This window comes from Flavobacterium foetidum (genome assembly GCF_004634245.1).
Classification (GTDB): Bacteria; Bacteroidota; Bacteroidia; order Flavobacteriales; family Flavobacteriaceae; genus Flavobacterium; species Flavobacterium foetidum.
On sequence record NZ_SJTF01000013.1, the window covers coordinates 1 to 115,343 of the forward strand.

The window sequence follows — 115,343 nt, forward strand, 5'->3', positions numbered from 1 at the left end:
GAGCGAAAGACGAGGCTCGAACTCGCGACAACCAGCTTGGAAGGCTGGAGCTCTACCAACTGAGCTACTTTCGCATTGCTGGTGCAAATATAAAAAGAAAGTTAAGTTCAAAACAAGCTTTTTCGCAAAAAAAATCAATAAAAAACAACAATTATTTATAACCTATTTAAAATTAAAAAGTTATAATTTTACAATTTTATTTAATTTTATGAATACCATTAAAGAAATCACTTCTAAAGAAACTTATATTGTCCGCCAACCCGTGCTTAGAAAAGGAAAACCCATCGAAAGCTGTATTTTTGAGGGAGACGATTTACCTACCACGCATCATTTCGGATTGTTTGAAGATAAAAATTTAACAGGAATTATTTCGTTATTCACACAAATCAATTCTATATTTGCCGACGAAAATCAGGCACAGATTCGCGGCATGGCTGTACTCGAAAACCATCAGAAAAAAGGATACGGAGAAGCTTTGGTAACACACTGCGAAAAATTCTGCCAGAGCCAAAACATTGATTTAATTTGGTTTAATGCTAGAACTGCTGCTGTTGGATTTTATAAAAAAATGAATTATCAAATTATTGGCGAGGCTTTTGATATTAAAGATGTCGGAGAACATTATTTGATGTTTAAAAAATTATAATATGAAGAAACTTTACTTTTTGTTAGTATTATCTATTGTTATCAGCTGTAAAAAAGAAGAAAAGAAAAAGCCTTCTTTGTCTAAAAAACCAATACCCGCCATTATACTTACTGACGAAAGAAAAGTCACGATTGACACTGCCGTAATTAACAAATTTAAAAGCGAAACGCTGCAGCAGTTTTATACCGCTTCTGAAAACACCACTGTGTGGGGCAACCTTAAAAAAAGAACTTTTGTTTTGACACAGTTACAAAATTCTGATGCATTAGGCCTAAATCCAGACGATTACAAGATAACGCAGCTAAAAAATTTTGAATCAAGAATAAGCTCACTAAGCGATGCTGACTTGGCCGCATATGACGTACTGCTTACCTACAATTTTGAAAAATATCTAAACCACATTTATAAAGGAAAACTAGACCCAAAAAAGATCTACGGAAACTGGGATTTAGAAGAAAAAACCTTTGACATCAACAATGTACTCATTAAGGCTTTCAACAACAACAAGCTTGACAGTATTGTAGAGAACATTCAGCCAAAAACACTTATTTACAAACAACTTTTAAAAGCGCTGGAAATCATTAATAAATTTCCAGAAGACGACATAAAACTGATTGAAGGCGTTACTAAACTGACCTTAAACGACACCAATCCTGCCTTAGTAACCATCAAAAAAAGATTGATGTATTGGAACGATATGCCTAAAAGGGACAGCTTGAACAAAATTTACGACCAAAAGACCTTTGAGGCCGTAAAAAAATTCCAAGAACGTCATGGCTTAGCCGCTGATGGCGTAATTGGTGTGGGTACAATCAGCGCATTAAACTATTCGAAAGAAAAAAGAAGAGAACAAATTATCGCCAACTTAGAACGCTGGCGCTGGTATCCTTCAGAATTGGTTGAGAACTATTTTATCATCAACATTCCCGATTACAGTCTTAATGTTGTTGAGAACCAAGATACTACTTTAGTTAGAAATATAGCCGTTGGAACTAACAAAAGAAGAACTCCCGTAATTACTTCAAAATTAAGAACGGTTGTCTTTAACCCGACTTGGACCGTTCCGCCGACAATCTTAAAAGAAGATGTTGTTCCGGCAATGAAACGCAACCGTAATTATTTGGCTAAAAAGAACATAACCATTTATGATTCTGCAGGCAATGTAGTAGAACCGCACGCCTGGAACGAAAACAAGCCTAACCGATACCGCTACGTACAAAGTCCCGGATATAATAATTCCTTGGGAGTAATGAAAATCATGTTTCCAAATCATTATAGCGTATACCTGCACGATACAAATCATCGCAACATATTTGGAAGAAGCAACCGATCTTTGAGTTCTGGTTGTGTGCGTGTTGAAAATCCTTTAGAATTGGCGCAACATATTTTAGACGAGGAAGGAACGTGGCCAAAAGACAGAATTGACACCATTATTGCTTCAAAAAAAACCACAAGTGTAAAAATCACAAAAAAATATGCTTTGTACCAGTGGTACTGGACAGCTTGGAGCAAAAAAAATCAGCTCCTGTTCAGAGCTGATATTTATGATTTAGATTCGGGTTTGTACGCTTTATTAAGAAATTAATCTTTCTTCCATTGCAAAACTTCTTGACGGATGATAAATGTACAAACAAGACTTATCTTTAATTAACTGAATTATTTCGTTTGTCAATTCAACAGGAACTGCTGGACAACCTTGGCTTCTGCCTAATCTTTTATGATTTCTGATGAAAGATTCAGACACATAATCTGCTCCGTGCATTACTACGCCTCTTTCGCGTGCATTATCGTTTACACCGTTTTCTAAGCCGTCAAGACGCAAAGAAGCTCCGTGTTTTCCTTGATAAATTTCGCCAGTTGCATAAAAACCTAAACTGCTTTTAAAAGAAGAATTCAAGTTTGAAAATGCTGTTGCAAACTCTTCGCCTGTATTACGTCCGTGAGCCACTAACGAATTAAACAAAACGGTATTCGTACTTAGATCGATAACCCACAAACGTTTTGTGTTTGAAGACATGCTGAAATCAATAAGAGTTAAAATGTTCTTTTTGATCACACCTTTTTCTTTCAGGAGGTAAAATCCCTTTAATGCTTCTGTAAAAGTTCTAAGCTCGGGAAGTTTAAAATTGTTCGGATTTAAAGCATTGTAAACGCCTTCGATTTTTGCATCTACAGTTGTTTTCTCAACTTTTGCAATTGTTCTTACTACAGCTGCTTTTTTTAGATCGGGAGTGCTTTTTGAATCTTTTCCAAAAGATAATAACAAAAACACCAATAATGGATAAATTTTGTAAATCATTGAATTTCTTTAGGTTAAACAAAAAATTTGGGTAGAGCAAAAGTATAAAAAAAATATCGGCGACCAAATAAATCTCTGTAAATGAGGGTGTTTTTGTTTAAACTTTAACAATTTTTAAATAAAAAATTAGGACAATGACAAAAATCGATTACTTTTGTTGCGTAATTACCTACAAAAAATATTGATTTTGTGGAAATTATATAAAACCTTAAAATAGAGCTGTAACAAATTTGAAAATCTGTTGTCTATTTTATGTAATACCATTTCCAATTCAACAAATGAAAAAGTTAGTTTTCCTGTGCCTCATCTTTTCAATACATATTTTTGCTCAGAAGAAAACTGTGCGAGCGCAGATCACTTCTCAAAATATTATTGTAGACGGAAAATTAAACGAACCTGTCTGGGAAACTGCCGCAACGGCTTCTAATTTTGTCAACTACGAACCTGATAACGGAAAACCTGAACCAGATAATCAAAAAACCTCTATCAAAATTGTATACGATAATGATGCCATTTATATTGGCGCAATAATGTATGACGACGAACCTGACAAAATTCTCAAAGAAATCTCGCAACGCGACAATTTTGGAACGGCTGACTTATTCGGTGTATTTATTAATGGTTTTAATGACGGGCAACAGGACTTTATGTTTTACGTTTCTGCAGCAGATGTACAAGGTGATTGTATTATGACAGATGCCAACGGAGAGGACTATTCCTGGGATGCGGTTTGGATAAGCAAGGCAACCATTACCGATAAAGGATGGATTGCTGAAATCAAAATTCCTTACTCTGCATTGCGTTTTTCTGCAGAAAATAAACAGACTTGGGGTATTAACTTTTTTAGGGAAGTGAAAAGAACCCGCTATAAATACACGTGGAATTTCGTTGACAATAAACTCGGAACTTTTACGCAGCAGACTGGCGCATTAGAAGGAATCGAAAATATAAAACCTCCTACCCGACTATTTTTTATGCCGTATGCCTCTTATTATCTAAATGCTGGTGCCGGCCAAAAAACTTACGGAACGATGAAAGGCGGCATGGATATTAAATACGGAATCAACGATGCTTTTACAGTTGATGCAATTTTGATTCCGGACTTTGGGCAAACTAAATACGACGACCAGATTTTAAACTTAGGTCCGTTTGAGCAACAATTCAATGAAAACCGGGCTTTCTTTACAGAAGGAACCGATTTGTTCAATAAAGGTAAAATGTTTTACTCTAGAAGAATTGGCGGTCCTCCTTCAGTTGAACCTGATTTGAATGATAATGAAGAAATTATTGAAACTGTTCAAAATGTCAATCTTATCAATGCATTAAAACTTTCAGGAAGAACCAAAGGCGGATTAGGAATCGGAATTCTGAATGCCGTAACAGAAAAAACTTTTGCTACTATAAAAGATACTCTTTCCGGAGAAACAAGACGCGCTGTGGTAGAACCTTTGACCAACTATAATGTTTTGGTTTTGGATCAGCGTTTTCGGAAAAACTCGTCTGTAACATTCATAAATACCAATGTAACCAGAAATGCTCACTACAAGGATGCGAATGTCACAGGACTGGCTTGGGATCTGAATACAAAAGCGAACACATACAGCATATTTGGAAATGCGAAGTACAGCATTATCAATGACATTGAAGATAAAAAAGGATTTTATTCTACTGTAACCTTTGCCGAAACTAGCGGAAAATACCGTTACAGTATTGGAACCGATTTTGTAACCAAAGATTTTGATCCGAATGATTTAGGTATTAATTTTTACACCAACTATTACAACTTTTACGGAAGTGCCAATTACAGAATCCTAAATCCGACAAAACTTTTTAATGCTTTCAGGATCAATTATAATATGTATTCTGAATTTAATAAGGAATCAGGAAAATTGCAGGACAATAATATCAATGCAGACATAAATTTAACTACGGTAAAAAATAACTATTACGGCGGAGGCATAACATTTTATCCTCTTGTAACTTATGATTATTATGAACCGCGAGCAGAAAATAGATATGTTGCCATACCGCGAAGAATCGAAAGCTGGGCAAGTATTTCTACCAATTACAATCATCCGTTTGCGATTGACCTCAACGGAACTTTTAATGTCTTTGATGAAAGCGAACGAATCTCGTACGGTTTTGATATAGGTCCGAGATATCGTTTTAGCGACAAACTGTTGCTTACCTATTTTTTCAGTTATTTCAGAAGAAACAACAACAAAGGATACATCGATAATCTTGATGACGATGAAAACGAAAATACTCCCAATACAATAGTTTTCGCCAATCGAAACGTAATTACATACTCCAACACATTGAGCGGAAAATATGCCGTAAACAGTGCCATGACAATCAATCTGGCTGTGCGCCAATATTGGTCGTATGCAGATAATAAAGATATCTTGCAGTTGCAACAAGACGGAAATCTTACGCCTTACAACCAATACACCGACAATAAAAACTCCAGCTTTTATTCTTGGAACGCCGATTTATCGTACTCCTGGTGGTTTGCACCCGGCAGTCAGCTTTCGGTATTGTACAGAAATAATGCCTCCAATTATGAACGTATTATTGACAAGGATTTTAAAGACAATGTTTCAAGGCTTTTAACAAACGATGCTTTAAAACATATATTCTCAATCAGCGTAAAATACTTTATAGACTATAATGCGGTCAAAAATAAGATTCAAAAAAGAGCTTAGTGTGAATTAATTTTAAAAAATAAAGATTTCTGTAATTAAATTATTATTTTTTGTTACACTTCATTTTATTAAACATAAATGTAACACTGGTTTCTAGTCAAATTTTAGAAATGGCTTATCTTTGTAGAAAACAAAAAAGTAATGAACAAAAAAGTTATCCTTATGATTTTAGACGGTTGGGGAAAATCTCCCGACCCTAAAGTATCCGCAATAGACAATGCAAATGTTCCTTTTATAAACAGTCTTTACAAAAACTACCCGAATGCACAGCTTCGTACCGATGGTCTAAACGTAGGTCTGCCTGAAGGCCAGATGGGAAACAGCGAGGTTGGCCACATGAATCTTGGTGCCGGAAGAATTGTATATCAGGATTTAGCCAAAATTAACTTAGCCGTAGAGCATAAAACATTAGCAAAAGAACAAGTTCTCATAGATGCTTTTACTTATGCCAAAAACAACAATAAAAAAGTACATTTTTTAGGATTGGTTTCAGATGGTGGTGTTCATTCACATACTTCACACCTTCGCGGACTGATTGACGCTTCTCAAGAATATGGTTTAGAAAATGTTTTCGTTCACGCTTTTACAGACGGACGTGATGTTGACCCTAAATCGGGTGCAAAATACATTCACGATTTAGAAGATTACATTAAAGACACTCCCGTAAAAATTGCTTCTATTATTGGTCGTTATTATGCAATGGATCGTGATAAAAGATGGGAACGTGTAAAACTTGCTTATGATTTGGTTGTAAACGGAGTTGGAACTCATTCTACAAACCCTGTTAAGAGTGTTCTTGAAAGCTACGAACATGATGTAACAGATGAGTTTATAGAACCTGTTGTAATGGTTGATGAAAATGCAAAACCGCTTGCTACAATTGTTGAAGGCGATGTTGTTATCTTCTTCAATTTTAGAACAGACAGAGGTCGTGAACTTACAGAAGCGCTTTCGCAGCAGGATTTTCATGAGCAGAATATGCACAAATTGAACTTGTATTATGTTACGCTTACAAATTACGACGAAACATACCAAAACGTAAAAGTGGTTTATAACAAAGACAATATCACAGAAACTCTTGGTGAAGTTTTAGAAAAAGCGGGCAAAAAACAAATCAGAATAGCCGAGACAGAGAAATATCCTCACGTGACATTCTTCTTCTCAGGCGGAAGAGAAGTTCCTTTTGAAGGTGAAGAAAGAATCTTAAGAAACTCTCCTAAAGTAGCAACATACGATTTAAAACCTGAAATGAGCGCTTATGAACTAAAAGATGCTCTCGTTCCTGAATTGAACAAAGGTGAAGTTGATTTTGTGTGCCTAAACTTTGCAAATGGCGATATGGTTGGCCATACCGGAATTATGGAAGCTGCCATAAAAGCTTGCGAAGCCGTTGATGCCTGCGCTAAAGAAGTAATTGAAGCTGCTCTTGCAAATAATTACACCACAATTGTAATTGCCGACCACGGTAACTGCGAAACAATGATTAATCCTGACGGAAGTCCAAATACAGCGCACACTACAAATCCGGTGCCGATTATTTTGGTTGATAAAGATCTGAAAAACATAAACGATGGTGTTCTAGGTGATATCGCTCCTACTATTTTAGAATTAATGGGAGTACAGCAACCAAATGCAATGACCTGTCATTCACTTTTATAAGTTTATTTAAAACAACTCAAAAAAGAGGCAAATTCAAAAATTTGCCTCTTTTTTTTCGCCTTTTTTCATTTCGCCGTAAGAAGATAATCACTCCGAAATCGAAAAAGATTGCCCATTTTCTTTGCGACAATTATTTGAATTCAAAAGGTTATAAGAATAATAAAATAAAAAGGTTCGCAAAATTTAAAAAATCTTTGCGAACCTTTTTTTATGCTTTGCTTTCTTGCGTTAGAAAAACTTTGCGGTAAAAATTAATGAAAATGATCTTCTTCAATCTCAAATTCAGCATCTTTTTCCCAGATTTCCATTTCGCAGGGTTTGCAGTTAAATTTTAGTTTGTATTCCAATTCTCCCTGTTTCAATACTAAAGGCTCTTTTAGTTTGCCTTCCATAGTGTTTCTATGATATTTCGGGCATTTAGCCAATTCGTATTTAATGCAGTATTTGGTCGTCATTACACGAGATTTTCCTGGATCCCACTGCAATTCGAATGCTTTTTCTATTTCGGTAACACCATGGCGCTCGTAGAATTTACGAGCGGTTTTGTTTGATACATTGTACATAAAATCCAATTTGGTTTCTGGATAAGGATGTGACGTTTTTACCAACTGATGCTCTTCACGAACGTAATTTGCCAAACGAATTTCTGACAACTGATCGAAAACATTTCTTCTCATTTCGTTGATTTTTGAAATAGGAAGGAACCAGTTTTCAGAGAACATTACGTTGATTTCGTCGGCACTGTACGGTGTGAAGCCTGTTTTTGCCAATTGCGTTTTAATGTTTTCTTCTATAGATTCGCCTGTTTTCGTTTTTTCTTTTGGATGTTCTAATTTTACGGTGCTTACGTTTCCGTCTTCGTCTGTTGCGATTAATTCAAAACCGTTTTCATTTTCGGTAAGCAATAAAGTAGTTCCTATTTTGCGGATTGCGCTGTCTTCTCTCTCCACAATTTTGATGAAAGCAGCATCATTATTTCGATATATGAAGGTTCCGTCTTTAATTTCTTTTAAAACGTTTGGATATACTTTTCCGTTTTCGGCTTTGTTTACATAGATTCCGTCAGCTTCGTTATTTTCGTTGATAAAACAAAGTCCGTCACCATTGTTCAACAATTCGCCATTTTCGATTTCATAAGCATTTCCAACAGTTCTGACCAATTTGCCAATATATTGTCCTTTTGATTTCGGACTTTCCCAAGAACCGATGGTGTTGTGTCTTTCGTTTACGAAATAATCGGTATAACCACGGTTGAAAGTTCTGTTTAATGCAGAATCAAAAGTATAAGTGCATTTTCCTGAAGAAGCTTTAGTGTATTTATCGCTTCCTTCTAAAAAGCTGTCTAATTTCTGACGTAAATAAGAAACGTTGTTTTTAACGTAAGCCACATCTTTTAATCGTCCTTCGATTTTGAAGGAAACGATTCCAGCTTCAATCAAATTCGGAATCTGATCAGAAACGTCTAAATCTTTAATCGAAAGCAAATGACTGTTTTTGATTAAAGTCTCTCCGTTTCCGTCGATTAAGTTATACGGTAAACGGCAGTTTTGTGCACAAGACCCACGGTTTGCGCTTCGTTCTCCGTTTGCCACACTCATATAACAGTTTCCACTAAAAGATACACATAAAGCTCCTGTTACAAAAAACTCTAACTCGACATCAGCATGGTCGTAGATTTCTTTAATTTGATGAAGGTTTAATTCACGCGCTAAAACCACACGTTTGATTCCAGCATCTTTAAGAAATTTAATTTTATCCGCATCACGATTATTAGCTTGTGTACTGGCGTGAAGGACAATAGGAGGCAAATCCATTTCCATTATCGCCATATCCTGAATGATTAGAGCGTCTACACCAATTTCGTATAAGTCCCATATCATTAAACGACATGTTTCTAATTCGTTATCATACAAAATGGTATTGATAACTACAAAAACCTGAGCATTAAACAAATGTGCATATTTTACTAAGGCAGCAACATCTTCGAGAGAATTGTGCGCATTAGAACGTGCACCAAATTGAGGTGCACCAATATATACAGCATCGGCACCGCTGTTAATAGCTGCCATTCCGCCGATCAAATCTTTTGCTGGAGCTAATATTTCTATTTTCTTCTTCATTTCTAAAACTTTAGCCTTGTGGTATTCACGGAAAAAAGTTTGCAAAGGTCTTATAAATTATTTGAGATTGCTAGAAATGAGACGATTTTTTTTAAAATTGTTAACTCAATATCTTATGATGCTAAATTGATTGGTATGAGATATTGCTTTTTGCAACTAAAAATGGTGCATTATACATAATCTGTATCATTATTCCAATTATTGTAATTTCTCGCAAAATTCAATTGAGCTTCTAAATAGCTTTCTTCTTTTAAATTTTGATATTGATTCAATAAGGGTAGAATTGTTTTATGAAACTGTTCCTTTAGTGATTTGAATTGATTGACATTTTCAATGTAGAATCGATACTTAAATTTTTGTCCATTTTCAATAAATTGAATTGAATTTTCAAATCCGTAATATGATTTTTGGCGTCCGTACATTCTTCCGTCGTATGCGTAGATGCTTATCTTGATTTTTTCTAGATTGCTCCATTGGTGTATTGTGGTCCTTTGATTTTCATTGATTTCAAGACCATTTTCAGAAAAACTGATTAAGATGTCTTTATTTATAATTCCTGAAGGAAGAAATTTGTTTTTTGTAACTGTGTTAAAAATTTTAAAGCAAATTAAGCCAACCAGGGAAAGTAGAAAAAAGATGGCCTGCTTGGTGTTGACAGCATAAATAAAAGGAACAAAAATCAATGAAGTCAAAATGACAACCATAATAACTTCAATTATTGTTGGCTTTTGGTAAATGGCAAGCGGAAATTTTTGCTGGTTCATTTTTTAAGTCTAACTAGAATTATCGATGAAGCGGAAAAGAATATCCAGCTGAAATTGCTCCAAAAGATTGTTTTACAGCTAGACTTGAGTAGAAAGAATATGCAATGTCAAATTTGTTTTTTCGTCCGAGTGCAAGTCCAAAACTGATGGGTATATGTGGTGTAATTCCGTTTTTTTTCTCGTTTATATGATAGGTATAGGTTTTAAACGAGCCTATTGAAGCTCCAATACCAGTTTCTAGATAGGCAGCAAACCACGGAATTGGAGCACAAACACGCACTTTACCTCCAAGAAAAAAGGCATTAGTTTCCGCTTTATATTGTTCAGGATTTTTAATTACATCGTCATGAGTAGAAGTAAAGACTGCCCCTGCATAAGGTCTTATGCTAAACCATTTGGTTAAACCCATTACATATTCTGCATTTGCATAAAAGCCAAAACCAGAAATGTTTTCTAAATTCTCTTCATTATGATGCGGTGTGGTTAATCCGAATCCTATTGAGCCTTTAATAAAATTTCCTGTCGCTTGAGCAGTTATTTGGTGTGAAAAAAATGTTGCGAAAAGAAGGGCAAAACTGCGTAAAATTTGAGTCATAAATGATTTTTTGGTTAAAATTGGTTGTTTGCGAATGTAGGTTTTATTTTTCAATTTAATAGAAACAAAAAAATCATATGACACTCTGAATTCAAGTAAATAAAATTCGGCAAAAAAAAACCACCCAATCCGAAGACTGGGCAGTTTCAAAAAAAAAAGCATGAATCGATCGATCGATTAATTTGCTCTCATTTTAATTTGCGATAAGGTATTCTGAATACTGTTTAATTGCTTTGAAACAACAGAAATTTGACTGTATTCTAAGTGGTTTTCTTCTAATGCCGCTTTGTATTTTTCTATTGCAGCTTCTTCTCCGGTAATGCAGGCATTAATAATGGCTTCGGTATCTCCTCCAGTAAAGGCAGATTTGATATCAATCCAAGTGCGGTGTAAAGCTCCCAATGGTCCTCCTCCAGAAGTATCTGTTGATTTTCCTAACTTGTTAATTTCGTCTTGTAATTCTACAATAAATAAAGCTCTTTCGCGTGCATACTCTAGAAAATCAGTTTTCATTGCTGGGTTTTCTACATGTTCTGCTGCATTTGTATATCCTAGTTTTCCATCTTCAAGAATTGAAATCAATCCTTCTAAAGTTTTAACTGCTTCTTTTGTGGTTTCATCTGTATGTATCATGACTGATAGTTTTTAAAATTAATACATTACAAAGTTGAAGATTTATAAACTGTTATTTCTTACAGGATTACGAGCGAGGTTTTACAATATTGTAGAATGGGAATTTTGAAACTGTTTTTTTCCGCCAACTATTTCTCGAACTTTGCCGCTTGAGTTGTGGATAGCTTATTTTGAAAATGATTCTTCTGGTTTACCGTTTCGCGTGAGGGATAGAAGCGACATCCTTTTGTGGTGGGGTTCACCACAAAAGATATAGCGGATAGCCCGGCCGTAGGACACGCCCAAAGTAAACGCATAAAAAAAGCTTAAGTTTAAAGGTAATGAAACCTTTAAGCCTTAAGCTATTTTAATAAATCTTGAATATGTTACGCAGTCAAAGCTTCTTTGATTCTGCGTAATGCTTCTTTTAAGATATCGTTGCTTGTTGCGTAAGAGAAACGAATACAGTTTGGATTTCCGAAAGCATCTCCTGTTACTGTTGCTACGTTTGCTTCAGCTAAAAGATACATCGAAACATCGTTTGCATCTTTAATTTCGTGTCCTTTTAATGTTTTTCCGAAGAAAGAAGAAACATCTGGGAATACGTAGAATGCTCCTTCTGGAACGTTGATTTTTACGCCTGGGATTTCTTTTAGTAACTCAACTACTAAATCTCTACGGCCGTGGAAAGCCTGAACCATTTCGTTTAATACGCTTGGGTCGGCATCTACTGCAGTGATTGTAGCTCTTTGTGCCACAGAATTTGCACCAGACGTTACTTGTCCTTGAATTTTTGTACACGCTTTTGCGATAAATTCAGGAGCTCCAATATAACCTATTCTGTATCCTGTCATGGCAAATGCTTTTGCAACTCCGTTTACAGTGATTGTTTTTTCTAACATTCCTGGAATAGAACCAATACTGCAGAAAGTTCCTGAGAAATTGATGTGCTCATAAATCTCATCGGCAACTACGTAAATATTTGGGTGTTTTTCTAACACTTTTGCAAGAGCTGTTAATTCTTCTCTGCTGTAAACAGATCCAGATGGATTACATGGAGAAGAAAACCACATCATTTTTGTTTTTGGTGTGATGGCAGCTTCTAATTGTTCTGGAGTGATTTTGAAATCACTTTCAACAGAAGTTGGAACCTCAACTGGAACTCCTCCAGAAAGTTTTACGATTTCGAAATAAGAAACCCAATAAGGTGCTGGTAAAATAACCTCGTCACCATCGTTTAACATTACTTGTGCAATGTTGTATAAAGATTGTTTTGCTCCTGTAGAAACTACGATTTGAGATGGTTTGTAATCTAAATCATTGTCTCTTTTGAATTTTCTGCAAATAGCTTCTTTTAATTCTAAGTAACCATCTACTGGAGAATATGTACTGTAATTTTCGTCGATTGCCTTTTTAGCAGCTTCTTTGATAAAGTCTGGAGTATTGAAATCAGGCTCTCCCAAACTTAAACTGATAATGTCTTTTCCTTGTGCTTTTAATTCTCTTGCCAAAGCGGCCATTGCTAATGTCTGCGAAGTAGCAAGATTGTTGATTCTGTCCGAAAGAATATGGTTCATTATAAAAATTTTGAATGTCCTTAATTTGCTGTGCTGTTTTAAGGAAGGTTAATTATTAATAGATTTTTTTTAGTTTTTATACGGCTAATTCCGGTTTCATTCCCAAATCACGCAAGTGCTTAAAGTGAGCAATTACTGCACTTCGCATAGTTTTATATTCATAGTAAGGCAAATTGCACTCTCTTGCGGTTTCTTTTACGATTTTTGCAATTTTACCGTAATGAATATGACTGATATTTGGAAAAATATGATGTTCGATCTGATGGTTCAACCCACCTGTGTACCAATTTACAATCGCATTTTTTGGCGCAAAGTTGGTTGTTGTGTACAATTGATGAATTGCCCAAGTGTTATCCATTTCTCCTAAATCGTTTGGTGTTGGATTTGTAGTATGGTCTACAACGTGAGCCAATTGAAACACAATACTCAAGATTAGTCCTGCAGTGTAGTGCATAACGAAAAATCCTAGAAGTACTTTCCACCATGTAATTCCGATAAGAATCGGAAGAATAATCCAGATTGAAAGGTAAATTACTTTAGTAATGATTAAAGTTGTCCAAAGAATCTTAGGGCTTTTAGGTTCTCCGTAAGATAATTTTCTTTTAAGGTAATTGCGCATCTGCTTAAAATCTGTTGTAAGCGCCCAGTTGAAAGTCAATAGGCCATACAGGAAAACAGAATAGTAATGCTGAAAACGGTGAAAACGATGCCATTCTGCATGTTTTGTAAAACGAATGATTCTACCAGCATCTAAATCTTCATCATGCCCAGGAATATTGGTATAAGTATGGTGTAATACATTGTGCTGTACTTGCCAGTTGTAAACATTTCCTGCCAGAACGTAGATGGTGCCGCCCATAAATTTATTAATCCAGTTTTTAGTAGAATACGAGCCGTGGTTACCATCGTGCATCACATTCATTCCAACCCCTGCCATTCCAATTCCGATTACGACTGAAAGCAACAGCATAACCCAAAATGGCATTTCAAGCGTTAAGATTAAAAAGTATGGTGTTAAAAAAACAGCAAAAAGTATAACAGCCTTAAGGTGTAGTTTCCAGTTTCCTGTTTTTTTGATATTGTTTTCTTTGAAATAATTGTTTACCCGAGAGTTAAGTGTCCTGAAGAACTTCAGATTATCTTGCCTTGCAAATGTAGGTGCGTTGTTATTCATAATTATTTTAAATAGATTTCAAAGGTAATTATTATAAATTTTCAATTTGCAAAATTGAGTTAAATATTTCAATCGTAAAGTAGTACTTTTGTTAAAAATTTACTGCAATGGATGAGATATTGAAATATTTTCCCAATTTGACCGATATTCAGATTGAGCAATTTCAAAAATTAGACTTTTTATACCACGATTGGAACGAAAAAATCAATGTTATTTCTCGTAAGGATATTGATTCACTATATACCAAACACATTTTGCATTCTTTAGGAATTGCCAAGGTGATGAAATTCGAACCAGGAACAACGGTTTTAGATGTTGGAACCGGCGGAGGCTTTCCTGGAATTCCGTTAGCGATTCTTTTTCCCGAAACTCGTTTTTATCTTATTGATGTTATTGCAAAAAAAATAAAAGTTGTTCAGGGTGTTGTAGATGCATTGGAATTGAAAAATGTAAAAGCAGAGCAAAAACGTGCCGAATTGGTAAAAGGCGACTTCGATTTTATCGTGAGCCGTGCCGTAACCAATATGCCCGATTTTGTTTCTTGGATTAAGGATAAAATCAAAAAACAGCACAAGCATACTTTAAAAAACGGAATTCTGTACCTAAAAGGAGGTGATTTGACCGAAGAATTGAAAGACTTTCCGAATGCAACCTTATATGATCTAGCAGATTATTTTGAAGATGAATTCTTTGAAACGAAAAAAGTGGTGCATCTCCCTTTAAAGTTTAAACCCTAAAAACAGATAACCCGGATAGAACAACAATCTTCCGGGTTATTTTTTGAATGAATAAAAACTACTAAAAATTAAGAATGAATTCTGGAAAGGTTTAAAAACTGATTGGCCTGGTAATTTAAGTTATCAATAAAACCATGAATCGCATCTTCTGAGGCTTGATTCGTAAGTTTGAATTCAGAATCAAAGAAGAAATCGCGGCATATTACAGGTTCATTTGAAGAATCATAAACACTTTCATCCATATCGTCTAATTCTAAATTTTGATACTCGCACGGATAAAAACAAATTAATTCTACCATTACACGATTAAACCAGCGGTCAAAAACTTTCTTTTTAGGGGTAATGTGGCGCGCTAGCAATACTAATCCGACAAGTTCATTCTGCAGATAATAAGAACCTTTTCGGTACAAGGTGTCTATCATTCTCACATTCATATGAGCAATCCATAAAGGACCATTAACACTTCCCGAAGCTGGAATCTCAAAATCGGTGTCAAACAACAGCGGATTTGTTTTTTCAGGATTATCTATAGAACACCAAAGTGCTTCAATACGTTTTTGAGTATCATGTGTTTCTGTTACGCATCCGGTAAAACGCCAATAAATCCATTCTAATAAGGCCGCAGCTAGTCCAACAGAAGCTTTGTGGTTAATTTGCATTAATAGGTTTTCTAAGTCTTCATTTTCATCAAGAGGATCGAGTAATTCGTTTATTTTCTTTTTATTCCACTTAAAATCAATTGCATGGCCAATACTTTTTGATTCTAAAATGACTTTAGGAACATTGTTTAAATTTCTCATAGGCTTTAATTGTTCAGATTTTATTAATTGATTTTCGTGAGACAAATGTATCGTGATGTTTTTTTCTGAAATGGAACAAGAAGTTTTTAAAATATCAAAATAAGCTTTTTTGAACAGCTATCTCATTGGAAATCAATAAAATAAGAAAATTACTACAAATCATTTACACGTTGCTTTAAGAAGGATAATTTTGTTTGTGAAGTGATGTTTTAAATGCTAAAAACAAGAAAACTGTAAAACAGAAAGCCGAACCTTTTTAGAAAGATTCGGCTTTTTATAGGAAAGGTTTTAAATTGTGAACCCTAAAACTTGGGCACAAAAAATTAACCTAAGAAAGGATATCTGTAATCTTCTGGAGTTACAAAAGTTTCTTTGATAGTTCTTGGAGATGCCCAACGCAATAAGTTCAATGCAGAACCTGCTTTGTCATTAGTTCCAGAAGCTCTAGCTCCACCAAATGGTTGCATACCTACCACTGCCCCAGTTGGTTTATCGTTGATATAGAAGTTTCCAGCAGCGTTTTGCAATTTAGTTGTAGCAACTTCAATAGCGTAACGGTCTTGGCTGAAAACAGCTCCAGTTAAAGCATACTCAGATGTGGTGTCAACTAATTCTAAAGTTTCTTCCCACTTAGCATCTTCGTAAACATAAATAGTGATAACTGGTCCGAACAACTCAGTTTCCATTGTGGTATATTTTGGATTTGTAGTTACAATAACCGTTGGCTCAATAAAATATCCAACAGATTTATCATAGTTACCTCCAATAATGATCTCGGCGTCAGCATCTTTTTTAGCTTGGTCGATATAACTCGCTAATTTATCAAAAGAACCTTCGTGAATAACGGCAGTAATAAAGTTTCCAAAATCTTCTGGAGAACCCATTTTCATAGTTTTTACATCAGCAGTTAGTTGCTCTTTTACTGCAGGCCATAAACTTTGAGGAATGTAAGCTCTAGAAGCCGCTGAACATTTTTGGCCTTGGAATTCAAAAGCCCCACGAGTAATTCCGGTAACCACTTGTTTTACGTTTGCGCTTGGGTGAGCAATGATAAAATCTTTCCCTCCGGTTTCACCAACGATTCTTGGATATGTTTTGTAGTTGTGGATGTTTGCTCCAATTTTTGCCCAAATATCTTTAAAGACATGTGTTGATCCTGTAAAGTGAACACCAGCAAAATCACGGCTTGCTAAAACTGTATCGGTAATCATTAAAGCATCGCCGAAAACTACGTTGATAACACCGTCTGGAACTCCCGCTTCTTTGAAAACATCAATAATGATTTTTGCAGAAAACACCTGACTATCACTTGGTTTCCAAACCACCACGTTACCCATCATGGCAGCACTTGCAGGAAGGTTTGCAGCGATAGCCGTAAAGTTAAACGGAGTAATAGCGTAAACAAAGCCTTCTAACGGTCTGTATTCTACACGGTTCCAAACAGAAGAATCTGATTTTGGCTGATCGCTGTAGATCTGAGTCATAAATTCAACGTTGTATCGTAAGAAGTCGATCAATTCACAAGAAGAATCGATTTCTGCCTGATGGATATTTTTTGATTGACCAATCATTGTAGCAGCATTGATACGAGCTCTGTATGGTCCAGCGATAAGTTCGGCAGCTTTTAAGAAAATAGCGGCACGCTGTTCCCACGCCATATTGGCCCATTTTTTTCGTGCTTCAAGAGCATTGGCAATTGCTTTTTCGATATGTTGTTTTTCTGCCAAATGATATTTCCCAACTACGTGCTGGTGATCATGAGGAGTTGTGATGTTTTTTGTATTTCCAGTTCTGATTTCTTCGCTTCCGATATATAAAGGAACGTCAATTTGAGAATTCCACATGGTGGTATAAGCAGCCAGAACAGCAGCTTTTTCTGGGGAGTTTGGTGCATAGCCTTTTACGGGCTCATTTACCGCTTTAGGTACATTAAAGAATCCTTTTAACATGGGATAAATTATTTTATAATTACGAATTGTTTAATTTTTCACAAAAGTACAAATGATAATCCGATTTTATCACAACACAATATTAAAAAGTTGTAATTTAATAAACTAATTGCATGAAGTTGTAAAACTGCTCACTGTTTAAAAGTTTAAATTTGAGTAACTTCTGAAAGAATGTTTTAACACTACTACTATGAAAATCCCTCTTCTGGCTTTTAATGATAAAGGCATTTACTGCCAGCAAGCCGACGTTTATCTTGATCCCTGGAAACCTGTAAAAAATGCCATCATTACACACGGACATTCAGATCATGCGCGTTGGGGACATCAAAATTATATCACGCATCATTTCAACGTGCCTATCATCCGTCAACGGTTGGGAGATATAAATGTCTGTGGAAAAGATTGGGGAGAGACATTCGTTATCAATAACGTAAAATTTTCAATGCATCCTGCCGGGCATATTATTGGGAGTTCGCAAATCAGAGTAGAACACAAAGGAGAAGTCTGGGTTTTTACGGGAGATTATAAAACGGAAGACGACGGAATTTCAACTCCATATGAAACTGTCAAATGCCACACTTTTATAACCGAATGCACTTTTGGGCTACCGGCTTTTAACTGGACCCCACAGGCTGAGGTAATTTCAGAAATAAATAATTGGTGGGCAGAAAACAAGGCAGAAGGCAGAACATCAATTTTGTTTGGTTATTCGTTAGGAAAAGCACAACGACTTTTAAAATACTTGGATACCGATATTGGTAAAATTTACACACATGGCGCAATCGAAAACATGACCAACGTTTTACGCCCGATGGTTTATTTTCCGCCGACTGAATTGATTACAAGAGAAACCAAAAGAGAAGCTCTTTTAGGAAATATAGTTTTAGCTCCTCCAAGCGCGCACGGAAGCATTTGGATTAGAAAAATGACCCCTTTTGTAACCGGGGCGGCAAGCGGCTGGATGGCTTTTCGAGGCGCACGCCGAAGACGAGCAATAGACAAAGGATTTGTGTTGAGCGACCATTGCGACTGGCACGCTTTACTCGAAAGCATCAAGGCTACTGGAGCAGAACGTGTAATTTGTACACACGGCTATACTGATATTTTTGCCAAATATCTGAGAGAATTAGGATATGATGCAAGAACAGAAAAAACACAATATGAAGGCGAAGCTACCGAAATGGAAAAAACCGAACTTGATCAAGAAACTCCAATCGCTTCTGAATAATAATTGTAGATGAAAAATTTCGCCCAACTCATAAAAACATTGGACAGTTCCAATAAAACAAACGTAAAGGTTGATGCGCTGACGACTTATTTTAAGAATGCATCGCCAGAGGATAAAGTCTGGACAATTGCGATTCTTTCTCATCGTCGTCCGCCAAGGCCTGTCAATACTACTCTGTTGCGTCTTTGGGCTAATGAATTGGCAAATATTCCGTTGTGGCTTTTTGAAGAAAGTTATCATATTGTGGGCGATTTAGCCGAAACCATTGCTTTGATCATACCAACTACAAACGAACATTCAGATAAAAGCTTAACGGAGTTTCTTCAGGAAATAATTGCTTTAAAACGGAAAACAGATTCCGAGAAAAAAGAATACCTGCACGAGAACTGGAAAGCGCTGAATTATTATGAACGTTTTGTTTTTACGAAACTCATTACAGGCAGTTTCAGAATCGGCGTTAGCCAAAAACTAATGACGAGAGCCTTGTCAAAAGCAGAAGACGTAGACGAAGATGCTTTGGCTTATAAACTTATGGGAAATTGGAATCCGAATACGATCACGTTTCAAGAATTGATTCTAGACGAAAAAAGCAGTGATTATCTATCAAAACCTTATCCTTTCTATCTTGCTTATCCTATTGAAGGTGAAATCGAAGATTTAGGAAATCCTGAAGATTGGTCTATAGAGCACAAATGGGACGGTATTCGTTCGCAAACCATTATTCGCGACAATGAAATTTATGTCTGGTCAAGAGGCGAAGAGCTGGTAACAGACAAGTATCCTGAGTTTCAGGCTTTGGTGGGTTTGATTCCGAACGGAACTGTAATCGATGCCGAAATTTTGGCTTTTCCAGAAAATCAAATCGGGACTTTTAATGATTTACAAGCCAGAATTGGACGAAAAACCATTTCTGCAAATTTGCTCGAAAAAGTTCCGGTTATTTTAAAAGCGTACGACATCTTAGAATGGGAAGGCCAAGATGTTCGAAGTTTTGCCTATAGCGAAAGAAGATCTTTACTCGAAAGTCTGTATGACGATATCAAAGATTTGAGCACACCTTTTCGACTTTCAGAAAGAGTTTCGCTGAAAACATGGGAGGACGTTGCCAATGAGCGAATGCGCGCCCGTGAAGTGCGAAGCGAAGGTCTAATGTTAAAACGAAACACATCGCCTTATCAGGTTGGAAGAAAAAAGGGCGATTGGTGGAAATGGAAAATCGAACCTTTGACTATCGATGCCGTTCTGACTTATGCCATGCGCGGCCACGGACGAAGATCGAATTTGTTTACTGATTATACTTTTGCGCTTTGGCAAACTAATGCAAATGGAGAAAAGGAACTCGTAACATTCGCTAAAGCATATTCAGGTTTAACCGATGCCGAATTTAGACGTGTAGACGATTTTATAAAAAAGAATACTTTAGAACGTTTTGGCCCTGTTCGAAGCGTAACGCCGCAATTGGTGTTTGAAATTGGTTTTGAAGGGATTTCTCTTTCAAAAAGACATAAAAGTGGCGTAGCAACGCGTTTTCCTAGAATTTTGAGATGGAGACACGACAAGAAAATAGAAGATGCGAATTCTATTGAAGATTTAAAAAATATGATTTCGTAAAAGACTCAAAGGACAAAGCAACAGCTAAACTTTGTTCCTCTGAGCCTTTGCAACTTTGCAACTAAAAAAAATGAATAGGGAACAGCTATATACAATTGCCGAAAATTGGTTCAAGACTCAGGGATGGAAATCTTTTCCGTTTCAAAATCAAACTTGGACAGCCTTTCTGCAGGGCAAAAATGGTTTATTGAACGCACCAACAGGAAGCGGTAAAACCTATGCCTTATGGTTTCCGGTAGTTCTCGATTACATCAAAAAAAATCCCGATTATAAGACCAAGCATAAACCAGGATTAAAAGCAATCTGGATAACGCCTCTCCGAGCGCTTTCTGTAGAAATTAAACAGGCAGCCGAACGAATTATAGAAGATTTAGACTTGCAGCTAACTGTCGGAATTAGATCTGGAGATACTTCGCAAAGCGAAAGGGCAAAACAGAAAACCAAAATGCCGGATCTCTTAATTACAACCCCCGAAAGCTTACAGTTACTTCTTGCAGCCAAAGGATATCCTAGAACTTTTGCTAATTGTGGTTCAATTGTCGTTGATGAATGGCACGAATTGCTCGGAACAAAACGTGGCGTGCAAATGGAATTAGCTCTTTCGCGCCTAAAAATCATTGCGCCTGAAATGCGTATTTGGGGAATATCGGCAACAATCGGTAATCTTGAATTAGCACGGCAGGTTTTATTGGGTCCCGATTCTGAAGCTTATCAAAATTCGGTTTTGATCAAGGCGTATATCAATAAAAAAATAAAAATCGAATCGATTCTTCCTGAAAAAATGGAAACGTATCCTTGGCGCGGACATATGGGTTTACATCTAATTGATGAGGTGGCCAAAATCATACGAAAAAGCAAGACTACTTTAATTTTTACCAATGTTCGTTCTGCCTGCGAAATATGGTATCAGGCTATTTTAGAAAAATATCCTGAATTTGCTGGCGAAATGGCCATGCACCACGGAAGCATCAGCCGCGAAATTCGGTTATGGGTCGAAAGCGCTATTCGTAACGAAGAATTAAAAGTGGTAGTCTGCACTTCGAGCCTCGATTTAGGTGTAGATTTTGCTCCTGTTGAAACCATTATTCAGATTGGCGGACCAAAAGGAGTTGCGCGTTTTCTCCAAAGAGCAGGACGAAGCGGACACCAACCGGGAAAAGAAAGCGTGATTTATTTTCTGGCCACGCACGCAATGGAACTGATTGAAGCTTCGGCACTAAAAAAAGCTGTTGCCAAAACCGTTGTCGAGGATAGAATGCCTTATTTAAACAGTTGGGACGTTTTGGTACAGTATTTAAATACGTTGGCGGTTTCTGACGGATTTTTTCCAAACGAAATTTTTGAAGAAGTCAGAGCCACTTTCTGTTATCAAAACATCACTAAGGAAAACTGGAACTGGATTCTCAATTTTATTACAAACGGAAGCCAAAGCTTACAAGCTTACGATGAATTTAAGAAAGTAGAAATAGAAGAAGACGGTCGTTTTAAGATCAACAGCCGTTTTGTTGCCATGCACCATAGAATGCAGATGGGAACTATTGTTGGTGATGCCGTTCTGAATGTCAAGTTTTTAGGCGGCGGATTTATCGGGACTATCGAAGAATGGTTTGCTTCAAAATTACAGCGGGGCGATGTTTTTACTTTCGCCGGAAGGCAACTTGAATTGTTTCAGATCAAAAACATGCAGGTTTTGGTACGAAAAGCCGATCCAAAAAAAACGGCTAAAGTGGTAAGCTGGATGGGCGGACGCATGACGTTGTCTGCACAGATGAGTAAACTGCTTAGAGAGGAACTTTATGCTGCCAACACCGAGAATTTATCTCCAGAATTAAGGGCATTAAAACCTATTTTTGATAGACAGCGAAAGGAAAGCATTGTGCCGAATAATGATGAATTTCTGATTGAGACTTTTAAGACTCGAGAAGGTTTTCATGCTATTTTTTATCCTTTCGAAGGACGTTATGTACATGAAGCTTTAGCGAGTTTGATTTCGTACAGAATCAGTTTGCTTTCGCCGATTACTTTTTCGCTGGCCTATAATGATTATGGTTTTGAATTGCTTTCTGATCAAGAAATAGATATGGAATCCGTTTTTGATAATGATTTATTTACCACCTCTTATGTGCATTATGATTTGCAGAAAAGCTTAAATTCGACCGAAATGGCTCGAAGAAAGTTTCGCGATATTGCCGTAATTGCGGGTCTGGTCTTTACAGGAATGCCAGGAAAACCGGTTAAGACAAAACATCTGCAAAGCGGTTCTCAATTGATTTTTGAAGTTTTTAGAGATTATGAACCTGATAATTTATTATTGCAGCAGGCTTTTACCGAAACATTTGAACATCAGTTGGAAGAAGGACGTTTGATTCAGGCATTAGAAAGAATCAACAGCCAGAAAATAGTCTGGAAACAATGCAAGAAACCAACACCTTTTAGTTTCCCCATAATTACCGATCGTCTCCGCGAAAAATTATCTAGCGAAACCTTGCAGGAGAGAATCAAAAAAATGACGGCTAGTTACATGAAATAATACAAACATGACTATTACAATAAACAATCAAAATTTTATTTTACATCCTTGCGGCGCGGCTTTTTGGGAAGAAAAGAAAATGCTCTTGATTTCGGACCTGCATCTGGGGAAAATTGCACACTTTAGAAAACACGGAATGGCAATTCCCGAAAAAGCTGTTCAACAAAATTTTAACCGACTAAAGAATGTTCTAGAATTATTCGATTCAGAAGCCATAATTTTCCTCGGAGATTTGTTTCACAGCACCATCAATACCGAATGGGATTTTTTTGCTGAATGGACTAAGAGCGTTACACAGCAACTTATTCTGGTAGAAGGAAATCATGATATTATTTCAAGAAAGTATTATGCCGATTTGAATATCGAAATTTATTCGGAACTAATAATAGAAGGCTTTCTCCTCACCCATCATCCTTCTAAAAGAGAAAATTTCTTTAATCTCTGCGGACACATTCATCCCGGAATAAAACTGAAAGGTTTAGGAAGGCAATTTTTAAGTCTGTCCTGTTTTTTCAGAAAGCCGTATCAAATGATTTTTCCAGCATTCGGAGAATTTACAGGCAATTTTAATTTGATTCCCGAAGAAAACGACAAAGTTTACGCTATTGCGAAAGATGAAATAATCGAAATAAATCTTGGATTAGTTTAACGCAAAAGGAGCGCACATTCTAAAAGTAGGAACAATCACTTTGAATGTTTTGGTTGTAGTGAAATTGATCATGTTAAAATGACCTTTCATAGCTCCGTACGGAGAAGAAAGCAGGCATCCCGAGCTGTAAGTGTGGTTTTCGCCTGGTTTTAAAACCGGTTTTTTTCCAATTACGCCTTCGCCGTCAACCACTTCTAAATCGTTTAAAGAATCAAAAATTTCCCAGTGGCGAGAAGTCAGCTGGACAGAATCTTTACTATGATTTTCGATTGTAACTACGTAACTAAAAGCAAAGTGAATCTTGTAGTTCTTGAAGTAAGTACCTTCAAAACTAGTTAAAACTGATATTTTTATGCCTCTTGTAATTTGAGAAACCATACTAACGTAGTAAATATGTGTGCGTTATAGTTGCAAATCTACAAAAAAAAACCTTTCGACCTAAAACCTTAACAATGTTTTAATTGACGATGTTTATCGAGTTTGCATTTCCTTTTCCGATTACTCTTTGATATCGATCTGTATTTTCCTTGTAATAAACCAGAATAGTGTACTCATTTTCTGTCTGATAAAAGTTGCCGTCAATGGCATTTTCATAGTCAATTACACCTTTTTTATCTGCCACGGTATATTGAAAATTAGTGAATCCCTGCTTGATCATTATCGCTTTCTCGAAAACGGCTTTATCGGTATTATAGTCCATTTTGTATTCTGGCGAAAGGCTGTAATTGTTGAACATTCCAGTGATATAAATGTCTTTGTTCATTCTAAAAGCCGGTGCCGAAAGCGTAAAATAAACCCAAGCATAATCGGCTTCTATTTCATTGTTAGATCCGTTTATGTTTTTTACCACAAAATTTCCGTTCACGTCCAGATACAAAGTATAAATCTGATTGCCTCTAGCCTGATTCGTATACAGATAAGCGTTGTAAATATCGTTATTCGATCCTATACGCCCCACATTATTATTGGCCGCGCGAATATCTTTATTTTCAAAATATAAAAATTCATTGCCGCCCCAAAATTGTGTTTCGGCGTCGTATTTGTAAACCAGCTGATTTCCTATGGTATATTGTGGCGCTATATTTTTAATTGCAGTATTAAAATTTCCGTTTTGCAGCAAAAGCACTTTTACATTTTGTGTCGGAACCTGAAAGGTGATGCTGTTTGAAACAATCGAAAAATCCAGATTTTGTTTGTAGTCGATATTACTCAGGTTTCGACTTCTTTTGACTTGAGCCGCAACAGTGCATTGGTCTTCGTACAAAATGAATTTCCTAGAAAAAACAACTTCTTTGTCTTCATTCAAAATCTTCAGCATATAATTTCCCGACAATCGCAACTGCGTTGTAAACTGATTCGGAAAAGAAAGCTTGTAATGCGAATAAACCTGAAGCGTGTTAAAAGAGTTGATATATTCGGTGATGCGCTGGCCATCAAAACCTCGTAGATAGTCTGTTTTCGGAATATCGCTTGGTTTCCAGTTGTAATCGCAATGGGTAACTTCAAAATAATAATTAGCCTCGTTTCCAAAAAGATCATCAAACTGAAATTCAAAAGAAGCGCCCAATTCAAATATCGGAACAACATTATTGCCATTCTGAACAAATGAAACAGTTTTGATGTTGTAAGGAGGATCGATTTCTTTTTCCTGAGCTTTCGCTAATGTGAAAATAAATAAGAAAACAAAGCTTGTATATAATAATTTCGGCATCGCAATAGATTGTAAAATTGTAAATATAAGAATTTTATTAAACGTATTGCGATGCCATATTATTTGGTTTTTGAAAACAATGATATTAAGAATTCAGAATGTATTCTAAATTTGCCTCGATTTCATCGTTTATATAACTTTCTTCAAGCAGTGAATCTGATAACAGTTTTTTGTTTTCCTGGAGTTTGATAATTTTTTCTTCGACCGTGTTTTTCGAAATAAAACGAATGACATTCACCTTATTCAACTGGCCGATTCGGTGTGCTCTTGCTACCCCCTGCTTTTCTGCAAAAGGATTCCACCATGGATCCAAGAACAATACATAAGAAGCTTTTGTAATGTTCAGACCTACTCCACCTGCTTTGAGCGAAATAAAAAACAACAGCGGATTTTCTTTTTCCTGAAACATTTTGACTTGTTGTTCTCTTTTGTCTGAAGGTGTTTCACCCGTAATTTCGCAGAATTCTATTTTATTTTCCTTGCACCAGTCTGTATAAAAATTAAGATTGGTTACAAACGAACTGAAAATAATAGCCTTCTGCTTTCCTTTTACGAGACTTTCCAGATAATTGGTAACCGCAATATATTTTCCTGAATCAATTTCAGATTCTTGATCAATCATTTTCGGATGATTGCTCAACTGTCTTAATTTCATCAACGTATTAATAATGCTGATTTTGTCTGGACTAGAACCGTCAGTTTTAAGAAGCGAATTACGTGCTTTTGATTTTTCTTTCTCGTATAATTTTTCCTGTTCTGGATCCATGTCGCAATAATAAATCTGCTCGGTCAATTCTGGCAAATCTTTCAAAACCTGTTCTTTGGTTCTTCTTAGAATGTAAGGTTGGATAAGATTTTTTAATTCGCCCAAAACTTCTTCATTCTGCTTTTTCTCAATCGGATTTTTAAAATTTTCCATAAAGAAAGCATAACTGCCTAAAATATCCGGATTGATAAACTGCATCTGCGACCATAAATCGTCAAGCGAATTTTCTATTGGCGTACCACTCAAGGCAATTTTATGTCCTGTACTGATTTTGTTTATCGCTTTAAAAATCTTTGAATTTTTGTTTTTGATGTATTGACTTTCGTCTAAAATCAGATATCGGAAATCGTATTTTTCTAAAATTGAAATATCACGATGAATAATGCTATAACTTGTAAATATCAAATCGGTCGAATCTAATCGGCTGATAAGCTGTTTTCTGTCGTTGCCAACATATTGTATTTTCGAAAAATGAGGCGTAAATTTCACCGCTTCATTAAACCAGTTAAAGACCAAAGAAGAAGGCAATACAATCAGCGCTTTCAGAGGCTCTCTCTCAATGGTGGTTTCATTAGCAAACAAGTCAAAATTGGTGGTTTTAGTAGTAAAACCTAATTGTTCCTGTACAGAAACAAGAACCGCCAAGGTCTGCAACGTTTTACCAAGTCCCATATCATCGGCAAGACAAGCGCCAAGATTGGAATTAAAATGCCCTAAGAGCCATTTAACTCCATCGATTTGATATGGCCTTAAAGTAGCTTTCAGTAAATCTGACGCGGTGTATTCGGCATGAGAAATTACGTCATTATCAATTTCTGAAATTCCATCCAATGCGGTAAAATTGCTTTTACGCAATAAAAGAGTTCCGTTTTCTGTTTTCGCCAATTTTGCCAGCGAACCGTATTTGCTGAACCATTCTAGGGGAATCAGGAAATAATTTCCGTCGGGCAAAGCAAAAAGCCTTTCTTTGCTTTTAATGTTTGGAATAATTTCGCTGAAATTAATCTTATAATCGCCGATGGTAATGATGATTTTAATATCAAACCAATCACCATTAGTATCTTTTGAAGCCGAAATACTATACCCCTCAGTAATGATTTCTTTGCTTTCGAGTTTTAGGTTCTGAATTGTAAATCCGGCGTTTTCGAGCTGTTGTTTATGGTCAATAACAAACTGAAGTGTAGCATAAGGGTCTTCATTTTCTGTTTCAGAATTTAATCCGAACAGTTCGTTTTTAATTTTTGATAAACCAATTTCGTTTAATTTATCGGTATACAAAACCTCATCTGCACTTCGCTTAAACTGGATTATTTTGGGTTCGTTAGCAATGCTGAAATCTACAAACGAATGTGTTTTCTTATTTTTAGAAGCGTCAAACTGGTAGCCGCTATAATCAAAATAAAGATTGAGGTAGTAGCAGTTTTTAAAAAAATCATAAACGGGCTGCATTGTGCACGATAAGATTTGGTCACGAAGTTCTACTTCAAAACCATCTGCTTCAATATCAATCTTTTTAGCTATCTCGGGAATAAAACTTTTGAAGTAATTGTCGACTAATTTCGAAGGAATTTCGATTGATTTCTTCTTTAAAAACGGAGAAAGTTTTTTAGCGTTAAGCTCTTTTAATTGCCCTAGTTTTTTATCGATAATTAACCAGCCAGGTTCGTCAAGAAGAATTTCGACATTTTTGTCCATTGGCAGAAATATCGTTTCGTTTTCTTTTAAGGAAAGAGTATAAGTAATTCCTTCTTCATGTTTTGAAAAGTAAATCTGCGGTTCAAATTCTAGAGGTGTTATACCGACTTTTGAACGGTAAAAATCTTTTTCAGGTCCGAGATTAAAAGACAATGGAAATTGTTCCTGTACAATCAAGCTGTAAAAAGAACTCAAATGGAATTTTAGATGCTGACGAATCGCAAATTCAATTTTAGAATCTTTCTGCAGATCAGCAATTGTTTTTGCAGATTTTATTTTTGCACTGAATTTCTTAAAAATGAATTCAGGTTTTAAAGACTCGCACGCGTTCAGTATTTTTTTTGAGTTAGAATCTAAGTTGTCCAACACAATTCCGAAGCTTTGCATTACGTCAGGACTTGCTTTTTTGTCTAGATATTTAATTTCATCAGTACTCTCAACTATATAGGCGGTTGGGATATAAGTGCTGAGGTTTTTCTCAAAACTGATGTCGAAGCAAAATTGAAATGATTTTGTAGGTTCCAAGATTTAGGGATTTGGTTAGGCTTGTATTTTGAGAATTAGGCTAAAAAGTAAAAAGTTTTCAAAATAGGGAGATTCTGAAAACTTTTTAAATGAACTGGTATCACTTATATGGTGAAAAAATTAGTTTTCTGGTTTAAAACAAAGCGGAATAATTTCGCCTTTTGCTAAACAGTATTTTTCGACCAATTCTGGTGCTATTTTGTTGGTGTAATCTTCTTCGATTACGATAAAACCAATGCTTCTTAGTTTGTCGAAATAGTCGCGTCCGTAAATGCGTACATGGTCATATTGGCCAAATATTCTGGCGCGTTCTTTTTGGTCTGTAATAGAATCATCGGCAAAAGTAACTTCACGATTCAAATCCTGCGGAATTTGTAGAACGGCCATTCCGCCCGGTTTCAAAACACGAAATAATTCCTGCATTGCTTTGGTGTCGTCTGGAATATGTTCTAAAACGTGATTACACAAAATCACATCATATTGGTTGTCTTTAAATGGCAGGTTGCAGATGTCTGCTTTTACGTCTGCCAAAGGAGAAAACAAATCGGTTGTGGTATAATCCAAATTTTTCTGTTGGCGGAATCTTTTGTAAAAAGCCTGTTCTGGAGCAAAATGAAGCACTTTTTTAGGTGCTGTAAAAAAATCCGTCTGATCGTTTAGATACAGCCATAACAATCGATGTCTTTCTAATGAAAGCGTACTTGGCGAAAGCACATTATTACGTTGTTTTCCGTATCCGTAAGGCAGAAAAGACCTAAAGCTTTTTCCATCGATAGGATCTGTAAATTTATCTCCCCTCAAAGAGAAAGCCAAAATAGGACGCGCCACATAACTCAAACGAATTAATAAGGGACGTGGAATTGTATTTAAAACTAACTTGAAAAGTTTCTTCATGGGGCTATTTCAAAATATTTTTTGTTTTCCTGCAAGGTTTTCAAAACCTTGTAGGTATTTAGGTTTGAAAAAGACACCTACAAGGTTTTGAAAACCTTGCAGGAGTTCGATTTTTTTTAGGTTTTTGAATCTCGGCTATAATTACAATACTAAAGGCACTTGTCTAAATTCATCTTCTTCATTGCTTTCGATTCCTAAAGCTTTGTAGATGTATTGAAAAGTAGATAGCAATTCTGGTTTTCCGTCGATCAAGGCTACATCATGTTCAAAATGCGCGCTTGGTTTTCCGTCTGCAGTCAAAATTGTCCAGCCGTCTTTTAATTGTTTGATGTTTTTTGTCCCCATATTGATCATAGGCTCAATGGCAACCACCATACCTTCTACAAAAAGTTTTCCTCTTCCTTTTTTACCGTAGTTTGGCATTTCAGGTGCTTCGTGCATTTTTTGCCCCAATCCATGACCTACAAGTTCACGAACCACTCCGTAACCGTGAGATTCGGTATATTTCTGAATTGCATTTCCAACATCTTCAACGCGGTTTCCGGCTTTAAATTCGCGAATACCAACATATAGAGATTCTTTGGTTACTCTTAAAAGTTTTTTTACTTCAGGAGCAACTTCGCCGATTTCAAAACTATAAGCGTGGTCTCCGTGGTATCCATTTTTGAATGCGCCACAGTCTACAGAAATCACATCACCGTTTTTTAGAGGAATATTATTCGGTATTCCGTGCACCACCTGAGCATTCGGGCTCATGCATAAAGAATTCGGAAAATCGTATAATCCTAGAAAACTAGGAACTGCGCCGTGATCACGAATAAATTCTTCGGCTAATTTGTCAAGATATAATGTGGTAACTCCTTCCTTAATTTCAGAAGCAATCATTCCTAATGTTTTTGATACGATTAAGGCACTTTCGCGCATTAATTCGATTTCCTCTCTGGTTTTCGGGATAATCATATTTTTCAGATTTTCAGTTGGCAAAAGTACAATTTTTATCTCATTTTTTATGTAAATTTTTTAGCACCGAATTGCGCTAATTAACACGAATTACAATTTAAGACAATTACTAAAAACCATACAATTAGTACTAATTCTTGCAAATCGCAGCAGACTTTTGATTTAGTATCTCATAAAAAAGCCTTAAATTAGTAAGTAAAAAAAAATAATCATGGAAACTTCTATAAATCAAGATACAGTCAAATTAAAGGCGCTGCGCAGAATGAAGCGCAATGCTTTGGCACTTCTAGGAATTGCCGTGCTTCTTTTCATAATTGCAATTTATTACAAAATTCCGATGTTACAGGCTTTTAGCGAAGCAGCAATGGTGGGCGGTATTGCCGATTGGTTTGCCGTTGTGGCATTATTTCGTCATCCGCTAGGAATTCCGATTTGGCATACAGCTATTATTCCGACCAAAAAGAATGAAATCGGCGAAAATCTTGGAAATTTCGTTTCAGAAGAATTCTTGAATCGCGAAAAACTCGAAATCAAACTCGACGAATTCAATTTTGCCAACAAAGCTTCAGAGTGGCTTTCGAAAGAAGAAAATGCCGATAAAATTGCTAATGCCGTTGCCCTAAATATAATTCCGGGAATTTTAAGAACCATAAAAGACGAAGATGTCCGAAGATTTATTCAGGTCCAATTTAAGGAAAAAATAGAAGGAATAAATTTTGGAGACTGGGTTGCAATGGCGCTCGAACCTTTACAAAAAGGGAATGTAAAAGATGAGCTGCTGACTAATCTTTTGGAAGTAATGAGCGCCGAACTTACCAACAATAAAGATTTGATCAGAAAAAAAGTAAAGGCATCAACACCCTTTTTGAGTTTCGGACTTGCTGACAAAAGCATTACTGAAGGTGTTTTTAACGGTCTTCAGGATTTTCTTCATGAAGCAAAAAATCCAGAAAGCGCCGTTCGAGTTAAAATAGATGAGTATGTAGCAAATTTTCTTGATAAAATAAAAAACTCCGAAGAAATGAGAATCAAAATCAATGATATGATTCTGGGTTTTGTCGGCAAAAAAGAAGTGCAGGATTATATTAACGGTATTTGGGATGAAATAAAGTCATCTATAAACACAGATTTGAAAAAAGGAGATCATTCTTCTATCAAAAAAAGTGTCTCGAACTTGATTAAAGGTTTCGGAACCGGAATTCAGGAAGATCCGATTATGATTGACAAAATCAATAGTTTTATTAAAAATGATTTGCTCTCTGTACTTTTAAACAACAAGAAGGTTATCGGAGACCTTATCTCATCAACTGTAAAAAGCTGGGACGGAAAAGAAGTTTCGGAAAAGCTCGAACTCGAAATCGGCAAAGATCTTCAATACATCCGAATTAACGGAACTCTGGTAGGAGGTTTTATCGGACTTGTGATTTATGGGGTTGAGCAATTATACCATTATTTTATTGTGTAATAAACTCAATCTTATTTCGAGGGGAGAAATCGAAAAGTATTCGCAAAGAAATCGCCAGTCTTTTTGCAGAATTTCTATTGCGATTTCTCCTTAATCGATACGACAAGTTCTATAACTAGTTTGTATTAAAACAAAATCTAGCAACAAAATAAATCTGTTTGATCTGAGAATAAATCTCATTTTATTTATCTTTACTCTTTAAATAAATTTAAATGGAATCAAACAAAAACATTCAAAAGTATGCCGCCATTGCAGGAATTTTTGTGTGTGCTTTTTTTCCATTTTTAATTTTTTCCGAAAGTCTTTTTATCGATTTATGCACTCAAATATGCAATTTCGGAATATTCTGGAATCCAATTTTCTGGGGAATTCTATTTCCATTATTTATTGTTTTTCTATTTTGGAATACGGCCAAAAAAATCAGCCCTTCATTAAACGAATTAACCTATTTTACAGCTTGTTCTCGATTTTCTTTTAGGATAATTTCAAGAATTATAATATCTCTTTTGGCAATTTATATTATTGGCTTATTTACTAATGGCATATCTGTTATATTAAGATCGCAAATTCCATATGTTATTTTGTTTTCAATGCTAATGATTTTATTTCTCTCATTCGTATTAATAATTCTAACTTTTATAAGCAGTTTAATAATTGTAAAAGCAAGCAAAACACCCAAAATTTAAATCCAACAAAATGAAAATACTACTTCTAGGCTCAGGCGAATTAGGTAAAGAATTTGTCATTGCCGCACAAAGAATCGGACAAACTATAATCGCAGTTGACAGTTACGAAAATGCACCAGCCATGCAAGTTGCACACGGTTTTGAAGTCATCAATATGTTAGATGGCGAGGCGCTTGACCGAATCGTAGCCAAACATCAACCTGATTTTATAGTTCCTGAAATAGAAGCCATCCGCACCGAACGTTTTTACGATTACGAAAAACAAGGCATCACTGTTGTTCCTTCAGCGAAAGCGGCAAACTTTACCATGAATCGCAAAGCCATTCGTGATTTAGCCGCAAAAGAATTAGGATTACGTACAGCAAAATACGAATACGGAACTTCAGCAGAAGAATTGCAAAAAGCCGTTCAGGAAGTTGGAATTCCATGCGTGGTAAAACCTTTAATGTCTTCTTCTGGAAAAGGACAATCAACCATCAAAACCGAAAGTGATATCGAAAAAGCATGGCAATATGCCGTTGCAGGTTCTCGTGGAGACGTAATCGAAGTGATTGTAGAAGCTTTTGTAGACTTTCATTCAGAAATTACGCTTCTAACGATTACTCAAAATGACAATCCAACTTTGTTTTGCGCTCCAATTGGACACAGACAAGAACGTGGCGATTATCAGGAAAGCTGGCAACCGGCTTTAGTTTCAGAAAAAGATTTATACGAGGCACAGGATATGGCCGAAAAAATTACCGAAGCACTTGGTGGTGCGGGACTTTTTGGTGTTGAATTTTTCCTGACAAATGAAGGCGTTTATTTCTCTGAACTTTCACCTCGACCGCACGATACCGGAATGGTAACTTTGGCTGGAACGCAGAATTTCAACGAATTTGAATTGCATTTACGAGCGATTTTAAGTCTTCCAATTTTCGAAATTACTTTAGAAAAAGCTGGAGCAAGCGCTGTAATTTTAGCATCGGAAGATTCTGCAAATCCAACTTTCAGCGGAATCGAAAAGGTAGCCGCTTTACCCAAAACCGATTTCAGGATTTTCGGTAAACCAACTTCAAGACCCTACCGAAGAATGGGAGTTGTTTTAAGCCACGATACACTTTCGACTCCAATCAACGAAGTAACCGAACGCGCCAAAGAAACGGCAAAATTAGTAACTGTAAATTCTTAACCATGAAAAATATTTTATTGGCAACTTTCCTTTTTATTGGAATCGCCTTACAAGCACAGGACAAAAAGAAATTTGACAAACCAACAATCGTTGAAGCTTCTTGCGGAGAATGCCAATTTGGAATGAAAGGCAAAAGCTGTGATTTGGCCGTTCGTATTGACGGAAAAAGCTATTTTGTTGACGGAACAAAAATTGACGAACATGGAGACGCACATGCCGAAGACGGATTCTGCAATGCCATCAGAAAAGCTTCTGTAACAGGAGAAATAAAAGGACACCGATTTATCGCTACTTCATTCACTTTAATAGAAGATAAAAAATAATGGCATTAATTCTTGAAAACATTGCCAAACACGTTTCTCTGACACCAGACGAGCAGGCGCTTTTTTTATCTAAATTAGAAACCAACACTTACAAAGCCAAAACGCTTTTACTAAACGCTGGCGAAGTCTGCAAACATTCTTACTTTGTAAATTCTGGTATTTTAAGAAGTTTCAACATCAACGATAATATTGTAGAACATGTTCTTTCATTTGCCTGTGAAGGCTGGTGGATGAGCGATATGTACAGTTATTTTTCGCAAAAACCGGGACAGCTTTTTATTGAAGTTCTCGAAGAAGCAGAAGTTGTTTCTTTATCCAAAGAAAATCAGGAACAATTGTATCTTGAAATTCCGAAACTGGAACGTTTTTTCCGGATTTTAATTGAGAATTCATTAGTAGCGAATCAACAACGATTAATGGATAACTTGAGCTTACCTGCGGAAGAACGTTTTGAGAAATTCACTAAAAAATACGGAACCTTGGCTCATAAAGTTCCTCAAAAACAAATCGCTTCTTTCATTGGAGTTACACCTGAATTTTTCAGTAAAATGAAAGCTAGGCTTTTGAAGAAATAAGTTTTTTTGCCACAGATTTAACGGATTAAAAGGATTAAAAATGTTGCCACACATTACTAGAATTTTAACGAATTAAATTGAATAAAAATTTGTGGAAATTCGAGTAATGTGTGGCAACATCATTTTTAGTCATTAAATCTGCGGCAAAGTCTTAATCGCAACTCAAAAAATCTAATGAGAATTTCAGCTGCTTAAAGAACTTAACCTAGATTAAGTGCTTTTCCTTTACATCGGCCGTATCTTTGTACTATCAAAATCAATAAAAGACAAAATCATGGAAAATATAGTATTGCACAAAGCAGACACAAGAGGAAACGCAAATCACGGATGGTTGAATGCTTATCATAGCTTCAGTTTTGCAAGCTGGTACAACCCTGACAGAATTCAGTTTGGGGCGCTTCGTGTTTTGAACGATGATACGATTGCTGCCGGAATGGGTTTTGGAACTCACCCACACGATAATATGGAAATTATTACGATTCCGCTTGAGGGTGATTTGGCTCATAAAGACAGCATGGGAAATACGGAAGTAATTAAAAATGGCGATATTCAGGTAATGAGCGCCGGAACCGGAATTCAGCATAGCGAGTTTAATCCGAATGCAGACCAGCAGACAAAATTATTACAGATTTGGTTGTTTCCGAACAAAAGAAATGTAACGCCACGTTATCAGCAAATCACTTTGGATGTAGCCGACAGACATAACAAATTGTCTCAAGTTTTGTCTCCAAGTGCAGATGATGAAGGTGTTTGGATTCATCAGGATGCCTGGTTCAATATGGGAAATTTTGATGCTGGAATTTCTACTGAATATAAAATCAAAAAAGAAGGAAACGGAGTTTATGCTTTTGTTTTAAAAGGAAATGTAACCATCAACGGCCAGGAATTAAATTCTCGTGACGCAGTTGGAATTTCAGGCACTGATACTTTAAACATTAAAGCCAATACAGAAGCTGAATTTTTATTAATGGACATTCCGATGAATTATTAATTCAACTAAAAATATTTTTACCTGTACTTTGAAACGATAATAAATCTGTAAATCAGATTATTATCGTTTATTTTTTTACTCTATTTCAAAAAAGAAAAACTAACTTTATATAGGAGACCTAACAGGTTTTAAAAACCTGTTAGGCCTTTTTACAGACTTTTTTATTTCTTAATCTAGGTTAAGTGCTCCGAGACAACTGTCACCGTAACTTTGTCCTATCAAAATGAAATAAATTAATTATTAAAAAAATAAAAATTATGGCAACTACAAAATGGTCAATTGACCCTACTCACTCAGAAATTGGTTTTAAAGTTAAACACATGATGTTTACAAATGTTTCAGGAAAATTTGGAACTTATGAAGCTTCTGCAATTACAGAAGGAGAAAGTTTTGAAAATGCAGATTTCAGTTTTTCTGCTGATATCGCTTCAATCGACACTGCAAATGCAGATCGTGACGGACATTTAAGAAGCGGTGATTTCTTTGACGCTGAGAATCATCCAAAATTAACTTTCAAATCTTCTGCTTTCAAAAAAATCAATGATGGTGAATTTGAATTAACTGGAGATTTAGACATTAAAGGTGTTTCGAAAACAGTAAAATTCCCAGTTGAATTCAGCGGCATCATGACTGATCCTTGGGGAAATACAAAAGTAGGTTTAAGCATAGAAGGAAAAATTAATCGTAAAGATTGGGGTTTAAACTGGAACTCAGCTCTTGAAACTGGTGGTGTTTTAGTAGGTGAAGAAGTTCGTTTAAACATTGAATTACAATTTGTAAAACAAGCCTAATCCCTTTTTAGATTTTAATTGGTTGGTTAATAGCCTTGCGTTTTACTCGCAGGGCTTTTGTTTTTTAGCCACAAATTACACTAATTTACACGAATTATTTTTTAGCCACAGATTAAAAAGATTTCCACAGATTTTTAACCCAAATAATCCTTTAATCTGTGTCAAAAAATATCAACACATTTGAGAGAGAAAAATTAGTGGAAATTTGTGTAATTCGTGGCAAAATAACTTATCGTACTGTATTTCTAAATTCTGTAGGCGACATTCCGGTTTGTTTTTTGAAGAATCGGGAGAAATAGGAATAATCTTCGTAGCCAACTTTGAATGCGATTTCATTTACGGCTAATTGTTTGTCAATCAGCATTCTTTTTATCTCTAGGATTACTCTGTCCATAATTACTTCTGTTGCTGTTTTTTGGAGGATTTCATTGCAGATTCTGTTTAAATGTTTCAGCGTAATATTTAGCTTTTCCGCATAAAACGAAGGCAGTTTCTGAGTTCTGAAATGTTCTTCTAAAAGCGATTCAAACTTATTGATTTTGATATTGTATGAATGCGTTTGATGCGAATACGTTTCTCCGTATTTTCTGGCTACTTCAATGTGAATGCAATCCAGTAAATTCAGTAATTTGTCCAATTGATATTTATTATCTTGGCTATTTTCCTGAATCAGCAAATCGAAATATGGGAGAATTTTTGGGATTTCTCTTTCTTCAAAAACCATTTCTGGTCGGTTTTGAATGGAATGGTAAAAGTTGTAATCGTTTATCTTTTTTTGTCCGAAATACAAATTGTACAATTCCTGCGAAAAGATAATTACAAAACCTTCAATGTCTTCAGACAAATTCCAATGATGCATTTGTCCAGGCTGTAGCACAAACAGACTTCCTCTTTTGATTTCAAACTGATCAAAATCGACTTCATGCAATCCCGAACCTTTAGTAAAAAAGACCATCAGATACGAATCATGCCGATGCGGTTCTTCGACAAAACTGTGACTTTTTAAATGCTCTTTAAAAGTATTCACATAAAAATCACGATGAATGTCATTACAGCTAAAATTCTGAACACTATAAATGGGATATCTTTTCATTTTGGAATTTGGATTTTATTCTTTGAAATTTAAAACAAAAATGTCTTTATTGTGCTATAATAAGCGAAGATACTAAAAAGACTTTTACAATGCTCTGAATTACCTTTGTATAAACAAAAATCAACAATATCATGTCAAGTGCATTAACTCATATTTTAAAAAACGAATGTCCTGTTTGTCATAAAGGAAAAGTTTTTACAGACAAGAATATATTTCTGAATTTCAGTTTTCCAAAAATGAACGAATACTGCAGTCACTGCCATTATAAATTCCAAAAAGAGCCTGGCTATTTCTTTGGCGCGATGTATGTAAACTACGGTTTGACAGTGGCTCAAGGAATTGCAACCTATTGTATTGCACAGTATTTTTTCGAAACAAACTTCGATTTAAGAATCCTTCCTATCATTGCTGTTGTCATAACTTTACTCACTCCTTTTAATCTCAGATTTTCAAGATTAGCATGGATTTATATGTTTAAAGGTTATACAAGCTAAAAAAGTATTATTTTTGCCGTCCAATTGAAACTACTTTTCAATTTCCAAAAAAAGTATAAATAAAATTAGACAAATGAAAGCATACGTATTTCCGGGTCAGGGTGCACAGTTCACAGGAATGGGTAAAGACCTTTATGAAAATTCGGCTTTAGCCAAAGAATTATTCGAAAAAGCCAATGAAATATTAGGTTTTAGAATTACAGATATTATGTTTGAAGGCACTGCCGAAGAACTAAAAGAAACTAAAGTTACGCAGCCAGCAGTATTTTTACACTCTGTTATTTTAGCTAAAACTCTAGAAGATTTCAAACCGGAAATGGTTGCAGGACATTCATTAGGAGAATTTTCAGCTTTGGTTGCTAACGGAACTTTATCTTTTGAGGATGGTCTTAAATTAGTTTCTCAACGTGCTTTAGCAATGCAGAAAGCTTGCGAAATCACTCCATCGACAATGGCCGCTGTTTTAGGTTTAGCGGATAATGTTGTGGAAGAAGTTTGCGCTTCTATTGATGGAGTTGTAGTTGCTGCCAACTATAACTGCCCTGGACAATTGGTAATCTCTGGAGAAACCTCAGCGGTTGAAAAAGCTTGTGAAGCTATGAAAGATGCAGGAGCAAAACGGGCGCTGATTTTACCTGTTGGAGGTGCTTTCCACTCTCCTATGATGGAACCTGCAAGAGAAGAATTGGCTGCGGCGATTGAAGCAACTACTTTCTCTACTCCAATTTGCCCAGTATATCAAAACGTTACTGCAAATGCAGTTTCTGATGCTAACGAAATTAAAAAGAACTTAATCATCCAATTAACTGCTCCTGTAAAATGGACTCAGTCTGTACAGCAAATGATTGCTGACGGTGCTACTTTATTTACTGAAGTTGGTCCAGGAAAAGTTTTAACTGGTTTGATTAATAAAATTGATAAAGAAGCGGCTACGGCTAATGCTTAATTTTTAAGTGTTCAGTGTTCACTTTTTTGGTGTTCAGTTGAAAACTATATATAAAAAATCCTCATATACTTAATAGCTTATGAGGATTTGTTTTTATAACTCTTTTGCTTCTTCGCTGTGATTATTTAAAATTCCCGTAATCAGATAATTTTGATTTCTTTTTTCGAAGAAAATATACCAAGTAGTCCTTGAATTGGATTTATAGAAAATATAATTTGAACCTAGATAACGGAGAAAATCTGGAGTTTTTCTGTGTGGAAAAGTTGATATATTAGATTTAATATAGTCCACTATTTTGTTGGTATAAATCTGAGCTGATTCAACAAAACCAAAATACTCTTCCTCAAAAAGAATAAAAACTAAATTATCAAAATATTCCAGAACTGAATCTGCAAAAATTACTTTTTCCAAGGATAAGCTTTAATACGTTTAGACATTTCAGCTTTAAATTCCTCTGGCGTTAATCCTTTTGCAAACTCGGCATCAAAATCAAAAGTTTCAAAATCTATTCCTTTGAATTTGGGTTTTCGAGTTTCGTATTCTACTCTTGGCTCTTCAACCTTATTCTTTTTATTTTCTTTATCCGAATTCATAATTCCTACATTTTTAATTCTTACAAAATTACAAAATAAAACGAATCAAAATTTATACGGCTTTCTTTTCTTTCTTTTTGTAATTCACAATAAAAACACCAAGAATAATAAGTGCAGTTGCAATAATAAAATCGATTGTAATCACTTCATCTAAAAGCAACCAACCCAAGAAAACAGCAATTATTGTATTGACATACGACAAAATAGAAACCTGTACAGCCGTAACATGTTTCAGCGCATAATTATAACAGAAAAAAGCAATTACCGAACCAAAAACAGAGAGATACAAAGCTGCCGAAATGCTTTTCAGTGTCCATGAGCTAAGATTTGGATTTGGCGAAAAAATAGAAGCCAATACCAACTGGATACAAGATGCTGTAGTAAACTGATAAAATAAGTTAAGTACAATGTTATTTGATTTATTGGTATGTGTTTTGGTATAGATTGTCCCCGCGGCCCAAGACAGAATTGCAAAACCCATAAACATCATTCCGCTTCTGTAATCGGCATCTAAGAATGAGCTTAAACCATCTTTGAAGATAAAAACCACTCCGGAAAATCCGATAATAACACCAATAAATCCTTTTAAACTCATTTTCTGCAATCCGAACAAAATACTGCCTAGAAAAATAAGTATTGGAGATAAGGCGCTAATTACTGAGGCTAATCCGCTTGGCAAGGTTTTCTCGGCAATTGTAGTAAATCCATTCGCAATTACAATCATTAAAATCGAAGGAACAAGCTGGTGCTTAAAATTCTCCCAACCAATCCATTTTAATTCTTTTTTGAATAGTAAAATAATCATCATAATGATGCCCGCCAATCCCTGACGAATTGAAGTTACAAACCAAGGCGGAATAGTCTCAACCGCAACACGTATTCCTAAAAATGTCGTTCCCCAGATTATTCCTACTGCAGAAAGCGCAAAAATCAATTTATAATCTAAACTTTGTCTCATGATAATCAAACAATTAAAAAAGTCCCAAACTATATTGCTATAACTTGGGACTTAAAATCTTTTATAATTTTAATAATAAGAATTATGTACTCCTTACTTTTTGTTCCCATTTCCAGGCACTTGCCATAGCTTCGTCTAAACTTAGTTCAGCTTTCCAACCTAAAACATTATTTGCCTTGTCTGTATTTGCATACGCTTCGGTAATATCACCTTCGCGACGAGGCATCATTTTGTATGGCAGTTTTTTTCCGCTGACTTTTTCAAAACTATGAATGACCTCTAAAACAGAACTTCCTTTTCCTGTTCCTAAATTGAAAGTTTCCACTTTTGCTAAATTCTTCTTATTCAACAAACGTTGTAAAGCAATTACGTGTGCTTTTGCTAAGTCAACAACATGAATATAGTCGCGAACAGCAGTTCCGTCCGGCGTTGGATAATCATTTCCGAAAACCGATAATTCTTGGCGCAAACCTACTCCAGTCTGTGTAATAAACGGAACTAAATTCTGCGGAACTCCCAATGGCAATTCGCCAATTTCTGCAGAAGGATGAGCACCAACTGGGTTAAAATAACGCAATAGAATAGCACTGATATTGGTCACTTTTGAAGTATCTGTAATAATTTCTTCGCCAATTTGTTTGGTATTTCCATAAGGAGACATTGCTGTTTGAACTGGCGCATCTTCTGTAATCGGCATTTTTTCGGCTTGACCGTAAACCGTACAAGAAGAACTGAAGATAAAACTTGCTTCTGGTTTTTGCTGTAATCCTTGTAAAAGATAGACTAAGCTGCCAATATTGTTTTCATAATACAATAACGGATTTTCAACGCTTTCACCTACTGCTTTTGAAGCTGCAAAATGGATAACACCAGTAACATCGTTATGTTTTTTAAAGAAATCCTGAACATCTCTCTTTTCTCTTAAATCGATTTTTTCAAAAAGAGGCTGTTTTCCTGTAATTTTCTCAATTCCTTTTAAAACATTTTCGGACGAATTGGAAAGATCGTCTATCACAACGACTTCAAAGCCTTCATTTTGCAGTTCAACTACCGTATGAGACCCGATAAATCCTAATCCTCCTGTTACTAATACTTTCATTATTTGGTTGTTTTGTGGTTATTTTTTAGCAGATATATTATTTCAAAAATTCAATTACGCTCTCTGTAATGAATTTTATCTGTTCGTCATCAAGTTCTGTATGCATTGGCAAAGCAATTACCTCTTGAACCAATTGATTTGTCACTGGAAATTGCTCTTCTTTATAACGAGAATCTACATAAGCTTTTTGAGAGTGCAACGGAATCGGGTAATAAATTGCACACGGAATTCCTTTATCCAATAAATGCTGCATTAAAGCATTTCTGTCTGCATCGATGATTCTCAGCACATATTGATGAAAAACGTGATCATTTTCGTTTGCATCAAAATCTGGCGTAATGATTTTTGCATTTCCTGCAAAAGCCGCATTGTATTTTGTAGCTGCTAAACGACGTGCTTGATTATATTCGTCTAGGAAAGGCAGTTTTGCATTTAAAACTCCTGCCTGAATACTGTCTAAACGAGAATTTACACCTACAACGTCATGGTGATAACGCTCGTACATTCCGTGATTTACAATTCCGCGGATGATGTGCGCCAATTGATCATCGTTTGTAAAAATTGCTCCTCCGTCTCCATAACAGCCTAAATTTTTTGAAGGGAAAAATGAAGTTGCCGCAACATGACCAATTGTTCCCACTTTAGTTTTTGATCCAGACTTTGAAATATAATCTGCTCCAATTGCCTGCGCATTATCTTCAATTACATACAAATTATGTTCAGCGGCAATTTCCATAATGGCATCCATATTGGCTGCGCGACCAAACAAATGAACCGGAACAATTGCTTTTGTTTTTGGTGTAATAGCTTTTTTTACAGCCTCGATATCGATATTCATATTGTGCAAATCGACATCAACCAATACTGGAGTCAACTGCAATAAAGCAATTACTTCAACAGTCGCTGCAAAAGTAAAATCGGCAGTAATAACTTCGTCACCTGGCTTCAATCCTAATCCCATCATGGCAATCTGCAACGCATCTGTACCGTTTGCACAAGGAATCACATGTTTTGCTCCAAGATAATCTTCAAGATTTTTTTGAAACTGATGAACCAAAGGCCCGTTTATGTAAGTATTGGTATCTAAAACTTCCTGAATTGAAGCGTCTACAGTAGATTTTATTTTTTCGTATTGACTTTTCAAGTCAACCATTTGTATTTTTTTCATTTTTTGCATTTATTTAAATTAAAGACACCGTTTTCAGACAGAAATCTTTAAAAGGAGGAACAAAAATAGTTATTAATAGCTTCAAACCAATGAAAATAGTCGAAAGAAATGTAATTTAGCCACAAAAATTATTACATGCTTTTTTTATATAATCTAACCATATACATCGCAGGATTTTTCTTAAAAATCATAGCGCTATTTAGTCCGAAAATTAAGCTTTTTGTTGAAGGCCGAAAAAATGTTTTTTCAATTTTAGAAGAAAAGATCAAAGCCGGAGATAAGACTATCTGGTTTCACTCTGCCTCGCTTGGGGAATATGAGCAAGGACTTCCGGTCATTGAAAAAGTAAAGCAAAAGTTTCCTTCGCACAAAATCATCTTGACTTTCTTTTCGCCTTCGGGATACGAGGTGCGTAAAAACAATACAGTTGCCGACATCACAATTTATTTACCTCTGGACACTAAAAGCAATGCCAAAAGATTTTTAAAATTAGTTCATCCAGAATCTGTATTTTTCATTAAATATGAATTCTGGCTAAACTATTTAAATGAACTGGAAAAAAACCAAACTCCGACTTACCTGATTTCAGGAATTTTCAGAGATAGTCAAATGTTTTTTAAATGGTATGGCGGATTTTACAGAAAAGCGCTAAAAGCCTTTACCTGCTTTTTTGTACAAAACGAAAGCTCCAAACAAAAAATTGAAGCGATTGGATTTAAAAACGCAATAGTATCAGGAGACACACGTTTTGATCGCGTTGCGGCCATTTTGGAGCGAGACAATTCATTAGATTTTATAGCAAATTTCAAACAAAATCAGCCTCTGATTATCGCAGGAAGTTCCTGGCCAAAAGACGAAGCCCTTTTAGCCGAATATATCAATCAGGCTCCAGAAAATGTAAAATTCATAATTGCGCCTCATAATATCAAAAAGGAGCAAATCGAAAATCTTAAGTCGCAGATTAAACAATCGACAGTGCTGTTTTCTGAAAAAGAGTCATCAGACTTATCACAATACAAAGTTTTGGTTATCGACACGGTTGGCTTATTGACCAAAATCTACAGTTACGGCACCATTGCCTATGTTGGAGGCGGATTTGGAAATCCCGGCATACATAACATCCTTGAACCAGCAGTTTTTGGAATGCCGATTATAATTGGCCCTAATTACTCAAATTTTGCGGAAGCTACTGCACTTGTAAGCCTAGAAGGCTGTTCTGTAATTTCAAACCCTAATGAATTGAAAGCTGTTTTTGACCAACTGCTTGCTAACCAAGAAATTTACGACCAAAAGAGCCAAATCTGCTCTTCCTTTATTCAAAACAATAAAGGAGCCACAGAAACGATTCTAAAAAGTGTTTTTTAACAATTCTAAAACCATAAATCGACTCCAAACTCGCTTTTTTAACACTGATGCTCCACACGACCTACTCAATTTAACATCTTGGCGTTTGCATAAATATCCTTAAAAAAGCAAAAATAACTCAATAAACAGAATTAAAAAGCACAAAAACTTAACAGAATTTTCATTGAAAAATAATTATCACCTTAAATCCAATAATATATTATTTTTAGAAAATTTTGGCATATTTATTGATAAATAAGATAATCGTGAGTAAGGAAAATATTTTAAAAAAAAAGTGAAAAAATATTTTACATATTAAAAAATTTATATCTTTGCCACGAATTAATAATTAACCTTTTATAATAAAGTAAGATGAAAAAAGTATTTTTAAGTTTAGCTGTTGTTGCTGTTTTAACTGTTGTATCTTGTAAAAAAGCTGACGCTGCTGCTGATGCTACTGCTGTAGATTCTACTGCTGTTACTGTTGATTCTGCTGCTACTGTAGTTGATTCTGCTGCTGCAACTGTTGATTCTGCTGCTGCTAAAGTTGACTCTGCTGCTGCTAAAGTAGAAGAAGTAAAAAAATAATTAGAACCTAAGTTCTAACGATTTTAAAACCATCTTTAGAAGATGGTTTTTTTTATGCTTATTTTTAAAAATAAGCACATACAACAAAAAAAAAGCGTCCGTTTTATACCGGACGCTTTTTTTTATTCAGCCGCTTCGTCATCAGCATCACTATTTTCATCATCTCCAAAAATCGGCTCATTTGAAGAGAAATCCAAAATCTCCGCCTTGCAAGCATAAGTGGTAATCTCCTTAATTCCTTTCTGAAGAAGCAATTCTGTGCTGTATTTTCGGCTTGTCGCAAAATGAACACCGTCAAGCATCAACTTAAAAAAATACTTCCCGCCAGAGCCTTTAAATTTCAAAAACTTAGCAAGATCCATCGTCTTTTTAAACCTCTCAATATCCTCTTCACATTCGAATCTCAATTCATAACTCAAACTAGTAAATATCACCTTTCCTTTTCTGGAGGTAAAAACAAACTTATATTCATCATTAAACCTTCTGCTGATTACAAAAGCACCCATTTACAAATTTTAGATTTTAGATTTTAGATTTCTGAGATTCTAATAAATTTACTGAGTAAATTTATCAGTTGCAAGTCTGCAAATAAAAAAAGCCTCTTCAAAAGAAGAGGCTTTTGTACTCAGAGCGGGACTTGAACCCGCACGAACATTGCTGTTCACTGGATTTTAAGTCCAGCGTGTCTACCAATTTCACCATCCGAGCATTATGTGATTTTGAGCGAAAAACGGGGCTCGAACCCGCGACCTCGACCTTGGCAAGGTCGCGCTCTACCAACTGAGCTATTTTCGCATTTCAAATTCTCTAAAGAACCACAACACTCTATTTGTTTCGTATTGCGAGTGCAAATTTAGGACATTTATTCAATTAAACAAGCCTTTTTAGAAAAAAAAATCGACTTATTTTATAACTTTCTGATAACCTAAACTTTAAATTTGAAAAAAAATTGATTTTTATTTCTTGGCAAGCATTCTTTTGATTTCATTAAGTTTCATCAAGGCTTCTACAGGCGTAATGGCATTAATGTCGAGACCTAAAATCTCTTCTTTTATCTCTTCCAACAAAGGATCATCCAAATTAAAGAAACTCATCTGCATTTCGTCATTAGCCGCTTTAATTCCGTTTAACGCGTCCCCTGAATGATTTTTTTCAAGCTTCTTCAGAAGCTTTTGCGCTTTAGAAATAACCAATTGAGGCATTCCGGCCATTTTTGCCACATGAATTCCAAAACTGTGAGCGCTTCCTCCTTGCACCAGCTTTCTCACAAAAAGAACCGTATCTTTCAACTCTTTTACCGCCACATTAAAATTCTGAATTCTAGGCAACGATTCAGTCATTTCATTCAATTCATGATAATGCGTTGCAAAAAGCGTTTTTGCTCTTCCCGGATGCTCATGCAAAAATTCGGCAATCGCCCATGCAATCGAAATTCCATCATAAGTACTTGTTCCTCTTCCAATCTCATCCAGCAAAACCAGACTTCTGTCTGAAATATTATTCAGAATCGAAGCTGTTTCATTCATTTCGACCATAAAAGTAGACTCGCCCATCGAAATATTATCTGAAGCCCCTACTCTAGTAAAAATCTTATCTACAATTCCCATTCTAACGCTTTCTGCCGGAACGAAACTTCCCATTTGAGCCAAAAGAACGATTAGAGCAGTTTGTCTCAAAATAGCCGATTTACCAGACATATTTGGTCCAGTAATCATAATAATCTGTTGCGTTTCTCTATCGAGATAAACATCATTTGCGATATATGGAGTTCCGACTGGCAATTGCTTTTCGATTACAGGATGTCTTCCGTTTTTGATTTCTAATTCAAACGTATCGTCAATTTCTGGGCATACATAGTGATTCTCTACCGCCATCTGCGTAAAAGAACACAAGCAATCGAGCTGCGCAATCAGATACGCATTCATCTGAACTGGTTTTATATAAGTAGCAATCCAAGCCACTAGTTGCTCAAAAAGCTCTGTTTCGATTTTATAAATCTTTTCTTCTGCACCCAGAATCTTGGTTTCGTATTCTTTTAATTCTTCGGTTATATATCGCTCAGCATTCACCAAGGTCTGTTTGCGAATCCATTCTTCTGGAACCTTGTCTTTGTGTGTATTTCGAACTTCGATATAATATCCAAAAACATTATTAAAAGAAATTTTCAATGAAGAAATCCCCGTGCGTTCCGACTCTCTTTTTTCGATTCCTTCCAAAAATTCTTTTCCGGAAGTAGAAATAGCACGCAATTCGTCTAGCTCCTCATTAATGCCTTTTGCAATTGCATTTCCTTTTGAGATCGCTACAGGAGCATCCTGATTTAAGGTTGTTTTTATTTTTTCGCGAAGCAGATCACAAGCGTGCAGACTGTCTCCAATCACTTTCACCGCTTCCTGCGGACTTTGAAGCGCCAGGGTTTTAATCGGAATTATTGCGTCGAGCGATTCTCTCAGGTACACGATTTCACGAGGAGATATTTTGCCCGCAGCAATTTTAGAAATCAAACGCTCCAAATCTGAAATCTGTTTGATTTGATATTGAATGTCTTGCAAAATTTCAGGATTAGATTTCAGATAAGAAACCACCTCGTGCCTGCTTTTTACTTTGTTAGCATCTTTTAAAGGCAATGCCAACCAGCGTTTCAACAGCCTTCCGCCCATTGGCGAAAGCGTTTTATCGATAACATCCAAAAGCGTAACCGCATTTGGATTGTAACTATGATACAGCTCTAAGTTTCGAATCGTAAAACGATCCATCCAAACGTAAGCATCTTCGGCTATACGCTGAATTGTCGTAATATGTTGCACGCGATTATGCTGCGTTTCAGACAAATAATACAAAATTGCACCAGATGCAATAATGCCTTCTTTTAATTCTTCGACACCAAAGCCTTTTAACGAATTGGTTTGAAAATGCTTTGTTAAGGTTTCTAAAGCATAATCTTCTTTATAAATCCAATCTTCTAGATAAAAACTATGAAAATCTTCCCCGAAGGCATCCTTAAAATCATTTTTATTATGTTTCGGAACCAAAACCTCGCTCGGGTTAAAATTCTGGAGCAGCTTATCAATGTACTCCGCATTTCCCTGCGCAGTCAAAAACTCTCCTGTTGAGACATCTAGAAACGAAATTCCGATATTTTTACCAGCAAAATAAACCGATGCCAAAAAGTTATTCGATTTGGACTGCAGTACTTCGTCATTTAAGGAAACACCAGGGGTAACAAGTTCTGTAACGCCTCGTTTCACAATAGTTTTGGTCATTTTTGGATCTTCGAGCTGATCGCAGATTGCTACTCGAAGACCGGCTTTAACCAATTTTGGCAGATAGGTATTAATCGAATGATGAGGAAATCCAGCCAACGCAGTTTCGGTATCAGAACCAGCACCTCTTTTGGTCAGGGTAATCCCTAAAATCTTAGAAGACCTGATAGCGTCTTCTCCAAAAGTTTCATAAAAATCCCCTACTCTGAAAAGCAGACAAGCATCAGGATATTTTCTTTTGATTTCGTTATACTGTTTCATTAAGGGTGTTTCTTTCACCACTTTCTCTTTCGCTGCCAAATTAAGTATGTTTTAAATGAAAAATTAAGACAGCGAATTTAGTTTTTTTTGAAGGAATATGGAAACCGCTCAAAAATTAAAATATTTATGAATTTTTTTACGTTCACATTTAAGATTTTTACATAGCTTTGTTCATCAATAAAAAAGACTCTTAAAGATGAAAAAAATAATTTTATTCGTTATGCTTGCAGTTGCTGGAATTACAGCTACTAATGCACAAACAACAAAAAAAGCTAAAGCTACAAAAGTTGCTAAAGTTGAAGGAGCCGGAATGGTTTTTGAAACTGAAACTATTGACTACGGTACTATTGCACACAATGCTGATGGTAAACGCGAATTTGTTTTTGTAAACAACGGTACAAAACCATTAATCATTACAAGTGCTCAAGGATCTTGCGGATGTACAGTTCCTACTTCTCCAAAAGAGCCAATCGCTCCTGGCGCTAAAGGAGTTATCGGAGTGAAATATGCTACTGATAGAGTTGGTGCTTTTACAAAAACGGTAACAATTACTTCTAATGCAGAAGGACAACCTACAAAAATCCTAACTATTAAAGGAAATGTTTTACCAGATCCTGTAAAAAGCTAATCTGAAAAACATAAGAAATAATCAAAAAGCTTCCTTATCTTTGGAAGCTTTTTTTATGACCTGAATTCTATACAATGAGAAAACTCGAAAACAGCGAACTGGATCGCAAATCAATTGAAGATTTTAAGAAATCTAAAAAAACTCCTTTAATTCTGGTTTTAGACGATATCCGAAGCCTTCATAATATTGGTTCTGTTTTTAGAACCGCTGATGCTTTTCTTATTGAAAAAATAATTCTTTGCGGTATTACAGCAACACCTCCTAATAAAGAAATCCACAAAACGGCGCTTGGCGCCACCGAAACTGTTGCATGGGAACATCATGAAAACGTACTCGAAGTTATCGAAAACCTAAAGAAAGAAAATGTCTTGACTCTTGCGATTGAACAGGTCGAAAGTGCGATTTTTCTTCAGGATTTTAAAACTGAAAAAGATCAAAAATATGCTTTAGTTTTTGGCAACGAAGTGTACGGTGTTTCGCAGGAAGCCGTTGCAATATGCGACGGATGCATTGAAATTCCGCAACTCGGAACAAAACATTCACTTAACATCTCAGTCAGTGCCGGAATTGTAGTCTGGGACTTGTTCCAGAAAATAAATTGGCCTGAATAGAAATTTATTTTTTTATTATTATATAATTGATATTTTTATAAAATGAAAAATATCAATTTAGCAATTATATTGACTTTATCTCTTTTTTTAAGTTTTAATAATTCCTATTCGCGCAAAATAAACGAAGGTTTTAACAAATTACTTAAATTAAAAACAAAAGATGCTTTTAGACCAAATTTAAGGAAAAGCACTAGCAAATCCTTAGCAATAGACCCTCCTAAGCTTACGGCTCGGGGAAATCAATTGTATTGCCCACAGACATCAATTAAGATAGTTACCGATATTAAAATCAGCCACGATGCTGCAGAAAACGGAACTCAGGCAGTTTACATACAGATTTCATCTGGCTATTCTGCCGATTTGAACGATTAGAATTGTCTAATCCTGCATTACATCCCACCATAACTGCGAACTGGGATGCATCAACAGGAAAATTAAGCCTTGTAAGCTCAACTATCGCAGTGAATGAGGTTTCTTATGATGATTTTACAGCCGCTATAAAAGATGTCATATTTACGAATTCTTCTGCTAACGCATCGGGCACAAGGACATTTTCGATTACTATCGGGCAGGCAAATTATTTACCTTCTACAGGTCATTATTATCTATACATTCCAAATGTCGGTGTCACCTGGACAAATGCCAGAGATTTAGCTGCAGCCAGCACTTACTATGGGCTTAAAGGTTATCTAGCCACAATATTATCTGCAGAGGAAGCCAAACTTATTGGAGAACAAGCCTCTGGAACAGGCTGGATTGGTGGCAGTGATGCCGAAACAGAAGGCGTTTGGAAATGGGTTACAGGCCCAGAAGCCGGAACTATTTTCTGGAATGGAAACCAAAATGGCTCTACGCCAAATTTTGCATTTTGGAATTCCGGAGAGCCAAATCAGTTGGGCGATGAAGATTATGCACACATTACCCAACCTGGTGTTGGCATAAAAGGTTCATGGAACGATTTATCCAATACAGGGTCACTAAATCCTGGTGACAATTATCAGCCAAAAGGGTATATTGTCGAGTATGGCGGCATGCCGGGCGAGCCCGCTCTGGAAATCGCAACGAGCACAAAAATCACTATTCCGTCGGCCAATCCAAATACACCAAGACCCATCTGCGATTCGGGAAGTTTTACGTTGACAGCATCAGGAACAACTGGAGCCATATTACGTTGGTTCGATGCTCCAACTGGTGGCAATTTATTAGGCACTGGAGACACCTATAATACGCCAATCATTAGTTCAACCACAATATATTATGTAGATGCAGGCTGCGAAATCAACAGAAAACCTATAACGGCCACAGTAAATACGACCCCAGATAATCCTGTCGCCGCAACACCGATTTCCAGGTGTGGCTCAGGAAGCGTTACGCTTAATGCCTTAACCAATATGGGCATCATAAGCTGGTTCACAAGTGCCACAGGAGGAACAGCTATTTATACTGGAAATAGTTTTACTACACCCTCTCTTTCTTCTAATACAACTTATTACGCAGAAGCCTCAAACAGCGGTTGCGTCAACAACGCAAGAACAGCCGTAAACGTAGTAATTTATAAGCCGCCGACTGTAATGGATGAAAGCGAAATTTTGTGCGAGTCACAATCTATTACTCTTGATGCTGGTGTTTCAGGAATGACTTATCTGTGGTCGAATAGAGAAACCTCCCAAACCACGACAGCAACAACCGCAGGAGTCTATTCTGTTGAAGTTAAAAGTCCAGCACCAGAGAGTTGCAGCAGCATAAAAAAAATAACTGTTATAGAACATATCGCACCAAAAATAGCACGAATTGATGTTGATGGCACTAGCGCTGTTATTCAACCAGAAAAAACACAAGATTATTTTGAATATTCTGTAGACGGCATCTATTTTCAGGATTCTAATTCTTTTCATGATATTCCTGGTGGGTTGCAGACTGCTTACATAAGAGAAAAAAATGGTTGCGGATTAGCCATTAAGCAATTTGTTGTTTTGGTTTTTCCTTCTTTCTTCACTCCAAATAACGACTCTTACAATGATGTTTGGGAAATTACTGGAATGGAAAATTATCCGAAGGCACAAGTCACTATATTTGACCGATATGGAAAATTGATTGTCGAGTTGAGTCAATATAAAATGGCATGGGACGGAACTTTTAACCAAATTCCGCTTCCTGCTTCAGATTATTGGTACGCATTAAAAATCGATGATTCAATGCCTGTATTGCGGGGACATTTTACTTTAAAAAGGTGATTTTTAATGAAGCAATGAGATAATTGCCATTTACTAAATGATACTAGTCGTATAATTAGCTAATTGACATACTATTAGCTTAATTTTTTTCGGATTTCATTCAAGATATAAATATAGTCTTCGTGGTTTTTTACAAAATCACGCTCAGAAACATCAATTATAAGAACATTTAAATTAGTTTGGGATTTTATATACTCTAAATAACCAATATTAATTTTGTCCAAATATTCCGATTCTATATTCTGTTCGTAACTTCTTCCTCTTTTTTTGATGTTTTGCAACAGCCGATCCGTATTTTGATATAAATAAATGTACAAATCCGGTTTTGGCATTTCTTTATAGATAATATCAAATAGATTTCTGTACAAACGATATTCGTCTTCTTGCAAAGTTATCTTAGCAAAAATCAAGGATTTAAAAATATGATAGTCCGCTACAATGAAATCTTTAAACAAGTCAAACTGCGCCAAATCATCAGACAATTGCTGATAGCGATCGGCTAGAAAAGACATTTCGAGCGGAAAAGCATACCTGCCTTGGTCTCTATAAAATTTAGGCAAAAACGGATTATCTGCAAACCGTTCCAAAACTGTTTTGGCATTAAAATCTTCCGCAATTTTATTGACTAAAGTGGTTTTTCCTGCGCCAATGTTCCCCTCAAAAGCAATATAGTTGAAATGGTCTAATGGAATTTCCTTTAAAGGATTTTTCAAGCCCTTAACTGCCGTACAAACACTTTCATCGGGCGAGAGAGCTATGAGTTCTGAAATTGACTTGTTTAAAACCGGATGTCTCCAATCTAATTGTAAATCCAGCATCGGCAATAATACAAAATTGCGATTCTGCATTAGAGGATGAGGAATTTGAAGTTTTTCTGAATCGATAATTTGATTATCAAAAACAATCAAATCGATATCTATAATTCGTGATTGGTATCCTTCCTGATTAGAACGGATTCTGCCCAGTTGTTTTTCAACCTTCAAAACAAGATTAAGCACTTTATGAGCCGCTAAATTGGTATGCATCAAAAGTGCGCAATTGTAAAAAGCATCACTTTCAAAACCCCATGCTGGAGTTTCATAAAGTTCAGAAACCTTAACAACTGTCCCTACTTCTTCATGAATTAAATCGATACATTTTTGGATGTTTTCCAGTCTGTTTCCCTGATTGCTGCCTAACGATAAAACGACTTGATGCTGTGACTTCATAATTAATGCAAATTAACTAAAACTATTTAGAATTAGCTACATTATTTAATTCAGTACTTAGAAGTTTCCAACTATCTCAAAATCTTTTTTATTTTCTTTTTTATCCAAAACCTTTTGCAAAAAATCTTTCAATTCAATTGTTAGCGGCAACTGATTCTGGCTTTTCCAAAATTGCTCTGAATAGGGAAATTTTACTTTAAAAATATCTTTATCCATAGACAAATTAGAGTTTGCTTTTGCCGCAATAAAACTATTGGTTACAAAATATTGAGTAGAATAATCATAAGTTGCCTTTTGCATCTTTTCATTTCCTCTTATTTCAACCTTAACTTCAGAATTGGCATTGTTTAAGTAATATTTTCCAACAGCAGCATTCTTTTTATAATTGGAAGTTCTCTTAAAACTTGTCGTTCTGTATTCTACTTTTCCATCTTTGCTGTAAGGCACTTTTTCTGGATCATCATAAAAATCAAAATAGGTTTCGACTATTGCATAATCTGCTTTATGAATCACAAAATAACCACTGGTCTTCTGAGCCATCGAGTTGGGTTCTTTTTTGAGAAAACTAATTTTAAAATAATCTGCCCCAATATTTTTTTGCTGCGTCAACTCAAATTCCTCAAATTCGATATAAATGAGAGCGTTTAAATCAAATAATTTATCAAAACTTTGAAATTTAAAATATACAAAATCCGATTTTTCAGAAATGCCTACTTTTCTCATATTCAAAACCTCGACTTCAGATTTATTATCCGGCTGGCTTTTTGTTTTAAAAATACTCTTTCTGGAAACCTTTCCGTAAATATCCTGAAGTCTCGCCACTTCATTGTTTTTTTCTAAAATACATCTTAAAAAGAAATTTTCCTGATAAGGCTCTAAAACATAGTTTTCTTTCAACTTAGAATATGCTTTTTTTAGTATCGCAAATTCCTGCCCTACAACTACTTCATCAAGCTCTACTAATTTAGGTTGTAAAAAAATAGTATCTAGATTTTTTAACTGTTGCAAACTTGTTTTTAACTCTTCATAACCAAGGAGACTAAAGCAAACATCTTCTCTATTGGAAATAAAAGAAAAAACACCTTCTTGATTTGTTAATGAATTATCAGTTTCATTATAAACGCTAACATTTTCCAAAGGTCTTTTTGATGATTTATCTACAACAACTTTTGTTATTTGAGTTTTTTGAGCCACAATTAAAAAACTATTAAACAAGAAAAAGAATCCAAAAACTATTATTTTATTCATACTCATGAAATTAAAATCAAATATATAAAAAACTTACATTACGAATATTTATCTTACAAACAAAGGAGTCTAAAAGCCAGGATTAAAAATAAACATTTCCTAAATCGTCTAATCAAATTCAATCTTATTTCAATTATATTTGTAACAAACCAGCCATTTTAGCTACTTATTTAAAAAAAGATACTTATGAAATTTTTAGGAAATGTACTTGCCACTGTAATTGGTATTTTTGTCTTTATGATGCTCTCCTTTTTTGGAGTGATTCTTATTGGCGCCATTTTCGGTGGAGATGATAAAGTCTCTGTTAAGTCTGATTCGGTTATCGAATTAAACCTCAAACAGATTAACAATGATTATGCAGGAAAATATAAAGATCCGTGGGTTACTGTTTTCTCCGACAAAAAAGGAGTCGGACTAACAGATGTAATCAATGCGATTGAAGCAGCGAAAACCGATGATAAAATCAAAGGAATTTCGATTTTAAATGACGAATCTTCTCTTGGACTCGCACAATACAAAGATTTGAGAAATGCACTTGAAAGTTTTAAAAAATCAGGGAAATTTGTGTGGGCTTACTCTAATACCTATTCTCAGAAAGAATACTATTTGACTTCTGTAGCCAATAAAATCTACATTAATCCTGCAGGAGATTTAGATTTTAAAGGCCTTTCGTCTGAAATCATGTTTTTCAAGGATTTTCAGGACAAATCGGGCATTCATATGGAAGTGATCCGTCATGGGAAATACAAAAGTGCCGTCGAGCCCTTTTTAGAAAACAAAATGAGTGATGCCAACAGAGAACAGATTACAGCGCTTTTGAACTCAATCTGGTCTACGGTTTCAAGCGATATTTCAAAAAGCAGAAATATTCCTCTCGACAAATTAAACCAAATTGCAGACGGCTTATTGGCCAGAACTCCCGAAATGGCTAAAGCACAGAATCTGGTTGATATCGTGGCTTATGAAGATGTTTACCACAACGCTATTCGAAAAGCCCTAAAAGTTGATGCTGACGAAGATTACAATAAAATCTCCATTTTAGATTATACCCAAAACCATGTAACCACAGCATTGACTGATACAGCAAGCGACCAGATTGCTATTATTTACGCTCAAGGCGAAATTGCCAGCGGAGAAGGTGATGTAAACGTTATTGGAGAAGGCTCAATGCGACGTTCGCTACAAGAAGCCAGAAAAAATGACGATGTAAAGGCAATCGTTTTGAGAATCGACAGTCCGGGAGGAAGCGCTCTAACTTCTGACTTAATCTGGAGAGAAATTGAAATTACCAAAAAAGTAAAACCTGTAGTGGTTTCTATGGGTAATTATGCGGCGTCGGGCGGCTATTATATTGCCTGTAATGCCGACAAAATATTTGCAGAAAGCAATACTATTACAGGCTCAATTGGTGTTTTCGGAATGCTGCCAAACTTTACTCCTTTGGCAAACAAATTAGGAATTAATTCTGAACAGGTTAAAACACACCAAAACGCCGCAAATTATAGTCCGTTTGTGCCAATCGACGAAAAATTTAAAGCATTTACTTTAGAAGGTGTAGAAAAAATCTACAACACATTTGTAACTCACGTAGCTGAAGGCCGAAAAATGACTTTTGAACAAGTTGACGCTATTGCTCAAGGTAGAGTCTGGTCTGGAACAGAAGCTTTAAAGTTAGGATTGGTAGATAAAATTGGAGGGCTTAATGACGCTATTGCTGAAGCGGCTCGAATTGCAAAAATCAAAAAATATAGCACTCAAAATTATCCTGAATACGAGAAAAAATTCAACGAGCTTTTTGCTAATATGCCTTTTGCAAAATCAAAAGAAACTTTTATTAAAGAAGAAATCGGCGAGGAAAATTATCAATTGATCGAGCAGGTTAAGAAATTCCAAAAGCAAAAAGGTGTTCAGGCTGTACTACCTTTTCAAATCAGTATTCATTAATAAGGTTGAGATATGAATAAGGTAATTTTATTTCTTACCGCACTTTTTCTTACTGTATTAAATGCACAAGAAAAAAAAGAGATTGCCTTTAAGGAATCGCCAGTAACTTTAAAGATCAATATTGATCAATTGTACGGAACTCTGACCACTCCTGATCTATCGGCCAAGTACCCTGTTGCCTTAATTATTGCTGGGTCTGGTCCTACAGATCGGAATGGGAATAACCCTATGATGAAAAACAATTCTCTGAAAATGCTGGCTGAGGCTTTAGCTAAAAACGGAATTGCATCTTTACGTTTTGACAAGAGAGGAATTGGAGAAAGCAAAGCTTCTGCCGTTTCTGAAGATGTTCTGGTTTTTGAAAATTATACTGAAGACGCCAAAAGCTGGATCAATTTTCTGAAACAAGACAAACGTTTTTCAAAATTAATTGTAATCGGCCACAGCGAAGGCTCATTGATCGGAATGATTGCCGGCTCAAAAGCTGATAAATTTATTTCGATTGCTGGAGCAGGAGAATCTGCAGACAAAACCATTAAAGCGCAGATTGCATCGAAGTCAATGAAACCGATTGAGGACATGACTTTTCCGATTATCGACAGTTTAAAAAACGGATACAAAGTAAAAAAAATCGACCCGATGTTGAATTCTCTTTTTAGACCAAGCATTCAGCCTTATTTGATTTCGTGGTTCAAATACGATCCTCAGACAGAAATAAAAAAATTGCCGATACCAATTTTGATTTTACAAGGAAATAAAGATTTACAGATAAATGCTCAAGATGCAGAAAATCTTTCTAAGGCCAGTAAAAATTCGGAACTGTTTATTATTGACAAGATGAACCATATTATGAAAATTATTGAAGGAGACCAGCAAGCCAATATGGAAAGTTACAATAACGAGACGCTTCCAATTTCTGAAACATTAGTCAATAAAATTGTTTCGTTCATTCAGAAATAGACTTTTAAAATAAAAACCATCTCAAATCCGTTTAAGTAATTTAGACGGATTTTTTTATTTAACAATACTAAATAAAATTCTTACATTTTTAAGAAAAATTTATCTTCAAACTGAAGTAAAAAAAACTATTTTTGCAAGAGTCGATTTTAAGTTAAACCCACAAATCTATTTATATGTTAAAGAAAATTTTAAAAATAAGTGCCATTGTCCTTGTGGTGTTTATTGCTGCATTATTTGCGATTCCGTATTTCTTTAAGGATCAGATTAAAGCCAAAATTACCGAAGCCATCAACGAAAGCGTCGATGCTAAAGTAAGTTTTAATGATGCCGATTTAAGCTTGTTTAAAAACTTTCCCAATGCAACAGTTGGAATAGATAAGCTTGTGATTATCAACAAAGCTCCTTTTGAAGGGGACACCTTGGTTTCTCTTGGCGAATTGAACTTAAAAATGAGTATAAAAGAACTTTTTAAAGGCAAGGACGAACCCTTAAACATTCAGGGAATCAGTTCAACAAACGGATTAATCAATATTATTTTTAACAAAGATGGTGTCGGAAACTTTGATATCGCTCTAAAAGATAAAAAAGAAGACGATAAGAAAGACGAAGCGAGCAAACCGCTTTCGTTGAAAATTCAAAATTATAAGATTGAAAACTTTACATTTAGATATATTGATCAGGGTTCTAAAATCAAAATGGTTATTGACAGCTTAAACCATGAAGGAACAGGCGATTTTACCAATTCAAAACTAGACTTGAATACAAAAACTACCGCTAAAGTTTCATTAGATATGGATAAAATGAATTACATGAAAAATGTAAAACTCACTTTAGACGCTGTACTCGGAATTGACTTAGATCAAAGCAAATATACATTTAAAGAAAACAAAGCTTTAATCAATCAGTTGCCATTGGAGTTTGACGGATACATCCAAATGGCCGAAAACAAACAGATTTATGACCTGAAATTTAAAACCCCTACTTCATCGTTTACCAATTTCTTAGGTTTGATTCCGTCTGCTTATGCTTCCAGCTTGGAGGGGGTAAAAACTACAGGAGATTTTACGGTTAATGGTTTTGCAAAAGGCGAACTAACAGAAACAACTGTTCCAAAATTTAATATAGAAATCGCTTCAAACAACTCTTCTTTCCAATATCCTAACCTGCCGAAATCGGTTCAAAATATTGTAATCGACACCAAAATCATTAATGAAACCGGAATTCTGAATGACACTTACGTAAATTTGGACAAGCTTTCATTTAGAATCGATCAAGATGTTTTTAGTGCTAAAGCGAATATCAAAAACATTACTGTCAATCCAATTGTTGATGCGGCATTGAAAGGAACTATTAATCTTGCAAATCTTTCAAAAGCATATCCAATCAAATTAGACAAACCTTTGGCCGGTATTTTAAAAGCAGATGTTACTACCAACTTTGATATGGCTTCTGTAGAAAAAAGCCAATACCAAAATATCAAAAATGCAGGAACGATGAGTTTATCAGGATTCAAATATACTGATGAAAACAACAAATCAATGAACATCAGCACCGCTTTGGTTGAATTTAATCCGAGTAAAATCAATTTAAAACAATTTGATGCTACAACAGGAAAAAGCGACATCAGCATAAATGGAGTTCTGGAGAATTTCTACGGCTTTATGTTTAAAAAACAAGAACTTAAAGGAAATTTCAACATGAGCTCGAACCAACTGGCTGTTGATGATTTTATGACTTCTGGAGAACCTGCTAAAACGGAAACCAAAACGCCAGCAAAACCAGCTGAAGCCATGAAAATTCCGGCATTCTTAAATTGTACTTTAAATGCAAAAGCTACAACTGTTTTATATGATAATTTAAAACTTAAGGATGTTTCTGGAAAATTACTGATTAAAGACGAAAAAGCAACTTTAGAGAACTTTAAAACTTCAATTTTTGGTGGCTCTATCGGATTGACAGGTACTGTTTCTACCAAAGAAAAAGTACCAACTTTTGACATGAATCTTGGTTTTAATCAGGTAGATATTTCTCAGACGTTTACTCAATTGGATATGATGAAAAAAATGGCTCCGATTGCTGGAATCATTAACGGAAAACTAAATTCAACAATCAAATTAAACGGTAATCTCGATGCGAAAGAGTTGACTCCAGATCTAAAATCGATTTCTGGAGATTTATTAGGACAATTGCTTTCTACAACAGTAAATCCTCAAAACTCTACGCTTTTAAGTTCATTAAGTTCTAATGTTAAGTTCTTAGATTTAAACAAATTGAACTTAAACGATTTAAAAATGGCCTTAAGCTTTGATAACGGAAAAGTAAACGTAAAACCATTTGACATCAAATATCAAGACATCAAGGCAACTGTAGGCGGTACGCATGGTTTTGACCAAACGATGAATTACACCATCAAGTTTGATGTTCCGGCAAAATATTTAGGAACTGAAGCTAATAATTTAATCGCCAAATTATCACCAGCAGATGCTGCAAAACTGGACAATATCCCGATTAACGCTGTACTTACAGGAAACTTCTCGAATCCTAAAATCAGCACAGATATGAAAACTGCGGTGGCAAGCTTAACAACACAATTGGTGAATCAGCAGAAAGAAAAATTAACTCAAAAAGGAACTGCAGCGCTAACCGATTTAATCAATAAAAACACTAAAGCTAAGGATACAACACAAGCAGCAAAAACAGAAAAGGAGCAAAAAACCCAAGAAGCTACCAAAAAAGCGAGCGACTTGATTAATGGCCTTTTCAAGAAAAAGAATTAATATTCTAAAGCTTAGTTGCGACATATTTTTCACATAAAAAAATCCTGTTCTTAATTCGATAAGAACAGGATTTTTATTTAGCAGAAAGAAATTCTTATAGCATCTAATTGTTTTTATCCAAGATTGTTTTTATCGCCTTTACATAATCTGGAACCTTTAGAGTATTTGTATCTAAACCAACACTTCCATTTCCGTAAGGATGATATTTCTTGAGACTTGAAACCGAAAATAATCCGACAGTCGGAGCTTTTGATGCGCTTGCCAAATGCATGATACCGCTGTCTGCGCCCACAAAAACATCGACATTTGCGAGAACACTTCCTATTTCGCGAACATCTTTACTATAAAAGCTCGGCGCCTCAAAACTTATCTGAGAAACATTTTCGACAGGAAGCACTTCAAAGATATTATAGTCTTGAAAATCGTTTTTTAGTGCGTTATAAAAATCAGCCCACCAAGATTCGCAATAGCATTTTTCGCCTGTGGCAAAAGTAAAAATGGCTATGGTCCTTTTATCTGGGTCAATAATATCATTTAAGATTTTTTTGCCATTTGCTTTTTCAGCTTCAGACAATTTTAAATCTAAAAGTGCAATCGGTTCCTTTTTATCTTCGATACCAAACTGACTTAGAAAATACCTGAAATTATAAACAGGATATTTTGCAATATGATCGTAGTCGTTAAAATCTAATTGAACATTTTCTGGCAGATCTCCAAAAAATTTATATTTAGCAGTAGAAAACTGCACGGCAAGTCTTCCCGAAGAAGAATTCTGGTCGACATTAAGCACCAAATCGTAGTTTTGTCTTCTAATTAATGTCCAGACTTTTATATATTTTAGTAATTCCTTAAAAGGCTTTTTAGGAAGATCGATAATCTTATCGATATTGCCGTACCTTTCAAAAACAATCGGAGCCAAGGTTCCTTTTACAAACAGGTCAATGGTACAGTCTGGAAATGTTTTGCTCACTTCTTGAATAAGCGGCGTAATGAGGAGTAAGTTTCCTAGTCTTCCGTTGGGTCTGCAGATTAGTACTTTTTTTATTTTGCTGGTATCTATTGATCCGCTTTTTAATGCATTTGCATTCCCAATATTTTTGGTGAGGTTACGCATCAAACTGCGCCTGACCATGTTAACTTTTTTTAAGTTACCCATTCATTAAACTGTTTTTAGAAATTAAATGTTATCAACATTATTTGATTCGATCTGATCAAATATAAGTTAAAATTTTCCTAAAATTAAAATCTTTGAACAAGCAAACATTACAAAATTGTAAAATTATTTATCAAAATTCACATCATTCACTTTTAGAGGATGTTAAAATACAATGATTCTGATATAAATTTTATAACAATAGACGTACTCCAGCTAAAAATAGACGAAAGGCAGGTTTAACTAGACATTGATGGTTACGGTGTATCCTTCGGATCCGCGTATATTAAAAACGGTTCCGTTTTCGAAAATTAGATATTGCCCCTTAATTCCAATTAGTTTTCCCTGAAAAGAAGGTGTTTTGTCTAGATTCAGACTGGCTACCTTAGCTGGATAATTAAGAACTGGATACTTCAGGTCATAAACATCATTCTTTTCACTAAAAAAATATTCTTTAACCTCAGCAGGAAGCAGGCTTTCAATCTTTGACTTCTCCACAATTAAATCGCATGATTCTCCATTACACGAAAGCATTTTTCGCCAATTGGTTTTGTCTGTATAGTGATTTTTCAAGGCGACCTCGGTAATTCCGGCCAAGTATCGGTTTGGAACCTCTACCAGTGCGATTGCCTGCGTAGCCCCCTGATCTATCCAGCGCGTTGGAACCTGGCTTTTTCGGGTTACTCCTACTTTTACTTCTGTTGCCACTGCAAGATAAACCACATGAGGTTGTAATTGCGCCTTGGTTTCATAATCTAAATCACGATCGGCAATTCCTAAATGAGCTGTACTCAATTCGGGTCTCATGATCCAATCGCCCACGGCAGGGCTTGAGTAAAAACAGTCATAACAAAAACCTTGTCTGAATATTTTTTTCTTCTTACCGCAGTTGAGGCATTGGTAGCCTGTAAAATTGATTTCAATTTCTTTGTTCAACAACTGGTTTATGTTAAGAAAACTATCTTCAAAAACCAGATAATATTGAATCGGGTCTCCAAACTCGGTCTGCATTTTGGCAAGAACACCTTGATATGTCATTTTGTAAATTAGATTTTAGATTATAAATTTAAGGTTTAAACAACGCTTTTCAGTTTCGAATTTTAGAAATTAAAAGTTGAAATTATGTTAAATCTTTTCGTTTAAACAGGGTGTTTTTTTTTACAAAAAACATTATTTTTGATACAACGGCAAAGTTACTATTTGTCTATTTATATTCAAATTTAAAATATCCGGATTTTATGTTAAGGCATAAAATCTCTAAATAATAATTTAAAATCCAGCTATATTCCATGCCTTTATCGATAATAAATTCGTTTGCCTCATGGGTTCTTAAACAAAGGATACACCAGATAGAACTTTTTCTAAAATATCCGAATGAAGTTCAGGAAGAATTACTGCACAACTTATTGACAGCTTCAGAGAACACGGCTATTGGCAGACAATATGAGTTTTCTACCATAAACTCTTACCAGACTTTTGCAGAAAGAGTTCCTATTGCCACTTACGAAGAATTACAGCCCTTAATCGAAAGAACCCGTCAGGGCGAACAGGGCGTCTTTTGGGAAACACCAATAAAATGGTTTGCAAAATCAAGCGGTACTACAAACGCCAAAAGCAAATTTATTCCGGTGAGCAATGAGGCACTTGAAGATTGCCATTATAAGGGCAGCAAAGACCTACTTTGTTTGTATTTGAATAATAATGAAGATTCTGAACTGTTCCTTGGAAAAAGTCTTCGATTAGGCGGAAGTTCTCAGATTTATGAAAACAACAATACTTTCTTTGGTGATTTGTCGGCAATTTTAATTGAGAACATGCCAATTTGGGCCGAATTTAGCAGTACTCCTAGCAGCAAGACCTCATTAATGAGCGAATGGGAGAGCAAAATTGCAGCGATTATCAATGAAACTAAAAATGAAAATGTAACCAGTTTTGCAGGAGTTCCCTCGTGGATGCTGGTATTAATGAATAAGGTTTTAGAAAATACCGGAAAACAGAGCTTACTAGAACTTTGGCCGAATCTTGAAGTTTACTTTCACGGAGGTGTAAGTTTTTCGCCTTATAGAGATCAGTACAAAAAAATCCTTCCGAGCAACGATTTCAAATATTATGAAATTTACAATGCTTCTGAAGGCTTTTTTGCCATTCAGGACCTTAACAATTCTAGCGATTTACTATTGATGCTCGATTACGGAATTTTCTATGAATTTATCCCAATGGAAACTTTTGGCACTCCAAACCAAAAAGTAGTTCGTCTTGCTGATGTTGAATTGGATAAGAATTACGCTATTGTAATTACGACAAATTCAGGATTATGGCGTTATTTGATTGGGGACACAATCCGTTTTACCTCTCTAAATCCGTATCGCATAAGAGTTACCGGAAGAACCAAACATCACATTAATGTTTTTGGGGAAGAATTAATGGTGGAAAACACCGATCAGGCGATTGCAAAAGCTTGTCAGATTACGCAAACAGAGGTCATTGATTATACGGTTGCTCCTATTTTTATGCAAGACAAAGAAAAAGGCGCTCATGAATGGATGATAGAATTCAAGAAGAAACCTGCCGATGTTGGTCTGTTCCAAAAAGTTTTGGATGAAACACTGCAGACTCTAAATTCTGATTACGAGGCCAAACGCTACAACAATATGACCTTAAATCCGCTGGTAATTAACGTAGCCAGAGAAAATCTTTTCTACGACTGGCTAAAAGAACGAAATAAACTGGGTGGTCAGAATAAGATACCGAGACTTTCGAACCAAAGAGATTATTTGGAGCAACTGAAAGAGATGTGTTAAAACAAAATAAAAATTTTACCAAATCATACAAAATGAAAAAGAAGTTTAACGAAATGACTAGTGAAGAACTAATCAAAACGCATAAAACATTAAAAACAGTTACTTATTTATTTGGCGTCATACTGTTTGTTTTGTTTGTTCTTAATATTTTTCTTGTTGCTAATAAAGGCTTTAGCGCGTCAAATATTATTCCGATTGCGTTGCTTCCTATTTTTATTTTGAATATGAATACTTTGAAGGAAATTAAAAAGGAATTGGAGTCTAGAGGACAGCAATCCTAAACTTAGTAAAACATCAGTTCGCTATTGCTCGTGTGTAACTGGATAGCCTGCTCCGCCTTCTTTTGGCGGGACATGCCCAAATACAAAACCTCAACTCTTATTAAAAAGACTGAGGTTTTCTTTTTTGAGTTAAGTATCTGTCATTTCGACGTAAGGAGAAATCACACTAGAAACTCCACAAAGTGAATCGTCAATCTTTGTCGATTATCGAGTGTGATTTCTCCTTACGTCGAAATGACAAAAACGTTGTCAAGCTGACATTTGGGTTTCGCTCAGAGTGACAATTGTATTACATCATATCAATATATCGGTCATGGTATCCTAAAAGATATAAAACACCGTCAAGGCCTAAACTTGAGATTGAAGTTGATGCGCTTTCTTTTACTTTTGGTTTGGCGTGAAAAGCAATTCCGAGACCCGCCAAGTTTAGCATTGGCAAATCGTTTGCTCCGTCACCGACAGCTATAGTTTGGTTGATGTGAATTCCCTCTTTTTCGGCAATTGCTTTGAGATGTTCAGCTTTTTTCTGACCGTCTACGATATCGCCAATGTATTTACCGGTTAGTTTTCCGTCTTTAATCTCTAATTGATTGGCGTGAACGTAATCGATTCCTAATTCTTTTTGAAGGTATTCTCCAAAATAGGTAAATCCTCCCGAAAGGATTGCAGTTTTATAACCGTAATATTTTAGTGCTTTCATTAAACGATGTGCACCTTGCGTAATTGGAAGTCTTCTAGCCACATCCTGCAATACTTCTTCGCTCAAACCTTCAAGCAAAGCCATACGCTTTTTGAAACTTTCGTTGAAGTCGATTTCACCATTCATAGCCGACTCTGTGATGGCGCGAACCTGGTCGCCTACTCCGTTTAGTTCTGCAAGTTCATCAATAACCTCGGTTTGAATTAAGGTCGAATCCATATCGAAGCACACCAAACGGCGGTTTCTTCTATAAATATTATCTTCTTGGAAAGAAATATCTACATTAAGCGTTCTGGAAATTTCCATAAAACTAGCCGTCATGATGATTTTATTTACTATTTCTCCTGTTACCGATAATTGAATACAAGAGCGCGGATATTCTTCTTTTTCGACTATAGAAGTACGTCCGGTCAATCTAACAATAGAATCAATATTTAGATTCTGGTCCGACATTATTTTGGTAACAGCCGCTAATTGAGATGCCGCGAGTTTTTCTCCCAAAATATTGATGATATAGCGTTGTTTTGATTGCGATTTAACCCATGTTTCGTAATCTTCTATAGAAATCGGAATAAATTTTACTTTGATTTCTAATTCATAAGCTTTAAACAAAAGATCTTTTAGAACCGGTGCAGATGAAGATCCAGCGGCAATTTCGAACAAGATTCCTAATGAAAGCGTATCGTGGATATCGGCTTGGCCAATGTCTAAAATATTAGCATCATACGCCGCCAATACTGCTGTTAACCCTGCCGTAACCCCTATTTTATCGTGTCCAGAAACTTTTAATAAGATTATTTCTTTATCTTCTGCTGCCATTTTATCTTCTTGATTTTAAAGCGACAAAAATCGGCAATCTCTTGTTGATAAAAAAGAATAATCCTTGTTTTTTTGAAAAGAAAAAGCACATTTTCATGTGCTTTTTCGAGTAATTTAACAATTATGTTCGACTATTAAAATAACATAACTTTTTGATTATTTATTTGGTTCATTTTCGTCAAAATTAACCATCCAGTTTATACCGAATTTATCTTCGAACATTCCAAAATAAGCACCCCAGAAAGTTTTATTCATTGGCATTTCTATTTTTCCTCCAGCAGAAAGTCCGTTAAAAATACGATCTGCTTCTTCTGTACTTTCTGTATTAATAGAAACTGAAAAGTTATTTCCAAAACTTACATCACCATATTTCGGATGGCTGTCGCTACCCATTAAGTTTGTACTTCCAATTGGCAGGCAAACATGCATCACTCTGTTTGCGTCTTCCTCAGAAAGCGGTGCGTCTCCTTCTTCTGCTGGCGCGTCTTTAAATTTTCCTATATAAGGAAATTCTCCTCCAAAAACAGATTTATAAAATAAAAATGCTTCTTCACAAGTTCCGTTAAATAATAAATAGGGATTGATTGATGCCATGATTGTTTTTATTTGTTGTTAATAGTTTTTTGTTTGTCGTTATTTTCAAAAAATTAATTTTCTGAGAGTTCTTTTATTACTTCTAATCCTTTCGGAAAAGCTTCTTTAAAATAATCAATATGCTTTTCGATTACATCGACAGCCACTTCTAGTTCTACTTTGTCGCCATTTTGAGTCAGACGATAAGTTTCCATTGCGCCAACCCATTTCTGAGTTTCTTCATTTGGCGGTACTTCTTTTAGATCTTTAATTTCGCCCATATGCTTAAAAGCCATGTATTCGTTCGGAATTTTGGTGTCAATAATACTATTCATTCCTTCTCCGGTAGGTCCTAAAAAATAAATCTTATCGCCTTGGTTCCAATTCGATTTAGCGTAACTTCCTTCGCAGAAAGCGCTAGTCCATTTTCGGTACGTTTCATCGTTCCATAAGACATCCCAGATTTTTTCTCTTGATGCCTTGATGCTGATATTAAATTTAAGTGTTTCCATATCAATTTGGTAATTTGTTAAAATCCATGTACAAAACATTCCATCGATGACCGTCTAAATCGGCAAAACCGCAGCCATACATCCAGCCTTGGCTCTCGGCAGGAGGTGCAAAAACGTTTCCTCCTGCATCGGCAACTTTTTGCGCCAATTCGTCTACTTCTTCCCTGCTTTCGGCATCAATCGAGATCAGGATTTCTGAACTCGATTTTGTATCGGTAAGTTCGTTCTGAGAAAAACTAGAAAACAACATTTCTTCAAAAAGCATTACCACAAAATTGCTTTCGCCTACAACCATGCAGGTAGAACTTGGAGTATCATGCTGTTCGTTAAATGAAAATCCTATTTTCCAAAAAAAATCTTTCGCTTTTGCGACATCCTTTACAGGAAGATTCAACCATATTTGCTTTGTCATCGTTTTTTGTTTTTTGTTGGGTTAGATAATTATTTTTCTTCTTTTTTTAAACCATATAAGTGCTATAAGTTACCCCTTTGGGTGAAATTATTTTTTTAATTCTATTAAATCAGCTTAGATATAAATCTGTCTAAATCTGCTTTAATCTGTTTGAATCTGCGAGAAAAATTTATTAGTAAAAGGATTTCTCGCAGATTTTTAGCAAAACAAACTAGATTTTAATTCTTGAATGAAGCTATTTTGTTCTATCTCGCCCAACGGATTCCAGAATTCCCAAGCTTTTTCTTTCGGGACATTGATCAATATTTCTGCCACAATCATTATTACATTTCGGGAATCTGGCTTTCATCCATAAAAAATACTTCCCAGTGATGTCCGTCTATATCCAGAAAAGTCTTTTGGTACATCCATCCATAATCATTTGCCTGATCATAATCTGTTCCTCCAGCTTTAATAGCCTTTTCCAGCATTTCATCTACTTGCTCTCGACTGTCTACAGAGATAGCCATAAGAGCTTCACTACTTTTAGTAGCATCACAAATTTGCTTTTTGGTAAAGGTTTGATAAAACTCTTCTACCAAAAGCATCACGAATATATTTTCGTCAATAACCAGACAAGCGCCTTTTTCGTTTGTGAACTTAGGATCGGTCGAAAAACCAAGTTTGTTATAAAAAGACACTGCCTTATCTAAATCTTTCACAGCAAGATTTAAGAAGATTTTTGTTTTCATCTTTATAAAATTACGAATTAATTAAAACAAATTTAATTTTTTAAGATTAGTTTAAAATGTCAATAAAAGTCATTTTTAGGGTCATTTAAGACAAATTAATTATTTTTGTAAAGAAGTTAATTTTCAAAAAAACAAAAAATCATGAGTAGAAAGGTAGGCTTAATAGTTCCGCACGATTATAAATTGCTGAGTATTGCAGCAATTTTAGAAGTTTTTGAAACCGCAAACAAACTGAGCAGAGAATCACATAAACCTTTTGACATCATGCTTTTTCAATCGGCAGAGCAAATCGATGAAAAAGATTTTTTTGGACATAAAATCAATCCTATAGAGAATTCTATGGTTTTAGACCTCATCTTAATTCCAGCTTTTACGACGGATAATATGAACGAAATGATTGCCAAAAACCGCAAATTTATTCCGTGGCTGCAAAAACAGCACAAAGCCGGAGCAGAGCTGGCAAGTTTTTGCACAGGAGCGTTTTTGTTTGCCGCATCGGGATTATTAAACGAAAAACTCGCCACGACGCACGTAGATGCGTGTAGTGCGTTTACAAAAGCTTTTCCGATGGTAAAACTAAAACCTGAAGAAACGCTTACAGCAGACGGAAGTTTGTACACCAGCGGCGGGTCGACTTCTACATTTCATTTACTAATTCTTTTGGTACAGAAATTCTGCGGAAACGAAATTGCTGTTCAGATTGCCAAAATATTCTCAATCGACCTAAATCGGTACAAACAGAGTTATTTCAGTACTTTCAGACCAAATCATCTACATAATGATGCCTTGGTTGCGCAATTGCAGCAAAAAATAGAAAGCCAGTATCACAGCATCGAAAAGTTGGAAGAAATTACAAAAGACATTCCGACCAGCTCCAGAAACATGACACGTCGTTTTAAGCAAGTAACCGGAATTCCGCCCATTGAATATCTACAGAATATAAGAGTTGAAAGTTCAAAGAGATATTTGGAACAAACCCAGCTTTCTATTTCAGAAATCATCGAAAAAACGGGTTACACCGACCCAAAAGCTTTCCGAAAAGTATTTTATAAGATGGTCGGTATGAAACCAATTGAATATCGAGAGAAATTTAGAGTACAGTAATTTTCAGGAGCAGCTGGATTCGTTTTCAAAAGAACCTTTGATCCTGCTCTCCACTATATCTTTTGTTGTGAACACCACAACAAAAGGATGCCGTTTCGATCAGGGCTAGCTAGAAAGTTTCATTTTCAAAAGAACCCAAAATCAGGACCTAATAATCCACAGTAAGACTTTTTTGTTTGTTTTGAGAAGTTCGTCTATTTCTCTCATGCTTTCGTTAGAAACCGCTGGACAGCCCCAGCCTTCAGGAGTTCCTTCTGGAAAAACCTCTTCATTCGGAATCGCATTCCAAGAATGCAATACAATAGCGCGGTTAAGAGCATTTGAATTTGTTTTGTCTTTACCCAAAAGCAGATAATTGACTTTTATTCCCCATTGGCTGACGCCTCGAGTCGAAATCAGATATTTACCAAGAGAAGAACAATGCGAATCGGGTTCATTACTGATTTTTGGATTTTCCTTAGTTGCAGTACCGCCCCAAGCAGAATCGCCACAACCGTGACTCACTATATACGATTTTACAATTTTGCTTTTCTTGAAATCGTAAACAAAAAACCTTTTTAGCCCTGAATGTTTTCCTAAATCAATCAGAAAAAACACATCTTGATTGTAGTTCTTTTTTTCGGTGTATTCTCGGGCTTCTTTAAAAAACAAATTGTAGTAGTTGTCATTGTTTTCTCCCTTATTTATTGTTGCAATAGTATTCGAGATGTTTTCGTTTTTTAAAACTGAAGACCTTTCTTCTGTCTTTTTGCAAGACCAAAAACTCATTAACACAAATAAATAAGTGACTACTTTCATATTATGACATAGGAAAATTAAATTCAGATGCACAAAATACAGCTATTAATCTTATTTCTTAAACTTTTTTCTCAAGAATTTAATCAGTAAATACAAAAGAAATACAATAATTATAAAACCAATTATATTAATGAGTTGCCAAAGCATGTTGCTTACCTCGATATCCTCTACATTCTTATCCATAACTAATACATTTAAAACCAGTTACTACAAAAATAAGAATATCGCTCAAAACACTGAAATCACAAAATAGTTACAACTCAAGGAAATATTAATACGTTAGAAAAAACGCCCATTCACCCTTAGTTATATAGGTAAAGGAAAATATTTTGTTTTCTTTTAAACAAACATAAAAAATAGCTTTATTGTTTTGGGCAATGACATACGCATCTGCAGGTTCGTGCAAAAATTTTATCTTCTCACCTTTAAAATCAGGATAACTCACAATTTGAAAATCAGATTTTTTTAATGATTCGCTGTTTTCATTTTTGAAATCTAAGAAAAGCGTTTCAAAGAATTTCATTCGTTCCGTATGAGAAACCTTAGTGTTTTTAATTGACTGAAAATAGATATAATGATCTGCGATGAATTGCGCCGACTTATCTTCAATAAAAACAGCTTTTACAAAATCATTAATCACAGAAGTTTTGTTTTGGCTGAAAATCTTAGTCGCAGCCAACAGAATTAAAAACAGCAACAGTAATTTTACTTTTCTCATAATCAATTTTTTAACGAATATAAGAAAATTAATTATGGCTTTTTTTGTTCACAAAAAAACCTGCTCAAACTAATGAACAGGTTTTTAAAAGTAAACTTTGTCAAAACATTGACAAAGTGGAATAAGGTTTTAAGAAGCGATTTCCATACGCTTCAATAAATTTTTGCTTAAAGTATGCTCTGCATATTCTTTATCGATTACAAGAGTTGTATCGCTGGAGCTTGGAAGTTCATACATAGCGTCTGTTAGGATTGCTTCGCATAACGAACGCAATCCGCGTGCGCCTAGTTTGTATTCTAAAGCTTTGTCTACAATAAAATCTAATGCCTCGTCGGTAATGCTGAATTCAACATCATCCATTAAAAATAATTTTTGGTATTGTTTTACCAAAGCATTTTTAGGCTGTGTTAAAATGGCACGAAGCGTTTCTTTATCCAATGGATCCATATGTGTTAAAACTGGCAAACGTCCAATGATTTCTGGAATTAAACCAAAATCTTTAATATCCTTCGGAATGATATATTGCAATAAATTGTCTTTGTCGATATTATCTGTATTCTTAGAAGTAGAATATCCAACTGCCTGACGGTTTAGACGTTTAGAAATGATACGCTCTACACCATCAAAAGCTCCTCCTGCAATAAATAGGATGTTTTGAGTATTTACCTCAACAAATTTCTGGTCTGGGTGTTTACGGCCACCTTTTGGCGGTACGTTTACCACTGTTCCTTCCAGTAATTTTAATAATGCCTGCTGTACGCCTTCGCCAGATACGTCACGTGTAATTGACGGGTTGTCGCTTTTACGTGCAATTTTATCAATTTCATCAATAAATACGATTCCTCTTTCAGCTTTGGTTACATCATAATCTGCCGCTTGCAAAAGACGGGTTAAGATGCTCTCAACATCTTCTCCTACGTAACCCGCTTCTGTTAAAACTGTTGCATCAACAATTGCCAAAGGAACATCTAGCATTTTCGCGATTGTTTTCGCAACGAGGGTTTTTCCCGTTCCGGTTTGCCCAACCATGATAATGTTGCTTTTTTCAATCTCAACTTCATCATCTAATTGCTGTTGCATTAAACGTTTATAGTGATTGTAAACCGCAACCGACATTACTTTTTTTGTTTGATCTTGACCAATAACATATTGATCCAAGAAAGATCTGATTTCTTTTGGTTTCTTTAAAATTAAGTCCCCAACAAGTTTTGCGCTTCCGCTTGATTTTAATTCTTCTAGTACAATTCCGTGTGCCTGCTCAATACACTTATCACAAATATGTGCATTGATTCCGGCAATCAATAAATTAGTTTCTGGCTTCTTTCTTCCACAAAACGAACATTCTAATACTACTTTTGCCATTCTTTATTTAAGTTTCTAAGCTGCAAAGATACTAAGTTTCTAAGGTTTTAAAGTTTAAAACTCAAAAACTTAAAGACTTAGTATCTCGCATCTTAACTTTTTTTTATTTTTTTTTAATTTCCAGTTACATAAAGAAACTTACTAATTGAGTTTCGTAGTAACTTAGAAGCTTAAATTTAACCTCTTCTTAAAACTTCATCAATCATTCCGTATTCTTTTGCTTCATCAGCTTTCATCCAATAATCGCGTTCGCTGTCTTTGTGAACTCTTTCGAATGGCTGTCCTGAATGTTGTGAAATGATGTGATACAATTCGTCTTTCAGTTTCAACATTTCACGTAAGTTGATTTCCATATCTGTTGCAACTCCCTGTGCTCCTCCTGAAGGCTGGTGGATCATAACTCTTGAATGAGGCAAAGCAGAACGTTTTCCTGCTGCGCCTGCACATAATAAAACTGCTCCCATAGAAGCCGCCATTCCTGTACAGATTGTTGCTACGTCTGGTTTGATGTACTGCATTGTATCGTAAATTCCTAATCCTGCATAAACGCTTCCTCCTGGAGAGTTTAAGTAGATTTGAATATCTTTTGATGCATCTGCACTTTCTAAGAATAACAACTGTGCCTGAACAACGTTGGCAATTTGGTCGTCAATTCCAGTTCCAAGGAAGATGATTCTGTCCATCATCAATCTTGAGAATACGTCAAGAATAGAAACATTCAGCTGACGCTCTTCGATAATGTTTGGAGTTAAATTAGTCGGAGTCATTGCTGCAATGATTTTATCGTAATACATTGCGTTTACTCCTTGATGCTTTGTAGCAAATTTTTTGAATTCTTTACCGTAGTTCATATGTAATTTGTTCTAAGTTTTACGTTTACTTGGTGTTTACTTCTTATCCTCTGCAAAGGTCATACCTTTTTGCAAAGAATGTCAATATGTCTTCTTTTGAGTTTCAAAGTTTCTGAGGCAAGTAGCTTCTAAGTTTTTTCCACAAAAATTGAAACAAAAAAAAGAACGTCAACAGAAAAAAACTCCATTGACGTTCAAATATAATTATTTTTCAGAAATTATTCTCCGTAAGAAGCGGCAATAAATTCTTCGTAAGTAACTTCTTTTGTTGTTGGATTTGCTTTTTCTTTGAAGATATCAAGCAATTTCGCAGCTACAACCTGCTCAGAAAGTCTTTTTACTTCGTCTTGATTCGATAGCACTCTTGCAACGATTCCTTGAACTTCTTCGTCAGTTGGATTTGTTTGTCCAAATTGAGCCATTTGCTGTCTGATCGCGTTTGCAGTAAACTCTTTCAAATCTTCAAATGTAATTTGGATATTGCTTTGAGCCATTGCTTTACCTTCAATTAGCTGGAAACGCAATCCTTTTTCTGATCTTGCATATTCTACTTCAGCTTCTTCTGCAGTTAATTTTTTCTCCCCTACAGTTTGCAACCATTTTTTAAGGAATTCAGCCGGCAAATCGAATTTTGTGTTTTCGATCAAGAAGTCTTGAACGTCTAACAATAATTTTTGATCCGCTTGCTGTGCGAATTGCGCTTCAGCATCTTCTTTAATTTTAGCTTTCAAATCTTCAAGAGAAGCTACTTTTCCTTCTCCAAAAAGTTTGTCGAATAATTCTTGATTTAGCTCAGCAAGCTCAGAACCATTGATAGCTTCGATTGTAAAGTTTACTTCAACATCTAAACCATGAACTCCTTCGTGACCTACTTTTAGATAATCCATTAATTGGTGATCGTCATCAAACAAGCCTTTTGTGCTAACTGTAACCACATCACCAACTTTTTTGCCTACAAATTGCTTTTGTGCTTTTTTGCTGAATGCGCCAACTGCAATTGTAGTGGTATTGTTGATTCCGTTTGCCTCACTTGAAAAAGTTCCTGTTAAGTCAGAATCTGCATCAGAAACTTCTTGAGGAACTGCTTTTCCGAATTGTTTTTGGATACGTTTTACTTGACCGTCGATTAATTTATCATCGGCAGTAACGATGTATTTTACGATATCATTTTTTGCTTCTAAATCAATTTCGAAGTTTGGCACCAAACCAATTTCGTATTCGAAAGTTAGCTCTTCTGCATCCCAGTCAAAGTTTTCGTTTACTTTTGGAAGTGGAGTTCCTAAAAGATTTAATCTTTCAGACTGAATATAACGCTCCAAAGCCAAATCAACTACTTTTTTAATCTCTTCTTGCTTAATAGCTTTTCCGTATTGTTTTTCAACAAGATCTTTAGGCACTTGTCCTTTTCTAAATCCTTTTACTTGCGCCAAAGGCATTTTTTCGTTGATTCTTTTTGCCACTTGACCTTTATAATCCATATGAACTACGTTCATTACAATTGTCTCGTTTACAGCGTCTATTGCTACTCTTTTGATATCCATCTTCTTCTTTAATTTACATAATAAAATTGGGTCGCAAAATTATAAAATTTTTGCAACCCAGCCAAGTTTTTAATCTATTGTCTTTGAAGCGTTTTAGAACACTTCTCATTTTTATTTTTTATCGTCTCCTAATATTTTATAAGTAATAGACTGCAGTATAGACAAGATTACACTGAATATTAAGGCCGTCAGAAACGAATCGACCGCAAAACCTCCGACGATTTTCGTACAGAAAATAATCATTATAGCGTTTATTACCAACAAAAATAAGCCTAGAGTGATTACGGTAACTGGCAATGTCAGAACCACTAGAATTGGTTTTATAAAAAGATTCAGCAAGCCTAAGACTACTGCCACAATTACAGCTGTGCCAAAACTTGCGACATGAACTCCCGTCAGAAGAATAGACAACAACAAAACCAAAGCAGCCGTTACCAAAAGTCTAAGTAGTATTTTCATATTTTTCTAAATTTAAATTTTCAATAAAAGTACTAAAATTTTAGCGAGTGAAATACTATTATTTTAAATATGCTGGTTTACAACAACTATCTCACAATTTAAAGCATTCTGAAACTCATCAATAAAATCAGGCTTAAAATCGGGCCAGTTCCAAAACTTAAAACCTAAATTACTGAAACCCCACGGAGGCTGAATTTCCAATTTATGAATATCTATCGAAACATCGCAGAATGGACAAGGCGACAAATCGGTTTCGTGACAAAACCAATATTCTATAAACATCCATTCTTCCTGAGCTAAGTCATTACCGCAGTTCGGACAAATACAAGTCTGCATTCCAGTTTCGCCCGTATGAAACACTTCCCTATTGGTCATAATCTCAAGTCCGTTTACTGTTAGATAAAAAGGAAGCGCTTCTGGAAAAACCACCACTTTCTTAGCGCCTTCTGAAACGGCATAACCGTTGTATTGTGACATTATACAATCTGAAAGCACTGGTTTTACAATATCTTCTGAAATCAGCCAATTTAAAATCTCTCGAGCCTTAGCTTCATTGTTTTCATAAATTGATTTTCTTGGGACTATTGTTATACTATAATCGCTCATTAATTAATCGGATTCAATCAGGTTTTATCCTTTCAAAAAGGAAGTTGTCATTTCAAAAAACATCTTCGGGTTTTCGGCATGAAGCCAATGTCCTGCATTTGGAATCGTTTCGACTTTTAAATCTGGAAAATGCTCCAAAATCTGATCTATATCTGAATCTAAAACATAAGCCGAATTTCCGCCGCGAATAAACAAGGTTGGCTTATCAAAAACTAAACCTTCAGCCAAAGGTTTTCCGATTGCATCAAGATTGTTATTAAAAACTTCGAGATTAAATCTAAAAGCTAGTTGTCCCGGCTCTTTCCAATACAAATTTTTGAGAAGAAATTGACGTGTTCCAAAATCAGAAACATATTGAGAGACAATTTCTTCCACATCGTTACGACTAGGTTTGACCGAAAAATCTACGGCATTCAATCCCGCCAGAATATCTTGGTGATGCTGCTTATAAAATTTAGGTCCGATATCGGCCACAATCAATTTATCTACCATTTCGGGATGTGTTACTGCGAAAAGCATTGCTACTTTTCCGCCCATCGAATGTCCTAAAATATCAATATTAGCAAGTTGATTTGCTTGGCAATATTCATAAACATCCTGAGCCATAGCTTCGTAGCTCCATTCATCTGAATGAAAACTGCGTCCGTGGTTTCTTAAATCGAGAATATGAACCTGAAATCCTGCTTCTACGTATTGACCGGCCAAAGTTTTCCAGTTATCAGACATTCCAAGAAATCCGTGCATGATGATAAATGGTTTTCCTTCGCCTTCTATTTTTGAGTATAACATTTATTTTCTTTTTTAATTCTTCTACAAATGTAAAAAACTTATCTATTAATCTGTTACAGAATACCTTTTGAAACCTCCTGTTAAGAATCAATATTAATAGAAAAAAAATTACAGTTTTACGGCTTCCCGTAAAGTTGAAAAAGATAAAAAAACTATCTTGCGCCCCGTAAAATTTAACCAACTAATTCATTTAAATTAACAAAAATCATGATTAAAAAATTCATTTTGTTATCATTGGTTGCTTCGCAATTTATGATTTCATGCTCTAGTGATGACAGCAATGACAAACCTGAAACAGAACAAACAGTTGAAGAACAAATCGCTGAATTACTTAAAAAGCCTTACTCAAGTCTTACTCCTGCACAGCAAAAAACAAAATTGGAAGCTGAAGCTAACGACATGCTTACGCAATTAGACAAAACAAAAAGTTCAAGCGCTATTGAGGCATTAGAAAATTTATCAAGATTGTTAGATGTAAATCAAATAGATATTTTCGCTGGGAAAAATGATAATAAAGTGGAAGACATCTTGAACATCTCTGGTGTTTATGGTGTGTACACATGGAATAATACAAATCAAGTTTGGGTAAAAACTGCTTCTACTACAGAATTAAAGTTTGTTTTTCCTGCTAAAAAATCTCAAACAACAAACAATGCAGTTTTATCTGCAAAAGGAGTTTCTTCTGATATCAAAGTGAACAAATTTGATGGATGGGTTGACAGTGCTAACGGATATGTTCGTATCTACGACTCTATTTTCCTTCCAACTTCATCTGATGCAGTATTAACAATTGATAATGCACAAGCTGCAACATTAGGATTAACTGCAAAATATGCTAACGGAAAAGAAATTCCAACTGAATCTGCAATCAAAATTGTATTAAATGACGGTTACACTTGGGAAATGAGCAGTGTAAAAGCTACTACAAATACAGCAAAAGCATCTCTTACTTACAACGGAAAAACTCTAATTGATTTTAGCGCTGGAAGCAATGCTGAAATTGATAAATTAATAGACAATGATGAGCTTGTTCAATACAGAGGAAAAGCAAATGGTTTATTTAAATTAATGGAAAACTTTGTTATTGTTGCTGACATGGATTTAGCTACTGAAGCTGCCGACAAAGAAGCTTTATACAAAAACAATACTCGCCCAGCTTACCTAGATTCTAGCAACCCAAAAAGCGATTATAAAGCATATTACACTGCGCTAAACGCATACGAGAAAAAAATCTCAGAAGGAAACGCGGCTAACTTTAACAAAAACATGAAATTAATTTTAGTTTCTAAAAAAGATGGAACTAAAATCGCTGACATTGTTCAACATTCAGAAAAAGATGGTGAATATACATTTAATTTACCAGTTTGGAATGCTCAATCTAGCTATTGGAGCTTTTGGAATCCTAATGGCGAAACTTTTACACAGCCATATCTTTATGAAGCTTATTACTTGAAATTCAACGACAATACTGAAGTAGAAATGAGTGTTTATTTCTCTGAAGGATTTGAGAAATTTGAAGCTAAATTTGAAGATTTTATTGCTGCTTTCGAAAAGAAATAACACCTTTTAAACGATAGCTTAAAGCCGATTTGAAAAATATCAAATCGGCTTTACTTTTTTGGAGGCGTTCTAACAATTATTGTACTTTGTCCATATCCTGCCCAAATGCCAATCCCTCCTTTTATATTGGATTTTAAACTGGTATTGGATGGATAAATCGGATTTTTGCTGTTTACAATTTCGTTCTGCCAGCTGTTCCAGAAATCTAATGCCTCTTTAGTTTGAGTCCTCAATTTTACATGAATCAAATCTCCATCGGCAAAATAAGGCGTGAATTTTGTTTTGGGAAACAATATAATTCCTTTATTTATTTGAACTGAAACTGCTGAACTTTCAAAATTTTTATCGTCCAAATTCCCATAAAAAGAAGGAACAAAAATCGGTTCTTCTCCATCAATCTTTGTAGCGATCTGATAATAGTTTTTTTCATTTACAGGATCATCGAATTTTACAAAAACATAACCCGTTGTATCGGTTGCATTCTTCTTTACATATTCGGCACTCTTTAAAGGCACCGATTTCGGAATCAAAGTTACCGCTTCGATAACACGGTCGAGATATTCAATTTTAATAGAATATTGCTTTCCTGCCTCTCCCTTTAGTGTTGAACCAAAATACACAAAAGGCGGAATTCTGTTTTTATCATTTTTCACTCTCAAAACCTCAAAATTCTCACCATCTGAAACCGTAATTTTTGCCGATCTGATGACGTGATTTAAAACATTAGTAGAATCGATAACATCTGTCACCGGAATACTGCTCGACAATAAAACATTTGCAAAATCACCTTCTTCAATCCAGCCTTCAACCACTATTTTAGACTCATTTTTTTTTTGCTCACTAAAATTATCATTAGAACAGCTCATTATCGTTAAACCGAAAAGAAACAATAGATACTTTTTCATTTTTCTTAAAATTTAAATCGCCAACTTACAGAAGGAAGAATCCTGTATAATACTTTCTCTTCTTGTTTTACCACAACTTTATCTTTGTTTTCATTTACTTCTACATCTAAAACCACATAAATAGGATTTGAGATATTGAATGTATTGTAGATCGAAAAATTTAAAGCACTTTCTTTCTTTGAAGTTTTCACGAAATAGTAATTTGCAGAAATATCAGTTCTAATATAATTTGGCATTTGTGCATTATTATAGCCTGCATATTCTTTCACCGGATTATTATTTACAAAATACCAGGAAGTCGGCATTGTGAATCGATTTCCTGAACCAAATATTTGAGTTATGCCAAAATTCCATTTTGCATTTAAATCGTACATTCCAACAACCGAGAGATTATGTCTTCTGTCATATTTTGCGAAATATGTTTTCCCGTTGTTGAGTTCATCAAAATTTCGATCGGACCAGCTTAAAGTATAACTCAGCCAGCCGCTAAATTTTCCGCTGTTTTTTTTCAGCATCACTTCAAATCCATAAGCTTTTCCTTTTCCAATATATAAATCATTTTTAAGCGTTGTGATTTCATTAAACTGTGTTATTCCATAAGGATATTCCAGCAGGTTTTTCATCGAACGATAAAATCCTCCAAAAGAAGATGAAAAATTCCTAGTAATGTTTTGGTTTGAACCTATAGAAAATTCATTAGAAGATTGCGGTTTTATTCCATCAGAACTGGCAATCCAAAAATCAGTCGGAATACCAACGCTTGAAGTCGTGATTAAACTTAAATACTGATATTGTCTATTATAAGAAGCATAAAACGAATAATTCTCATTTGCAAAATAATTCAAAACCATGCGAGGCTGAAAATGCAAATAAGAATCTAATCCCGAAGCATAATAATTCATTCTGAGCCCTAAATCAGCCGTAACTTTTTCTAGTAATTTAGGATTTGCACTCACAAAAAACGCAACTTCATTTGCAATAATTGTTCTTTGAGAGTAATTATCTGTCGTGGTAAAATTTTCCACATTCACTTTTTGAGGCTGCAGATCATGATAAACGTATTGCAGTCCTGACTCAAAAGGAACATTTCCGATCGCAAATTTCACAGCATTGGTAAAACCAAAATCTTTCACATAAGAAGAAACTCCAAATTCAATTGTTGCCTGCTCCATATTCAATTCATTTGAATATTGACTAAAGTAAAAAGAATTAGACATACTTACTTTAGGAGAAAAGATAGTATTTAAAGATGGCGAAACAGTAAAATTGCTCCATTTTAAATTGGTTTTTAGTGCTAGATTTTCGTCTTTTATTTTAAGTTCATCTCCGCTTACAAAGGCATTTAATGAAAATAAATTTTTCTTAGAAATCTGAGACAAAAAAGTAAAATTGGCATCAGAAAACCCATATTTCATATTTTGGACGTCGTTGTTTGAACCTGATTTTAATAGTGGCCCCATAACTTCATCAATATATGTTTTTCTTCCTGAAATATAAAATCCTGTTTTATCTGTAAGCGGAACCGACAAAGTTAACTGTGAAGCCAAAATACCTGCATTACCCTGCATAGAAAGCTCGGATGGTACTTTTTTATTTGTATTTAAAAGTGTAGTAGAACTTAAACGTCCTCCGTATTTTGGATTTGAACTTGATTTATCAAATTCAACATCTTTAATATGATCTGTATTGTAAAAAGGGAAGATTCCTAACAAATGAGACATTCCATAAATAGGCGCCTCATTATACAAAATTGCATTATGTCCAGGATCGCCTCCGCGAACATACAAATACCCATTTGCATCTCCTGAATTCTGAACTCCTGGCATCAATTGCAGTAATTTGATGACATCTGTAGTTCCTAAAACTGTTGGTACTGCGCTTAATTCTTTTAGATTAAGAGAAAGCTTTCCAGCAGATAATGTCTTGACGCCACTTTTCTTGTCATTTTTGACAATTACTTCCTTTAACTGTGCAGCATCTTTTTCCAAAACAACGGAAATTACAGTGTCTTTTATAACCTTGCAGTAAATTGTTTTTGGAGTAAAATCTAAATGATTAATTCTGATGATCAAATTTCCTGAAGAAATAATCTCCGAGAAGCTTCCTAAGCTATCAGCAACTGCATAAAACTGTTTTTTATTAATCTCTAAAGAGACATTTGCCCCAGCAAGCTTTTGGTTATCAGAAGATGTTATAGTCCCTGTTATCCTCACATCTGACTGAGCAAAAATGTTAGAAAAACAGAATAAAAAAAAGAGAATAGCAGATTTTGACACTTAAATTTTAATAAGAAAAAGTGCGAAAATAAACAATTATAACCCAATTACATCGGGTTATAATTGTTTAATAAAAATATTATTTCAATTTATTCAAATACATATTTACAGTATTATCCAAACCAAGATAAAGTGCTTCTGAAATCAAGGCATGTCCAATTGACACTTCCAATAACCCAGGAATATTTTGTTTGAAAAACTGAACATTATCTAAACTTAAATCATGACCTGCATTAATTCCTAATCCTAATTCGTTTGCCAATTGTGCCGCTTTTACATAGGGATCAATTCCGTTTTTATTTCCAAGATCGTATTGATGCGCAAAAGCCTCTGTGTACAATTCAATTCGATCTGTTCCTGTTTTCTTGGCACCTTCAATCATTTCTAAAACCGGGTCTACAAAAATTGAAGTTCTGATTCCGTTTTTTTGAAATTCCTGAATCACTTCAGCCAAATAGTTCTGATTTTTTACAGTATCCCAGCCCGCAGACGAAGTTATTGCTCCAATAGCATCGGGCACCAGTGTAACCTGATCTGGTTTGCATTCTAAGACCAAATCAATAAAATTATGCTGCGGATTTCCCTCAATATTATATTCTGTCGTTACGATAGCTTTTAAATCTCTTGCATCCTGATAACGTATATGACGCTCGTCTGGACGCGGATGAATCGTGATACCGTGCGCTCCAAATTTCTGAATATCTGTGGCTACTTTTAATAAATCAGGAACATTTCCGCCTCGTGCATTACGAAGCGTGGCAATTTTATTGATATTTACACTTAACTTTGTCATATATATAGATAATTAATTCTAGTAACATATATTTGTCAGCACAAAAATACAAAGTAAAACACAGCGTTTTTGGTATTTTTTGATTATTTTGCAGGACATATCTTCAATTGACTTATGACAGAAATTACCAACTACATCAACAACGATTTTAGAGCGATCGATAGTCAGGAAACGATAGCCTCGGTTCAGGACTTTTTTGCCGATCTCAACTTCTCTCATTTCCCAGTTTTAGAGGATGGAATTTTTATTGGCAGCATTGCTTCAAATGATGTTGATACGTTTGATATAGACAAAAAAGCAATTGATTACAAATATGCTCTCGAACGCTTTTTTGCCAGAAAATCGATGATTTGGCTCGATGTACTCGAAATTTTCGCAAAAAACCACACCAACACCCTTCCTATTCTTGATGAAAACAATAACTATATCGGTTATTATGAAATGGAAGATATTATGAAGTTTTTTCAGGAAACACCTTTTCTAAAAGAACAGGGTGGTATTATTATAGTGCAAAAAGGCCTTTTGGACTATTCTATGAGCGAAGTAACTCAGATAGTAGAAAGCAACAATGGTAAAGTTTTGGGCTGTTTTGTTTCTGAGGCCGACACAGAAAATGTTCAAATTACCGTAAAAATAGGCTTGGGAGCCATGAATGAAATCATTCAGACTTACAGAAGATATGGGTACGAAATCATTTCAGAACATCAGGAAGATACCTATATTAATAGCCTCAAAGAACGATCCGATTACTTAGACAAATATCTTAATATATAAATTTATGAATGTGACAATGAGAAAATTAGTTAATTAGATAATTTTCGCATTTTCCGATTATCTAATTGACACATTGACAATTCTCTAATTTAAAAAGAATGAAAATAGCCATCTACGGACAATATTATCAAAACAGCACAGAACCTATTATTAAAGATATTTTCTCGTTTTTCAATTCTAATCAGGTTGAAATGGTAATTGAAGAAAATTTCCTCAATATGCTTTACGAGAAACAGCTTGTAAAAAAAGAATACAAAACTTTTTCTCCAGGAACCACTTTAGATAATACTTTTGAAATGCTGATCAGTATTGGCGGAGACGGAACTATTTTACGTGCCGCGGCATTAGTTCGGAATTCTGAGATACCGCTTTTAGGAATAAACGCCGGTCGTTTGGGCTTTTTGGCCAAAGTCCAAAAAGAAAATATTGACAGCCTGCTGCAGTACGTGATTGATCGCAATTACACGACTTCTGATCGAACTTTACTTGGACTGACTTGTGAGCCTTATAACGATGCTTTTGAAGAGCTTAACTTTGCTATGAATGAAGTCACAGTTAGCCGAAAAGACACCACCTCGATGATTACTGTAGAAACCTATCTCAACAATGAGTATCTGAATTCTTACTGGGCAGATGGATTAATCATTTCTACACCAACGGGCTCTACAGGATATTCTTTAAGTTGCGGTGGCCCTATACTGACACCAGACGTAAAAAGTCTTGTAATTACCCCTATAGCACCGCATAATTTAACTGCAAGGCCGCTTGTAATTCCAGACGATACAGAAATTACGCTTAAAGTTTCGGGCAGAGAAGATCAGTATTTGGTTTCTCTTGATTCACGAATTTCCTCAGTCAAAAACGAATCTGTTTTAAAAATCAAAAAAACAGATTATAAAATAAAAATGATAGAGATTCCGGGCGAAACCTTCCTTAAAACACTAAGAAACAAATTGCTATGGGGCGAAGACAAGAGAAATTAATTTCTTTTCTTGTTTTTCACTATACGATAATGCTATATTTTCTCGTTTTGCACATAACGAATCGTCATTAAATTGCTCAAAATCATATATTAAATTGAAAAAAAAGCACATTTATATAAAGGAACGTTGATTCGTATCGATAATTATTATATTTGCACGCAATTTTGAATTAAATGAAGAAAATTTTTAATTTATTGTTATGTTTTTTCCCCTTTATTACACTTAATGCTCAAATAAACGAGCTTGGTGTGTTTCTTGGCGGAAGCAACTTTGTAGGCGACGTAGGAAGAACCACCTATATTGCCCCAGAAAAAATTACCTTTGGGGTGTTGTATAAATGGAATAGAAGTCCAAGACATTCTTATAGGTTTTCTTATATGCAGTCTTCAATCTCTGGAAACGATTTAAAATCTGAAGAGACAGGACGAAACCAAAGAGGATATCGATTTAAAAATGATGTAAAAGAATTTTCTGCAGGATTAGAATTCAATTTTTTAGATTTCAACCTTCACGATTATCACACTAAAGTGACTCCTTATATATATTCGGGACTCAGCTTTTTTCTTTACGATGGCCTATACCGTTATGCCGCAAATCCAAATCAGCTTTATTCTGTTAATTCGAGCTCACTTGCTATACCTATTATATTAGGAGTAAAATCAAATGTAACGCCTAATTTTGTTTTAGGACTTGAGGCGGGCGTTCGATACACATTTACAGACAATTTGGACGGAAGCAATCCGAATACGGGCAGTGCCAACATCTTAAAATTTGGAAATCTCAACAACAATGACTGGTATGTCTTTTCGGGCATTACCTTAACTTATACTTTTGGACAAAAACCTTGCTATTGCGCAGAATAAAATGAATTTACTAGAATCTATAGATCAATCGAACTTACCTAGACATCTGGCCATTATTATGGACGGTAATGGACGCTGGGCCAAACAACAAGGTTTTTTACGTGCTATTGGCCACGAAAACGGAACAAAATCTGTAAAAGAAACCATTAAGACCTGCGCCAAATTAGGTATTGAATACCTGACACTCTATGCATTTTCTACAGAAAACTGGAATCGCCCGAAATTGGAGGTTGAAGCCTTGATGAAGATTCTTATCAATTCCTTAAAAAAAGAACTTATTACTTTACAGGAAAACAATATTCGCCTTAATGCAATTGGCAATCTTGAAAAACTTCCAAAATCGGCCCAAAAAGAACTTTTGGACGTAATTGAAAAAACCAAAAACAATACCCGCTTAACCCTTACACTTGCGCTGAGCTACGGATCCAGAGAAGAATTGGTAAACGTTGTAAAGTCAATAAGTAATAAAGTTAAAAATAATATAATTTCAATAGACACTATTGACGATTCAATTATAAATGAGCATCTTTACACGCAAAATTTACCCGATGTAGATTTATTAATACGAACAAGCGGAGAACATAGAATAAGTAATTTTTTGCTTTGGCAGATCGCTTATGCAGAATTGTATTTTACTAATGTCTTGTGGCCAGACTTTAAAGACCAAGATTTATATGAGGCTATTATTAGTTATCAAAAAAGAGAACGTAGATTTGGAAAAACCAGTGAACAAATTAAATAATTTTTTAGTGTTGCAAAAAAAAATACAAATAGTCTTTACCCTTCTTTTACTGGGTAGTTTTTCACAAATAAAAGCACAAGAAAGAGTTCCTTTTGATCAGGGTAAGACATATATACTGGCCAAAGTTTCTGTTGTTGGTAAAATAAGTTTTAATGAGCAAACCGTTGTTACCTTCTCAGGTCTTCAAAAAGGGCAGGAAATCACTGTGCCAGGAGAAGAAATAAGCAGCGCAATTAAAAAATTAGGAAAGCTTGGCCTTTTTGACGAAATCGCTTTCTACGTTAATAAGATAGAAAACGACAGTATTTTCCTTGATTTGAATATAGTCGAGCTTCCAAAATTAAACGAAGTAAAAATCGTTGGGGTTAAGAAAAGCAAAGTCGAAGGATTAATTAAAGATAACAACCTGACTAAAAACAAAATAGTCAATGAAAACTTAATTACGACCACCAAAAATTATATTGAAAATAAATACAAAAAAGACGGTTTCTACAACACAAAAGTTGTTATTACCACTACCCCAGATACTACTGCCGGCAATCAAGTAAACATGCTTGTACGTGTAGACAAAGGCGACAAGGTAAAAATCAGCAAAATTGAGTTTACCGGAAACAAACAATTGACAGGCAGCCAATTGCGATCTGCAATGAAAGATACTAAGCAGAAAAATATACTGCGTGTATTTAAGGCGTCTAAATTTATTCCTGAAAAATACAAGAGCGACTTAGAGAAAGTTATTGCAGCCTACAAAGAAAAAGGATATCGCGATGCCCGTATTATTTACGATTCTGTTAAGTATAACAAGGAGAAAAACATGCTTGCCATAAAGATTAACGTAGAAGAAGGAAACAAATACTACTTCGGAAACATTAAATTTTTAGGAAACACAGTCTATTCAGACCAACAGCTAAACCGTTATCTTGGAATTAAAAAAGGAGAAGTCTATAATGGCGTTTTGCTTGAAAAAAGAATCGCTGACAACTCAAAACCAGACGGAGAAGACATTACAAACTTGTATCAGAATAATGGTTATCTTTTCTCTAAAATCAATGCCGTTGAGGTAAAAACCGTAAACGATACAATCGATTTTGAAATTAGAGTTACTGAAGGTCCTATCGCTTACTTCAATAAAATTTATGTTACAGGAAACGACAAAACAAACGACCATGTTATCTATCGTGAGTTAAGAACAAAACCTGGAAACAAATACAGCAAAGAAGAGTTAGTAAGAACTATTCGTGAAATCGGACAGTTAGGATTTTTCGATCCTGAGGCTATTAAACCTGAATTTAGAAACGTTGATCCAGCAGCAGGAACTGTTGACATCGAATACCAACTGGTAGAAAAAGGATCAAGCCAAGTGGAGCTGCAAGGTGGATATGGCGGAGGTGGTTTCATCGGAACGTTGGGACTTTCGTTCAACAACTTTTCTGCCCGTAATATATTCAATAAAGAATCATACAAACCTCTTCCAATGGGAGATGGTCAAAAGGTAGCGCTTCGTTTACAGGGAAGTACTTATTTCCAAACCTATAGTGTCTCTTTCTCAGAACCATGGTTTGGCGGTAAAAAGCCAGTACAATTTAGCTCATCTATCTCGTATAGTAAGCAGTTTCTGAATAATTTCTATACCAGAAGTGTAGATAAGAGCAAAAGTTTTAATATTTTTACAGTACAAGTTGGTTTAGCGAAAAGACTTACAGTACCAGATGACTACTTTGTATTATCACAATCTTTGAGTTACCAGCATTATGACTTGAACAATTACAACACAGGATTATTTACCTTTGGTAATGGTGCCTCAAGAAACTTAGCTTATACAATCGGAATTTCTAGAAGTAATAAAGGGGTCAACCCGATATTCCCAACTTACGGTTCTGAGTTTAGTATTTCTGCGAAAATCACACCTCCTTATTCATTGTTCAACGGAATAGATTATGCAAAATTAGGAGAGAAAGAAGAGTATAAGGCGAAAGCAACTTCAACGTATGAAGACAACAACGGAGTTATCGTAAACGCTGGCGATTATATTGATGCAAATTCAAACAAAGTAAGTACCTATCAGGAAGCTGCTGCAGATCCTGCCAAAGTAGATCAGCAAAAGTACAACTGGCTTGAGTATTATAAAGTTAAATTTAAAGGTGACTGGTATACAAAAGTATACGGAAAATTAGTCTTAAGAACCTTAACAGAGTTCGGATTCTTAGGAGCATACAATCAAGATCGTGGTGTTATTCCTTTTGAGCGTTTCTACTTAGGTGGTGATGGTATGGCAAACTATTCAATGGACGGTAGAGAGACCATCCAATTGAGAGGTTATCCAAATAACTCTCTTACACCGGTCAACAGAGTTGGAGATGCAATTGGAGCAACAATCTATAACAAGTTCTCTATGGAATTACGTTATCCGATTACATTAAAAGCGTCTGCATCGATTTTTGCATTGACATTCTTAGAAGCTGGTTCATCATACCCAACTTTCAAAGATTACAACCCGTTTGATTTAAATCGTTCTGCCGGTGCAGGTTTACGTGTATTCATGCCAGCTTTCGGATTATTAGGAATTGACTTTGGTTATGGATTTGATCCTCTTCCAGGGCAGACAAAAGCTAATGGCTGGGAGACACACTTTATTATTGGACAACAATTTTAGACAAATTTCGTTTGGTTAAAAATCATCAAATAAAGTTATGTTATGAAGAAACAGTTTTTATTTATATTTTTAGCCTTGATTGTAGCAAATACAAGTCAGGCACAAGGAAGAACGACTAGGATTGGCTACATCGACATGGAATACATTTTGGAGAATGTTTCTGATTATAAGGAAGCTGTATCTCAATTGGAGCTAAAAGCTCAAAAATGGAAACAGGAAATTGAAACCAAAAAGTTAAATATAAATACGCTGAAGGAAAGTTTAAAAGCCGAAAAAGCTTTGCTTACCAAAGAATTAATTGAAGAGAGAGAAACCGAGATAAAATTTCTTGAAACCGAAATGCTGGATTATCAGCAAAAACAATTCGGTTCTGACGGAAATCTAATCAGACAAAAAGCGGCATTAGCAAAGCCAATTCAAGATCAGGTTTTTACTGCTGTACAAGATATAGCAGAGGCTAAAAATTATGACTTTATTTTTGATAAATCATCAGATCTAACAATGCTTTTCAGCAACACAAGATTTGATATCAGCGATCAGGTAATACGTATTTTAAATCGTACCGAAAAACGCGAACAGCTGACTAAAAAACAGCTAAAAGAACAGGAAGCTAAAGAGAATCTTGAAAATGCCATAGATGAAAATCCGGCAATGGCCGAAAGACAGAAAGCATTAGATGAGAGAAGAGCGGCCCGCGAAAAACTGATTCAAGACAGAAAATTAGAGCAAGAAGCCAAAAAGAAGGAATATGATGACAGAAGAAATGCACTTGCCGCAGAACGAGCAGCTAAAAAAAATGGCACGGTTTCTGAAACAGCTAAAACAACTGAAACGCCAAAAACAACAAACGCCACTCCGACAACAACAGAAACGGCAAAAACTGGCACTTCAGAAAAACCCGCTGCAACTCAGACAACTGCTGAGCCAACAATGACAAAAGCTGAAGAAAGACAATTATTGTACGAACAACGTAAAAAAGAATTAGAAGAAAGAAGGAAGAAAATTTTAGAGGAACGTGAAGCGGCTAAAAAAGCAAAAGAAGCCGAACAACAAAAATCAAATACGACCAATAATTAATTAATATTTTAAAAATGATGAAACAAATCAAAACTTTACTAATTGCTGCAATATTAGTTTTAGGAGCAAGCAACACAATGAACGCGCAAGCGAAGGTAGCCCATGTAGATGTCAGCGAGATCATGTCAAAAATGCCTGCAATGCTTGATGCACAAAATCAACTACAAAAATTAAGTGGTACATATGACGCTGAATACAAAAAAATGATTGAAGAATACCAAACTAAAATCAAAAAGTACGAAGCTGAAGCTGCAACTGTAAAGGAGGATGTTAATGCTGAGCGTTCTAAAGAAGTTCAGGATATGCAAAACAGAATTACTTCTTACAGAGATAATGCTCAAAAAGAATTACAGCAAAAAGAAACTGACATCGTTAAGCCATTAATGGAAAAAGTAAGAGCTTCTATTCAAAAAGTTGGAAAAGCTAAAGGTTTCCAATATATCTTAGACGGTTCTACTCTATTATTAGCTGATGGTCCAAACATTACTGCTGACGTAAAAAAAGATTTAGGTTTCTAAGAACCAAAAAAATGATTAAAAACTGCTCTAATTTTGAGCAGTTTTTTTTTACAATAAATTAAAAACTATTTGCATTAATATTTGCTGAATTGGCTTAACTTAGAATAAAATTTATTGTAAAAATTGTAATTTTGCTTTATGACAAACAACAATCCTATAGGCATTTTTGATTCCGGCATTGGCGGCACTTCAATCTGGAAAGCCATACATGAATTACTTCCAAATGAAAAAACTATCTATCTAGCAGACAGCAAAAATGCTCCCTACGGACAAAAGACCAAAGACGAAATTGTTGCATTGAGCAGAAAGAATGTTGATTATTTATTGGCGCAAAATTGCAAGTTAATTGTTGTAGCCTGCAATACCGCAACAACAAATGCAATTCGAGAGCTGCGAGAAGAATACAACGTTCCGTTTATTGGAATCGAGCCTGCCATAAAACCTGCAGCCAATAATTCGAAAACACAAGTTATCGGCATTCTTGCTACTCAAGGAACTTTGAACAGCGAATTATTCAACAAAACTGCAGAAATGTTTCAGCATACTACCATTATTGAACAAGTAGGCCACGGACTGGTGCAGTTGATTGAGGACGGAAACCTGAATTCTCCTGAAATGACTCAATTGTTAGAATCATACCTACAACCAATGATTGAAGCTAACATCGATTATCTTGTTTTGGGCTGTTCTCACTATCCTTACTTACTTCCTCAAATCAAAAAAATCCTTCCCGATCATATTCAGATTATAGATTCTGGCGAAGCGGTTGCCAGACAGACGCAAAATGTTCTTCGTGAGAAAACAGGTTTTACTGAAAACAAACAAGAAGAGCCTGAATTTTATGTAAATTCAGACCCTAAAGTTTTAGAATCAATTTTAGATTATAAGTATCCTGTGGTTTATAAGGACTTTTAAAGCTATTCTATTTTTCGCTTAAGGAACCAGATTCCGTCAAGTGATAAATTGAGGGATATTTTATGATAATTCTCTTTAATGAGATTGTTTGCGATTCTTCCTTTCTGACCGTAGGAATACGAAATATTAAGAGCCGTAAAAGTGTTTTCGATAGGAAGTGAAAGACCGATAGACAGCGAAGCGTTGTTGACTCTTTTTCCGTCAACTTCTAGATAACCTGTATCAAAACTCGCACCCGCGGCATACTGCACCCTGTCCCAATATTTTCGAATATTCTTTTTAGCACTGTATGTAAAACCCAAGGCATACCTATCCTGATTTACAAAATCTCCGTACCATTCTGATTGATTGGTGTCATTCCAGAAACTTCTTTCGTAATCTAGTGTCAAATTGAGATTATTTTTAAAACGTTTGCTGATTCCAAAACCAACTTCCAAAGGCATGTAATAATCATCAACATCAGAAGCAACGTCTGATTCTACAGAAGTTTCGACTTCATCTGCTATGACCGAAACAGACTGAACTTTTGAAGCTCTAATCTGCGAAGGCAGCTTAAAAGTCGTTCCGACCGTGAGCGTAGAATCAATTTTGAACTGCGCTCCTACAATACCTCGAAAACCATTGTAATCTGTTTTTTTGTGAATAGTTGTAATAGCATTCTGAATTAGAAATGCTCTGTCGTCTACCGTATTTCCGAACAGAAGTGCTGCAGAAGCTCCCACAGTGACATTTTTTCCAAATCTATATCCGTAAGAGAAATTCAAGTTGTTCAAACCTCCTGAACCTGCTGCTGTCAAGTAATAGTATTCTTGACTATCAGTAATCGGAATCTTAAGATTTGAGATCTTAAAAGCTGCGCTCGAATAAGGTTGCAATGTAACACTAAAACCAGAGCTTTTGGTAACAGGAAAAGCAAAAGCGAGATGCGAAAACTGAAAATTATTTCGTTTTTCAGATTTTGAACTGTTCTGATAGGTAGTTGCTATGGCCTTGCCTCCAATATCAAACATAAAATGATTCTGAGGCATAAATCCTAATGAAGCCGGATTTAAATTATTGATAAATGTATTCGATGGAAGCGCAATCCCGGAAGACCCTATCGATGGCAAATAACCAAAATCTGATTCATACAAGCTTCCTACTCCATAAAGCGAATACGGTGAACTTGAAATACTCTGGGCCGATCCTACGATGGTGAACACAAGAAAGCAGCATAAAAAGAGTTTATTTTTCATTTAATAAGAGATGTAATAAATTTTCAATTGAATTTTATTGTTCAAATGTTTTTGATTGCCCAAAACAATTCTGTTGACAGATTTAGAGATACCCGGCAGTGTTAAAATCAATGATGACCTTGAATCTGAGGTTTTCAGCATTTCTTTCTGAAGAAAATTTCCGACCGGAATGTAGTATCCTACATTTTCGTTAAACTCGTCACTTTTTTTGTTTAAGATTCCGTACACGGCCGTTCCTGCAGAATTAACCATCGAACCGCTGATCCTGTTCAGATTGTCTCCAACATAAACCGTTAACGAATCTGCCAGTGGATATTTAGCAGAATACGAATTATTAACTGGTTTTAAGATTAATTGAGCGTCTACAATTGCTCCATTATCAGAAATGTATTTAAGTTGTTTTATATTAGGAAAATCAATCCTGCAGGCCACCCCCGTGCCAGACTGAATATAACCCTGATTGCCGGTGAGAAGACTCGATAGCCGGCTGCTGGAAATGGGGAGATTCTGCAGTAACGTTCCTGTTTTATCTAGAGAAACAGCATTAAATTGTTTAGCAAGATCAGAAATCGTAAAATCGATTACATACGAAACCTCATCGGTATTGGCTTGGTATTTTGAATAATACATCCTGACTTTGCTCGTAGATACGTCAAATCCTATTATACTAGATGAATTCGAAGTATCGGGAACTAAAACCAATCCTTTAAAATATTCTGTAAAACTGGTAAAATCATTGATTTCCCTTTTCTTGATCTTTTGAAAAAGAGCTGCGCCAAACTCATCATTCATCCTGATATTGATAGAGTCCTTTTGAGTTGGTCTTGGTATAAAAGAAATAGCTCCTAAACTTTCGGTATCATAACTCAAAGCTGAATTATTGTAAAACTTACTGTCGTCTGTATTTGGTTTTACCTTTTGATTAAGTCTGTGGATATTAAATGTCTGAACTTTTGTGGTATCACCGTAGTAATAATTGTCATACTTAAGAATCATCGAAATCGAATCGAATACAAAATTTACAGACTCTGTGTCAGAACCTGTGTTAATCAACGAATAAGTACTGGTTGAAAGCTGGAAATAACTGTTTGATTTAACTTTTCCAAAAACCGGATCATCATAATTGCCAATCAAAATTCTGCTTTGGCTGGAAGTAACCAATGAATCAAAATTTATTGTCGACATATCCACCGAAACAGTATCAATCATAATTACCTTATTACTCAACGCGAGATAATCTGACCCCACGACAAACTCCCCCGTGTCGGTATCGGTTCCGCATGAAATCATTGTTATCGCAAAAAACAATGTCAATATAAACTTGTGCATAATCAATATTTTTGAGCAAATATAAAAGGCGCACTTCTGCACCGCACTATAACATATACAAACCCGCTTTTTTAGACTGTAGACGGCATAAAAACATCTACAAATTGTTAGACGCTCTCTTCTTATCATTCGCCCTTAAAAAAGCCCGTTTTGTCTATCGAAATCTAGCATACATATATATTCTTTTTTTTAAAACAGCGCTCAGCCTACTTTTGGACCAATAAAATTAATAATGAAAGAAAGGTTTTTAATCGGTGCTGTTTTTTTGGTTTCGTCCTTCAGTCTGAAGGCACAGGAAAATTTCTCAGCTACTGTTTCGGTTAAAACGGAACCAACTGAGAAAATCAATTTCAATCAGACGAATATCGATTTGATTTATGCTAAAAACATTGGAAGCAAAAACAAGATTACCAATCAGTTTGGATATTCGAATTTGAATGTTAATTATGAAATCAGTCAGTATGAAGATTTAACCAATTTGAATGGTATGAATCAGATTTTGAACCGATTTGAGTTTTTACATGAAATCTCAGAAAAGTCAACGTGGAATGCAGTATTTATTCCAACAGCAAATTTTCAGCAACGACTGGATTTTTCCGATTTTACAGTTTTAGGAAGCGTTGGTTTTAAATACAAATTGACTTCCAAAACAGAAATAAATATCGGAGCTGGAAGAACAGCTGCCTTGGGTTATCCCAAATTTATGCCATTGCTGTCTTTGAGTTATCAATTTAACAAAAGCGCATCTGTTTTGCTTGGTTTTCCTGATTCGAAAATTTCGTATTCAAACAATAGTCGCAACATATTTAGTCTTACTAATAGTTTTAATGGAAATTTTTATCAGTTAGACAATAAATTTCAATTAGATGTCAATGCTTCAAAAGCTTCTATGTCGCAGATGACTGCTGCACTTGAATATGAAAGAAATGTTGATAAAAACTGGTTTTTAAACTTTAAAGCCGGATATGATTTTAATAAAAAATACAATCTTCTCGACAGTGACAATCATAAGGTTTATGATTTTGCGACTAGGAATGGTTATGTTTTAGGAATAGGCATCAAATACAAACAATAAAATTCAATACACTATGATTAATCTAAAAAAAGGAATATTATTCACGATACTTTTTTCGAGCCTTTTTGTTGTAAGCTGCAGCAATGATAATGAAGATGACGAGCTAATCGGAAACTGGATTAAAAAATCAGCATTTGACGGCCCCGCTAGATCTAGTGCAACAAGTTTTGTTATAGGCGATTATGCTTATGTTGCGGCAGGCTACACAGGAGATGAATATCTAAAAGATTTATGGGCGTACAACTCGAACGGAGATTATTGGGAACAAAAAGCCAATTTTACAGGAGTTGGGAGAAGTTCTGCTTCTAGTTTTGCTCTGAACGATAAAGGCTATGTTGGCCTTGGTTATGACGGAACCAATAGACTTAAAGATTTTTACCAATACGACCCTGTAAGCAACAGCTGGACTCAAAAAGCCGATTTTGCTGGAACGGCTCGTTACGCCGCAGTGGGATTTCAAGCGGGCGGAAAAGCATATTTTGGGACAGGTTATGACGGAAATTATTTGAAAGATTTTTATCAGTACGATGACCAAGCCAATACCTGGACATTGGTAAACGGTTTCAGCGGCAATAAAAGACGTAATGCCACTGTATTTGTAATTGCAGACAAAGCTTATTTGGTTACCGGCATCAACAATGGAGTTTACCAAGAGGATTTCTGGGAATTTGATCCGGCAACAGAGGTGTGGACCAGAAAACGTGATGTAGATAAAGATACTAACGACGATTATAGCTACAACGACGAATATGCAATTGTACGTGCGAACGCTTCGAGTTTTTCTATGAACGGATTGGGTTATATCGTAGGAGGCGAAAGCATAAAAACAGTTTGGGAGTACAATCCGTCTACAGATTTATGGGTTGAAAGAACGGCAATGGAAGGTGCAACGCGTACAGACGCTGTTGGTTTTGCCATCAATAATCGCGGATTTTACATGCTTGGAAGAATCGGTTCTACCTACTTTGACGATGCATGGGAATTTAAACCGTTGGAAGAACAAAATGATGATGATAATTAATAAGAAACAATTCTTCCCGACTTCGGTCTGGAAGAATTTAGCTTTTCTGATACTGATTTTGCAGTTTACAGCCTGTGCCAAAAAAGACCCTCTACAGACAGCATCTTTTAAGACAAATTCCGGCTGGGGCTATTCGATTGCGTACAAGGGCAAAATTCTAATTAAACAATCTATTATTCCTGTTATTAATGAGACCAAAAGTTTTGCAACAGAAGAAGATGCCTTAAAAGTTGCCGTACTTGTAAAAGAAAAACTCAAACAGAAGATATCGCCTACGGTAACCGAAAAAGATTTAATTTTATTAAAAATAAAATTCTGATGCAGCTAGATACCATTAAAAATACCGGCTATACAAAAGTATTATTCCATTGCGCAATATGGGTATTTTTTATTCTGACATCCTTAATTCAGTTTTACGAAAGTCCGTTTAAGATTAACAATGATTTTTACGTACAATGGTTTACCGGAATTATGTTGTTTTATTTCAACTATTTTTATTTGGTACCCGCCTTTTTATTGCAAAAAAAGTATTGGCTTTATTTCATCTTTGTCTTTATTCTTATTGCCGTTTTCATGATTATCCGAATAAATTATTTTATTCCCGAATTTAGGCATTTAAGACCCGAAAACATTGTTCCGGCAAGAATGGTTCCGCCCGATCCGCATTTTTTTCCGCAACATCGAATGCCACACAGAATTGAAATAAGACGACAACCCCTGTTTTTTAAAATAGGCCCATCGTTTTTCTATATTCTGATTATTACAATAAGTGCAATTATTCGAACATTGACTGAATTCTACAATAATCAGCAAAACAAATTGATTGCCGAAACGCATCGAACAAATACAGAATTGATTTATCTGCGCAAACAAACCAATCCGCATTTTTTATTCAATTCGTTAAACAGTATTTATTCGCTTGCACATAAAAAATCTGATTTGGTTCCTGATGCTATCGTAACGCTGTCTGAACTCATGCGTTATATGCTTTATGAAACAGACAATAAAACGGTGGCTTTAGAGAAAGAAATCAATTATATCCAAAATTATATAGAACTTCAAAAACTAAGGCTAAACAATATCGAGGATATCGTAATCAATGTTCATGGCGACACAAGGAACAAATTCATCGAGCCGTTGTTGCTGATTTCTTTTGTCGAAAATGCATTCAAATACGGAACCGATTACAAGGGTGCGGCGCATGTTAGAATTAGAATAGTTATCTCAGAATTCAGTCTCGATTTCTGGATAGAAAATACGATTGAAAACTATGTAAAAGATCCCGAAAATTCAGGAATCGGATTGGCAAACATCCAAAACCGCCTTAATCTTCTGTATCCAAACGCACACGAACTTACCATTACTCAAGATAATAATTATTTCAAAGTTCATTTGAATTTAAAACTAGATGAAATAAAAACCGCAATTCATTAAACAGAACGTATTATGGACAGAAAAAAATTCATCCGAAATGGTATTTTGGGAATTGCCTCGATAGCAGGCGCAACAAAGTTTTTAGAATCATGTTCTAAAAGCGACAATGATGACGAATCGTCAAATTCTGGTGACGGAATCTGTACTGTTTCTCCATCAGAAACCAAAGGGCCCTTTCCGATTAAGACGCCAAGCCAGCTCGTTTTAGAAAACATCAAATCTGACCGCGTCGGCATTGCGCTATTGATTAATCTCACCATTGAAAATAAAAATAATAATTGTGAACCGCTTCAGGGTGTTTTGGTAGATGTATGGCATTGCGACAAAGACGGAAATTATTCTGAATACGGAGGAACGCAAATGCAACAGACCGATTACACCACTGTCCATTTCCTGAGAGGAAGACAAACTACTGATGCCAACGGGAATGTTTCATTTATTTCTATTTATCCTGGTTGGTATCAGGGAAGAGCTCCGCACGTACACGTAGAAGTTTTAACACGTAGTGGTAATTCTTTATTGGTTACGCAAATTGCTTTTCCTGAAAATATTTCAAGCACCGTCTATGCCAGCACCAATTATGCCGCACACGGACAGGCTGATACTTCAAACGCAAGAGATAGTATTTTTTCAGACAGCTTATCTGAGGAACTAGCCACTATAACCGGCAATCTAACAGACGGTTACACTTTAGCCAAAACGATTACGGTTAACGCATAAACTAAAAACAACCAGTATTTTATGAAAATTTTAAAACATAATTTACTGGTTTAAATTTACTTTTGAACGACAAAAATTTTATAATCTTAATTTTAAGCAGATGAAATGTGTAATCATTGATGACGAACCTTTAGCAGTAGAATTATTAGAAGATTTTGTCAAAAAAGTTGATTCTTTAGAATTGATAAACACATTTAACAATGCTATAGACGCGGTTTCATTTATCAATCAGAACAATGTTGATTTGATTTTTCTTGATATTCAGATGCCACATTTCTCCGGAATTGATTTTCTAAATACTATAGAAAAAAAACCGCTAGTGATTTTTACCACAGCCTATTCTGATTATGCAGTAGAAGGTTTTAATCTTGGTGCAGTAGACTATCTGGTTAAACCCATCCCGTTTCATCGTTTTTTAAAATCGGTTGTACGCGCCCAACAGCTTGTAAGCCCTGCTGTCACTCCAGCTCAGATGGGAGCTGAAACCACTACCGCTCCAGAAATTGATCAGGATTTTATGTTTGTTCGTGCTGAATATGAAAATGTAAAACTAAATTTTGCTGATATTCTTTTTATTGAAGGCTTAAAAGACTATGTCAAGATTTATACTACAGACAACAAATTTACTTTGACCTTGATAAGTCTTATAAAATTAGAAAACCTACTTTCGAGTAAAGGATTTGCACGAATCCATAGATCTTACATTATCAATATCAAACATGTAAAATCGATTCAGAAAAACAAGGTTTTGATAAGCGACAAAAGAATTCCTATCAGCGAAAGCTATAAAAATGCTTTTTTTGAGAAAATCAACCTATAGGGTTAAGATTCCAAATTCCAATATTTCAGGAACGATTTTTTAATTGTAAAATTTTAAATAAAAAAATCCAAATCCCAATGGGTTTGACCCTGTTTGGAATTTGGAAATTAAAAATTTTGGGATTTTCTCTTTATTGTTCTTCATTCTTAAACCAGCTCGAATACATCACGTAATTATTAGAAATGCGTTCGATTTCTCCGGCAAAATCAGACTGGTCTATATCTTTTACTTTTTTAGCAGGAACTCCGGCATAAATAGAACCTGATGTTACCACTGTATTTTGCGTAACGACTGCTCCAGCTGCAATTATTGAATTGCTTTCTACCACACAATTATCCATAACAATTGCTCCCATACCGATTAAAACATTGTCGTGAATGGTACAACCGTGTACAATCGCATTATGCCCGATGGAGACATTGTTTCCTATAATCGTTGGATGTTTTTGATACGTGCAGTGAATTACCGCACCATCCTGAATATTAACTTTATTTCCGATTTTAATAAAGTTAACATCACCACGAATAACCGCATTAAACCATACACTACAAGATGCTCCCAAAGAAACCTCTCCAACAATAGTGGCGTTTTCGGCAACATAACAATCCTCTGGAATTTGAGGAGATTTTCCGTTTACAGCTTTAATCAGCATAATATTTTAATTAATAGCAGGACAGCTACAATCGTAACGTTCTCTTTTACAAAATAAATTAATCCCGAGCGTAATTTGATGATAGGCACCGTTATCAAATTTGACATCGCCGGTTACTTGCGTGTACGTGTACGCAAACATAAAATTCTTGAAGTTTATGCCAATAATAGGCGTAAAGTATTGCAACTTTTGGGTTGATAAAGTATTTCCAGAAAGATACTGAGCTCCATCAAAACTTCTTCTGTAGGATAAAGCGACCCATAAACTTCCGAAATCCATGTTTTTATAAGCTTTCATATTCAAATCAATAGATTTCTCTTTAGTCTGGTCAAACATTTGAAATAAGATAGAAGGCTCCCATGTAATTTTTTCTCTTTTGCCAAATACATATCCGGCACTCAGAAGATATTTTCGCAGATTATCGCTTTCGTAATCCGAATACAATTGTCTTCGGGTCTCAATTAAACCCTGCACCGTAGCATGAGCGTAAAAATTCAGATAATTGTATGAAGCACCAACATCCAGATTAAAGTAAGAATCGTTTAGTACAGAACCAGTTATAAGTGGATCCACCGTTGTACCGAATTTCGTTTCGTCCAGCTGATTCTGAATTACTCCTCCACTAATACCGAAAGACAACTGATTTAAATCTATTTCATCTCTCGAAAATAATATATGGTGTGCATAAGTCAGCTTTACTCCCTTTTGAGAATGATAACCATTTTTATCATTAAAAAGTATAATTCCTGCACCCGAACGTTCACCTACCCTTCCGTTAAAACTCAATGTCTGCAGTGATGGCGCATCTTCTTGTCCAAACCATTGTTTTCTGGCAGTCAATCGTATTTTGGCACAATTCGCAGCACCCGCCATAGAAGGGTGTAACAGGTAGTAATTATCGGACAAATAATCTGAATAAACCGGTATTCCTTCTTGGGAATAAGAATATAAAGACCAAATGAAAAAAATTAATAAAACCTTGATTTTTAATTTCATAAAGGCAATTTTATTTCGATATAATTTTTACTACTGCAATTTAGTACGAATTATTTGAATAGAGTCTTAATTATTTTATTAAAAAATCAAATATAGCTATTAGTAGAAAATAACTTTACTAAATTTGCAAAAAATATACTACCATGACAAAAATCACTATAAAAGAGACTCAAAATCCAACTATTTTAAAGTTTGAATTCGAGGACTTCATCACTCAAAATCAGAATTTTGAGTTCAAAAATATCGATGAAGCACAAGCTTCTCCTCTTGCGCAGCAACTGTTTTATTTACCATTCGTAAAAACCGTTTATATCTCTGGAAATTTTATTGCTATCGAAAGATACAGCATTGTTGATTGGGACGATGTAAAAGATGCCGTTGCAGAGCAGATTGCTGCTTTTGTTGAAAAAGGCGGCGTTATTATAAAAGCCGAGGAAAACAAAGCCAAAAAACAGCCAATTACAGTTTACGGAGAAACAACTCCAAATCCGTCTGCATTAAAATTTGTGGTAAGCAGAATGTTAACCAGAAATGCTGTCGAGTATAAAAATATCGACCAGACAGCTTCTTCTCCGCTGGCTCAGGAATTATTCAAATTTCCGTATGTGAAAGAGATTTTTATTGACGAGAATTATATTTCGGTTACTAAATATGATATCAATGATTGGTCTGAAATTACTTTAGAATTAAGAACTTTCATTAAACAATTTATCGAAAACGGCGGAACTGTATTAGACGAAAGTCTGATTCAAACCACAGCAAAAAATGATACTGCAAAAGATGAAGCTTTTGACAAATTAGATGTTACTTCTCAGCAAATCATTAATATTTTAGAAGAATATGTAAAACCAGCTGTTGCGGCCGACGGAGGAAATATTGCTTTTGAATCTTACAATGAAGAGGATAAAACAGTAAAAGTATTATTGCAAGGAGCTTGCAGCGGTTGTCCTTCTTCTACATTTACCTTGAAAAGCGGTATCGAAAATATGCTGAAAAGCATGCTAAACGATGAAGCAATTAAAGTAGAAGCTTCAAATGCTTAAACTAAAATCAAACATATTAAAGCGTCTCTTATGAGGCGCTTTTTTTATGATTAATCATTAGCTGTCAATCAATTCCCCTCTAAAAAATAATTACTAATCCAAAAATTAATTAATATTGTGACCCTAACCAATTAATGTAAAACTATGGGACTAACTTCATTTTTCAAGAATGTATTCGGCACTGCTAAAAATTCTACGTCTGATTTAGCTGTTCAAGCCGAAAATACTATTGAGAAAGCTATTGAAAACGCTGCATCTTATATCGAAAAAATGGAAGCATTGGCTGAAGAGGCTGTCGAAAACGTAAAAGATGTTGCTGAACCGATTCTCGAAACTGCTGCAGATTTTGCACAACAAGCAAAAGAAACCTTTAGCGAATATGCCGAGAAGACGGTTAATTCTATCAGTGACGCTGTCGACTCTATCAAAGAAAAAACGGCAGAATTAACTAGCGATCCAGAAGAAAGAATTGTTACTGAAAATGTTGTAGATACGAGCGAAAAAGCTATAATCGATGCTGATTAAGCTAAAAGGAAACTAGAAACTTGTATTTTCAAATAAGCGAAATATATTTATATTTGCCGCGCTAATACGCCTTCTCTTTTGAGAAGGTTTTTTATTTAAATATCATGAACATGGATCCGGAACAATTAAGCAAATATGTCACACGATTTATTGAGATTTTAGTTGATTATTCTCCGAAGTTAATTTCTGCATTCTTAATTTTATTTATTGGTCTTTACGCAATAAGACTGGTCAATAGAATTATTAGAAAAATTATGATTCAGCGTAATTTAGACCCGACACTGACTAAATTTCTTGCTGATATTTTGTTATGGGCTTTACGAATTTTATTATTTGTAACCTTCATTTCTAAACTCGGAATCGAGACTTCCTCTTTTGTTGCTATTTTGGGAGCAATGGGTCTTGCGGTTGGTTTATCGTTACAAGGGTCGCTTTCGAATTTTGCCGGCGGAATGCTGATTATTGTCTTCAAGCCTTTTAAAGTTGGCGACACGATAGAAGCGCAGGGAGTAATTGCAACAGTTCTCGAAATTCAGATATTTGTAACCAAAATGATTACTGGAAATAATCAGACTGTTTTTGTTCCGAACGGTGCTTTATCTAACGGAAACATCATCAACTACTCGATGCAGGGAGAAAGAAGAGCCGATTTTACTTTTGCCGTTTCATACGATTCAGACATCAAAAAAGCAAAAGATATTCTTTTAAAAGTCTTAACAGACAATCCTAAAGTATTAAAACAGCCAGCTCCAGAGGTTTTTGTAAAAAACTTGTCACCAGCTTCTGTAGATTTTGCAGTACGTCCGTGGGCAAAAAATGCCGATTACGGAAGTGTGTTTTCTGAAACTTTAGAAAAATGCAAAGAAGCTTTAGATGAGGCAGGAATTGCTATTCAGCCTTATACTATACAGAAATAAATAGATTTATTTTTTTGAAGCGGGAGCGGTAATCATAAAATCTTTTAAATAATAAGGTTCAAAATAAGCGACATCGACCGTGTCGCTTTTTTGATACTTCTCAAAACTGATTTTGCTCATAGCAGATGCTGAAGGGTATTTTACATCTTCCAAAAACACAAAATTGTCTTTCGTTAAAACCGTCTTGCATTTTTCTGCACAATCGCCTGTGAAATAAATTTTTTCGGTGTATTCGCTAAACGAGTTTTCCTCGATAATCTCCGCTTTTATCGCTCTGTGTACTGATAAATCTGGATTAAAAACTTCGCTGTAAACCTCCATACGACGCGCATCAAGCATCGGTATAATTTTTCCGTCTGAAACTTCCGCCTGAGAAGCGAGTGTCTGCAAAGTGTTTACCGCTATTAGCGGAATATTTAAGGCATAACAAAGCCCTTTTGCAGCCGAAACCCCAATTCTAAGACCGGTATAAGAACCGGGACCCTGACTTACTGCAATGGCCACTAAATCTTGTACTGTAATTCCAGACTGCTCAATTACTTCTTCAATAAAAACATGAAGCTTTTCGGCATGCGAATAACCTTCTTCAGCAATTTCCCGGCATAAAACAGTTTCCCCACCTTTTGCGATTGATACTGAACAATTTTTAGTCGCTGTTTCGATATTGAGAATAAAAGACAAAGTATTTATTTTTTTATTAGTAACAAATTAAATCTGGGTAAGCCACATTATAATAAAAGCAGAAATCAAAAAAACCACATAGCCTATTATTGAATTTACAAAAAGAAAAACCAAATAAAGACCTAATTTTTTTATTGTGGGAAAATAAACAAACTCTTCATTGTAATATTCCGTTCTTCCCATTTTATAATGTGCAAATATAAAATATAAGACTGCAACAAAAAAACCTCCGCCTAATCCATATAACATTTCCAATGGCAAACCTCCATGCAATGCAATAATCATAAGCTTAAAATTATTTCTTAGCGGTTTCGGCTTTTTTAAGCTTTACTCTATCACCCGAATTAAGTTCTTTAGAAACCGTGGTATAAGGTCCTGTAATTACAATATCTCCAGATTTTAGACCGCTTGTCACCTCAATATTGGTGTCGTCCTGAATTCCGGTCTTAATTATTCTGATTTTTGCCTTATCTCCTGATTTCACAAACACACATTCAAATTTCGCATCATTTTTAGGTGCTGTTTTTTTCTCGTTAGGATCTTCAACTTTAAAATCTTTTACCGCTGCTGTATCCGATTTTACCACAACCGAGCTAATAGGCACAGCCAGAACATTTGTTTTGGTTTTGGTAATAATATCAACCGTAGCTGTCATTCCTGGTCTGAAAGGAGAAAAAGTACTTGGTTTTCCTTCCAGCAAATCCTGATACGATTCTTTTAAAATACGAACCTTTACTTTAAAATTGGTCACCTGATCTGATGTCAAGGTCGTGCTTGCCGAATTAGAAATGCTGGTTACAACTCCTTTAAATTTCTTTTTCAGGTATGCGTCGACTTCAACATTTGCTTCATCGCCTATTTTTATTTTTACAATGTCATTTTCATTTACATCAACTTCAACCTCCATATTGTTTAGGTTTGCTACACGCAGAAGTTCTGTTCCGGCCATTTGCTGCGTTCCTAAAACACGTTCTCCCAATTCCACATTCAGCACAGAAATTGTTCCGTCTGCAGGAGAATAAATGGTAGTTCGCCCTAAATTATCTTTTGCTTCATTTACAGAAGCCGATGCACTCTGAACATTGTAATAAGAAGTCTGTCTTGTAGCTTTTGCCACCTCAAACGAAGCAATAGCTTTATCCCAGTCAGATTTTGAGATAACACCTTTATCGTATAAGGTTTTATTACGTTCGTAATTTGCTTTTGCTTCTTTAAAACTAGCTTCAGACTGCGTCAATCCTGCCTTTGTGCCAGATAAATTAGAAACCGAACGATTGTAGCTTGAAGTGTATAAATCAGGATTGATTTTTACCAACAAATCTCCTTTTTTAACTACTTGGCCTTCTTTTACATTTAATAGAATAATTTCGCCAGAAACCTCAGGCGATATTTTCACCTCAATTTCAGGCTGTATTTTTCCGGTTGCTGATACCGTTTCTACAATTGTCGAAGCAACCACTTTTGCAATTTCTACTTCTTTCCCTTCATCCTTATTTCCTAGAGCACCTGATTTTGAAAGAACAAGTATAATGATGATCAATAAAACTGCACCGCCTAAGAAATAAATTGTTTTTTTTGACATAATAAATTATTTTGTAATAATTGGAACAATTGGAATTCCAAAGTAGAATTCAAGTATTTTAATTTTGAACATATAATCGTATTTTGTTCTAATGACGTCTGACTGCGCATTGGTCAATAATGTTTGCGCCTGCGTAAAATCAAAAGAATTCATCAGACCAACATCGTATTTTTCTTTAGCATAATTGTATGCCTGTTGTCTTGCTTCTAATGTTACGGTAGCCGATTCGTAAGTGTTTAACGCTGCTCTGGCATCTGTGAAAGCAGTGTAGACATTACGTTGCAAATCTAAACTTTTTTGCTCTAAATCAATTTTCGATTTTTCTAAACTTACTTTGCTTCTTTCTACATTGTTTCTTGTTGCAAATCCGTTAAAAATCGGGACAGAAAGTTGCAATCCGAAAGATTGTCCTTTATTGTCATTAAATTGATCAAAAATAGGGGCTGGACCTCCCAATATTGGAGAATAATTATTCTGCAGAACAGCCTGATTGGTACCTTCGACAAATCCAATTTGATTAGTCGGCCTTGTTGTATTTAATGTAGAACCTGTTATGATATCTGAATAACTGGCTCTTGTATTAAAGTTATAAAAAGCACTTAAGGTAGGCTGATAAGCACCTTTGGCAATTGTAACGTTTTTCTCGGCAATTTCTAGATTAGTTTGCGCTAATTTTAATTCAGTTCTTGTTTCTCTTGCCTTGTTGTAAATTTCAATTGGTGATTGTGCCAAGATATTATTCTCGTCTGTGATTTTCGTATCGTCTACAACATCGAAATCAGCAAATTCTTTTAATTGTAAAAGCTGAGCTAAACTTAGTTTAGAGATTAAGAGGTTATTTTCAGAAACTGCAATATTCTGTTTATCTGTGGCAACTGTGGCTCTTAAGTCGAACAAATCGCCACGAGGAATCGTTCCGGCATTAACCATCTCCTCAGAACGTGCTAATCTTTTTTCGTCGATTAGCAATTGTTCTTTCTTAACTTTTAAATCTTCCTTATTTGATAAAATCTGCAAAAATGCGCTGGCAACATTCAGAGAAATATCTTCCTGCATTTTTACTAATTGATACTGCGATGCAATGATCGAAAGTTTTGCTCTTCTATAGGCGTTCTGATTTTGTAAACCTCTATAAAGGTCAACACCTACAGTCGCTCCTACAGAAGAATATTGAGTAGTCTGGTTTTCTAGCAAACCTGTTGTAATATTCTGATTCAGACCGATGTTCCAAGAATGCGAAGCCGACGCGTTTACTGACGGAAGAAAACTACCTAAAGCACTTTTCTTATCTATTTCAGCACTTTTTAAATCTAATTCGGTCAGTTTAATAGTAATATTATTTTCTAATGCATATCTCACGCACTCTTCCAAAGTCCATTGTTTTGTCTGCGCATGACCTGATAAACCAAATCCGAATAACAATGCGGCAGCAACACTAGTATATTTATTTAATTTCATATATTTTGAGTGAAAGCACAGTAGAGGTACTGTACAAATTTAACATTTTTTAAAACCAAAAAACTTCTAACTGTTCAATTTAAATTATTTTTTTTCTTTTTCATCAATCAAGCCCTGGTTCCAGATTTTGATTTTGTCGGTGTTTTTCACACCGCTTTTAACTTGAACATAAATTCCGTCGCTTACCCCAAGAACCAAATCTCTTCTTTGAAATTTCTGCGGAGCAGTTTCGACTTCAACATAAGGTTTTTGTGTTTTTTTGTCAAATTGAACTAAAGACTCTTTTATTGCCAGAACCTTATCGGCTTTATCTAAAATAATGGAAGCATTGGCGCTCAATCCTGCTCTGATAAAAGTGTCATCTCTATTTTCGAGTTTTGCTTTTATTTCAAACTGAATAGCACCATTTTCTATTACACCTTTTGGCGCAATATAGGTAAGAACCGCATTAAACTTTTTATTTTCTATTGCACCGACAGTGATCTCGATTGGCATATTTTCTTTGATTTTACCAACTTCCGATTCATCGATTTTTCCAACAAAAATCATTTTTCCAATATCGGCAACACTTGCAATAGTAGTCCCTTCATTAAAATTATTGCTCTCGATTACCTGATTTCCAACCTTAACCGGAACATCCAACACCATACCATTCACCGTTGAGCGGATTAAGGTATTGGCATAATTTCCAAATGAAGAAGTGGTTCCTGTTTTTACGATGTCTAAACTTTGTTTTGCAGCAAGATACGTTTGCTTTGCTTGTTTGTAAGCCACCTCGGCTGCATCAAAGTCATTGGCAGAAATAACATCTTTCTCAAACAATGTTTTTTGTCTTAGGTACAGCCTTTCCTGATTATCCAAAGCAATTTTGGCTGCCTGAACCTGATTCTGCGTACTGCTTACGTTTGATACATTGGCAACTACCCTGATTTTTGCAATCATATCGCCGGCCTTGATTTTTTCGCCTGCTTTAATGTAAACTTCCTCGATAATTCCTGAAATATTCGGTTTGATTAGTACCTCTTGATCAGGTTGTATATTACCAGTTGCAATAGTATTTTTTACGATTGTTTTGGTTTCAGCTTTTTCTGTTTTAAAGACAATCGGCGATTCTTGATTTTTAGCGTACAAATAATAAAGCGCGCCAAAAAAAACAATCGCAATAAAAATTAAAATGGTTATAGTTACTCCTTTTTTCATTTGTTTTTGGTTTAATCGATTATATTTTGATTGATAATTTTATTCTGTTCTTAAAGCGTCTACGGGTTTTACATTGATAGCGGTCTGCGCCGGAATAAATCCTGCCAGCAATCCTGATCCTACTAATATTATCAAAGCTACAAAGACAACACCCAAATCTACTGTCGGATTTGCAAACATCGTGTCATTTCCTGGTGGCATCGAATCTAAAACCATATTCAAAATGGCTATGATTCCTGTAGCTACTGCAATGCCGAACATTCCCGAAACGATGGTTAGGAAAATCGATTCTGTTAAAATTTGTCCTCGAATCGCAGCCGGCGTTGCGCCCAGCGCTCTTCTGATTCCAATTTCTTTTGTTCGTTCTTTGACTACAATAAGCATGATATTTGAAATTCCGATTACTCCCGAAATCAGCACTAGAGTTCCTACGAAATAGGCAATAACTTTAAGAATATTAAACAAACTCTGCACTTTATTGAATTGCTCGTAAAGGTCGAAATTTCCAACTGCTCGACTATCATCTGGATGCACCGAGTGAAGCGCTTTTATAATTTCGAGAATCTTAGGTTTCAAATCAGTAATAGAAGTCTCGTCTTTCGCCGTGATAGCCATCCATCCTACTTTGTCGCCGTAATTAAAAGCTTGCTGAAAAGTTGTAAACGGAATAAAAATATTTTTCTGTTCCTGTTCTGCATTTCCGCCCTGTTGTTTTGATTTATAAACCCCGACAACCATAAAATTGATTCCGTTGATTTTAATATAAGTCCCGATAGCTTCTTCTTCTTTTCCGTAAAGTTCGCTAATAACACCTTTACCAATTACGGCAATTTTTCGTCTTGAATCTATATCCTGCTGATTTATAAAGCGTCCATTTATGATGTCCATTGGCTGTTGTTTAATCAGCTCCGGATAATCGCCATAAATAGTAAATGCAGAAGTTTTTTTACCACGCACCACATTGTTGGTTCCATTAAAATCGCCTAGCTGATTTCTCGGAGACACATACAATAAGTCTGGCAAAGCCGCTTTTAAAGCAATAACATCGCTGTTTCTAAAATCGTAGCGGCGTGTTTTTGGCAATCCTTTATAAGCCTTAGAAGTAGTCTGGCTCCACATAAACATGGTGTTTGTGGCAATTCCGTCAAAACCTTTTTTGATACCGTTTTCCAAGCCATTTCCTGCAGCCAGTAAAATCACAAGAATAAAAATACCCCAAAATACTCCAAAAGCTGTCAGGATTGTCCTAAAAGGATTAGCAGTTAAGGCCTGTAAAATTTCGTCCCAATTATCTTTCTTAAACATATTATTCGTCTCTAAGTGCTACAATAGGTTTTATTTTTGCTGCTCTATAGGCGGGAAAAAATCCTGCAAGCGCGCCAGCAAAAACAAGCAATACCAATGTCGTAAGAGCGACACTAAAATCTACTTCTGGATTTCTAAAATATTCGCTCTGCACCATAGGCCCCACAAGCTCCAGCAATAACAAACTTGCCAAAAGTCCCACAAAACCAGCGATTGTGGTGATAAAAATAGACTCGTGCAGAATCATCGTTATGATAGAAAATGGCGAAGCTCCCAATGCTTTCCTGATTCCGATCTCTTTGGTTCTTTCTTTCACGATAATAAGCATAATGTTACTTACACCCACAACTCCTGCAATGATTGTACAGATTCCGACCCACCAGAAAAACAATCTGATATACAAATTGAGGTCATAAAATTGTTTTGCATCCTTAACCGAATTGTAAACGCCTACACCACTGTCATCTTCAGGCGCTACCATGTTTTTGCTTTTAAGCAAATCTTTCAAGTCTTGCGTAAATTTCTCAGACTGCGCCAAAGCTTCATCATAATCGCTTGTCTTTTTTAGAGTAAAAAACAAATTGCTTATTTTGTCTCCGCCTCCAAAAGTTTTCTGCACAGTAGTTTTCGGCAGATAGGCTCTTGCTTCTTCGCGTTCTCCACCTGGATCGGTGAAAACCCCAATAACCTTAAAATTAATTTTATTTATTTGAATTTCTTCGCCAAGAGCTTCTTTGTCTTTGAATAAATCGGTTTTTATTTTCATTCCGATTACGGCAACCTTTTCATTATGATCCAAATCTCTGCTGTTTACATAACGTCCTTCAACTATTGTTAGGTTTTCTATTCCTCCATAATCAGGATCTACACCTCTGTATTGGTAACTCCCAGACTCTTTTCCGTATGAAAATGAAGCGCCCCAAAAATTATAGGTTGATGCTTTTAAATCTAATTTATCTTCAAATTTCTGAACCGCCTGATTGTAATCACTATTACGGTATTGAATCTGTCTTCCGGGATTCAGCCCTTTATATTCCTTGGTGGTAGTACCCGACCAAACTTCAATAATTCCGGCAGCATCACGCTCAAACTGCTTTTCGATTCCGTTCTGCAGTCCTTTTCCGGCGCCTAATAAAATCACCAAAATAAAAATTCCCGAAGCCACAGAAATTCCGGTAAGAAAAGTTCTTAAACGGTTTTTAGAAATGGCTTCAAATATTTCCTGCCAGCGTTCTAAATTAAACATAAGACGAAGCTCTAACTTGTTCTACTTTTTTGTCATCTATAATCAGTCCGTCTTTCAGGACTACATTTCTTTTGCACATTGCGGCAATATCAGGCTCGTGAGTTACAATGAGTATGGTTTTTCCTTCATCGTTAATTCCCTGAATAAGTTCCATTACTTCATAAGAAGTTTTTGTATCAAGCGCTCCTGTCGGCTCATCTGCCAATAAGACTTTAGGATTTGACGCCAATGCACGGGCTATAGCTACACGCTGTTTCTGTCCTCCAGAAAGTTCGTTAGGCAAGTGGTGCGAATGCGAACCTAAACCTACTTTTTCTAGATATTTCATTGCAATATCATAACGTTCTTTTCTTTTGACACCTTGATAATACAAAGGCATCGCAACATTATCTAAAGCAGTTTTATAATTGATTAGGTTAAACGACTGAAATACAAAGCCTAGAAATTTATTTCTGTATTTTGAAGCGATTGTTTCGTTTAATTTCTTTATTGGGGTTTTGTCCAAAATATAACTTCCAGAATCTGCCTCATCCAAAATTCCTAAAATATTCAGAAGAGTAGATTTTCCAGATCCAGATGATCCCATGATCGCAACTAATTCTCCTTCTTCGATATTAAAATTAATTCCTTTTAAAACATGCAATTCAGAACTTCCCATTTTATAGGACTTGTGTAAATCTTTGATTTCGATCATGGTAGCGTTAAATTTAAAAACAATAATAACATTTTTATTAAGTAATTTATTATAACAAAACGTTAATAATTTCAACTAGTTAATTGAATAAGACTACATTCCTTATCAAATGTTACAGTTTTTTAAGAAAATATAATTGTTTTTGTAATTTTATCGCGTCTAAAATTTTTCTTACTAATGAAGCTTTTTCCGATTATTTCGATTTTTACAGCATTAACAATACTTTCAGGCTGTTCATCCACCAAAAAAATAGAAACTTTAAAACCAGAACCAGACGATGCTAGTCCGCTCATTTATGACAGCAGTCCTTCTTTTATAAACCTGCCCATTACTATAAAACTAAGTGATATAGAAAATCAGACCAATATGCTTTTGAATGGTCTTATTTATGAAGACAACAATATTGAGGATGATGATATCGAAATGAAAATCTGGAAACAGGCACCCATCAAGATTTTGAATGACCCTGAAAATGCTGATAAAAAAATAAAAACGATTCTGCCACTTAAAGCGACTATTAAGTATCGTATCGGAACCAAAAAACTTGGAGTCGAATTATACGATACACGTGAATTTAACTTAAACGGAGTTATTACGCTTTCGAGCGAAACTACTCTATCGAACTGGAAACTGAGCACCAAAACCCAATTTAAATCATTAGACTGGAAAGAAAGTCCGACGATGATGATTTTCGGAAAAAACATGCCGATAACGTACTTGATCAATCCTGCGATTTCTATTTTTAAAAATGATCTGGAAAAAACAATCGACGCAGCAATCGAAAAATCAATGGATTTCAAGCCTAATGTTCTGCAAGCGGTAGAAAAAATATGTACTCCATTTAAAATGGACGATACTTACGAAACCTGGCTTCGAATTGTTCCTATTGAAATTTATTCTACGAATGCCAAATTAAAGAAAGATTCTTTTCTTATGGAAATGGGAATGAAATGCAATATGGAGACCATTGTAGGCAAACAACCGGAAACCAAATTCAATGCTTCTAAAATAGCTTTAAAACCTGTTGCGAAAATTCCAAATCAAATTTCGGCCAACATTGCCGCTATTTCGAGTTATGTTGAAGCTTCAAAAATTATGACCAAAAATTTTGCAGGTCAGGAATTTGGCTCGGGAAGCAAAAAAATAACGGTAAAAAATGTAGCCATCTGGCATAAAAACGGAAAAATGATTATTGCTCTTGATGTTTTAGGCTACATAAATGGCACATTATATCTTAACGGAATTCCGCAATACAACCCACAAACCAAAGAAATCTATTTTGACAAACTCGATTATGTCCTAGACACCAAAAGCAAATTAATGCGAACTGCCATCTGGTTAGCGCAAGGATATATATTAAGAAAAATGGAAGAAAGCTGCCGTTATTCGATCCAAACAAATTTAGAAGATGGCAAAAAGAGCATGGCGGCGTATCTTAAAAACTATTCCCCAATGCCAGGAGTATTTGTAAACGGTAAAATGGAAGACATTCAATTTGACAAAATACAGCTCACCAATCAGGCGATTATAGCCTTTATCAAAATAAACGGAACGGTGAATGTTTCGGTAAACGGATTGAAGTAAAAAAGAAAGGCAGAATAAATATATTTACTCTGCCTTTTTCTTTTTCGATTGGTACATTCTGTAAATTATATATCCTATAACTGCTACAAGCAAATACGGAATTACCATCAAATAAACGATTCCGTCGTTTACGGCTTCTGCTTTTTTAACATTAGAATCTCCGCCGAGTGCAGCACGACACATAGCGCATTGTGCATTGGCAGAAAACCCAATAAAGAAAAAACAAATTCCAAAAAATAAAGCTTGCACACGAACGCTAACGAACTGGCAAAGCAATTTGGATTTTATAACTTGAATATTATTGTTTTTAGTGCGCATAATACGGAGAAATCATTAAATACACCACAACTCCTGTAACTGCAACATACAACCAGATTGGGAAAGTGATTTTTGCAATTTTTCTGTGTCTGTCAAATCGTTCTGCAAGTGCTCGTACATACGTAATTAAAACAAGAGGAATAATTACTATTGAAAGCAAAATATGCGTTATCAAAATAATAAAGTACACAAAGCGTAACGAACCAACTTTTGCGCTTTCTATGGCATCAAGAACACCATCATGATTGCTGTCTCCAAACTTAGTAGAATCAGAAGTCATGTGATATGCTACATACATTACCAAAAAGGCCAAAGACAAGGCAATTGCAACTGTCATTAGACGCTCATGTAATTTTGCTTTTCCATTTTTTATAGCCATTACAGCCCAAACCAAAACTATTGCCGTAATACCGTTTGTTGTAGCATAAATTGGAGGCAGAAATGATAGCGGTTCTACATCAAAACCAAAATCTTTTAGTTTTACACCAAATAAAATCGCAACCACTAACGGAATTACAATTGAAACTGCAATAATATATTTGTTGTATTTTGTTTCTAAAGAATTGTCTTTCATTTTATTCTTCTAATAATATTTTAATATCCTGCTGAATGTCTCGAACCCCTTTTTTATCGAGTCCGTCGTAATAGATGGTCGGATTTCCAAATTCGTCTTTTCGGCATCTAATGTTCCCGTCTTTATCAATTAAGGCAAATAAACCAGAATGCTCAAAACCGCCACTTACTTTATCATTTTCTCCTGCATAAAGATTAAAACCTTTATTTGACAAATCCATAATAGTAGCTTTATCACCTGTTAAAAAATTCCAATTTGAAGATTTAACTCCCAATAATTTGGCATGATCTTTTAATACTTGAGGAGTATCATGTTTTGGATCGATGGTAATAGAAACGATTCCGAAATTAGGATTTCCAAAAAAAGTCTTTTCGATTTCCAACATGCTCATATTCATTTTAGGACAAATAGAAGGACAGGTTGTAAAAAAGAATTCTAAAACATAAACTTTGCCTTTGTACGTTTCATTAGAAACCTTAACATTGTCCTGATTGGTTAATTCAAACTTTGGAGCTGGTCCGATTGTAAGAAGCTTAGCGTCTTTTGATGTTTTTTCGCCTACATTATCTAAGCGGTTTCCTTTAACTATATCGTCGTTTTTTATCCGATTTACAATTTTAGGCACAGCATAAATTCCAAAAATCAAAATGATAAATGAAATCCCGATATATGATTTGTTTTTAAACATTATTAAAAATTTTAGAGTTGTTTTGTGGCATTGTGGTTCTTTTTGAGAGCAGCACGATATTCATACAAAATGATTTTGAAATCGTCCAGCATCTCATTGCTCAATTCTGATGGATGGAAAGTATCATAACCTTCCTTATAATCCTCTTTATCGTTTCTTCCTCTTAAATTTCTTTCCTTATCAATTATGTAAACATTTGAAGTTCCCATGTATTGATTAAGTTTTCCTTTTAGATGCAAATGATTATAAAAGCTTTGAATTTCTTCTTTTGGAGCAAAAATAAAATTCCAATTTTTTACGTCCGTAAATGGAGCTAAAGCGTCTACAATTTTCTGTGCATGTTCTTCTGTTCCGATCGGACATACCACCACAAATTGAAGGTCTTCAAAACCATTATATCGTTTGTAGATTTTTTCGTTAAGATTAAAATAATTACCTCGGTTGTCTAAAATGTTAGAACCTGCAAAACCTAGAACAGTAATTTTTCCGTCAAGAGAGATTTTTTTTCCGTTAAGCGATTTCCAATCCCCAAAATCAGTTACTTTATGAGTAATTACAGGAAGTGTGGTAAAGCTGTTTACACCTGAAGCAAAAAATAAATAGGCAACAATTGGCAGTACAAAAAGCACAAAAAGAACTATATTTTTTTTCATTGTTTCTAACGGAATATTTGAGGTACAAAAATAAAAAAATCCCGATGTTATCGGGACTCTTTTCGAATTAATATCATGTTAAAAATTCCATTTAATAGTAGAATCTTTAAAAACCCCATAAATATAGTGTCCTTCTGTCAACAGAATAAACAATAAATATAATACTAGGAAAATAACAGGAGAAACTACAGACCATCTAAGGCTGCTTTTTTCACCTTCCATGTGCATAAATGCCCATACAATATAATATGCTTTGAAGATTGTCAGGATATAGAAAATCCAGTTCAATAAGTTCAAGCCAATAAAATGATTAAATTCTAATGCTCCAGGTTTGTAAATCCCTAAGATAACCTCTACAATAGTTACTAATGAAAGTAATCCGAAAACAAACCAGATTCTTTTTGTATTTGATACGTGCTCGTGTGACATAATAATTAAATTCTAAAGATTAAACTAGGTAGAATACTGTAAATACAAATACCCAAACTAAATCTACGAAGTGCCAGTATAAACCAACTTTCTCAACCATTTCGTAGCTTCTTCTTTTCTCGTAAGTACCTAACAATACATTAAAGAAAATGATAATATTGATGATAACTCCAGAGAATACGTGGAAACCGTGGAAACCAGTAATAAAGAAGAAGAAATCAGCAAATAATTTATTTCCGTATTCGTTTCTAATCAAGTTAGCTCCTTCAACTACATATTTAGCATTTGCTAAATGAGCTTCTGACTCTGCTCTTGTTAGAACGATTTTTTTCTTGTGTTCATCTAATTTCTCAGATCTGATTAATAAACCAGGATGTGCTTTAAATCCAGCCTGAACTTCAGCAACTGTAAAAGATGGTTGTGTCTGAGCATCTTCCATAAACCAAGTTGAATGGCTTCTTGTCAAAGCTTCTCTCTGCTCTGGCAATTTTACAGCAAAATCAGCTAAAGCTACTCTTTTACCGTGTTCGTCAACAAACTGAAGCAAACTTCCTCCAGTAGTTTCAACTGCACCATATTCTCCTTTAATGAAGTTTTTCCATTCCCAAGCTTGAGAACCAACGAAAATCAAACCTCCAATAATAGTTAAGAACATATATATTGCAACTTTTGTTTTTTTCATTTGGTGTCCTGCATCAACAGCCAAAACCATTGTTACAGAAGAAAAAATCAAAATAAAAGTCATTAATGCTACATAATACATAGGAGCCGGAACACCATGCATAAATGGGAAGTGAGTGAACACTTCATCAGCCAAAGGCCAAGTTTCAATAAATTTGAATCTAGAAAAACCATAAGCTCCTAGAAATCCAGAGAATGTTAAGGCATCTGATACGATAAAAAACCACATCATCATTTTACCATAACTTGCTCCTAAAGGCTCATTGTGACCGCCTCCCCAAGTTTTTTCGTCGTTGTTTGCAGTAGTAACTGTCGCTCCCATAAAAGATATTCGTTAAAAAGTTCCCAAATTTACGTTTTTTTCTTATTTAAAGAAATATAAAAATAAAAATAAATATACCCATAATAAATCTAAAAAATGCCAATACATCGCACCTAGCTCTATCCCAAGAGTTTGAGTCGAATTGTATTTTTGTTTAAAATGATTATAAATTATAATTAAAAGCGAAATAATTCCGCCTGCTAAGTGCAATAAGTGCGTAACCGTTACTACATATAAGAATGTTGTAGTAATAGAACTGTACTGACC

General features: G+C 35.3%; 110 protein-coding genes and 3 tRNA genes (1 of these 113 running past the window's edge). 49 read left to right on the top strand and 64 right to left on the bottom strand.

Going from position 1 to position 115,343, the window contains the following annotated elements; genetic code table 11:
* Nucleotide 1: 1 nt before the first annotated feature.
* Nucleotides 2-74 (bottom strand) — tRNA-Gly (locus E0W73_RS16035).
* A 134-nt stretch (nucleotides 75-208) separates the two neighbouring features.
* On the opposite strand from E0W73_RS16035, the gene E0W73_RS16040 reads away from it, so the two are divergent.
* Together E0W73_RS16040 and E0W73_RS16045 are read left to right on the top strand one after the other, a co-directional pair.
* Nucleotides 209-646, top strand: coding sequence for a GNAT family N-acetyltransferase (locus E0W73_RS16040; protein WP_135223061.1), 438 nt, complete (start codon nucleotides 209-211; stop codon nucleotides 644-646).
* Nucleotide 647: 1 nt separating this feature from the next.
* Nucleotides 648-2,231 (top strand): L,D-transpeptidase family protein, encoded by a 1,584-nt coding sequence (locus E0W73_RS16045; RefSeq protein ID WP_135223062.1) that lies wholly within the window; start codon nucleotides 648-650, stop codon nucleotides 2,229-2,231.
* Here the strand turns inward: E0W73_RS16045 and E0W73_RS16050 are convergent.
* On the bottom strand, nucleotides 2,220-2,945 hold the full coding sequence (locus tag E0W73_RS16050; protein WP_135223063.1) for a murein L,D-transpeptidase catalytic domain family protein: 726 nt from the start codon (nucleotides 2,943-2,945) through the stop codon (nucleotides 2,220-2,222). The two genes, E0W73_RS16045 and E0W73_RS16050, sit on opposite strands and share 12 nt — an antisense overlap.
* A gap of 278 nt (nucleotides 2,946-3,223) precedes the next feature.
* Between E0W73_RS16050 and E0W73_RS16055 the strand changes: the two genes are divergently transcribed.
* Together E0W73_RS16055 and gpmI are read left to right on the top strand one after the other, a co-directional pair.
* Nucleotides 3,224-5,650: a DUF5916 domain-containing protein gene (locus E0W73_RS16055; protein ID WP_135223064.1), complete on the top strand. Its 2,427-nt coding sequence runs from the start codon at nucleotides 3,224-3,226 to the stop codon at nucleotides 5,648-5,650.
* 141 nt (nucleotides 5,651-5,791) lie between these two features.
* Nucleotides 5,792-7,309 carry a 2,3-bisphosphoglycerate-independent phosphoglycerate mutase gene (gpmI, locus tag E0W73_RS16060; RefSeq protein ID WP_135223065.1) on the top strand — a complete coding sequence of 506 codons (1,518 nt, stop codon included), beginning with the start codon at nucleotides 5,792-5,794 and terminating at the stop codon, nucleotides 7,307-7,309.
* A gap of 251 nt (nucleotides 7,310-7,560) precedes the next feature.
* Here the strand turns inward: gpmI and E0W73_RS16065 are convergent, their stop codons facing one another.
* The 6 genes from E0W73_RS16065 to E0W73_RS16090 form a co-directional block, all read right to left on the bottom strand.
* Complete coding sequence (locus E0W73_RS16065) at nucleotides 7,561-9,429, bottom strand: peptidase U32 family protein (protein WP_135223066.1); 1,869 nt, start codon at nucleotides 9,427-9,429, stop codon at nucleotides 7,561-7,563.
* 170 nt (nucleotides 9,430-9,599) lie between these two features.
* Nucleotides 9,600-10,193 carry a hypothetical protein gene (locus tag E0W73_RS16070; RefSeq protein WP_135223067.1) on the bottom strand — a complete coding sequence of 198 codons (594 nt, stop codon included), beginning with the start codon at nucleotides 10,191-10,193 and terminating at the stop codon, nucleotides 9,600-9,602.
* Nucleotides 10,194-10,212: 19 nt separating this feature from the next.
* Nucleotides 10,213-10,788 carry a hypothetical protein gene (locus tag E0W73_RS16075; RefSeq protein ID WP_135223068.1) on the bottom strand — a complete coding sequence of 192 codons (576 nt, stop codon included), beginning with the start codon at nucleotides 10,786-10,788 and terminating at the stop codon, nucleotides 10,213-10,215.
* A gap of 177 nt (nucleotides 10,789-10,965) precedes the next feature.
* Entirely contained in the window at nucleotides 10,966-11,421 is a 456-nt protein-coding gene (locus tag E0W73_RS16080) for a ferritin-like domain-containing protein (RefSeq protein ID WP_135223069.1), read from the bottom strand.
* Between the two features lie 365 nt (nucleotides 11,422-11,786).
* A complete protein-coding gene (locus tag E0W73_RS16085) occupies nucleotides 11,787-12,977 on the bottom strand; it encodes a pyridoxal phosphate-dependent aminotransferase (RefSeq protein ID WP_135223070.1) in 1,191 nt (396 codons plus the stop codon).
* A gap of 76 nt (nucleotides 12,978-13,053) precedes the next feature.
* Entirely contained in the window at nucleotides 13,054-14,151 is a 1,098-nt protein-coding gene (locus E0W73_RS16090) for a fatty acid desaturase family protein (RefSeq protein ID WP_135223071.1), read from the bottom strand.
* A 107-nt stretch (nucleotides 14,152-14,258) separates the two neighbouring features.
* On the opposite strand from E0W73_RS16090, the gene rsmG reads away from it, so the two are divergent.
* Complete coding sequence (rsmG, locus tag E0W73_RS16095; protein WP_135223072.1) at nucleotides 14,259-14,888, top strand: 16S rRNA (guanine(527)-N(7))-methyltransferase RsmG; 630 nt, start codon at nucleotides 14,259-14,261, stop codon at nucleotides 14,886-14,888.
* A gap of 68 nt (nucleotides 14,889-14,956) precedes the next feature.
* Here the strand turns inward: rsmG and E0W73_RS16100 are convergent, their stop codons facing one another.
* Both E0W73_RS16100 and pruA read right to left on the bottom strand, forming a co-directional pair.
* The gene (locus E0W73_RS16100) at nucleotides 14,957-15,688 is read right to left on the bottom strand and encodes a hypothetical protein (protein ID WP_135223073.1); all 732 of its coding nucleotides are present in this window, start codon (nucleotides 15,686-15,688) and stop codon (nucleotides 14,957-14,959) included.
* Nucleotides 15,689-16,011: 323 nt separating this feature from the next.
* Nucleotides 16,012-17,637, bottom strand: coding sequence for an L-glutamate gamma-semialdehyde dehydrogenase (gene pruA, locus E0W73_RS16105; RefSeq protein ID WP_135223074.1), 1,626 nt, complete (start codon nucleotides 17,635-17,637; stop codon nucleotides 16,012-16,014).
* Nucleotides 17,638-17,827: 190 nt separating this feature from the next.
* On the opposite strand from pruA, the gene E0W73_RS16110 reads away from it, so the two are divergent.
* The 4 genes from E0W73_RS16110 (at nucleotide 17,828) to pdeM (ending at nucleotide 23,655) form a co-directional block, all read left to right on the top strand.
* Nucleotides 17,828-18,865, top strand: coding sequence for a ligase-associated DNA damage response exonuclease (locus E0W73_RS16110; RefSeq protein WP_135223075.1), 1,038 nt, complete (start codon nucleotides 17,828-17,830; stop codon nucleotides 18,863-18,865).
* Between the two features lie 9 nt (nucleotides 18,866-18,874).
* Entirely contained in the window at nucleotides 18,875-20,476 is a 1,602-nt protein-coding gene (locus E0W73_RS16115; RefSeq protein WP_135223076.1) for an ATP-dependent DNA ligase, read from the top strand.
* A gap of 70 nt (nucleotides 20,477-20,546) precedes the next feature.
* Complete coding sequence (locus E0W73_RS16120; RefSeq protein ID WP_135223077.1) at nucleotides 20,547-23,006, top strand: ligase-associated DNA damage response DEXH box helicase; 2,460 nt, start codon at nucleotides 20,547-20,549, stop codon at nucleotides 23,004-23,006.
* Nucleotides 23,007-23,013: 7 nt separating this feature from the next.
* A complete protein-coding gene (pdeM, locus tag E0W73_RS16125; RefSeq protein WP_135223078.1) occupies nucleotides 23,014-23,655 on the top strand; it encodes a ligase-associated DNA damage response endonuclease PdeM in 642 nt (213 codons plus the stop codon).
* Here pdeM and apaG read toward each other — a convergent pair.
* The 5 genes from apaG to map all read right to left on the bottom strand — a co-directional run bounded on the left by apaG (nucleotide 23,647) and on the right by map (nucleotide 30,206).
* On the bottom strand, nucleotides 23,647-24,033 hold the full coding sequence (apaG, locus tag E0W73_RS16130; protein ID WP_008467225.1) for a Co2+/Mg2+ efflux protein ApaG: 387 nt from the start codon (nucleotides 24,031-24,033) through the stop codon (nucleotides 23,647-23,649). The two genes, pdeM and apaG, sit on opposite strands and share 9 nt — an antisense overlap.
* Nucleotides 24,034-24,112: 79 nt before the next feature.
* Nucleotides 24,113-25,366: a type IX secretion system plug protein gene (locus E0W73_RS16135; protein ID WP_135223079.1), complete on the bottom strand. Its 1,254-nt coding sequence runs from the start codon at nucleotides 25,364-25,366 to the stop codon at nucleotides 24,113-24,115.
* 85 nt (nucleotides 25,367-25,451) lie between these two features.
* Entirely contained in the window at nucleotides 25,452-28,352 is a 2,901-nt protein-coding gene (locus E0W73_RS16140) for a DEAD/DEAH box helicase (protein WP_135223080.1), read from the bottom strand.
* Between the two features lie 120 nt (nucleotides 28,353-28,472).
* Nucleotides 28,473-29,246: a class I SAM-dependent methyltransferase gene (locus tag E0W73_RS16145; protein ID WP_135223081.1), complete on the bottom strand. Its 774-nt coding sequence runs from the start codon at nucleotides 29,244-29,246 to the stop codon at nucleotides 28,473-28,475.
* Nucleotides 29,247-29,387: 141 nt separating this feature from the next.
* Nucleotides 29,388-30,206 carry a type I methionyl aminopeptidase gene (map, locus tag E0W73_RS16150; RefSeq protein ID WP_135223082.1) on the bottom strand — a complete coding sequence of 273 codons (819 nt, stop codon included), beginning with the start codon at nucleotides 30,204-30,206 and terminating at the stop codon, nucleotides 29,388-29,390.
* A 211-nt stretch (nucleotides 30,207-30,417) separates the two neighbouring features.
* Here map and E0W73_RS16155 point away from each other — a divergent pair, with 211 nt between their 5' ends.
* The 7 genes from E0W73_RS16155 to E0W73_RS16185 all read left to right on the top strand — a co-directional run bounded on the left by E0W73_RS16155 (nucleotide 30,418) and on the right by E0W73_RS16185 (nucleotide 36,208).
* Nucleotides 30,418-31,671, top strand: a complete 1,254-nt coding sequence (locus E0W73_RS16155; protein ID WP_135223083.1) for a DUF445 domain-containing protein — start codon at nucleotides 30,418-30,420, stop codon at nucleotides 31,669-31,671.
* A 212-nt stretch (nucleotides 31,672-31,883) separates the two neighbouring features.
* A complete protein-coding gene (locus tag E0W73_RS16160) occupies nucleotides 31,884-32,357 on the top strand; it encodes a hypothetical protein (RefSeq protein ID WP_135223084.1) in 474 nt (157 codons plus the stop codon).
* 10 nt (nucleotides 32,358-32,367) lie between these two features.
* The gene (purT, locus tag E0W73_RS16165; RefSeq protein ID WP_135223085.1) at nucleotides 32,368-33,528 is read left to right on the top strand and encodes a formate-dependent phosphoribosylglycinamide formyltransferase; all 1,161 of its coding nucleotides are present in this window, start codon (nucleotides 32,368-32,370) and stop codon (nucleotides 33,526-33,528) included.
* Between the two features lie 2 nt (nucleotides 33,529-33,530).
* Complete coding sequence (locus E0W73_RS16170) at nucleotides 33,531-33,851, top strand: DUF6370 family protein (RefSeq protein ID WP_135223086.1); 321 nt, start codon at nucleotides 33,531-33,533, stop codon at nucleotides 33,849-33,851.
* Complete coding sequence (locus tag E0W73_RS16175; protein WP_135223087.1) at nucleotides 33,851-34,426, top strand: Crp/Fnr family transcriptional regulator; 576 nt, start codon at nucleotides 33,851-33,853, stop codon at nucleotides 34,424-34,426. Before E0W73_RS16170 ends, E0W73_RS16175 begins: the two co-directional genes overlap by 1 nt.
* Before the next feature lie 274 nt (nucleotides 34,427-34,700).
* The gene (locus E0W73_RS16180; protein WP_135223088.1) at nucleotides 34,701-35,417 is read left to right on the top strand and encodes a pirin family protein; all 717 of its coding nucleotides are present in this window, start codon (nucleotides 34,701-34,703) and stop codon (nucleotides 35,415-35,417) included.
* A 257-nt stretch (nucleotides 35,418-35,674) separates the two neighbouring features.
* The gene (locus tag E0W73_RS16185) at nucleotides 35,675-36,208 is read left to right on the top strand and encodes a YceI family protein (RefSeq protein ID WP_135223089.1); all 534 of its coding nucleotides are present in this window, start codon (nucleotides 35,675-35,677) and stop codon (nucleotides 36,206-36,208) included.
* Nucleotides 36,209-36,437: 229 nt separating this feature from the next.
* On the opposite strand, the gene E0W73_RS16190 is transcribed toward E0W73_RS16185, so the two are convergent.
* A complete protein-coding gene (locus tag E0W73_RS16190) occupies nucleotides 36,438-37,301 on the bottom strand; it encodes a helix-turn-helix domain-containing protein (RefSeq protein ID WP_135223090.1) in 864 nt (287 codons plus the stop codon).
* A gap of 131 nt (nucleotides 37,302-37,432) precedes the next feature.
* On the opposite strand from E0W73_RS16190, the gene E0W73_RS16195 reads away from it, so the two are divergent.
* Together E0W73_RS16195 and fabD are read left to right on the top strand one after the other, a co-directional pair.
* The gene (locus E0W73_RS16195) at nucleotides 37,433-37,795 is read left to right on the top strand and encodes a DUF983 domain-containing protein (RefSeq protein WP_091492477.1); all 363 of its coding nucleotides are present in this window, start codon (nucleotides 37,433-37,435) and stop codon (nucleotides 37,793-37,795) included.
* 73 nt (nucleotides 37,796-37,868) lie between these two features.
* A complete protein-coding gene (gene fabD, locus E0W73_RS16200; protein WP_135223091.1) occupies nucleotides 37,869-38,741 on the top strand; it encodes an ACP S-malonyltransferase in 873 nt (290 codons plus the stop codon).
* A 93-nt stretch (nucleotides 38,742-38,834) separates the two neighbouring features.
* Here fabD and E0W73_RS16205 read toward each other — a convergent pair whose 3' ends face one another.
* From E0W73_RS16205 to E0W73_RS16225, 5 genes are all read right to left on the bottom strand, one after another.
* The gene (locus tag E0W73_RS16205; RefSeq protein WP_135223092.1) at nucleotides 38,835-39,152 is read right to left on the bottom strand and encodes a hypothetical protein; all 318 of its coding nucleotides are present in this window, start codon (nucleotides 39,150-39,152) and stop codon (nucleotides 38,835-38,837) included.
* Nucleotides 39,140-39,334 carry a hypothetical protein gene (locus E0W73_RS16210; protein ID WP_135223093.1) on the bottom strand — a complete coding sequence of 65 codons (195 nt, stop codon included), beginning with the start codon at nucleotides 39,332-39,334 and terminating at the stop codon, nucleotides 39,140-39,142. Before E0W73_RS16210 ends, E0W73_RS16205 begins: the two co-directional genes overlap by 13 nt.
* 52 nt (nucleotides 39,335-39,386) lie before the next feature.
* A complete protein-coding gene (locus E0W73_RS16215; protein WP_135223094.1) occupies nucleotides 39,387-40,292 on the bottom strand; it encodes a DMT family transporter in 906 nt (301 codons plus the stop codon).
* Between the two features lie 82 nt (nucleotides 40,293-40,374).
* Nucleotides 40,375-41,391: a UDP-glucose 4-epimerase GalE gene (gene galE / locus E0W73_RS16220; RefSeq protein ID WP_135223095.1), complete on the bottom strand. Its 1,017-nt coding sequence runs from the start codon at nucleotides 41,389-41,391 to the stop codon at nucleotides 40,375-40,377.
* A 37-nt stretch (nucleotides 41,392-41,428) separates the two neighbouring features.
* On the bottom strand, nucleotides 41,429-42,559 hold the full coding sequence (locus tag E0W73_RS16225) for a DegT/DnrJ/EryC1/StrS family aminotransferase (RefSeq protein WP_135223096.1): 1,131 nt from the start codon (nucleotides 42,557-42,559) through the stop codon (nucleotides 41,429-41,431).
* Nucleotides 42,560-42,694: 135 nt separating this feature from the next.
* Here E0W73_RS16225 and E0W73_RS16230 point away from each other — a divergent pair, with 135 nt between their 5' ends.
* Together E0W73_RS16230 and E0W73_RS16235 are read left to right on the top strand one after the other, a co-directional pair.
* On the top strand, nucleotides 42,695-43,924 hold the full coding sequence (locus E0W73_RS16230; protein ID WP_135223097.1) for a 3-deoxy-D-manno-octulosonic acid transferase: 1,230 nt from the start codon (nucleotides 42,695-42,697) through the stop codon (nucleotides 43,922-43,924).
* Between the two features lie 351 nt (nucleotides 43,925-44,275).
* Entirely contained in the window at nucleotides 44,276-44,491 is a 216-nt protein-coding gene (locus E0W73_RS16235) for a PG1828 family lipoprotein (RefSeq protein ID WP_135223098.1), read from the top strand.
* 122 nt (nucleotides 44,492-44,613) lie between these two features.
* On the opposite strand, the gene E0W73_RS16240 is transcribed toward E0W73_RS16235, so the two are convergent.
* From E0W73_RS16240 to mutS, 4 genes are all read right to left on the bottom strand, one after another.
* The gene (locus E0W73_RS16240) at nucleotides 44,614-44,997 is read right to left on the bottom strand and encodes a YegP family protein (RefSeq protein ID WP_135223099.1); all 384 of its coding nucleotides are present in this window, start codon (nucleotides 44,995-44,997) and stop codon (nucleotides 44,614-44,616) included.
* A 116-nt stretch (nucleotides 44,998-45,113) separates the two neighbouring features.
* Nucleotides 45,114-45,199: transfer RNA gene (locus E0W73_RS16245), tRNA-Leu, on the bottom strand.
* A gap of 14 nt (nucleotides 45,200-45,213) precedes the next feature.
* A tRNA-Gly gene (locus E0W73_RS16250) sits at nucleotides 45,214-45,286 on the bottom strand.
* Between the two features lie 161 nt (nucleotides 45,287-45,447).
* On the bottom strand, nucleotides 45,448-48,054 hold the full coding sequence (mutS, locus tag E0W73_RS16255; RefSeq protein ID WP_162847718.1) for a DNA mismatch repair protein MutS: 2,607 nt from the start codon (nucleotides 48,052-48,054) through the stop codon (nucleotides 45,448-45,450).
* Nucleotides 48,055-48,211: 157 nt separating this feature from the next.
* Here mutS and E0W73_RS16260 point away from each other — a divergent pair, with 157 nt between their 5' ends.
* The 4 genes from E0W73_RS16260 (at nucleotide 48,212) to E0W73_RS16270 (ending at nucleotide 51,488) form a co-directional block, all read left to right on the top strand.
* Entirely contained in the window at nucleotides 48,212-48,643 is a 432-nt protein-coding gene (locus E0W73_RS16260; RefSeq protein ID WP_135223100.1) for a DUF1573 domain-containing protein, read from the top strand.
* A 74-nt stretch (nucleotides 48,644-48,717) separates the two neighbouring features.
* Complete coding sequence (locus E0W73_RS16265; protein WP_135223101.1) at nucleotides 48,718-49,254, top strand: RNA methyltransferase; 537 nt, start codon at nucleotides 48,718-48,720, stop codon at nucleotides 49,252-49,254.
* A 42-nt stretch (nucleotides 49,255-49,296) separates the two neighbouring features.
* Nucleotides 49,297-49,626, top strand: a complete 330-nt coding sequence (locus E0W73_RS21595; protein ID WP_244248496.1) for a hypothetical protein — start codon at nucleotides 49,297-49,299, stop codon at nucleotides 49,624-49,626.
* Nucleotides 49,627-49,628: 2 nt separating this feature from the next.
* Nucleotides 49,629-51,488: an Ig-like domain-containing protein gene (locus E0W73_RS16270; RefSeq protein WP_244248497.1), complete on the top strand. Its 1,860-nt coding sequence runs from the start codon at nucleotides 49,629-49,631 to the stop codon at nucleotides 51,486-51,488.
* Between the two features lie 74 nt (nucleotides 51,489-51,562).
* Here the strand turns inward: E0W73_RS16270 and folK are convergent, their stop codons facing one another.
* Together folK and E0W73_RS16280 are read right to left on the bottom strand one after the other, a co-directional pair.
* Entirely contained in the window at nucleotides 51,563-52,696 is a 1,134-nt protein-coding gene (gene folK, locus E0W73_RS16275; RefSeq protein WP_135223102.1) for a 2-amino-4-hydroxy-6-hydroxymethyldihydropteridine diphosphokinase, read from the bottom strand.
* Between the two features lie 57 nt (nucleotides 52,697-52,753).
* Complete coding sequence (locus E0W73_RS16280) at nucleotides 52,754-53,944, bottom strand: carboxypeptidase-like regulatory domain-containing protein (RefSeq protein ID WP_135223103.1); 1,191 nt, start codon at nucleotides 53,942-53,944, stop codon at nucleotides 52,754-52,756.
* A 186-nt stretch (nucleotides 53,945-54,130) separates the two neighbouring features.
* On the opposite strand from E0W73_RS16280, the gene sppA reads away from it, so the two are divergent.
* The 3 genes from sppA (at nucleotide 54,131) to E0W73_RS16295 (ending at nucleotide 59,625) form a co-directional block, all read left to right on the top strand.
* A complete protein-coding gene (sppA, locus tag E0W73_RS16285) occupies nucleotides 54,131-55,888 on the top strand; it encodes a signal peptide peptidase SppA (RefSeq protein ID WP_135223104.1) in 1,758 nt (585 codons plus the stop codon).
* A 12-nt stretch (nucleotides 55,889-55,900) separates the two neighbouring features.
* Complete coding sequence (locus E0W73_RS16290) at nucleotides 55,901-56,848, top strand: alpha/beta hydrolase family protein (protein WP_135223105.1); 948 nt, start codon at nucleotides 55,901-55,903, stop codon at nucleotides 56,846-56,848.
* 173 nt (nucleotides 56,849-57,021) lie between these two features.
* The gene (locus E0W73_RS16295; RefSeq protein WP_135223106.1) at nucleotides 57,022-59,625 is read left to right on the top strand and encodes an AsmA family protein; all 2,604 of its coding nucleotides are present in this window, start codon (nucleotides 57,022-57,024) and stop codon (nucleotides 59,623-59,625) included.
* 103 nt (nucleotides 59,626-59,728) lie between these two features.
* Here E0W73_RS16295 and E0W73_RS16300 read toward each other — a convergent pair whose 3' ends face one another.
* Together E0W73_RS16300 and E0W73_RS16305 are read right to left on the bottom strand one after the other, a co-directional pair.
* Nucleotides 59,729-60,781, bottom strand: a complete 1,053-nt coding sequence (locus E0W73_RS16300; RefSeq protein WP_135223107.1) for a glycosyltransferase family 9 protein — start codon at nucleotides 60,779-60,781, stop codon at nucleotides 59,729-59,731.
* Nucleotides 60,782-61,021: 240 nt separating this feature from the next.
* Nucleotides 61,022-61,816 (bottom strand): DUF2797 domain-containing protein, encoded by a 795-nt coding sequence (locus E0W73_RS16305; protein WP_135223108.1) that lies wholly within the window; start codon nucleotides 61,814-61,816, stop codon nucleotides 61,022-61,024.
* A 251-nt stretch (nucleotides 61,817-62,067) separates the two neighbouring features.
* On the opposite strand from E0W73_RS16305, the gene E0W73_RS16310 reads away from it, so the two are divergent.
* Together E0W73_RS16310 and E0W73_RS16315 are read left to right on the top strand one after the other, a co-directional pair.
* Nucleotides 62,068-63,579 carry a GH3 auxin-responsive promoter family protein gene (locus E0W73_RS16310; protein WP_135223109.1) on the top strand — a complete coding sequence of 504 codons (1,512 nt, stop codon included), beginning with the start codon at nucleotides 62,068-62,070 and terminating at the stop codon, nucleotides 63,577-63,579.
* A 32-nt stretch (nucleotides 63,580-63,611) separates the two neighbouring features.
* Nucleotides 63,612-63,860: a redox-active disulfide protein 2 gene (locus tag E0W73_RS16315; RefSeq protein WP_135223110.1), complete on the top strand. Its 249-nt coding sequence runs from the start codon at nucleotides 63,612-63,614 to the stop codon at nucleotides 63,858-63,860.
* Between the two features lie 289 nt (nucleotides 63,861-64,149).
* Here E0W73_RS16315 and serB read toward each other — a convergent pair whose 3' ends face one another.
* The 5 genes from serB to E0W73_RS16340 form a co-directional block, all read right to left on the bottom strand.
* Nucleotides 64,150-65,379: a phosphoserine phosphatase SerB gene (gene serB, locus E0W73_RS16320; RefSeq protein ID WP_135223111.1), complete on the bottom strand. Its 1,230-nt coding sequence runs from the start codon at nucleotides 65,377-65,379 to the stop codon at nucleotides 64,150-64,152.
* A 156-nt stretch (nucleotides 65,380-65,535) separates the two neighbouring features.
* Complete coding sequence (locus E0W73_RS16325) at nucleotides 65,536-65,973, bottom strand: VOC family protein (protein ID WP_135223112.1); 438 nt, start codon at nucleotides 65,971-65,973, stop codon at nucleotides 65,536-65,538.
* 53 nt (nucleotides 65,974-66,026) lie between these two features.
* Nucleotides 66,027-66,464: an SRPBCC family protein gene (locus tag E0W73_RS16330; protein WP_135223113.1), complete on the bottom strand. Its 438-nt coding sequence runs from the start codon at nucleotides 66,462-66,464 to the stop codon at nucleotides 66,027-66,029.
* Nucleotide 66,465: 1 nt separating this feature from the next.
* Complete coding sequence (locus tag E0W73_RS16335; RefSeq protein ID WP_135223114.1) at nucleotides 66,466-66,876, bottom strand: VOC family protein; 411 nt, start codon at nucleotides 66,874-66,876, stop codon at nucleotides 66,466-66,468.
* Between the two features lie 323 nt (nucleotides 66,877-67,199).
* The gene (locus tag E0W73_RS16340; RefSeq protein WP_135223115.1) at nucleotides 67,200-67,607 is read right to left on the bottom strand and encodes a VOC family protein; all 408 of its coding nucleotides are present in this window, start codon (nucleotides 67,605-67,607) and stop codon (nucleotides 67,200-67,202) included.
* A gap of 141 nt (nucleotides 67,608-67,748) precedes the next feature.
* Between E0W73_RS16340 and E0W73_RS16345 the strand changes: the two genes are divergently transcribed.
* The gene (locus E0W73_RS16345; protein WP_135223116.1) at nucleotides 67,749-68,711 is read left to right on the top strand and encodes a GlxA family transcriptional regulator; all 963 of its coding nucleotides are present in this window, start codon (nucleotides 67,749-67,751) and stop codon (nucleotides 68,709-68,711) included.
* Between the two features lie 141 nt (nucleotides 68,712-68,852).
* Here the strand turns inward: E0W73_RS16345 and E0W73_RS16350 are convergent, their stop codons facing one another.
* The 8 genes from E0W73_RS16350 to E0W73_RS16385 form a co-directional block, all read right to left on the bottom strand.
* Nucleotides 68,853-69,509 carry a murein L,D-transpeptidase catalytic domain-containing protein gene (locus E0W73_RS16350; protein ID WP_135223117.1) on the bottom strand — a complete coding sequence of 219 codons (657 nt, stop codon included), beginning with the start codon at nucleotides 69,507-69,509 and terminating at the stop codon, nucleotides 68,853-68,855.
* A gap of 271 nt (nucleotides 69,510-69,780) precedes the next feature.
* Entirely contained in the window at nucleotides 69,781-70,227 is a 447-nt protein-coding gene (locus E0W73_RS16355) for a hypothetical protein (RefSeq protein WP_135223118.1), read from the bottom strand.
* A 129-nt stretch (nucleotides 70,228-70,356) separates the two neighbouring features.
* Complete coding sequence (gene clpX / locus E0W73_RS16360; RefSeq protein ID WP_135223119.1) at nucleotides 70,357-71,589, bottom strand: ATP-dependent Clp protease ATP-binding subunit ClpX; 1,233 nt, start codon at nucleotides 71,587-71,589, stop codon at nucleotides 70,357-70,359.
* 176 nt (nucleotides 71,590-71,765) lie between these two features.
* A complete protein-coding gene (gene clpP, locus E0W73_RS16365; protein ID WP_135223120.1) occupies nucleotides 71,766-72,440 on the bottom strand; it encodes an ATP-dependent Clp endopeptidase proteolytic subunit ClpP in 675 nt (224 codons plus the stop codon).
* 218 nt (nucleotides 72,441-72,658) lie between these two features.
* Complete coding sequence (locus tag E0W73_RS16370) at nucleotides 72,659-73,981, bottom strand: trigger factor (protein ID WP_135223121.1); 1,323 nt, start codon at nucleotides 73,979-73,981, stop codon at nucleotides 72,659-72,661.
* A gap of 111 nt (nucleotides 73,982-74,092) precedes the next feature.
* Nucleotides 74,093-74,440: a phage holin family protein gene (locus E0W73_RS16375; RefSeq protein ID WP_135223122.1), complete on the bottom strand. Its 348-nt coding sequence runs from the start codon at nucleotides 74,438-74,440 to the stop codon at nucleotides 74,093-74,095.
* A gap of 63 nt (nucleotides 74,441-74,503) precedes the next feature.
* The gene (locus E0W73_RS16380; protein ID WP_135223123.1) at nucleotides 74,504-75,046 is read right to left on the bottom strand and encodes a sugar ABC transporter ATPase; all 543 of its coding nucleotides are present in this window, start codon (nucleotides 75,044-75,046) and stop codon (nucleotides 74,504-74,506) included.
* A gap of 24 nt (nucleotides 75,047-75,070) precedes the next feature.
* Complete coding sequence (locus E0W73_RS16385) at nucleotides 75,071-75,835, bottom strand: alpha/beta fold hydrolase (RefSeq protein WP_135223124.1); 765 nt, start codon at nucleotides 75,833-75,835, stop codon at nucleotides 75,071-75,073.
* Between the two features lie 207 nt (nucleotides 75,836-76,042).
* Here E0W73_RS16385 and E0W73_RS16390 point away from each other — a divergent pair, with 207 nt between their 5' ends.
* The gene (locus tag E0W73_RS16390) at nucleotides 76,043-77,395 is read left to right on the top strand and encodes a hypothetical protein (protein WP_135223125.1); all 1,353 of its coding nucleotides are present in this window, start codon (nucleotides 76,043-76,045) and stop codon (nucleotides 77,393-77,395) included.
* A 50-nt stretch (nucleotides 77,396-77,445) separates the two neighbouring features.
* Here the strand turns inward: E0W73_RS16390 and E0W73_RS16395 are convergent, their stop codons facing one another.
* From E0W73_RS16395 to E0W73_RS16405, 3 genes are all read right to left on the bottom strand, one after another.
* Nucleotides 77,446-78,300, bottom strand: coding sequence for a DUF4249 domain-containing protein (locus E0W73_RS16395; RefSeq protein ID WP_135223126.1), 855 nt, complete (start codon nucleotides 78,298-78,300; stop codon nucleotides 77,446-77,448).
* Nucleotides 78,301-78,305: 5 nt separating this feature from the next.
* The gene (locus E0W73_RS16400; protein ID WP_135223127.1) at nucleotides 78,306-80,576 is read right to left on the bottom strand and encodes a TonB-dependent receptor; all 2,271 of its coding nucleotides are present in this window, start codon (nucleotides 80,574-80,576) and stop codon (nucleotides 78,306-78,308) included.
* A gap of 79 nt (nucleotides 80,577-80,655) precedes the next feature.
* Entirely contained in the window at nucleotides 80,656-81,369 is a 714-nt protein-coding gene (locus tag E0W73_RS16405; RefSeq protein WP_135223128.1) for a pyridoxine 5'-phosphate synthase, read from the bottom strand.
* Nucleotides 81,370-81,483: 114 nt separating this feature from the next.
* Here E0W73_RS16405 and E0W73_RS16410 point away from each other — a divergent pair, with 114 nt between their 5' ends.
* The 8 genes from E0W73_RS16410 to murI all read left to right on the top strand — a co-directional run bounded on the left by E0W73_RS16410 (nucleotide 81,484) and on the right by murI (nucleotide 89,894).
* A complete protein-coding gene (locus tag E0W73_RS16410) occupies nucleotides 81,484-82,143 on the top strand; it encodes a CBS domain-containing protein (RefSeq protein WP_135223129.1) in 660 nt (219 codons plus the stop codon).
* Nucleotides 82,144-82,241: 98 nt separating this feature from the next.
* Complete coding sequence (locus E0W73_RS16415; protein WP_135223130.1) at nucleotides 82,242-83,126, top strand: NAD kinase; 885 nt, start codon at nucleotides 82,242-82,244, stop codon at nucleotides 83,124-83,126.
* A 173-nt stretch (nucleotides 83,127-83,299) separates the two neighbouring features.
* On the top strand, nucleotides 83,300-83,989 hold the full coding sequence (gene porG / locus E0W73_RS16420) for a type IX secretion system protein PorG (RefSeq protein ID WP_135223131.1): 690 nt from the start codon (nucleotides 83,300-83,302) through the stop codon (nucleotides 83,987-83,989).
* Nucleotide 83,990: 1 nt separating this feature from the next.
* Complete coding sequence (locus tag E0W73_RS16425) at nucleotides 83,991-84,731, top strand: isoprenyl transferase (protein WP_135223132.1); 741 nt, start codon at nucleotides 83,991-83,993, stop codon at nucleotides 84,729-84,731.
* Nucleotides 84,664-87,384 carry a BamA/OMP85 family outer membrane protein gene (locus E0W73_RS16430; RefSeq protein WP_135223133.1) on the top strand — a complete coding sequence of 907 codons (2,721 nt, stop codon included), beginning with the start codon at nucleotides 84,664-84,666 and terminating at the stop codon, nucleotides 87,382-87,384. Before E0W73_RS16425 ends, E0W73_RS16430 begins: the two co-directional genes overlap by 68 nt.
* Before the next feature lie 42 nt (nucleotides 87,385-87,426).
* Nucleotides 87,427-88,461: an OmpH family outer membrane protein gene (locus tag E0W73_RS16435; protein WP_135223134.1), complete on the top strand. Its 1,035-nt coding sequence runs from the start codon at nucleotides 87,427-87,429 to the stop codon at nucleotides 88,459-88,461.
* Nucleotides 88,462-88,475: 14 nt separating this feature from the next.
* A complete protein-coding gene (locus tag E0W73_RS16440; RefSeq protein WP_208730544.1) occupies nucleotides 88,476-88,979 on the top strand; it encodes an OmpH family outer membrane protein in 504 nt (167 codons plus the stop codon).
* A 138-nt stretch (nucleotides 88,980-89,117) separates the two neighbouring features.
* Nucleotides 89,118-89,894: a glutamate racemase gene (gene murI, locus E0W73_RS16445; protein WP_135223135.1), complete on the top strand. Its 777-nt coding sequence runs from the start codon at nucleotides 89,118-89,120 to the stop codon at nucleotides 89,892-89,894.
* A gap of 2 nt (nucleotides 89,895-89,896) precedes the next feature.
* Here murI and E0W73_RS16450 read toward each other — a convergent pair whose 3' ends face one another.
* Complete coding sequence (locus tag E0W73_RS16450) at nucleotides 89,897-91,129, bottom strand: aromatic hydrocarbon degradation protein (RefSeq protein WP_135223136.1); 1,233 nt, start codon at nucleotides 91,127-91,129, stop codon at nucleotides 89,897-89,899.
* On the bottom strand, nucleotides 91,130-92,458 hold the full coding sequence (locus tag E0W73_RS16455) for a DUF4270 family protein (RefSeq protein ID WP_135223137.1): 1,329 nt from the start codon (nucleotides 92,456-92,458) through the stop codon (nucleotides 91,130-91,132). It abuts the gene before it with no gap.
* 232 nt (nucleotides 92,459-92,690) lie between these two features.
* On the opposite strand from E0W73_RS16455, the gene E0W73_RS16460 reads away from it, so the two are divergent.
* The 6 genes from E0W73_RS16460 (at nucleotide 92,691) to E0W73_RS16485 (ending at nucleotide 97,528) form a co-directional block, all read left to right on the top strand.
* The gene (locus E0W73_RS16460) at nucleotides 92,691-93,533 is read left to right on the top strand and encodes a DUF6268 family outer membrane beta-barrel protein (protein ID WP_135223138.1); all 843 of its coding nucleotides are present in this window, start codon (nucleotides 92,691-92,693) and stop codon (nucleotides 93,531-93,533) included.
* Nucleotides 93,534-93,546: 13 nt separating this feature from the next.
* Nucleotides 93,547-94,554 carry a Kelch repeat-containing protein gene (locus E0W73_RS16465; RefSeq protein WP_135223139.1) on the top strand — a complete coding sequence of 336 codons (1,008 nt, stop codon included), beginning with the start codon at nucleotides 93,547-93,549 and terminating at the stop codon, nucleotides 94,552-94,554.
* Nucleotides 94,538-94,873 (top strand): DUF4907 domain-containing protein, encoded by a 336-nt coding sequence (locus tag E0W73_RS16470; protein WP_244248498.1) that lies wholly within the window; start codon nucleotides 94,538-94,540, stop codon nucleotides 94,871-94,873. The genes E0W73_RS16465 and E0W73_RS16470 overlap by 17 nt, the downstream gene beginning before the upstream one ends.
* Nucleotides 94,873-95,988: a sensor histidine kinase gene (locus E0W73_RS16475; RefSeq protein ID WP_135223140.1), complete on the top strand. Its 1,116-nt coding sequence runs from the start codon at nucleotides 94,873-94,875 to the stop codon at nucleotides 95,986-95,988. Before E0W73_RS16470 ends, E0W73_RS16475 begins: the two co-directional genes overlap by 1 nt.
* Nucleotides 95,989-96,000: 12 nt before the next feature.
* Nucleotides 96,001-96,708, top strand: coding sequence for a dioxygenase family protein (locus tag E0W73_RS16480; RefSeq protein WP_135223141.1), 708 nt, complete (start codon nucleotides 96,001-96,003; stop codon nucleotides 96,706-96,708).
* 100 nt (nucleotides 96,709-96,808) lie between these two features.
* The gene (locus E0W73_RS16485) at nucleotides 96,809-97,528 is read left to right on the top strand and encodes a LytR/AlgR family response regulator transcription factor (protein ID WP_135223142.1); all 720 of its coding nucleotides are present in this window, start codon (nucleotides 96,809-96,811) and stop codon (nucleotides 97,526-97,528) included.
* A gap of 130 nt (nucleotides 97,529-97,658) precedes the next feature.
* Here E0W73_RS16485 and E0W73_RS16490 read toward each other — a convergent pair whose 3' ends face one another.
* Both E0W73_RS16490 and E0W73_RS16495 read right to left on the bottom strand, forming a co-directional pair.
* Nucleotides 97,659-98,180 (bottom strand): gamma carbonic anhydrase family protein, encoded by a 522-nt coding sequence (locus E0W73_RS16490; RefSeq protein ID WP_135223143.1) that lies wholly within the window; start codon nucleotides 98,178-98,180, stop codon nucleotides 97,659-97,661.
* A gap of 6 nt (nucleotides 98,181-98,186) precedes the next feature.
* On the bottom strand, nucleotides 98,187-99,176 hold the full coding sequence (locus E0W73_RS16495) for a PorP/SprF family type IX secretion system membrane protein (protein ID WP_135223144.1): 990 nt from the start codon (nucleotides 99,174-99,176) through the stop codon (nucleotides 98,187-98,189).
* Between the two features lie 143 nt (nucleotides 99,177-99,319).
* Between E0W73_RS16495 and E0W73_RS16500 the strand changes: the two genes are divergently transcribed.
* From E0W73_RS16500 to E0W73_RS16510, 3 genes are all read left to right on the top strand, one after another.
* A complete protein-coding gene (locus E0W73_RS16500) occupies nucleotides 99,320-100,219 on the top strand; it encodes a NifU family protein (RefSeq protein WP_135223145.1) in 900 nt (299 codons plus the stop codon).
* 144 nt (nucleotides 100,220-100,363) lie between these two features.
* Nucleotides 100,364-100,744 (top strand): YtxH domain-containing protein, encoded by a 381-nt coding sequence (locus E0W73_RS16505; RefSeq protein ID WP_135223146.1) that lies wholly within the window; start codon nucleotides 100,364-100,366, stop codon nucleotides 100,742-100,744.
* A 104-nt stretch (nucleotides 100,745-100,848) separates the two neighbouring features.
* Nucleotides 100,849-101,661, top strand: coding sequence for a mechanosensitive ion channel family protein (locus E0W73_RS16510; protein WP_135223147.1), 813 nt, complete (start codon nucleotides 100,849-100,851; stop codon nucleotides 101,659-101,661).
* A gap of 6 nt (nucleotides 101,662-101,667) precedes the next feature.
* On the opposite strand, the gene tsaB is transcribed toward E0W73_RS16510, so the two are convergent.
* The 8 genes from tsaB to E0W73_RS16550 form a co-directional block, all read right to left on the bottom strand.
* Entirely contained in the window at nucleotides 101,668-102,342 is a 675-nt protein-coding gene (gene tsaB / locus E0W73_RS16515) for a tRNA (adenosine(37)-N6)-threonylcarbamoyltransferase complex dimerization subunit type 1 TsaB (protein ID WP_135223148.1), read from the bottom strand.
* A 27-nt stretch (nucleotides 102,343-102,369) separates the two neighbouring features.
* Nucleotides 102,370-102,627 carry a hypothetical protein gene (locus E0W73_RS16520; RefSeq protein ID WP_135223149.1) on the bottom strand — a complete coding sequence of 86 codons (258 nt, stop codon included), beginning with the start codon at nucleotides 102,625-102,627 and terminating at the stop codon, nucleotides 102,370-102,372.
* Between the two features lie 10 nt (nucleotides 102,628-102,637).
* Nucleotides 102,638-103,924, bottom strand: a complete 1,287-nt coding sequence (locus E0W73_RS16525; RefSeq protein ID WP_135223150.1) for an efflux RND transporter periplasmic adaptor subunit — start codon at nucleotides 103,922-103,924, stop codon at nucleotides 102,638-102,640.
* Nucleotides 103,925-103,930: 6 nt separating this feature from the next.
* Nucleotides 103,931-105,382 carry a TolC family protein gene (locus tag E0W73_RS16530; RefSeq protein ID WP_135223151.1) on the bottom strand — a complete coding sequence of 484 codons (1,452 nt, stop codon included), beginning with the start codon at nucleotides 105,380-105,382 and terminating at the stop codon, nucleotides 103,931-103,933.
* A gap of 84 nt (nucleotides 105,383-105,466) precedes the next feature.
* Nucleotides 105,467-106,582, bottom strand: a complete 1,116-nt coding sequence (locus E0W73_RS16535; RefSeq protein WP_135223152.1) for an efflux RND transporter periplasmic adaptor subunit — start codon at nucleotides 106,580-106,582, stop codon at nucleotides 105,467-105,469.
* A gap of 39 nt (nucleotides 106,583-106,621) precedes the next feature.
* The gene (locus E0W73_RS16540; RefSeq protein ID WP_135223153.1) at nucleotides 106,622-107,887 is read right to left on the bottom strand and encodes an ABC transporter permease; all 1,266 of its coding nucleotides are present in this window, start codon (nucleotides 107,885-107,887) and stop codon (nucleotides 106,622-106,624) included.
* A gap of 1 nt (nucleotide 107,888) precedes the next feature.
* Nucleotides 107,889-109,133, bottom strand: coding sequence for an ABC transporter permease (locus tag E0W73_RS16545; RefSeq protein WP_135223154.1), 1,245 nt, complete (start codon nucleotides 109,131-109,133; stop codon nucleotides 107,889-107,891).
* Nucleotides 109,126-109,827: an ABC transporter ATP-binding protein gene (locus tag E0W73_RS16550; RefSeq protein WP_135223155.1), complete on the bottom strand. Its 702-nt coding sequence runs from the start codon at nucleotides 109,825-109,827 to the stop codon at nucleotides 109,126-109,128. Before E0W73_RS16550 ends, E0W73_RS16545 begins: the two co-directional genes overlap by 8 nt.
* 177 nt (nucleotides 109,828-110,004) lie before the next feature.
* Between E0W73_RS16550 and E0W73_RS16555 the strand changes: the two genes are divergently transcribed.
* Nucleotides 110,005-111,411, top strand: coding sequence for a DUF4403 family protein (locus tag E0W73_RS16555; RefSeq protein ID WP_135223156.1), 1,407 nt, complete (start codon nucleotides 110,005-110,007; stop codon nucleotides 111,409-111,411).
* A 24-nt stretch (nucleotides 111,412-111,435) separates the two neighbouring features.
* On the opposite strand, the gene E0W73_RS16560 is transcribed toward E0W73_RS16555, so the two are convergent.
* The 7 genes from E0W73_RS16560 to E0W73_RS16590 form a co-directional block, all read right to left on the bottom strand.
* Nucleotides 111,436-111,729, bottom strand: a complete 294-nt coding sequence (locus tag E0W73_RS16560) for a hypothetical protein (RefSeq protein ID WP_135223157.1) — start codon at nucleotides 111,727-111,729, stop codon at nucleotides 111,436-111,438.
* Nucleotides 111,719-112,303 carry a DUF420 domain-containing protein gene (locus tag E0W73_RS16565; RefSeq protein WP_135223158.1) on the bottom strand — a complete coding sequence of 195 codons (585 nt, stop codon included), beginning with the start codon at nucleotides 112,301-112,303 and terminating at the stop codon, nucleotides 111,719-111,721. Before E0W73_RS16565 ends, E0W73_RS16560 begins: the two co-directional genes overlap by 11 nt.
* 1 nt (nucleotide 112,304) lies before the next feature.
* Complete coding sequence (locus E0W73_RS16570; protein ID WP_135223159.1) at nucleotides 112,305-112,991, bottom strand: SCO family protein; 687 nt, start codon at nucleotides 112,989-112,991, stop codon at nucleotides 112,305-112,307.
* Between the two features lie 11 nt (nucleotides 112,992-113,002).
* A complete protein-coding gene (locus E0W73_RS16575; RefSeq protein WP_135223160.1) occupies nucleotides 113,003-113,644 on the bottom strand; it encodes a hypothetical protein in 642 nt (213 codons plus the stop codon).
* Nucleotides 113,645-113,722: 78 nt separating this feature from the next.
* Nucleotides 113,723-114,073 carry a cytochrome C oxidase subunit IV family protein gene (locus E0W73_RS16580; RefSeq protein WP_135223161.1) on the bottom strand — a complete coding sequence of 117 codons (351 nt, stop codon included), beginning with the start codon at nucleotides 114,071-114,073 and terminating at the stop codon, nucleotides 113,723-113,725.
* A gap of 19 nt (nucleotides 114,074-114,092) precedes the next feature.
* Complete coding sequence (locus E0W73_RS16585) at nucleotides 114,093-115,076, bottom strand: cytochrome c oxidase subunit 3 (protein ID WP_135223162.1); 984 nt, start codon at nucleotides 115,074-115,076, stop codon at nucleotides 114,093-114,095.
* 42 nt (nucleotides 115,077-115,118) lie between these two features.
* Nucleotides 115,119-115,343, bottom strand: partial view of a cytochrome c oxidase subunit 3 gene (locus E0W73_RS16590; RefSeq protein WP_135223163.1) — the 3' portion only. The gene runs 363 nt beyond the window's last position; 225 of the gene's 588 nt are visible here — the last part of the coding sequence; its start codon lies beyond the right edge, outside the window; its stop codon occupies nucleotides 115,119-115,121.

Excerpts from the sequence above, each read along its gene's own strand:
- E0W73_RS16525 (WP_135223150.1), bottom strand. The coding sequence starts at position 103,924 with ATGTCAAAAAAAACAATTTATTTCTTAGGCGGTGCAGTTTTATTGATC.
- E0W73_RS16115 (WP_135223076.1), top strand. The coding sequence starts at position 18,875 with ATGAAAAATTTCGCCCAACTCATAAAAACATTGGACAGTTCCAATAAA.
- E0W73_RS16055 (WP_135223064.1), top strand. The coding sequence starts at position 3,224 with ATGAAAAAGTTAGTTTTCCTGTGCCTCATCTTTTCAATACATATTTTT.
- E0W73_RS16410 (WP_135223129.1), top strand. The coding sequence starts at position 81,484 with ATGACAGAAATTACCAACTACATCAACAACGATTTTAGAGCGATCGAT.
- E0W73_RS16265 (WP_135223101.1), top strand. The coding sequence starts at position 48,718 with ATGAGAAAACTCGAAAACAGCGAACTGGATCGCAAATCAATTGAAGAT.
- galE (WP_135223095.1), bottom strand. The coding sequence starts at position 41,391 with ATGAAAGTATTAGTAACAGGAGGATTAGGATTTATCGGGTCTCATACG.
- E0W73_RS16290 (WP_135223105.1), top strand. The coding sequence starts at position 55,901 with ATGAATAAGGTAATTTTATTTCTTACCGCACTTTTTCTTACTGTATTA.
- sppA (WP_135223104.1), top strand. The coding sequence starts at position 54,131 with ATGAAATTTTTAGGAAATGTACTTGCCACTGTAATTGGTATTTTTGTC.
- E0W73_RS16505 (WP_135223146.1), top strand. The coding sequence starts at position 100,364 with ATGGGACTAACTTCATTTTTCAAGAATGTATTCGGCACTGCTAAAAAT.
- E0W73_RS16485 (WP_135223142.1), top strand. The coding sequence starts at position 96,809 with ATGAAATGTGTAATCATTGATGACGAACCTTTAGCAGTAGAATTATTA.
- clpX (WP_135223119.1), bottom strand. The coding sequence starts at position 71,589 with ATGGCAAAAGTAGTATTAGAATGTTCGTTTTGTGGAAGAAAGAAGCCA.
- E0W73_RS16185 (WP_135223089.1), top strand. The coding sequence starts at position 35,675 with ATGGCAACTACAAAATGGTCAATTGACCCTACTCACTCAGAAATTGGT.
- E0W73_RS16225 (WP_135223096.1), bottom strand. The coding sequence starts at position 42,559 with ATGAAAAAAATACAAATGGTTGACTTGAAAAGTCAATACGAAAAAATA.
- E0W73_RS16135 (WP_135223079.1), bottom strand. The coding sequence starts at position 25,366 with ATGCCGAAATTATTATATACAAGCTTTGTTTTCTTATTTATTTTCACA.
- E0W73_RS16065 (WP_135223066.1), bottom strand. The coding sequence starts at position 9,429 with ATGAAGAAGAAAATAGAAATATTAGCTCCAGCAAAAGATTTGATCGGC.
- E0W73_RS16450 (WP_135223136.1), bottom strand. The coding sequence starts at position 91,129 with ATGAAAAATAAACTCTTTTTATGCTGCTTTCTTGTGTTCACCATCGTA.
- pruA (WP_135223074.1), bottom strand. The coding sequence starts at position 17,637 with ATGTTAAAAGGATTCTTTAATGTACCTAAAGCGGTAAATGAGCCCGTA.
- E0W73_RS16385 (WP_135223124.1), bottom strand. The coding sequence starts at position 75,835 with ATGTTATACTCAAAAATAGAAGGCGAAGGAAAACCATTTATCATCATG.
- porG (WP_135223131.1), top strand. The coding sequence starts at position 83,300 with ATGAAGAAAATTTTTAATTTATTGTTATGTTTTTTCCCCTTTATTACA.
- E0W73_RS16545 (WP_135223154.1), bottom strand. The coding sequence starts at position 109,133 with ATGTTTAATTTAGAACGCTGGCAGGAAATATTTGAAGCCATTTCTAAA.
- serB (WP_135223111.1), bottom strand. The coding sequence starts at position 65,379 with ATGGCAGCAGAAGATAAAGAAATAATCTTATTAAAAGTTTCTGGACAC.
- E0W73_RS16295 (WP_135223106.1), top strand. The coding sequence starts at position 57,022 with ATGTTAAAGAAAATTTTAAAAATAAGTGCCATTGTCCTTGTGGTGTTT.
- purT (WP_135223085.1), top strand. The coding sequence starts at position 32,368 with ATGAAAATACTACTTCTAGGCTCAGGCGAATTAGGTAAAGAATTTGTC.
- E0W73_RS16335 (WP_135223114.1), bottom strand. The coding sequence starts at position 66,876 with ATGACAAAGCAAATATGGTTGAATCTTCCTGTAAAGGATGTCGCAAAA.
- fabD (WP_135223091.1), top strand. The coding sequence starts at position 37,869 with ATGAAAGCATACGTATTTCCGGGTCAGGGTGCACAGTTCACAGGAATG.
- E0W73_RS16155 (WP_135223083.1), top strand. The coding sequence starts at position 30,418 with ATGGAAACTTCTATAAATCAAGATACAGTCAAATTAAAGGCGCTGCGC.
- E0W73_RS16390 (WP_135223125.1), top strand. The coding sequence starts at position 76,043 with ATGATTAAAAAATTCATTTTGTTATCATTGGTTGCTTCGCAATTTATG.
- E0W73_RS16190 (WP_135223090.1), bottom strand. The coding sequence starts at position 37,301 with ATGAAAAGATATCCCATTTATAGTGTTCAGAATTTTAGCTGTAATGAC.
- E0W73_RS16300 (WP_135223107.1), bottom strand. The coding sequence starts at position 60,781 with ATGGGTAACTTAAAAAAAGTTAACATGGTCAGGCGCAGTTTGATGCGT.
- E0W73_RS16395 (WP_135223126.1), bottom strand. The coding sequence starts at position 78,300 with ATGAAAAAGTATCTATTGTTTCTTTTCGGTTTAACGATAATGAGCTGT.
- folK (WP_135223102.1), bottom strand. The coding sequence starts at position 52,696 with ATGAAGTCACAGCATCAAGTCGTTTTATCGTTAGGCAGCAATCAGGGA.
- E0W73_RS21595 (WP_244248496.1), top strand. The coding sequence starts at position 49,297 with ATGAAAAATATCAATTTAGCAATTATATTGACTTTATCTCTTTTTTTA.
- E0W73_RS16570 (WP_135223159.1), bottom strand. The coding sequence starts at position 112,991 with ATGTTTAAAAACAAATCATATATCGGGATTTCATTTATCATTTTGATT.
- pdeM (WP_135223078.1), top strand. The coding sequence starts at position 23,014 with ATGACTATTACAATAAACAATCAAAATTTTATTTTACATCCTTGCGGC.
- E0W73_RS16490 (WP_135223143.1), bottom strand. The coding sequence starts at position 98,180 with ATGCTGATTAAAGCTGTAAACGGAAAATCTCCTCAAATTCCAGAGGAT.
- E0W73_RS16425 (WP_135223132.1), top strand. The coding sequence starts at position 83,991 with ATGAATTTACTAGAATCTATAGATCAATCGAACTTACCTAGACATCTG.
- E0W73_RS16495 (WP_135223144.1), bottom strand. The coding sequence starts at position 99,176 with ATGAAATTAAAAATCAAGGTTTTATTAATTTTTTTCATTTGGTCTTTA.
- E0W73_RS16305 (WP_135223108.1), bottom strand. The coding sequence starts at position 61,816 with ATGACATATCAAGGTGTTCTTGCCAAAATGCAGACCGAGTTTGGAGAC.
- E0W73_RS16050 (WP_135223063.1), bottom strand. The coding sequence starts at position 2,945 with ATGATTTACAAAATTTATCCATTATTGGTGTTTTTGTTATTATCTTTT.
- E0W73_RS16350 (WP_135223117.1), bottom strand. The coding sequence starts at position 69,509 with ATGAAAGTAGTCACTTATTTATTTGTGTTAATGAGTTTTTGGTCTTGC.
- E0W73_RS16560 (WP_135223157.1), bottom strand. The coding sequence starts at position 111,729 with ATGCGCACTAAAAACAATAATATTCAAGTTATAAAATCCAAATTGCTT.
- E0W73_RS16475 (WP_135223140.1), top strand. The coding sequence starts at position 94,873 with ATGCAGCTAGATACCATTAAAAATACCGGCTATACAAAAGTATTATTC.
- E0W73_RS16075 (WP_135223068.1), bottom strand. The coding sequence starts at position 10,788 with ATGACTCAAATTTTACGCAGTTTTGCCCTTCTTTTCGCAACATTTTTT.
- E0W73_RS16085 (WP_135223070.1), bottom strand. The coding sequence starts at position 12,977 with ATGAACCATATTCTTTCGGACAGAATCAACAATCTTGCTACTTCGCAG.
- E0W73_RS16260 (WP_135223100.1), top strand. The coding sequence starts at position 48,212 with ATGAAAAAAATAATTTTATTCGTTATGCTTGCAGTTGCTGGAATTACA.
- murI (WP_135223135.1), top strand. The coding sequence starts at position 89,118 with ATGACAAACAACAATCCTATAGGCATTTTTGATTCCGGCATTGGCGGC.
- E0W73_RS16500 (WP_135223145.1), top strand. The coding sequence starts at position 99,320 with ATGACAAAAATCACTATAAAAGAGACTCAAAATCCAACTATTTTAAAG.
- E0W73_RS16280 (WP_135223103.1), bottom strand. The coding sequence starts at position 53,944 with ATGAATAAAATAATAGTTTTTGGATTCTTTTTCTTGTTTAATAGTTTT.
- E0W73_RS16580 (WP_135223161.1), bottom strand. The coding sequence starts at position 114,073 with ATGTCACACGAGCACGTATCAAATACAAAAAGAATCTGGTTTGTTTTC.
- E0W73_RS16455 (WP_135223137.1), bottom strand. The coding sequence starts at position 92,458 with ATGCACAAGTTTATATTGACATTGTTTTTTGCGATAACAATGATTTCA.
- E0W73_RS16435 (WP_135223134.1), top strand. The coding sequence starts at position 87,427 with ATGAAGAAACAGTTTTTATTTATATTTTTAGCCTTGATTGTAGCAAAT.
- E0W73_RS16370 (WP_135223121.1), bottom strand. The coding sequence starts at position 73,981 with ATGGATATCAAAAGAGTAGCAATAGACGCTGTAAACGAGACAATTGTA.
- E0W73_RS16180 (WP_135223088.1), top strand. The coding sequence starts at position 34,701 with ATGGAAAATATAGTATTGCACAAAGCAGACACAAGAGGAAACGCAAAT.
- E0W73_RS16460 (WP_135223138.1), top strand. The coding sequence starts at position 92,691 with ATGAAAGAAAGGTTTTTAATCGGTGCTGTTTTTTTGGTTTCGTCCTTC.
- E0W73_RS16045 (WP_135223062.1), top strand. The coding sequence starts at position 648 with ATGAAGAAACTTTACTTTTTGTTAGTATTATCTATTGTTATCAGCTGT.
- E0W73_RS16480 (WP_135223141.1), top strand. The coding sequence starts at position 96,001 with ATGGACAGAAAAAAATTCATCCGAAATGGTATTTTGGGAATTGCCTCG.
- E0W73_RS16315 (WP_135223110.1), top strand. The coding sequence starts at position 63,612 with ATGAAAAAGAAGTTTAACGAAATGACTAGTGAAGAACTAATCAAAACG.
- rsmG (WP_135223072.1), top strand. The coding sequence starts at position 14,259 with ATGGATGAGATATTGAAATATTTTCCCAATTTGACCGATATTCAGATT.
- E0W73_RS16565 (WP_135223158.1), bottom strand. The coding sequence starts at position 112,303 with ATGAAAGACAATTCTTTAGAAACAAAATACAACAAATATATTATTGCA.
- E0W73_RS16530 (WP_135223151.1), bottom strand. The coding sequence starts at position 105,382 with ATGAAATTAAATAAATATACTAGTGTTGCTGCCGCATTGTTATTCGGA.
- E0W73_RS16145 (WP_135223081.1), bottom strand. The coding sequence starts at position 29,246 with ATGAAGAAACTTTTCAAGTTAGTTTTAAATACAATTCCACGTCCCTTA.
- E0W73_RS16345 (WP_135223116.1), top strand. The coding sequence starts at position 67,749 with ATGAGTAGAAAGGTAGGCTTAATAGTTCCGCACGATTATAAATTGCTG.
- E0W73_RS16535 (WP_135223152.1), bottom strand. The coding sequence starts at position 106,582 with ATGAAAAAAGGAGTAACTATAACCATTTTAATTTTTATTGCGATTGTT.
- E0W73_RS16380 (WP_135223123.1), bottom strand. The coding sequence starts at position 75,046 with ATGAGCGATTATAGTATAACAATAGTCCCAAGAAAATCAATTTATGAA.
- E0W73_RS16040 (WP_135223061.1), top strand. The coding sequence starts at position 209 with ATGAATACCATTAAAGAAATCACTTCTAAAGAAACTTATATTGTCCGC.
- E0W73_RS16340 (WP_135223115.1), bottom strand. The coding sequence starts at position 67,607 with ATGAAAACAAAAATCTTCTTAAATCTTGCTGTGAAAGATTTAGATAAG.
- E0W73_RS16470 (WP_244248498.1), top strand. The coding sequence starts at position 94,538 with ATGATGATGATAATTAATAAGAAACAATTCTTCCCGACTTCGGTCTGG.
- E0W73_RS16070 (WP_135223067.1), bottom strand. The coding sequence starts at position 10,193 with ATGAACCAGCAAAAATTTCCGCTTGCCATTTACCAAAAGCCAACAATA.
- E0W73_RS16415 (WP_135223130.1), top strand. The coding sequence starts at position 82,242 with ATGAAAATAGCCATCTACGGACAATATTATCAAAACAGCACAGAACCT.
- E0W73_RS16465 (WP_135223139.1), top strand. The coding sequence starts at position 93,547 with ATGATTAATCTAAAAAAAGGAATATTATTCACGATACTTTTTTCGAGC.
- E0W73_RS16235 (WP_135223098.1), top strand. The coding sequence starts at position 44,276 with ATGAAAAAAGTATTTTTAAGTTTAGCTGTTGTTGCTGTTTTAACTGTT.
- E0W73_RS16120 (WP_135223077.1), top strand. The coding sequence starts at position 20,547 with ATGAATAGGGAACAGCTATATACAATTGCCGAAAATTGGTTCAAGACT.
- E0W73_RS16520 (WP_135223149.1), bottom strand. The coding sequence starts at position 102,627 with ATGATTATTGCATTGCATGGAGGTTTGCCATTGGAAATGTTATATGGA.
- E0W73_RS16585 (WP_135223162.1), bottom strand. The coding sequence starts at position 115,076 with ATGGGAGCGACAGTTACTACTGCAAACAACGACGAAAAAACTTGGGGA.
- E0W73_RS16090 (WP_135223071.1), bottom strand. The coding sequence starts at position 14,151 with ATGAATAACAACGCACCTACATTTGCAAGGCAAGATAATCTGAAGTTC.
- E0W73_RS16100 (WP_135223073.1), bottom strand. The coding sequence starts at position 15,688 with ATGAGAAATTTAAACAATGTTCCTAAAGTCATTTTAGAATCAAAAAGT.
- E0W73_RS16160 (WP_135223084.1), top strand. The coding sequence starts at position 31,884 with ATGGAATCAAACAAAAACATTCAAAAGTATGCCGCCATTGCAGGAATT.
- E0W73_RS16440 (WP_208730544.1), top strand. The coding sequence starts at position 88,476 with ATGATGAAACAAATCAAAACTTTACTAATTGCTGCAATATTAGTTTTA.
- E0W73_RS16240 (WP_135223099.1), bottom strand. The coding sequence starts at position 44,997 with ATGGGTGCTTTTGTAATCAGCAGAAGGTTTAATGATGAATATAAGTTT.
- E0W73_RS16080 (WP_135223069.1), bottom strand. The coding sequence starts at position 11,421 with ATGATACATACAGATGAAACCACAAAAGAAGCAGTTAAAACTTTAGAA.
- E0W73_RS16230 (WP_135223097.1), top strand. The coding sequence starts at position 42,695 with ATGCTTTTTTTATATAATCTAACCATATACATCGCAGGATTTTTCTTA.
- E0W73_RS16325 (WP_135223112.1), bottom strand. The coding sequence starts at position 65,973 with ATGGCATCAATCAATCCCTATTTATTATTTAACGGAACTTGTGAAGAA.
- E0W73_RS16355 (WP_135223118.1), bottom strand. The coding sequence starts at position 70,227 with ATGAGAAAAGTAAAATTACTGTTGCTGTTTTTAATTCTGTTGGCTGCG.
- E0W73_RS16110 (WP_135223075.1), top strand. The coding sequence starts at position 17,828 with ATGAAAATCCCTCTTCTGGCTTTTAATGATAAAGGCATTTACTGCCAG.
- E0W73_RS16195 (WP_091492477.1), top strand. The coding sequence starts at position 37,433 with ATGTCAAGTGCATTAACTCATATTTTAAAAAACGAATGTCCTGTTTGT.
- E0W73_RS16310 (WP_135223109.1), top strand. The coding sequence starts at position 62,068 with ATGCCTTTATCGATAATAAATTCGTTTGCCTCATGGGTTCTTAAACAA.
- E0W73_RS16375 (WP_135223122.1), bottom strand. The coding sequence starts at position 74,440 with ATGAAAATACTACTTAGACTTTTGGTAACGGCTGCTTTGGTTTTGTTG.
- E0W73_RS16575 (WP_135223160.1), bottom strand. The coding sequence starts at position 113,644 with ATGAAAAAAAATATAGTTCTTTTTGTGCTTTTTGTACTGCCAATTGTT.
- E0W73_RS16330 (WP_135223113.1), bottom strand. The coding sequence starts at position 66,464 with ATGGAAACACTTAAATTTAATATCAGCATCAAGGCATCAAGAGAAAAA.
- E0W73_RS16170 (WP_135223086.1), top strand. The coding sequence starts at position 33,531 with ATGAAAAATATTTTATTGGCAACTTTCCTTTTTATTGGAATCGCCTTA.
- E0W73_RS16555 (WP_135223156.1), top strand. The coding sequence starts at position 110,005 with ATGAAGCTTTTTCCGATTATTTCGATTTTTACAGCATTAACAATACTT.
- apaG (WP_008467225.1), bottom strand. The coding sequence starts at position 24,033 with ATGGTTTCTCAAATTACAAGAGGCATAAAAATATCAGTTTTAACTAGT.
- map (WP_135223082.1), bottom strand. The coding sequence starts at position 30,206 with ATGATTATCCCGAAAACCAGAGAGGAAATCGAATTAATGCGCGAAAGT.
- E0W73_RS16175 (WP_135223087.1), top strand. The coding sequence starts at position 33,851 with ATGGCATTAATTCTTGAAAACATTGCCAAACACGTTTCTCTGACACCA.
- E0W73_RS16405 (WP_135223128.1), bottom strand. The coding sequence starts at position 81,369 with ATGACAAAGTTAAGTGTAAATATCAATAAAATTGCCACGCTTCGTAAT.
- clpP (WP_135223120.1), bottom strand. The coding sequence starts at position 72,440 with ATGAACTACGGTAAAGAATTCAAAAAATTTGCTACAAAGCATCAAGGA.
- E0W73_RS16510 (WP_135223147.1), top strand. The coding sequence starts at position 100,849 with ATGAACATGGATCCGGAACAATTAAGCAAATATGTCACACGATTTATT.
- E0W73_RS16540 (WP_135223153.1), bottom strand. The coding sequence starts at position 107,887 with ATGTTTAAGAAAGATAATTGGGACGAAATTTTACAGGCCTTAACTGCT.
- E0W73_RS16215 (WP_135223094.1), bottom strand. The coding sequence starts at position 40,292 with ATGAGACAAAGTTTAGATTATAAATTGATTTTTGCGCTTTCTGCAGTA.
- E0W73_RS16430 (WP_135223133.1), top strand. The coding sequence starts at position 84,664 with ATGAGGCTATTATTAGTTATCAAAAAAGAGAACGTAGATTTGGAAAAA.
- E0W73_RS16550 (WP_135223155.1), bottom strand. The coding sequence starts at position 109,827 with ATGATCGAAATCAAAGATTTACACAAGTCCTATAAAATGGGAAGTTCT.
- E0W73_RS16210 (WP_135223093.1), bottom strand. The coding sequence starts at position 39,334 with ATGAATTCGGATAAAGAAAATAAAAAGAATAAGGTTGAAGAGCCAAGA.
- gpmI (WP_135223065.1), top strand. The coding sequence starts at position 5,792 with ATGAACAAAAAAGTTATCCTTATGATTTTAGACGGTTGGGGAAAATCT.